The organism is Devosia sp. BK (genome assembly GCF_032907385.1).
In the GTDB taxonomy this organism is placed as follows: Bacteria; Pseudomonadota; Alphaproteobacteria; order Rhizobiales; family Devosiaceae; genus Devosia.
The window spans coordinates 1-111,777 of sequence record NZ_JAIMBX010000002.1 but is presented as its reverse complement, the minus strand read 5'-3'; the positions used below and the strand labels follow the sequence as shown (position 1 = coordinate 111,777).

Annotated in this window: 112 protein-coding genes and 1 rRNA gene (1 of these 113 only partly in view); 52 read left to right on the top strand and 61 right to left on the bottom strand. The window is 61.4% G+C overall.

All coding sequences use genetic code 11. The features are described 5' to 3' along the window. Positions 1 to 65, bottom strand: the start of a protein-coding gene (locus tag DevBK_RS12445) for a farnesyl diphosphate synthase (RefSeq protein WP_317185691.1). 838 nt of this gene lie to the left of the window's left edge; the window shows 65 of its 903 coding nt (coding positions 1-65); the start codon lies at positions 63 to 65; the stop codon falls past the left edge of the window. A 116-nt stretch (positions 66 to 181) separates the two neighbouring features. Between DevBK_RS12445 and DevBK_RS12440 the strand changes: the two genes are divergently transcribed. Further along, entirely contained in the window at positions 182 to 859 is a 678-nt protein-coding gene (locus DevBK_RS12440; RefSeq protein WP_317185690.1) for a biosynthetic peptidoglycan transglycosylase, read from the top strand. Here DevBK_RS12440 and DevBK_RS12435 read toward each other — a convergent pair. From DevBK_RS12435 to DevBK_RS12425, 3 genes are all read right to left on the bottom strand, one after another. Then, a complete protein-coding gene (locus DevBK_RS12435; RefSeq protein WP_062629470.1) occupies positions 856 to 1,827 on the bottom strand; it encodes a prephenate/arogenate dehydrogenase family protein in 972 nt (323 codons plus the stop codon). The genes DevBK_RS12440 and DevBK_RS12435 overlap by 4 nt on opposite strands. Then, a complete protein-coding gene (gene hisC / locus DevBK_RS12430) occupies positions 1,824 to 2,918 on the bottom strand; it encodes a histidinol-phosphate transaminase (protein ID WP_317185689.1) in 1,095 nt (364 codons plus the stop codon). The genes DevBK_RS12435 and hisC overlap by 4 nt, the downstream gene beginning before the upstream one ends. A 413-nt stretch (positions 2,919 to 3,331) precedes the next feature. After that, a complete protein-coding gene (locus DevBK_RS12425; protein WP_061908209.1) occupies positions 3,332 to 4,066 on the bottom strand; it encodes a class I SAM-dependent methyltransferase in 735 nt (244 codons plus the stop codon). Positions 4,067 to 4,181: 115 nt separating this feature from the next. Between DevBK_RS12425 and gloB the strand changes: the two genes are divergently transcribed. Beyond that, a complete protein-coding gene (gene gloB / locus DevBK_RS12420) occupies positions 4,182 to 4,949 on the top strand; it encodes a hydroxyacylglutathione hydrolase (protein ID WP_317185688.1) in 768 nt (255 codons plus the stop codon). Positions 4,950 to 5,090: 141 nt separating this feature from the next. Beyond that, the gene (locus DevBK_RS12415; RefSeq protein ID WP_317185687.1) at positions 5,091 to 5,342 is read left to right on the top strand and encodes a hypothetical protein; all 252 of its coding nucleotides are present in this window, start codon (positions 5,091 to 5,093) and stop codon (positions 5,340 to 5,342) included. A gap of 129 nt (positions 5,343 to 5,471) precedes the next feature. Here DevBK_RS12415 and DevBK_RS12410 read toward each other — a convergent pair whose 3' ends face one another. The 3 genes from DevBK_RS12410 to DevBK_RS12400 all read right to left on the bottom strand — a co-directional run bounded on the left by DevBK_RS12410 (position 5,472) and on the right by DevBK_RS12400 (position 8,382). Then, the gene (locus DevBK_RS12410; protein ID WP_244487059.1) at positions 5,472 to 5,924 is read right to left on the bottom strand and encodes a hypothetical protein; all 453 of its coding nucleotides are present in this window, start codon (positions 5,922 to 5,924) and stop codon (positions 5,472 to 5,474) included. 71 nt (positions 5,925 to 5,995) lie between these two features. Continuing rightward, a complete protein-coding gene (locus tag DevBK_RS12405) occupies positions 5,996 to 6,364 on the bottom strand; it encodes a response regulator (protein WP_317185686.1) in 369 nt (122 codons plus the stop codon). Beyond that, positions 6,364 to 8,382, bottom strand: coding sequence for a GAF domain-containing protein (locus DevBK_RS12400; RefSeq protein WP_317185685.1), 2,019 nt, complete (start codon positions 8,380 to 8,382; stop codon positions 6,364 to 6,366). The genes DevBK_RS12405 and DevBK_RS12400 overlap by 1 nt, the downstream gene beginning before the upstream one ends. A 215-nt stretch (positions 8,383 to 8,597) precedes the next feature. Between DevBK_RS12400 and DevBK_RS12395 the strand changes: the two genes are divergently transcribed. Beyond that, positions 8,598 to 9,071 (top strand): VOC family protein, encoded by a 474-nt coding sequence (locus DevBK_RS12395; RefSeq protein WP_317186104.1) that lies wholly within the window; start codon positions 8,598 to 8,600, stop codon positions 9,069 to 9,071. Positions 9,072 to 9,207: 136 nt separating this feature from the next. On the opposite strand, the gene DevBK_RS12390 is transcribed toward DevBK_RS12395, so the two are convergent. The 4 genes from DevBK_RS12390 to DevBK_RS12375 form a co-directional block, all read right to left on the bottom strand. Next, positions 9,208 to 9,636, bottom strand: coding sequence for a nitroreductase/quinone reductase family protein (locus DevBK_RS12390; RefSeq protein ID WP_062629478.1), 429 nt, complete (start codon positions 9,634 to 9,636; stop codon positions 9,208 to 9,210). Positions 9,637 to 9,751: 115 nt separating this feature from the next. Beyond that, on the bottom strand, positions 9,752 to 11,152 hold the full coding sequence (fumC, locus tag DevBK_RS12385; RefSeq protein ID WP_317185684.1) for a class II fumarate hydratase: 1,401 nt from the start codon (positions 11,150 to 11,152) through the stop codon (positions 9,752 to 9,754). Between the two features lie 129 nt (positions 11,153 to 11,281). Continuing rightward, a complete protein-coding gene (gene rpmF, locus DevBK_RS12380; RefSeq protein WP_061908829.1) occupies positions 11,282 to 11,461 on the bottom strand; it encodes a 50S ribosomal protein L32 in 180 nt (59 codons plus the stop codon). 221 nt (positions 11,462 to 11,682) lie between these two features. Further along, positions 11,683 to 12,654, bottom strand: coding sequence for a DUF2125 domain-containing protein (locus tag DevBK_RS12375; protein ID WP_317185683.1), 972 nt, complete (start codon positions 12,652 to 12,654; stop codon positions 11,683 to 11,685). 265 nt (positions 12,655 to 12,919) lie between these two features. Here DevBK_RS12375 and DevBK_RS12370 point away from each other — a divergent pair, with 265 nt between their 5' ends. After that, positions 12,920 to 13,477, top strand: a complete 558-nt coding sequence (locus DevBK_RS12370) for a gamma-glutamylcyclotransferase (RefSeq protein ID WP_061908200.1) — start codon at positions 12,920 to 12,922, stop codon at positions 13,475 to 13,477. Here the strand turns inward: DevBK_RS12370 and DevBK_RS12365 are convergent. From DevBK_RS12365 to DevBK_RS12350, 4 genes are all read right to left on the bottom strand, one after another. After that, the gene (locus DevBK_RS12365; RefSeq protein WP_317185682.1) at positions 13,465 to 13,812 is read right to left on the bottom strand and encodes a hypothetical protein; all 348 of its coding nucleotides are present in this window, start codon (positions 13,810 to 13,812) and stop codon (positions 13,465 to 13,467) included. The genes DevBK_RS12370 and DevBK_RS12365 overlap by 13 nt on opposite strands. Before the next feature lie 106 nt (positions 13,813 to 13,918). After that, positions 13,919 to 14,734, bottom strand: coding sequence for a lysophospholipid acyltransferase family protein (locus DevBK_RS12360; RefSeq protein WP_317185681.1), 816 nt, complete (start codon positions 14,732 to 14,734; stop codon positions 13,919 to 13,921). A 286-nt stretch (positions 14,735 to 15,020) separates the two neighbouring features. Continuing rightward, positions 15,021 to 15,950: a cell division protein FtsX gene (locus DevBK_RS12355; protein ID WP_061908197.1), complete on the bottom strand. Its 930-nt coding sequence runs from the start codon at positions 15,948 to 15,950 to the stop codon at positions 15,021 to 15,023. Further along, the gene (locus tag DevBK_RS12350; RefSeq protein ID WP_061908196.1) at positions 15,943 to 16,605 is read right to left on the bottom strand and encodes a cell division ATP-binding protein FtsE; all 663 of its coding nucleotides are present in this window, start codon (positions 16,603 to 16,605) and stop codon (positions 15,943 to 15,945) included. The genes DevBK_RS12355 and DevBK_RS12350 overlap by 8 nt, the downstream gene beginning before the upstream one ends. A 221-nt stretch (positions 16,606 to 16,826) precedes the next feature. Here DevBK_RS12350 and DevBK_RS12345 point away from each other — a divergent pair, with 221 nt between their 5' ends. Continuing rightward, on the top strand, positions 16,827 to 17,873 hold the full coding sequence (locus DevBK_RS12345; RefSeq protein ID WP_317185680.1) for a zinc-ribbon domain-containing protein: 1,047 nt from the start codon (positions 16,827 to 16,829) through the stop codon (positions 17,871 to 17,873). A 102-nt stretch (positions 17,874 to 17,975) separates the two neighbouring features. Further along, positions 17,976 to 18,386, top strand: a complete 411-nt coding sequence (locus DevBK_RS12340; RefSeq protein WP_061908194.1) for a response regulator — start codon at positions 17,976 to 17,978, stop codon at positions 18,384 to 18,386. Between the two features lie 188 nt (positions 18,387 to 18,574). Here the strand turns inward: DevBK_RS12340 and lysA are convergent, their stop codons facing one another. The 3 genes from lysA to argH form a co-directional block, all read right to left on the bottom strand. Then, positions 18,575 to 19,834 (bottom strand): diaminopimelate decarboxylase, encoded by a 1,260-nt coding sequence (gene lysA, locus DevBK_RS12335; protein WP_317185679.1) that lies wholly within the window; start codon positions 19,832 to 19,834, stop codon positions 18,575 to 18,577. A 177-nt stretch (positions 19,835 to 20,011) separates the two neighbouring features. Beyond that, complete coding sequence (locus DevBK_RS12330; protein WP_317185678.1) at positions 20,012 to 20,728, bottom strand: gamma-glutamylcyclotransferase; 717 nt, start codon at positions 20,726 to 20,728, stop codon at positions 20,012 to 20,014. Positions 20,729 to 20,984: 256 nt separating this feature from the next. Then, the gene (gene argH / locus DevBK_RS12325; RefSeq protein WP_317185677.1) at positions 20,985 to 22,433 is read right to left on the bottom strand and encodes an argininosuccinate lyase; all 1,449 of its coding nucleotides are present in this window, start codon (positions 22,431 to 22,433) and stop codon (positions 20,985 to 20,987) included. A gap of 23 nt (positions 22,434 to 22,456) precedes the next feature. Between argH and DevBK_RS12320 the strand changes: the two genes are divergently transcribed. Then, positions 22,457 to 23,116 carry a TlpA disulfide reductase family protein gene (locus DevBK_RS12320; RefSeq protein ID WP_317185676.1) on the top strand — a complete coding sequence of 220 codons (660 nt, stop codon included), beginning with the start codon at positions 22,457 to 22,459 and terminating at the stop codon, positions 23,114 to 23,116. A 113-nt stretch (positions 23,117 to 23,229) separates the two neighbouring features. On the opposite strand, the gene DevBK_RS12315 is transcribed toward DevBK_RS12320, so the two are convergent. The 5 genes from DevBK_RS12315 to DevBK_RS12295 all read right to left on the bottom strand — a co-directional run bounded on the left by DevBK_RS12315 (position 23,230) and on the right by DevBK_RS12295 (position 25,747). After that, entirely contained in the window at positions 23,230 to 23,436 is a 207-nt protein-coding gene (locus DevBK_RS12315; RefSeq protein ID WP_061908190.1) for a hypothetical protein, read from the bottom strand. A 5-nt stretch (positions 23,437 to 23,441) separates the two neighbouring features. Next, positions 23,442 to 23,624, bottom strand: a complete 183-nt coding sequence (locus DevBK_RS12310; protein ID WP_317185675.1) for a putative motility protein — start codon at positions 23,622 to 23,624, stop codon at positions 23,442 to 23,444. A 206-nt stretch (positions 23,625 to 23,830) separates the two neighbouring features. Next, positions 23,831 to 24,412, bottom strand: coding sequence for a rhomboid family intramembrane serine protease (locus tag DevBK_RS12305; protein ID WP_317185674.1), 582 nt, complete (start codon positions 24,410 to 24,412; stop codon positions 23,831 to 23,833). A 220-nt stretch (positions 24,413 to 24,632) separates the two neighbouring features. Continuing rightward, on the bottom strand, positions 24,633 to 24,833 hold the full coding sequence (locus DevBK_RS12300) for a twin transmembrane helix small protein (protein ID WP_061908188.1): 201 nt from the start codon (positions 24,831 to 24,833) through the stop codon (positions 24,633 to 24,635). Between the two features lie 23 nt (positions 24,834 to 24,856). Next, positions 24,857 to 25,747: a LysR family transcriptional regulator gene (locus tag DevBK_RS12295; RefSeq protein ID WP_061908187.1), complete on the bottom strand. Its 891-nt coding sequence runs from the start codon at positions 25,745 to 25,747 to the stop codon at positions 24,857 to 24,859. 92 nt (positions 25,748 to 25,839) lie between these two features. Between DevBK_RS12295 and DevBK_RS12290 the strand changes: the two genes are divergently transcribed. Next, complete coding sequence (locus tag DevBK_RS12290) at positions 25,840 to 26,787, top strand: NAD-dependent epimerase/dehydratase family protein (protein WP_317185673.1); 948 nt, start codon at positions 25,840 to 25,842, stop codon at positions 26,785 to 26,787. An 80-nt stretch (positions 26,788 to 26,867) separates the two neighbouring features. Here the strand turns inward: DevBK_RS12290 and gluQRS are convergent, their stop codons facing one another. Then, on the bottom strand, positions 26,868 to 27,713 hold the full coding sequence (gluQRS, locus tag DevBK_RS12285) for a tRNA glutamyl-Q(34) synthetase GluQRS (RefSeq protein ID WP_317185672.1): 846 nt from the start codon (positions 27,711 to 27,713) through the stop codon (positions 26,868 to 26,870). Between gluQRS and DevBK_RS12280 the strand changes: the two genes are divergently transcribed. From DevBK_RS12280 to DevBK_RS12260, 5 genes are all read left to right on the top strand, one after another. Then, the gene (locus DevBK_RS12280; protein WP_317185671.1) at positions 27,712 to 28,389 is read left to right on the top strand and encodes a DNA-3-methyladenine glycosylase 2 family protein; all 678 of its coding nucleotides are present in this window, start codon (positions 27,712 to 27,714) and stop codon (positions 28,387 to 28,389) included. The genes gluQRS and DevBK_RS12280 overlap by 2 nt on opposite strands. Next, positions 28,386 to 29,039, top strand: coding sequence for an alpha/beta hydrolase (locus DevBK_RS12275; RefSeq protein ID WP_317185670.1), 654 nt, complete (start codon positions 28,386 to 28,388; stop codon positions 29,037 to 29,039). Before DevBK_RS12280 ends, DevBK_RS12275 begins: the two co-directional genes overlap by 4 nt. 89 nt (positions 29,040 to 29,128) lie before the next feature. Further along, a complete protein-coding gene (locus tag DevBK_RS12270; RefSeq protein ID WP_062629495.1) occupies positions 29,129 to 29,686 on the top strand; it encodes an HNH endonuclease in 558 nt (185 codons plus the stop codon). A 78-nt stretch (positions 29,687 to 29,764) separates the two neighbouring features. Next, on the top strand, positions 29,765 to 30,025 hold the full coding sequence (locus DevBK_RS12265) for a type II toxin-antitoxin system ParD family antitoxin (RefSeq protein WP_062629558.1): 261 nt from the start codon (positions 29,765 to 29,767) through the stop codon (positions 30,023 to 30,025). Further along, on the top strand, positions 30,025 to 30,321 hold the full coding sequence (locus DevBK_RS12260) for a type II toxin-antitoxin system RelE/ParE family toxin (protein ID WP_082460955.1): 297 nt from the start codon (positions 30,025 to 30,027) through the stop codon (positions 30,319 to 30,321). Before DevBK_RS12265 ends, DevBK_RS12260 begins: the two co-directional genes overlap by 1 nt. Here DevBK_RS12260 and DevBK_RS12255 read toward each other — a convergent pair. After that, positions 30,318 to 30,821, bottom strand: a complete 504-nt coding sequence (locus tag DevBK_RS12255; protein ID WP_062629497.1) for a disulfide bond formation protein B — start codon at positions 30,819 to 30,821, stop codon at positions 30,318 to 30,320. The two genes, DevBK_RS12260 and DevBK_RS12255, sit on opposite strands and share 4 nt — an antisense overlap. Before the next feature lie 78 nt (positions 30,822 to 30,899). Beyond that, positions 30,900 to 31,727 carry a DUF72 domain-containing protein gene (locus DevBK_RS12250; RefSeq protein WP_317185669.1) on the bottom strand — a complete coding sequence of 276 codons (828 nt, stop codon included), beginning with the start codon at positions 31,725 to 31,727 and terminating at the stop codon, positions 30,900 to 30,902. 145 nt (positions 31,728 to 31,872) lie between these two features. Here DevBK_RS12250 and DevBK_RS12245 point away from each other — a divergent pair, with 145 nt between their 5' ends. Continuing rightward, positions 31,873 to 32,667: a thermonuclease family protein gene (locus DevBK_RS12245; RefSeq protein ID WP_244487058.1), complete on the top strand. Its 795-nt coding sequence runs from the start codon at positions 31,873 to 31,875 to the stop codon at positions 32,665 to 32,667. After that, the gene (locus DevBK_RS12240; RefSeq protein WP_317185668.1) at positions 32,664 to 34,142 is read left to right on the top strand and encodes a M48 family metalloprotease; all 1,479 of its coding nucleotides are present in this window, start codon (positions 32,664 to 32,666) and stop codon (positions 34,140 to 34,142) included. Before DevBK_RS12245 ends, DevBK_RS12240 begins: the two co-directional genes overlap by 4 nt. A gap of 151 nt (positions 34,143 to 34,293) precedes the next feature. Here DevBK_RS12240 and mutT read toward each other — a convergent pair whose 3' ends face one another. The 4 genes from mutT to DevBK_RS12220 form a co-directional block, all read right to left on the bottom strand. Continuing rightward, entirely contained in the window at positions 34,294 to 34,704 is a 411-nt protein-coding gene (mutT, locus tag DevBK_RS12235) for an 8-oxo-dGTP diphosphatase MutT (RefSeq protein ID WP_062629500.1), read from the bottom strand. Next, positions 34,701 to 35,459, bottom strand: coding sequence for a GNAT family N-acetyltransferase (locus DevBK_RS12230; protein WP_317185667.1), 759 nt, complete (start codon positions 35,457 to 35,459; stop codon positions 34,701 to 34,703). The genes mutT and DevBK_RS12230 overlap by 4 nt, the downstream gene beginning before the upstream one ends. A gap of 157 nt (positions 35,460 to 35,616) precedes the next feature. After that, the gene (gene argJ / locus DevBK_RS12225; protein ID WP_317185666.1) at positions 35,617 to 36,852 is read right to left on the bottom strand and encodes a bifunctional glutamate N-acetyltransferase/amino-acid acetyltransferase ArgJ; all 1,236 of its coding nucleotides are present in this window, start codon (positions 36,850 to 36,852) and stop codon (positions 35,617 to 35,619) included. Between the two features lie 242 nt (positions 36,853 to 37,094). Continuing rightward, positions 37,095 to 37,325 carry a hypothetical protein gene (locus DevBK_RS12220; RefSeq protein WP_317185665.1) on the bottom strand — a complete coding sequence of 77 codons (231 nt, stop codon included), beginning with the start codon at positions 37,323 to 37,325 and terminating at the stop codon, positions 37,095 to 37,097. Positions 37,326 to 37,422: 97 nt separating this feature from the next. Here DevBK_RS12220 and DevBK_RS12215 point away from each other — a divergent pair, with 97 nt between their 5' ends. Then, positions 37,423 to 38,040 carry a TetR/AcrR family transcriptional regulator gene (locus DevBK_RS12215; RefSeq protein WP_061908173.1) on the top strand — a complete coding sequence of 206 codons (618 nt, stop codon included), beginning with the start codon at positions 37,423 to 37,425 and terminating at the stop codon, positions 38,038 to 38,040. A 65-nt stretch (positions 38,041 to 38,105) separates the two neighbouring features. Here the strand turns inward: DevBK_RS12215 and DevBK_RS12210 are convergent, their stop codons facing one another. Beyond that, positions 38,106 to 39,050, bottom strand: a complete 945-nt coding sequence (locus tag DevBK_RS12210; protein WP_317185664.1) for a peptidylprolyl isomerase — start codon at positions 39,048 to 39,050, stop codon at positions 38,106 to 38,108. A 477-nt stretch (positions 39,051 to 39,527) separates the two neighbouring features. Here DevBK_RS12210 and secA point away from each other — a divergent pair, with 477 nt between their 5' ends. Beyond that, complete coding sequence (gene secA / locus DevBK_RS12205; protein WP_317185663.1) at positions 39,528 to 42,230, top strand: preprotein translocase subunit SecA; 2,703 nt, start codon at positions 39,528 to 39,530, stop codon at positions 42,228 to 42,230. Between the two features lie 200 nt (positions 42,231 to 42,430). Here the strand turns inward: secA and DevBK_RS12200 are convergent, their stop codons facing one another. The 4 genes from DevBK_RS12200 to DevBK_RS12185 all read right to left on the bottom strand — a co-directional run bounded on the left by DevBK_RS12200 (position 42,431) and on the right by DevBK_RS12185 (position 47,191). Further along, on the bottom strand, positions 42,431 to 43,423 hold the full coding sequence (locus tag DevBK_RS12200) for an esterase-like activity of phytase family protein (RefSeq protein ID WP_317185662.1): 993 nt from the start codon (positions 43,421 to 43,423) through the stop codon (positions 42,431 to 42,433). Beyond that, positions 43,420 to 45,309, bottom strand: coding sequence for a cobaltochelatase subunit CobT (gene cobT / locus DevBK_RS12195; protein WP_317185661.1), 1,890 nt, complete (start codon positions 45,307 to 45,309; stop codon positions 43,420 to 43,422). Before cobT ends, DevBK_RS12200 begins: the two co-directional genes overlap by 4 nt. A 134-nt stretch (positions 45,310 to 45,443) precedes the next feature. After that, positions 45,444 to 46,427 (bottom strand): cobaltochelatase subunit CobS, encoded by a 984-nt coding sequence (cobS, locus tag DevBK_RS12190; RefSeq protein ID WP_062629508.1) that lies wholly within the window; start codon positions 46,425 to 46,427, stop codon positions 45,444 to 45,446. A 137-nt stretch (positions 46,428 to 46,564) separates the two neighbouring features. Beyond that, positions 46,565 to 47,191, bottom strand: coding sequence for a J domain-containing protein (locus DevBK_RS12185; RefSeq protein WP_317185660.1), 627 nt, complete (start codon positions 47,189 to 47,191; stop codon positions 46,565 to 46,567). 77 nt (positions 47,192 to 47,268) lie between these two features. Here DevBK_RS12185 and DevBK_RS12180 point away from each other — a divergent pair, with 77 nt between their 5' ends. Then, on the top strand, positions 47,269 to 47,529 hold the full coding sequence (locus DevBK_RS12180) for a BolA family protein (RefSeq protein WP_317185659.1): 261 nt from the start codon (positions 47,269 to 47,271) through the stop codon (positions 47,527 to 47,529). Here the strand turns inward: DevBK_RS12180 and aroB are convergent. Together aroB and DevBK_RS12170 are read right to left on the bottom strand one after the other, a co-directional pair. Next, positions 47,526 to 48,641, bottom strand: a complete 1,116-nt coding sequence (gene aroB / locus DevBK_RS12175; protein WP_317185658.1) for a 3-dehydroquinate synthase — start codon at positions 48,639 to 48,641, stop codon at positions 47,526 to 47,528. The two genes, DevBK_RS12180 and aroB, sit on opposite strands and share 4 nt — an antisense overlap. A 12-nt stretch (positions 48,642 to 48,653) precedes the next feature. Beyond that, positions 48,654 to 49,229 carry a shikimate kinase gene (locus DevBK_RS12170; RefSeq protein WP_062629512.1) on the bottom strand — a complete coding sequence of 192 codons (576 nt, stop codon included), beginning with the start codon at positions 49,227 to 49,229 and terminating at the stop codon, positions 48,654 to 48,656. A 130-nt stretch (positions 49,230 to 49,359) separates the two neighbouring features. Here DevBK_RS12170 and DevBK_RS12165 point away from each other — a divergent pair, with 130 nt between their 5' ends. From DevBK_RS12165 to DevBK_RS12145, 5 genes are all read left to right on the top strand, one after another. After that, entirely contained in the window at positions 49,360 to 49,578 is a 219-nt protein-coding gene (locus DevBK_RS12165) for a hypothetical protein (protein ID WP_317185657.1), read from the top strand. Next, a complete protein-coding gene (locus DevBK_RS12160) occupies positions 49,575 to 50,480 on the top strand; it encodes a site-specific tyrosine recombinase XerD (protein WP_317185656.1) in 906 nt (301 codons plus the stop codon). Before DevBK_RS12165 ends, DevBK_RS12160 begins: the two co-directional genes overlap by 4 nt. Before the next feature lie 139 nt (positions 50,481 to 50,619). Further along, positions 50,620 to 51,573 carry an acetyl-CoA carboxylase carboxyltransferase subunit alpha gene (locus tag DevBK_RS12155; RefSeq protein WP_062629514.1) on the top strand — a complete coding sequence of 318 codons (954 nt, stop codon included), beginning with the start codon at positions 50,620 to 50,622 and terminating at the stop codon, positions 51,571 to 51,573. A 196-nt stretch (positions 51,574 to 51,769) separates the two neighbouring features. Continuing rightward, a complete protein-coding gene (locus DevBK_RS12150; protein ID WP_317185655.1) occupies positions 51,770 to 52,747 on the top strand; it encodes a murein L,D-transpeptidase family protein in 978 nt (325 codons plus the stop codon). 71 nt (positions 52,748 to 52,818) lie between these two features. Continuing rightward, the gene (locus DevBK_RS12145; protein ID WP_317185654.1) at positions 52,819 to 53,532 is read left to right on the top strand and encodes a hypothetical protein; all 714 of its coding nucleotides are present in this window, start codon (positions 52,819 to 52,821) and stop codon (positions 53,530 to 53,532) included. Here DevBK_RS12145 and DevBK_RS12140 read toward each other — a convergent pair. Both DevBK_RS12140 and rpmB read right to left on the bottom strand, forming a co-directional pair. Beyond that, positions 53,529 to 54,224 carry a queuosine precursor transporter gene (locus tag DevBK_RS12140; RefSeq protein ID WP_317185653.1) on the bottom strand — a complete coding sequence of 232 codons (696 nt, stop codon included), beginning with the start codon at positions 54,222 to 54,224 and terminating at the stop codon, positions 53,529 to 53,531. The two genes, DevBK_RS12145 and DevBK_RS12140, sit on opposite strands and share 4 nt — an antisense overlap. 122 nt (positions 54,225 to 54,346) lie before the next feature. Next, positions 54,347 to 54,631, bottom strand: coding sequence for a 50S ribosomal protein L28 (gene rpmB / locus DevBK_RS12135; RefSeq protein ID WP_061908160.1), 285 nt, complete (start codon positions 54,629 to 54,631; stop codon positions 54,347 to 54,349). Positions 54,632 to 54,866: 235 nt separating this feature from the next. Here rpmB and DevBK_RS12130 point away from each other — a divergent pair, with 235 nt between their 5' ends. The 5 genes from DevBK_RS12130 (at position 54,867) to DevBK_RS12110 (ending at position 61,372) form a co-directional block, all read left to right on the top strand. Further along, positions 54,867 to 55,640: a DUF3108 domain-containing protein gene (locus DevBK_RS12130; protein ID WP_062629517.1), complete on the top strand. Its 774-nt coding sequence runs from the start codon at positions 54,867 to 54,869 to the stop codon at positions 55,638 to 55,640. 885 nt (positions 55,641 to 56,525) lie between these two features. Further along, a complete protein-coding gene (locus DevBK_RS12125) occupies positions 56,526 to 59,528 on the top strand; it encodes a helicase-related protein (protein WP_317185652.1) in 3,003 nt (1,000 codons plus the stop codon). Between the two features lie 3 nt (positions 59,529 to 59,531). Further along, positions 59,532 to 59,936 carry an RNA-binding S4 domain-containing protein gene (locus DevBK_RS12120; protein WP_317185651.1) on the top strand — a complete coding sequence of 135 codons (405 nt, stop codon included), beginning with the start codon at positions 59,532 to 59,534 and terminating at the stop codon, positions 59,934 to 59,936. A 169-nt stretch (positions 59,937 to 60,105) separates the two neighbouring features. Next, the gene (gene fdxA, locus DevBK_RS12115) at positions 60,106 to 60,444 is read left to right on the top strand and encodes a ferredoxin FdxA (protein WP_061908156.1); all 339 of its coding nucleotides are present in this window, start codon (positions 60,106 to 60,108) and stop codon (positions 60,442 to 60,444) included. 361 nt (positions 60,445 to 60,805) lie between these two features. Continuing rightward, entirely contained in the window at positions 60,806 to 61,372 is a 567-nt protein-coding gene (locus DevBK_RS12110) for a CarD family transcriptional regulator (RefSeq protein WP_061908155.1), read from the top strand. A 226-nt stretch (positions 61,373 to 61,598) separates the two neighbouring features. Here the strand turns inward: DevBK_RS12110 and DevBK_RS12105 are convergent, their stop codons facing one another. The 4 genes from DevBK_RS12105 to DevBK_RS12090 form a co-directional block, all read right to left on the bottom strand. Continuing rightward, positions 61,599 to 63,563, bottom strand: a complete 1,965-nt coding sequence (locus DevBK_RS12105) for a methyl-accepting chemotaxis protein (protein WP_317185650.1) — start codon at positions 63,561 to 63,563, stop codon at positions 61,599 to 61,601. Positions 63,564 to 63,781: 218 nt separating this feature from the next. Continuing rightward, positions 63,782 to 64,174 (bottom strand): cupin domain-containing protein, encoded by a 393-nt coding sequence (locus DevBK_RS12100; protein ID WP_317185649.1) that lies wholly within the window; start codon positions 64,172 to 64,174, stop codon positions 63,782 to 63,784. A 17-nt stretch (positions 64,175 to 64,191) separates the two neighbouring features. Further along, positions 64,192 to 64,728, bottom strand: coding sequence for an AAA family ATPase (locus DevBK_RS12095; protein ID WP_062629523.1), 537 nt, complete (start codon positions 64,726 to 64,728; stop codon positions 64,192 to 64,194). 2 nt (positions 64,729 to 64,730) lie between these two features. Continuing rightward, positions 64,731 to 65,558: a class I SAM-dependent methyltransferase gene (locus tag DevBK_RS12090; RefSeq protein WP_317185648.1), complete on the bottom strand. Its 828-nt coding sequence runs from the start codon at positions 65,556 to 65,558 to the stop codon at positions 64,731 to 64,733. A 56-nt stretch (positions 65,559 to 65,614) separates the two neighbouring features. Here DevBK_RS12090 and DevBK_RS12085 point away from each other — a divergent pair, with 56 nt between their 5' ends. From DevBK_RS12085 to DevBK_RS12060, 6 genes are all read left to right on the top strand, one after another. Next, on the top strand, positions 65,615 to 66,412 hold the full coding sequence (locus tag DevBK_RS12085; protein ID WP_317185647.1) for a ComF family protein: 798 nt from the start codon (positions 65,615 to 65,617) through the stop codon (positions 66,410 to 66,412). Positions 66,413 to 66,442: 30 nt separating this feature from the next. Then, a complete protein-coding gene (gene grxC / locus DevBK_RS12080) occupies positions 66,443 to 66,697 on the top strand; it encodes a glutaredoxin 3 (RefSeq protein ID WP_061908150.1) in 255 nt (84 codons plus the stop codon). 21 nt (positions 66,698 to 66,718) lie between these two features. Further along, positions 66,719 to 67,546, top strand: a complete 828-nt coding sequence (locus DevBK_RS12075) for a carbon-nitrogen hydrolase family protein (RefSeq protein ID WP_317185646.1) — start codon at positions 66,719 to 66,721, stop codon at positions 67,544 to 67,546. A 62-nt stretch (positions 67,547 to 67,608) separates the two neighbouring features. Continuing rightward, a complete protein-coding gene (locus tag DevBK_RS12070) occupies positions 67,609 to 68,034 on the top strand; it encodes a DUF1178 family protein (RefSeq protein ID WP_061908148.1) in 426 nt (141 codons plus the stop codon). Further along, positions 68,031 to 68,390 (top strand): MmcQ/YjbR family DNA-binding protein, encoded by a 360-nt coding sequence (locus tag DevBK_RS12065; RefSeq protein WP_317185645.1) that lies wholly within the window; start codon positions 68,031 to 68,033, stop codon positions 68,388 to 68,390. The genes DevBK_RS12070 and DevBK_RS12065 overlap by 4 nt, the downstream gene beginning before the upstream one ends. A 68-nt stretch (positions 68,391 to 68,458) precedes the next feature. After that, positions 68,459 to 69,325 (top strand): aldo/keto reductase, encoded by an 867-nt coding sequence (locus tag DevBK_RS12060; RefSeq protein ID WP_317185644.1) that lies wholly within the window; start codon positions 68,459 to 68,461, stop codon positions 69,323 to 69,325. On the opposite strand, the gene DevBK_RS12055 is transcribed toward DevBK_RS12060, so the two are convergent. Together DevBK_RS12055 and ilvD are read right to left on the bottom strand one after the other, a co-directional pair. After that, entirely contained in the window at positions 69,322 to 70,293 is a 972-nt protein-coding gene (locus DevBK_RS12055; RefSeq protein ID WP_317185643.1) for a VOC family protein, read from the bottom strand. The genes DevBK_RS12060 and DevBK_RS12055 overlap by 4 nt on opposite strands. 348 nt (positions 70,294 to 70,641) lie before the next feature. Then, on the bottom strand, positions 70,642 to 72,495 hold the full coding sequence (gene ilvD / locus DevBK_RS12050; RefSeq protein ID WP_317185642.1) for a dihydroxy-acid dehydratase: 1,854 nt from the start codon (positions 72,493 to 72,495) through the stop codon (positions 70,642 to 70,644). Positions 72,496 to 72,703: 208 nt separating this feature from the next. Between ilvD and DevBK_RS12045 the strand changes: the two genes are divergently transcribed. After that, the gene (locus DevBK_RS12045) at positions 72,704 to 73,075 is read left to right on the top strand and encodes a hypothetical protein (protein WP_317185641.1); all 372 of its coding nucleotides are present in this window, start codon (positions 72,704 to 72,706) and stop codon (positions 73,073 to 73,075) included. 33 nt (positions 73,076 to 73,108) lie between these two features. Here the strand turns inward: DevBK_RS12045 and ubiG are convergent, their stop codons facing one another. After that, positions 73,109 to 73,846, bottom strand: a complete 738-nt coding sequence (gene ubiG / locus DevBK_RS12040; RefSeq protein ID WP_317185640.1) for a bifunctional 2-polyprenyl-6-hydroxyphenol methylase/3-demethylubiquinol 3-O-methyltransferase UbiG — start codon at positions 73,844 to 73,846, stop codon at positions 73,109 to 73,111. A gap of 182 nt (positions 73,847 to 74,028) precedes the next feature. Here ubiG and DevBK_RS12035 point away from each other — a divergent pair, with 182 nt between their 5' ends. From DevBK_RS12035 to DevBK_RS12015, 5 genes are all read left to right on the top strand, one after another. Beyond that, positions 74,029 to 75,294, top strand: coding sequence for an aspartate kinase (locus DevBK_RS12035; RefSeq protein WP_062629532.1), 1,266 nt, complete (start codon positions 74,029 to 74,031; stop codon positions 75,292 to 75,294). A 70-nt stretch (positions 75,295 to 75,364) separates the two neighbouring features. Next, positions 75,365 to 77,632, top strand: coding sequence for a phosphoenolpyruvate--protein phosphotransferase (gene ptsP / locus DevBK_RS12030; RefSeq protein WP_317185639.1), 2,268 nt, complete (start codon positions 75,365 to 75,367; stop codon positions 77,630 to 77,632). Positions 77,633 to 77,728: 96 nt separating this feature from the next. After that, the gene (prfA, locus tag DevBK_RS12025) at positions 77,729 to 78,805 is read left to right on the top strand and encodes a peptide chain release factor 1 (protein WP_317185638.1); all 1,077 of its coding nucleotides are present in this window, start codon (positions 77,729 to 77,731) and stop codon (positions 78,803 to 78,805) included. 8 nt (positions 78,806 to 78,813) lie between these two features. After that, a complete protein-coding gene (gene prmC, locus DevBK_RS12020; RefSeq protein WP_317185637.1) occupies positions 78,814 to 79,722 on the top strand; it encodes a peptide chain release factor N(5)-glutamine methyltransferase in 909 nt (302 codons plus the stop codon). Positions 79,723 to 80,058: 336 nt separating this feature from the next. Next, positions 80,059 to 80,691 (top strand): DUF4167 domain-containing protein, encoded by a 633-nt coding sequence (locus tag DevBK_RS12015; protein ID WP_082460943.1) that lies wholly within the window; start codon positions 80,059 to 80,061, stop codon positions 80,689 to 80,691. An 83-nt stretch (positions 80,692 to 80,774) separates the two neighbouring features. Here DevBK_RS12015 and DevBK_RS12010 read toward each other — a convergent pair whose 3' ends face one another. The 4 genes from DevBK_RS12010 to DevBK_RS11995 form a co-directional block, all read right to left on the bottom strand. Beyond that, complete coding sequence (locus DevBK_RS12010; RefSeq protein WP_317185636.1) at positions 80,775 to 82,865, bottom strand: ATP-binding protein; 2,091 nt, start codon at positions 82,863 to 82,865, stop codon at positions 80,775 to 80,777. A gap of 34 nt (positions 82,866 to 82,899) precedes the next feature. After that, positions 82,900 to 83,400 (bottom strand): molybdopterin-dependent oxidoreductase, encoded by a 501-nt coding sequence (locus DevBK_RS12005; RefSeq protein WP_317185635.1) that lies wholly within the window; start codon positions 83,398 to 83,400, stop codon positions 82,900 to 82,902. A gap of 12 nt (positions 83,401 to 83,412) precedes the next feature. After that, positions 83,413 to 84,456 carry an HD domain-containing phosphohydrolase gene (locus DevBK_RS12000; protein ID WP_317185634.1) on the bottom strand — a complete coding sequence of 348 codons (1,044 nt, stop codon included), beginning with the start codon at positions 84,454 to 84,456 and terminating at the stop codon, positions 83,413 to 83,415. A gap of 112 nt (positions 84,457 to 84,568) precedes the next feature. Beyond that, positions 84,569 to 84,904 carry a helix-turn-helix domain-containing protein gene (locus DevBK_RS11995; protein ID WP_317185633.1) on the bottom strand — a complete coding sequence of 112 codons (336 nt, stop codon included), beginning with the start codon at positions 84,902 to 84,904 and terminating at the stop codon, positions 84,569 to 84,571. Positions 84,905 to 84,963: 59 nt separating this feature from the next. On the opposite strand from DevBK_RS11995, the gene DevBK_RS11990 reads away from it, so the two are divergent. Continuing rightward, positions 84,964 to 85,434: a group II truncated hemoglobin gene (locus DevBK_RS11990; protein ID WP_317185632.1), complete on the top strand. Its 471-nt coding sequence runs from the start codon at positions 84,964 to 84,966 to the stop codon at positions 85,432 to 85,434. A 10-nt stretch (positions 85,435 to 85,444) separates the two neighbouring features. On the opposite strand, the gene DevBK_RS11985 is transcribed toward DevBK_RS11990, so the two are convergent. Next, entirely contained in the window at positions 85,445 to 85,888 is a 444-nt protein-coding gene (locus tag DevBK_RS11985) for a GNAT family N-acetyltransferase (protein WP_317185631.1), read from the bottom strand. A gap of 206 nt (positions 85,889 to 86,094) precedes the next feature. Between DevBK_RS11985 and DevBK_RS11980 the strand changes: the two genes are divergently transcribed. Both DevBK_RS11980 and DevBK_RS11975 read left to right on the top strand, forming a co-directional pair. Then, complete coding sequence (locus DevBK_RS11980; protein ID WP_317185630.1) at positions 86,095 to 87,822, top strand: PAS domain-containing methyl-accepting chemotaxis protein; 1,728 nt, start codon at positions 86,095 to 86,097, stop codon at positions 87,820 to 87,822. A 58-nt stretch (positions 87,823 to 87,880) separates the two neighbouring features. Next, a complete protein-coding gene (locus tag DevBK_RS11975) occupies positions 87,881 to 88,327 on the top strand; it encodes a hypothetical protein (protein WP_317185629.1) in 447 nt (148 codons plus the stop codon). A gap of 52 nt (positions 88,328 to 88,379) precedes the next feature. Here DevBK_RS11975 and DevBK_RS11970 read toward each other — a convergent pair whose 3' ends face one another. The 7 genes from DevBK_RS11970 to DevBK_RS11940 are packed head-to-tail and all read right to left on the bottom strand — an operon-like array spanning position 88,380 to position 95,741. Next, positions 88,380 to 88,967: an alkylhydroperoxidase domain protein gene (locus DevBK_RS11970; protein WP_061908128.1), complete on the bottom strand. Its 588-nt coding sequence runs from the start codon at positions 88,965 to 88,967 to the stop codon at positions 88,380 to 88,382. Positions 88,968 to 88,980: 13 nt separating this feature from the next. Next, positions 88,981 to 89,625 (bottom strand): CMD domain protein, encoded by a 645-nt coding sequence (locus DevBK_RS11965; protein WP_317185628.1) that lies wholly within the window; start codon positions 89,623 to 89,625, stop codon positions 88,981 to 88,983. A gap of 14 nt (positions 89,626 to 89,639) precedes the next feature. After that, on the bottom strand, positions 89,640 to 90,662 hold the full coding sequence (locus DevBK_RS11960; protein WP_317185627.1) for a putative FMN-dependent luciferase-like monooxygenase: 1,023 nt from the start codon (positions 90,660 to 90,662) through the stop codon (positions 89,640 to 89,642). Then, positions 90,659 to 92,305, bottom strand: coding sequence for an ABC transporter ATP-binding protein (locus tag DevBK_RS11955; RefSeq protein ID WP_317186103.1), 1,647 nt, complete (start codon positions 92,303 to 92,305; stop codon positions 90,659 to 90,661). The genes DevBK_RS11960 and DevBK_RS11955 overlap by 4 nt, the downstream gene beginning before the upstream one ends. A 2-nt stretch (positions 92,306 to 92,307) precedes the next feature. Then, on the bottom strand, positions 92,308 to 93,147 hold the full coding sequence (locus DevBK_RS11950; protein ID WP_317185626.1) for an ABC transporter permease: 840 nt from the start codon (positions 93,145 to 93,147) through the stop codon (positions 92,308 to 92,310). After that, entirely contained in the window at positions 93,144 to 94,088 is a 945-nt protein-coding gene (locus tag DevBK_RS11945) for an ABC transporter permease (RefSeq protein WP_317185625.1), read from the bottom strand. Before DevBK_RS11945 ends, DevBK_RS11950 begins: the two co-directional genes overlap by 4 nt. Before the next feature lie 54 nt (positions 94,089 to 94,142). Further along, positions 94,143 to 95,741: a TIGR04028 family ABC transporter substrate-binding protein gene (locus DevBK_RS11940; protein WP_410494080.1), complete on the bottom strand. Its 1,599-nt coding sequence runs from the start codon at positions 95,739 to 95,741 to the stop codon at positions 94,143 to 94,145. A gap of 422 nt (positions 95,742 to 96,163) precedes the next feature. On the opposite strand from DevBK_RS11940, the gene DevBK_RS11935 reads away from it, so the two are divergent. Together DevBK_RS11935 and DevBK_RS11930 are read left to right on the top strand one after the other, a co-directional pair. Then, entirely contained in the window at positions 96,164 to 99,448 is a 3,285-nt protein-coding gene (locus DevBK_RS11935) for a DEAD/DEAH box helicase (RefSeq protein ID WP_317185624.1), read from the top strand. A 166-nt stretch (positions 99,449 to 99,614) separates the two neighbouring features. Next, positions 99,615 to 101,381, top strand: coding sequence for an SLC13 family permease (locus tag DevBK_RS11930; protein WP_061908122.1), 1,767 nt, complete (start codon positions 99,615 to 99,617; stop codon positions 101,379 to 101,381). A 97-nt stretch (positions 101,382 to 101,478) separates the two neighbouring features. Here the strand turns inward: DevBK_RS11930 and DevBK_RS11925 are convergent, their stop codons facing one another. Continuing rightward, the gene (locus DevBK_RS11925) at positions 101,479 to 101,625 is read right to left on the bottom strand and encodes a lmo0937 family membrane protein (RefSeq protein ID WP_156351884.1); all 147 of its coding nucleotides are present in this window, start codon (positions 101,623 to 101,625) and stop codon (positions 101,479 to 101,481) included. A gap of 93 nt (positions 101,626 to 101,718) precedes the next feature. Here DevBK_RS11925 and DevBK_RS11920 point away from each other — a divergent pair, with 93 nt between their 5' ends. The 3 genes from DevBK_RS11920 to DevBK_RS11910 all read left to right on the top strand — a co-directional run bounded on the left by DevBK_RS11920 (position 101,719) and on the right by DevBK_RS11910 (position 105,064). Beyond that, positions 101,719 to 102,363, top strand: a complete 645-nt coding sequence (locus tag DevBK_RS11920; RefSeq protein WP_317186102.1) for a DUF1345 domain-containing protein — start codon at positions 101,719 to 101,721, stop codon at positions 102,361 to 102,363. A gap of 95 nt (positions 102,364 to 102,458) precedes the next feature. Further along, positions 102,459 to 103,688 carry a peptidase T gene (gene pepT, locus DevBK_RS11915; RefSeq protein ID WP_317185623.1) on the top strand — a complete coding sequence of 410 codons (1,230 nt, stop codon included), beginning with the start codon at positions 102,459 to 102,461 and terminating at the stop codon, positions 103,686 to 103,688. 41 nt (positions 103,689 to 103,729) lie between these two features. Further along, positions 103,730 to 105,064: a hypothetical protein gene (locus DevBK_RS11910; protein WP_317185622.1), complete on the top strand. Its 1,335-nt coding sequence runs from the start codon at positions 103,730 to 103,732 to the stop codon at positions 105,062 to 105,064. Between the two features lie 153 nt (positions 105,065 to 105,217). Here the strand turns inward: DevBK_RS11910 and DevBK_RS11905 are convergent, their stop codons facing one another. Beyond that, a complete protein-coding gene (locus tag DevBK_RS11905; protein ID WP_317185621.1) occupies positions 105,218 to 105,535 on the bottom strand; it encodes a GIY-YIG nuclease family protein in 318 nt (105 codons plus the stop codon). Between the two features lie 233 nt (positions 105,536 to 105,768). Between DevBK_RS11905 and clpB the strand changes: the two genes are divergently transcribed. Next, positions 105,769 to 108,384 carry an ATP-dependent chaperone ClpB gene (clpB, locus tag DevBK_RS11900; RefSeq protein ID WP_317185620.1) on the top strand — a complete coding sequence of 872 codons (2,616 nt, stop codon included), beginning with the start codon at positions 105,769 to 105,771 and terminating at the stop codon, positions 108,382 to 108,384. 127 nt (positions 108,385 to 108,511) lie between these two features. Then, positions 108,512 to 108,853: a VOC family protein gene (locus tag DevBK_RS11895; protein WP_317185619.1), complete on the top strand. Its 342-nt coding sequence runs from the start codon at positions 108,512 to 108,514 to the stop codon at positions 108,851 to 108,853. Positions 108,854 to 108,873: 20 nt separating this feature from the next. Here DevBK_RS11895 and DevBK_RS11890 read toward each other — a convergent pair whose 3' ends face one another. Continuing rightward, positions 108,874 to 110,847 carry a M23 family metallopeptidase gene (locus DevBK_RS11890; protein ID WP_317185618.1) on the bottom strand — a complete coding sequence of 658 codons (1,974 nt, stop codon included), beginning with the start codon at positions 110,845 to 110,847 and terminating at the stop codon, positions 108,874 to 108,876. Between the two features lie 859 nt (positions 110,848 to 111,706). Between DevBK_RS11890 and DevBK_RS11885 the strand changes: the two genes are divergently transcribed. Next, positions 111,707 to 111,777: ribosomal RNA gene (locus DevBK_RS11885) — 16S ribosomal RNA — on the top strand; the annotation flags it as partial.

The window sequence follows — 111,777 nt, the reverse complement described above, 5'->3', positions numbered from 1 at the left end:
TAATCAGAAAGGCCGGCTTCGACGGCTCGGGCGCAGGCGGCGCTGTCGGTGGAAAAGTCGTACATAGCTTGTTGCTAACCCGTTGCCCCAAAAGCGGCAAGGGGACTCCGGCCTTGGCCGCAGCGCCAACTGCCGCTATCACCGGATCATGGCACGAAAGGCAAAAGGTTTGAGGCGGGCATTGCGCCTTTTGGTCACCGCGATTGCGGTGCTGATCGCCATTCCTCTTGTCCTGACGCCGGTTTACCTGGTGGTCGATCCGATCTCCGTGCCGATGATCGAGCGCTATCTGACGGGACGCCCTGTGACGCGGGAGTGGCGGGATATCGATCAGGTCTCGGACCGCCTGAAGGCGTCGATCATCCTCTCAGAAGATGGACAATTCTGCCGCCATTGGGGCGTCGATTTCGGGGCGCTGCGCGCCGAGGTCGACAATTATCTCGAGGGCAAGCCGACGCGGGGCGCTTCGACGCTGACCATGCAAGTCGCCCGCAATCTCTTTCTCTGGAACGATCCGAGCCCGATCCGCAAAGTCCTCGAAGTGCCGCTGGCGCTTTATATCGACCTCGTCATGCCCAAGAAGCGGATCATGGAGATCTATCTCAATATCGCGGAATGGGGGCCAAATGGCGAGTTCGGCGTCGCCGCTGGGAGCGAGCGGGCCTTTGGGCGCGAGCCGCAAAACTTGGATTGGCAGACGGCGAGTTTGCTGGCCGTGACACTGCCCAATCCATTGGTGCGCAACCCCGCGCGGCCGAACAATGGGCTGCTGCGGGTGGCAGGGATCGTCGCGGAGCGGGCGCAGATGTATGGCGAGCGCGCGAATTGCGTCGGGAGCGGCGGGCGGCTGGCGCTTTAGGCGTCGTCACCGCCGCCATGTTCGCGGACGAACTTGGTTTCCGGCTCCGGTGGGGTATCGTGTGGGCGGCCGAAGTCGGGGGCGGCGGTTTCCTGGCCGGCATTGATGATGGAGCGGCGGATGGCGCGGGTGCGGGTGAACATGGCTTCGAGCGCGTCGCCATCGCCAGTGCGCACGGCGCGTTGCAGCACCGAGAGATCTTCGAGAAAGCGGCCCAGCATTTCGAGCACGGCATCGCGATTGGTGAGGAACACGTCGCGCCACATCACCGGGTCGGAGGCGGCGATGCGGGTGAAATCGCGGAAACCGGAGGCTGAAAACTTGATGACTTCGGATTGGGTCGCGGTTTCGAGATCGGCAACCGTGCCGACGATATTATAGGCGACGAGATGGGGAATGTGGCTGGTGATGGCGAGCACCATGTCGTGGTGCGCGGCATCCATGCTTTCGACCTTCGAGCCCATGGCGCGCCAGAAGGCGGCGAGCTTTTCGGTCTCTGCGGCGGGCACTTCCGGGCCCGGCGTGAGCACGCACCAGCGGCCGGCAAAGAGTTCCGGGAAACCGGCGGACGGGCCGGAATGTTCGGTGCCGGCGATTGGGTGACCGGGAATGAAGTGCACCATGGCCGGCAGGTGTGGCGCCACGACCTTGACCACATGCTCCTTGACCGAGCCGACGTCGGAAACGATGGCGCCGGGTTCGAGTGCGGGTCCGATGGCGCGGGCAAGCGCGTCATAGGCGCCGACAGGGGCGCAGAGAATGACGAGATCGGCGCCGCGCACGGCTTCGGCAGCGTCGAGCGTATAAATATCACCGAGCTTCAAGTCGCGCGCTTCGTCGAGCGTTTCCTGGCGGCGCGTTGCGATGGAAATGACATCGACTAAGCCTTGGCGCCGAGCAGCGAGGGCGATGGACGAGCCGATGAGGCCGATGCCGATCAGGGCGAGCTTGCGAAAATGGGCGCTCATTGGGCGGCTTCCATGGATTTGAGGATTCTGGCGACGCCCTGCATGGCTTCATCGGAGCCGATGGAAATGCGCAGGCCATTGTGGATGTCGTAGGACTTGCCGACTTCACGCACAACATAGCCACCCGCGAGGAGAGTATCGAAGGCACGGGCCGCGGTCGCGGCATCGGGAAAAAGCACGAGGATGAAATTGGCCTGGCTCGGCAGCACGCGCATGGCGTTGCCACTGAGTTCGGTCGTCAGCCAGTCGCGCCACTTGGCATTGTGGGCGCGCAGCTTTTCGTTAAAGTCGACATCGCGCGTCGCCGCAGCGCCCGCAAGCTGGGCCGGTAGGTTGACGTTGAACGGCCCCCGGATGCGGTTGAGCGCGTCGATAATGTGGTCGGGGCCAACCATCCAGCCGATGCGCGCGGCCGCGAGGCCCATCTTGGAGAAGGTGCGGACCATGACGACATTGTCCGCCTCGCCGACCAGTTTTAGCCCTACGGAAAAGTCAGCCGCGGTGACATATTCGGCATAGGCATTGTCGACGACGAGCAAAATATCGGGGCGCAGCGCGGCGTGAAGCCGGCGCACTTCGGCGTCCGAGAGATAGGTGCCGGTCGGGTTGTTGGGATTGGCGAGCCAGATGATCTTCGTGCGGTCGGTAACGGCGGCCAAGATGGCGTCGACATCGGCGGTATAGTCGGTCTCTTCGACCATGACGATCTTGGCGCCGGTGGCCATGGTGATGATCGGATAGACCGAAAAGCCATATCGGTTCATCACTGCCTCGTCGCCTTCGCCGAGATAGGTCTGGGCGATCAGGTGAAGGAGGTCATCCGAACCACTGCCGCACATGATGCGAGCCGGGTCGATGCCGTGCACTTCGCCCAAGGCTTCGCGCAGGATGCGTGAGGAGCCTTCGGGATAAATCGCGAGGTTTTCTGCAGCGCTCGCGAAGGCGGCGACGGCCTTGGGGCTGGCGCCAAGCGGAGATTCATTGGCCGAGAGTTTGACCGTCGTGCTGCCCGGCGCGCCGGATTTGCCCGGCAAATAAGGGGCGATATCCAAAATTCCGGGCTGCGGCGTGGGGCGATTGGGATTGGTCATGACGCACTTTATGACGGGCAGGAAAGGCCGCGCGGACCATATGCAAAAGGGGTCTGAAAGGCAAAGCCTGTCTTGCTTGGATGGTGATGGTTGGGTCGGGGGAAGGGCACACTTATCCCGTTTATCCCCGCCACCCCGGTTTCACGCTATTCTTTAGGTCCAACCTCGCACGGACGGTCTGCAGACGACAGTGGCGAGGGGGCCCGGCGATGGCTCGTCTCCATCGCACGTTCGGGGATTGGCCGCCTCGCGACGAGCGATCAAAGGGGCGCTGTGAATCCTGTCCGAAAAGCGGGCGCCCCGGAGCGGTTTCCGCTTCATAAAACTCTAAATTCCTTCGAGGCGAATGCCGCTCCGGGGTCCGTCCACCACGTCAACCGGAGGCTCAGGCCATCCGGCGCCCCGTCATGTCCTCAAGAGCCGGATCGGGCGGTTGCCGGCGCCATGCCGGGAAGGCGGACATAGCGCTCGGCGCGTTTGCGGCGGGGGATAGCCGGAAACGCTTCCTTGCGGGCGCGGACGCAGATGACGCCACTCATCGGCGGGCCGAAAAGCCGGCCCATGCGCTCGAAAAAGCGGGCGGAGCGGAGAAAAAGCGAGGACTGGACCGGGGGCAAAAAGAGGCCGTCGCGCCAGGCTTCGGGCACGAAGGAGTGATCGCGGAGCAGCTTTTCGAGTTGCCCGCCGGAATAGGGATTGCCCTGGCCGAACGGGGTAACATCGCGCTGGGCCCAGATGCCGCGGCGGCGTGGGACGATGATGATGAGATGCCCGTTAGGCGCAGTGATGCGCCAGAGTTCGCGCATCAATTCTTCAGCATCGGCAACATGTTCGAGGGCATGGACGGCGATGGTGAGATCGATCGCGGCATCGGTCAGCGGCATCTCGAGGGGATCGCTGAGGACGGTGCGCGACGGACCTTCACGCGGCCAGGCCGAGGCGCCCTGGCGGGCCGGCATAAGGGCGACGACGCGTTCGGCGGGTTCGAGCGCGAAGCGGAGATAGGGGGTGGCAAAGCCGAGGCCCAAGACGCGCTTGCCGGACAAATTGCCTGACAAGGCAATGATTTGCTCGCGGATGAGGGCGCGGGAAATGCGCCCGAGCGGCGATTTATAATAGGAGATCAGGCGGGTGACGTCGCTGGTCATGGGTCGAGTTTAGCCATTGGGGCGGGGACTTGTCCAATGCGGCGGTTGTGTTCGGCCCTTGGGCACCCTAGCTTTGGTATCCGAACCGAATTTTGAAATTGCAAGGAGCCGCTAAATGGCTTTGGTCGTCGATGTTTTTTCCGCCCGGACCGATAATTTCGGCTATTTGCTGCATGATCAGGCGACCGGCAAGACCGCGGCGCTCGATGCGCCGGAGGCTGGGGCGATCCGCGATGCGCTGGAGCGTACCGGCTGGACGTTGACAGATATTTTTATCACGCATCATCACATCGACCATGTGGAGGCGATCGCCGAATTGAAGGCGGCGTTTGGGTGCCGGGTGGTGGGGCCGCGGGCCGAGGCGGACAAGATCGATGGGCTCGACGAGCTGGTGGGCGATGGCGACACCGTCACGCTCGGCGAGACCTCCTTCAAGATCATGGCGACGCCGGGCCACACATTGGGGCATATCGTTTACTTCGAACCCTTTGGAAAACATCTGTTTTCCGCCGATGCGCTGTTCTCGCTCGGGGTCGGGCGGATGTTCGAGGGGACACCTGGACCGATGTGGGAAGGCGTCAAGCGGCTCCGCGAATTGCCGGATGATACGCTCGTCTATTGCGGCCACGAATATACCCAATCCAATGCGAAATTCGCGCTCAGCATCGATCCGCATAACCGGGCGCTGCAGCAGCGGGCGGATCTCGTGAACTCGCTGCGCAATGGTGGGAAGCCGACGATTCCGTTCGAATTGGGCGAGGATAAACGCGCCAACCCATTCCTCCGGGCGGATGCGCCGGAACTGGCGGCGCATTATGGTTTGGAAGGCAAGGATCCGGCCGAGGTGTTCGCCGCGATCCGCAAGGGCAAGGATAATTTCTGACCTCTGACGACGATTTGGGATCGTAATCGGTTAACATTCCGTTAACATCTGGCACGCCCGTTGCTCCTATAGGGGCATAGCAGTGTTGTCCCGTCTCAAAATGGGACAACCGGCTCGCAATGAGACAGGCGAGGGTTCCAGATGACCGAGACTGAGACATATCGATCCCAATTGCCCGCGCTGGTGACGCCGGCTCCGGCGCGTCCATCGCTTGCGAGCGGGGCGCCGACGGTTGAATTCATCAGCCAGTTGATTGCGGCGCGGGATTGGTTGCCGCCGCAGCGCGAACGGCGCCGGGCGAGTGTCGATCGCGCCGTCGGGGCCTATGCGCAGAGCGCGGCTATCGCGGTGCGCCGGATGCCGGAAGGTTATCGAAAGACGGTTGTGGCCTGAAGGTTTGACCAGAGTTCAAAAGAACAATCCCCGCTGATGAGGCGGGGATTTTTTGTTTTTGGGGGATGGCCGGTACATCTCAGGATGGGCCCGGGTCTTCGCCGGGGTGACATCCGGGAGAAGCCCAAGTCAGTTCATGGAGACGTCGCGGCTGGCGCTGGTGATGGAGACGGTGAAGCCGGCGACGACGTCGATCAGGCTCATGACCATCAGAAGGAAGAAGACCGAGCTGGCGGCGGCGCCGACGAGCAGGAATTCGACGAGGAAGATCACGAAGAGGAACATCGAGAGCATGTGCTCGATGATCGAATTGCGCGCCGTCTGGGTCGATTTCAGCACTTCGAAGAAAAGCATGATGACGCCGATGACGAGGAGAAGATCGCCCGCCGTCACGGCCCAGGGCATGCCTGAGGGCATGGGAATGGAAAAAAGCCCGGCCGCCCAATTGATCGGATTGCCGCCGAAGAAGAGGAACACGACGAGATTGTAGATCAAGAAGGGGATGATCAGCAGCGGCACGATGAAGCCATTGCGGCGGCGGCTGGTGACGGTGTGAGTGGGCAGGACGACGGTTTCCGTCATGGCGGATCTCCGATTGGTCGCACGAGCATGCCAGAGGTTTGGGGAAGGCGGAAGAAGACTATTCGCCTGCCTCAGGACTTTGCGACGAGTTTCCTCAGCGCCCGAGCGATGGCAGGCGGGTCATAGGGTTTGGGAAAGAACAGGCTGCCGTGGGGGAGTTCTTCGTTTCCGACGAGGCGGAAGCCGGAGGTGACGGCGAGCTTGATATCGGGCCAGCGCTGCCGGACGATATTCGCAAGCTCTATGCCGCCCATGCCGCCGGGCATATCGACATCGGTAAAGACGACGGTCAGATCGGGGCTGCGCTCGAGAAGTGCGATGGCCTGATGGGCATTGCCCGCTTCGAGGACGGCAAAACCCTCGTCTTCAAGGTGATCGACAATGCCCATGCGCAGAAGCGGTTCGTCTTCAACGACAAGAACTTTGATCAGCCTATCCATCAGGCCGAGACCTCGACAAGGTCGGCATCGGCCGGCGGTACATCCACTGTATCCCAAGCCGGACAGGTAAGAGTGCAGACAAGGCCGGTTGGGGGATAGTCGATGGCGACTTCACCGGCAAAATCCGATGGCAGCACGCGGGAAATCAGCCGCGAGCCGAAGCCCGAGCGCTGCGGCGGGGCGATGATGGGGCCGCCTTTTTCCTGCCAGGTCCAGCCAAACATGGGTTGACCGGTTTCGGAGCGGAAGAGACTCCAGCCGATCGAAATTTTGCCCTCGGCTTCGCGAAGGGCCCCATATTTGATGGCATTGGTCGCAAGCTCGTGGACCGCAAGCGACATGGACAGCGACTGCTTGGGGCTGAGATCGAGCGTCGGCCCCGAAATATGGAAACGGTGCGCCTCGCCGTGGGGTAGGAGGGCGGACCGGATGGTTTCATCGAGCGGCGCGCTATGCCAGGTCCGCTTCAACAAGAGCTCATGCGCATTGGCGAGTGCGGAAAGGCGCGCGGTGAAGGCAGCGCGGCGATCCTCGATATCGGCGCCCTTGAGCGTCTGCATGGCGATGGCTTGGACCATGGCCATGGAATTCTTGAGGCGGTGGCTGATTTCGCCCTCGCGCAACTTTTCGGCGGCGACGGCTCGCGCCTGTTTGAGGGCGGCCTGGGTGCGGTCCGCGACGGCGCGAACGAAATCGGCCTCGACCTTGCCGAAGGGGCGGGGCTTATCGAAATGCAGCAGCATCAGCCCGGTCATGACGCCGCTTTCCATGATCGGGATATTGACCAGCATGCGGATATCATGGGCGAGCAGCAGCGCCTCGGAGTCTCGGGTTCGTTCGTCCTCCGAGACATCGAAAATCAGCACATCTTCGCCGCGCTTCAAATTCTCGATAAAAGACCCGTAATCGCGGAAATGATGCATGCCGGCCATCGAGACGGCGCTGCCCGATGTCCAATCCTGACCGACCTCGACAGTTTCGGTCAAAGGATCGACCTGCCCATACCCTGCACGCGTGCTGCCGAGCGCCTTGCCGAGGACTTCGGCGGTGCTTGCAAGGATCAGATCGATATCGATGGTGGCGCGGGTCCTGTCGCCAATTTCAAGGAGAGCGGCCTGGCGCAGCGTCGTGAAATCCTGGCTCGCCCGCAATTCTTCTTCGGCTTTGACGCGAGCCGTGACGTCCATAAAGAGCATGACGAAGGTATCGGGGCCCGTCGACTGGCAAGATCCCTCATACCATCGATCAAAGCCGCTGAACTGGCGGAGGAAGCGGGCAGGCTGGCCCGTTTCGACGACAGAGGCGACTTCATCGAGCCATTCACGCTCGATGGCTGGAAAAAGCTCGCGGAGGGTTTTGCCGGCTATCTTGCGATAATCGATGCCGAGCATCCTGCCGCAGGCTGGGTTGACCTCGCGATGGCGCCAATCGTGAACGTGGCCCGCATCATCGCGGAGGACCTCGCCCATGATCATGCCTTCATGCAATTGGGCAAACATTGTCTCCCAATTGAGATCGGAAATATAGGCGCGGATCTTGTCGCTGACGACTTCGGCAATGGATTCAAGAAGGAGACGATCTCTCTCGCTCCAAGCGCGCGCATCGGTATCGATGGCGGCGAGAGCGCCGACGACCTCCCCTGTGGGCAGACGGAGGGGCGTGCCGAGATAGGCGATGACGCCGAGATCGCGAATGGCGAGATTGTCCTTGAGCACCGGATGAAGGCGCGCGTCGGCGACCGAAAGATTGGCTTCTTCGCGCACGACATATTGGCAAAAGGAATGGGTGAGCGGGGTTTCGCCCTTTTCGGCCCAGACTTTTGGCAGGCCGGCATGAGCGGCAAAAACCTGGCGATCTTCTTCGAGCAGGGAGACGATAGCGACGGGGACGCCGAGCGCGTTGCGCACGAGCTGAATATGCTTTTCGAAGTGATCGTCGTCGGCTGCGTTGAGCAAACCGGACTGACGAAGAGCGCGGACATGGGGCGCCACACCCGGCGCTCTGTGGCTTTCAGTCAAGATCGGCATCCGATACGCGGAAATAACACGGGTTAACAGTGTATCGGCAACTATCACTAAGGCCAACGAGTTCCCAGCGGCTTCATGGATTGTGGGAAAAGTGGTGATTGGACAGGCTTTGAAAAAGAGCCAGACTGGGTGTCGAAGACGCCAAGGCTCAGGCGTCGTATTGGTGATCCCGCTCGGCGGGCTGGTTTGAGGAGACAATCATGACGATCGCCAAAAATACGATTTGCATCTGGTTCGATAAGGATGGCGAAGCGGCAACGCGGTTTTATGCCGAGACTTTTCCCGATACCGTCGTCAAGTCCGTGCACAGGGCGCCGAGCGATAATCCATCGACCGACGCGGGAGCCGTGTTGACGGTCGAGTTCGACCTGATGGGCATTTCCTGCATCGCGCTCAATGGCGGACCCGCCTTCAAGCACAGCGAAGCGTTCTCCTTCCAGATCGCGACGGACAGCCAGGAAGAGACCGATCGTTACTGGGACGCCATCGTCGGCAATGGCGGCGAAGAGAGCATGTGTGGCTGGTGCAAGGACAAGTGGGGCATTTCCTGGCAGATCACGCCGCGCGCTCTGTCCGAAGCCATGCAGAAGGGCGGGCCGGGGGCCAAGCGGGCCTTTGAAGCGATGATGAAAATGAAGAAGATCGATGTCGCTGCAATCGAGGCGGCGGCGCGGGGCTAGGCTTCAGGCTCTTATGGCACCCCGGCTTTGGGTCGGGGTGCCTCGACATCTCAGGATGGGCCCCGGGTCGAGCCCGGGGTGACATCTGGTGGGGTGGGGACGAGGTGAGCCTCGGTGTTGCGAGGGATAACCTGCCTTAGTGGCGCGGGGTCAGTTCGATGACTGGAATGGCCTCGCGCGTAGTCTTCTTTTCGTAATCGGCAAATTGCGGGAAGAGGCTCGCCTGGCGCGCATAGATCGCGTCGCGCTCTTCGCCTTCGACGACGCGGGCATGAATGGGAAGGCGGCTGATGGTCGTGCCGTCACCTACGGAAATGTCGAAATCGGGGTGGGCGATGAGGTTGTGATACCAAGCCGGATTGTTGGGGGCGCCGGCATAGGAGGCAAACACATACCAGGGGCCGGTGTCGTTTTCGCGCAGATACATCAGCGGCTGCGTGCGTTCGAGCCCCGACTTTGCGCCGATCGAATGCAGCAGGAGCACCGGGGCGTTTTCGAAATAGCCGCCGGGCTTGCCGCCATTGGCGTTAAAGTCGGCGATGACCTGGTCGTTGAAATTGCTCATGTCGTACCTCGTGTCTGGGGTGAGGCTAGAGCTAGGTGTCGCGGACCCATTGAACAAGACCGGTAAAAACAAATGCCGCCCGGTTGGGGCGGCATTTTTTTGAGGCTGACGAAGCTTACTTCTTGATCGTCAGTGGACCGACCATCTGCTCGGGCTTCACTTCGGCGTCGAATTCTTCGCCTGTCAGGAGGCCAAGGTCGATGGCGGTTTCGCGCAGCGTCGAGCCGTTCTTGTGTGCGGTCTTGGCGATCTTGGCCGCGTTATCATAGCCGATCTTGCGGTTGAGCGCGGTCACCAGCATCAGCGACTGATCGACGAGCTGCTTGATGCGCTTGCGGTCGGGTTCGATGCCGACGGCGCAATTGTCGTTGAACGACTTGGCCGCATCGGCAAGGAGGCGGACCGACTGCAGGAAATTGTAGGCGATGACGGGCTTGAAGACGTTGAGCTCGAAATTGCCCTGGGAGGCGGCAAAGCCGATGGCGGCGTCATTGCCCATGACATGGGCGACGACCATGGTCATGGCTTCGGACTGCGTCGGATTGACCTTGCCCGGCATGATCGAGGAGCCGGGTTCGTTTTCCGGAATGGTCAATTCACCGAGGCCGGAGCGGGGGCCGGAGGCGAGCCAGCGCACGTCATTGGCGATCTTCATGAAAGCGACAGCCAGCTGCTTAAGGGCGCCCGAAGTGCCGACAAAGGCGTCGTGGCCGGCCATGACGGCATACTTGTTCGGCGCGGTGATGAACTCGTGGCCCGAGAGCGTCGAGATTTCAGCAGCGACGGCGACGGCGTAATCGGGGTGGGCATTGAGGCCCGTGCCGACGGCAGTGCCGCCGAGGGCGAGTTCGCGCAGCTGGGGCAGGGTGACTTCGATGGCTTTTACCGCGAGGTCGATCTGGGCGACCCAGCCGCTCATTTCCTGGCCGAGGGTCAGGGGCGTCGCGTCCTGGAGATGGGTGCGGCCGATCTTGACCACGTCCATGAATTCTTCGGACTTGGCATGGAGCGTGTCGCGCAGGATTTTGACGCGCGGGAAGAGGTAATTGACGACTGCTTCGATGGCGGCGATGTGCATGGCCGTCGGGTAGGTGTCGTTGGACGACTGGCTCATGTTGACATGGTCATTGGGGTGCACCGGCTTTTTCGAACCCATGGTGCCGCCGGCCATCTCGATGCCGCGGTTTGAGATGACCTCGTTGACGTTCATGTTCGACTGGGTGCCCGAGCCGGTCTGCCAGACGACGAGGGGGAAATGATCGTCGAGCTTGCCGTCGATGACTTCATCGGCTGCGGCAACGATCAGGTCGCGCAGCGCGGGGTCGAGGAGGCCAAGCTTGGTATTGGTGATCGCCGCGGCCTTCTTGAGGATCGCGAAGGCGGTGATGATTTCCTTGGGCATCTTTTCGCCGCCAATGTCGAAATTGGCGAGGCTGCGAGCCGTCTGAGCACCGTAATACTTGTCGGTCGGGACATTGATGGTGCCCATCGTGTCCGATTCAATACGCATGGTCATATCTGGCTCTCCGGCTGTGGCCGCTCTTGTCGGCGGTCCCTTGGACAAAACAAAAAGGCCGACCCTTTTGCAAGGATCGGCCGATACATCATTTCAGGTCGCGCGCATTCGCGTCGCCAGCCCTAAGGCTTAGCTCTTGACGGCGAGGATCTGACGACCGCGATACATGCCGGTCTTGAGGTCGACGTGATGCGGACGACGCAGCTCACCCGAATCCTTGTCTTCGACATAGGTGGGGTTTGCAATCGCGTCGGCCGAGCGGCGGAAGCCGCGCTTCATCGGCGAGGTCTTTCGTTTTGGCACTGCCATGGTCGGTACTCCGAATTCAAAATCGTTGCGCCGCCGAAAGCGGCCCAGAGACACGTCTCTGTTGGGATTGGGGGCTCTATAGAATAGTTGCCCGCCTTTGGCAACACGGGCTTTGGGGGATTCGGTGGGGCTGACCTTGGCCAGTGGTGATTGCCGCTATCCCCACCCAGCCTCCCCTTGGAAGGGGAGGGGCCGCGGTTGAGAGACCGACTTGCCTCAGATTAAAAAAGCGGCGGCAAAGTCGTGATGGGGAGGAGGCCGGAGGAGAGGGTGCCGGCGCGGAAGTTGAGTTGATTGGTGTGGCGGCCGTCGGCGCCGGGGACGCCGAGGACGAGGGTGCGCCAGGGTTCTTCGATCATGGGGCCGATGCGTTCGGCAACGCCCTGGGAATCGATGTTGATGGTGCCATCGACGAGACCGGTGGGGCCGAGGGCGAGGTTGCCGCTGGCGTTGAGATCGGCGGTATCGTCGGTCATCTTGACCGAGACGATCTTGAGTTCGCCGCCGGCCTGCTGCCAGGTGGGGAGAACGGGCGTGAGGCCAATGGTCGAATAGTCGTCGGGAATGCCGGTGAGTTCGGCTTCGACTTCGACGGCCGTGTTGGTCAGCGTCGCGGCGGGCAGTTCGAGGGCATCGGCGCGCATATAAAGAGCGAGCGCGGAAAGATTGCGCTCGGCATTGTGCGCCTCGGGCATATCGAGAAGGTGGAATTCGGCGTGCTTGGTCCGCGCGAGGAGCGTGTCGCCGAGCAAAAGATCGTTCCAGCCGATGTCGTCGCCGATCAGGGAAAGGCGGGCGATGCGGTTGTCGGTCAGCCGGAGGCTGCCTTCAAGCGCCGTCCAGGACACCGCGGAGCGTTGGCCGGTAAAGGCATCGGAGATTTCCGCCGGGCCCTTGGCCGAGCCGAGGAAATGATTGAGTTCGTAGACCATGGCGCTGGCGCGAAGGCCGGGAACCTTGATCATGACATCGCCCGTCGTGACGACGGCATCGGTGCAATCGACATCGAAGGCGAAGGGGAAGCCGCTGACGCCGAGATTGGCGCAGGTGAGGCGCGGGGAGGTCTCGCCATCGGCATAGGTGAGGAGCTCGATCTGCTGCCGCAACTGGCCGGCGAAATAATACCAGGCGCCGGCGACGGCGGCGATGACGAGCAGGATGACGGCGCCAAGGGCGATGATTCGATTCTTCATGGGTCGGTTTTATCTCCAAAGCGCGTCGCGATCTTTCAGATTCGCATCGCGCGCTTTAGCTCTTTGTTTTTCGCATGTCGTCATCCTGAACCCTAGGCCATTTCGGGCGGCATGCTACGGGATTGGCAAAATGCAAAAGCGGGTCGCCTTGAGACCGCCTTTGTTGGCATCAGATTATCTGCCCCATGGTTGTGGCCGGGGCGAGGCCGGGATTAAGCTTGTGCACCGCCGTGAAGGTAGGTGTGGGACTGAAGCGGAGATGGTGATGACGGAAACGACTGCAGCAAGCCACTGGGTGTTTGGCTATGGTTCGTTGATCTGGAACCCGGGCTTTCCGTTCGTTTCAACGCAGATCGGGCGCCTCAAGGGGGCGCATCGCTCGCTCTCGATCATTTCGCACCATCACCGGGGCACCAAGGAACAGCCGGGTCTGGTTTTCGGCCTCACGCGGGGCGGTTCCGTGCGCGGCATGGTGTTCGAAGTGGCTGATGAAAACTGGGCTGACGTTCGCGCCTATCTCGAAGAACGCGAGCAGGTGACGATGGTCTACCGCGACGTGATCCGACCGGTCGTGCTCGACGATGGGCGGCGGGTTTCAGCGCTGACCTTCATCGTCGACGAGACCCACGAGCAGTTTGCCGGCAATCTCGATCTCGACGCGCAACTGGCCATGGTGAAGGTCGGTGTCGGGATTTCGGGACGAAATGTCGACTATGTCATCAATACCGCGCGGCATCTTGAAAGCCTCGGCATTCATGACCGGGTGCTGATGGATCTGGCGCGGCGGCTCGAAGACAATGAGGCAACGAGTCAGGCGGCCTGATCGATCCTTGCGGGCACGGCGCCTTCGAGATCTGCAATGACGGACAGCCGGCCATCGTCCAGCATGGGGCGAGCGAGGCGGAACACACCATCGGCGCGGCTCATAGCTTTGCGGAAACGCAGGCGAATGGCAGGTTCGGCAATGAGATCGAGACCGCAGCCGACCCAGAGGACACTGTTGCCGCGCGCGATCAGATAGAGATCGGCGCCGTTGAGAACAAAGTCCCCCAGATTCTCATGTTCCAGAGCATAGGCATGGCCGGACAGGCCGAGCCACTGGCTGGTCTTCTTATGGCGAAGTGGCGGTTCGAAACCCGCCTCGATCCAAGAAAGCATCCTGTCCCTCCCTGCACGGAGTAGAACAAAATTAGAACAAATACCGCGAATCAGTCAAGCGGCGTTTTCAGTCCTACTACATCTAGTGGCGGGTGGCTCTAGGGGATCAAGATGCGGAGGTGCGCTGTCGGGCAGCAGCAATCCGCTCGGCAAGGTCGGAATCGATCGGGCGAACAAGGCCTTTATCGACGGCAGCGAGCGCCAATGCGTCCGAGAGCGGCTCAATGGCCTGGCGCAGCCGCTCGGCAAAAACGTCGGGAGCAAGGCCCGCTTCGATCGGCGACATGATCTCGGCCTGGGCAAGGCCCGGCCAGATGATGAGCGAATTGCGGCCCCAGAAGAGGCCTGAATTGAGCGCCACGGGGACCACCGGCACATTGAGTTCGCCATACATGCGCACGATGCCCTGGCGATAGGCGGGAGCCGAAAGGGGCGCCTTGCGGGTGCCTTCGGGGAAGATGACGATGCGGCAGCCGCGATTGATGGCATCACGGGCGCCGCGCATCATGGCCGGGATCGCCTCGGCACCTTTCTTGCGATCGACCGCGATACAATCGAGCGAACGTGCGGCCCAACCGAAGAAGGGAATGTTCATCAGCTCCTGCTTGACGATGTAAGCAGGGCGGCCGGTATAGGGGAAAATAGCAAAGACGTCCCAATCGGACTGGTGCTTGCTCGCAATGATGCAGCCGCCGGGTGGGATATTTTCGGCGCCGGTGACCTTGGTGCGGAGCCCGGTGATGACGCGCAGCAACTGGACGTTCGACCAGCACCAATAGCGCGCCAAGGCCCAGGTGAAGCGGGTGGGGCCTGCGATGAGGCCGACAATGCCGATGATGATGGCAATGATCGCCGTCTGGCCGATGAAGACGAAATAGAAGAGACCCGTGCGGATCGCCTGGATGGCTGTTCTCAGTGGCATGCGTGCTCCTGGCGTCGGCTTATCCTTAGCGGGATAGGGGCGAGATGACGAGGGGGGCTTGGCGCTTTGGAAGCATCCCCCTCACCGACCTACGCTTCGCCGAGCCTGCCCTTCCGGGCCTTGTTCGCTGAAATCGCTCCACTGGAGCGATTTCCGGGCGCTTCCAAGTCTCCCCGAGAGGGAGAGGAATAGGAAGGGCGCGTTGGGCTATTCTTCTCCCTCTCGGGGAGAAGGTCGCCCGAAGGGCCGGATGAGGGGGCTCTGCAGCGACCGTTGGGTGCGATGATTAGGAGGCTTCGCTGAGGTAGCGGCGGACGGTCATGCGGGAGGTGACGGCGGTCAGGACGGCGATGACCGGAATGACGAGGATGACGAAAATGGTGCCATCGATGCCGAGGACGAAATTGCCGAAGATGAAACCGACCTGGGTCGTCGCCTCTGTGGGGAGCACCGAACCGGCAGCGGTGCCGATGAGGATGAAGAACAGCGTGCCGAGGAGCGCGCCGAGAAGCCCGCCCTGTAGACCGATGGTGAGGAAGCGGCCCTGGAATTCTCCGGCGATGAACTTGTTGGAGGCGCCGATGAAGTGAAGGACGTCGACGATCTCGCGATTGGTGGCCATGGCGCCGCGCGTCGCAAAGATAATGGCGAGAACGGTCGCGACGCCGATGAGACCGAGAACCAGCAGACCGGAAATGACGACCGTGCCGGCCATGGTGTTGAGCTGCTGGCGCCATGCAGCGTGGGTATCAAGGCTCGCGCCCTTGATGGCCTGAAGATTGCGCTGGAGCTGATCGATATCGGCGTCGACCGGATCGCCCAATTGCACGACGATGAGACGTGGCACGGCAATGGCGGAGAGATCGAGACCCGCGCCGAGCCAAGGCTCGAGCAGGGCCTGGCTTTCTTCAAGGCTGAGGGCGCGCGCACCGGCGACGCCGGGCGTTGCCTGCGCGAGGGACACGGCGGTGCGCAGATTGCTTTCCATCACCTCGCCCTCGACCGGGCGGATCTGGATGGTCATTTCGCGGCCGACATCGGCGGACCAGGCGATCGCCGATTTTTGCACGAGGACGACGCCCCCGAGCGTGACGGCGGACAAAAAGCTCATGATGGTGATGAGCATGAGGAGCGTTCGGCCGGCGACGCTGTGTTTGGGGACGATGGGTGCGCCAGCGCTACGGCGCGTCAGGCGCGCCAGCAATTGCCTAATCATGGATGGTCAGCGTCCCTTTGTTGAGCACCATGCGCGGATAGGAAAAGCGATCGAGCAGCGGCAATTCGTGGGTGGCGAGAATGATCGTCATGCCCAAAGTGCGGTTGAGCTCGGCAAAGAGATGAACGAGGCGGCTTGAAAGATCGGGGTCGACATTGCCGGTGGGCTCGTCGGCCAGAAGAATTTTGGGCCGGGCGATAACGGCTCGAGCGATGGCAGCGCGCTGCTTTTCACCGCCCGACAGAACGGTCGGGAGCGCATGCATGCGCTCGCCGAGGCCGACCCATTCGAGAAGTTCGGTGACGTTTGGCCGATATTCGCTTTCCGGCTGGCCGAGGACGCGGAGCGGCAGAGCGACATTTTCAAAAGTCGTCAGGTGATCGAGGAGCCGGAATTCCTGGAAGACGATGCCGATATGGCGGCGCATCTGGAGGAGGCTATCGCGATCGAGGGTGCCTACATCCTCATTGAGCATGGTGACCTTGCCGCGGCTCGGTTTGAGCGCCAGGAGCAAAAGCCGGAGGAGGCTGGTCTTGCCCGAGCCCGAGGGGCCGGTCAAAAAATGAAACGAGCCGGGCTCGATGGAAAAGGTCAGATCACTCAGGATTTCGGGACCATTGCCATAGCGAAGGCCGACATCGGAAAATTCGATCAAGAACGGGTGCTCCCCAGCTCGTCCGGTGGTCTTGCCGCAACACGCGAATCAGAGACCGCGCCATCATAGCAGCGTCGTGCCGGGTCTGCGGCATCGCACCCGCTATGGACGGGGGAAAGCGGCAGTTTTGTGTTCTTGCCTCAGCTTCTTGCCGGTTTGAGGAGTATTAACCCGCGGCAGGCTAGGGTCAGGGCAAGCCCAATATGGTTGCGCCGGTTTAGATGATCATTACCTGCCCCAATTGCCAGACGAAATACCAGGTGACCTTCGAGGCCATCGGCTCGGCTGGTCGTAAGGTGCAGTGCGCCAGTTGCCGGCAATCCTGGCAGCAGCCGGCGCTGCCTCCGCCGGGGCCGGATCTGCGACTGGTGCCGAAATCCGAGCCTGAATCGGACCGGCTTTTCGACAATATGAGCGAAGAGGCGCTCGACGCTGCGATCGAGGCGGAAGAAAAAACCGCCGTCGAAGACGCGCCACGTCCGGCCGATCCGCTGGATCCGGTGGAACCGCGCCCGGCGAAAAAACGGGAATCAGCGGCCGAGGTGCGCGAGCGGCAGAAAAAACTGTCGCGCCGCCAGGTCGCCATGGCCGCCAGCATGCCGCTGGCGCGTATGCGACGGACGGCACGGATCGCCGGCGCTGTAACCCTTGTCGGCATTCTGGGGCTTGGCTATTTCGGGCGCGTCCAGATCGTCGAGCGCAATCCTGATCTTGCGGGGATTTATCAGGCCATCGGGCTGGGCGTGAACGTCGTTGGGCTCGAGTTGTCGGATCTGCAATCGACACGCAGCCTTAGCGAAGGCAAGGAAGTGCTGGTGGTTTCGGGACAGATCGTGGGGCTGATGCCCAACCCGGTTTCGGTGCCGCCAGTATTGGTGAGCCTCCTCGATAGCACGGGTCACACGGTTTATGAGTGGAGCGTCGCGCCACGCATCCGCGATCTGATGGCGGGCGAGCGCGCGACATTCGATACGCGCCTGCCGCTGCCGCCCGTCGAGGCGACGCGGGTGCGCTTGAGTTTTGCGGGCGGACGCACAGCCATCAATGGCGGCGAAACCACGCAGCCGGCCGGTGTGCCGCCGAGCCCCGCGGGCGACGGTCACAGTGCGCCGGAGGCGGCCGCTGCAGAAGGCCATGGCGAGCCGGCGGTTGCCGAAGCGCATGGCGCAGAAGCCGAGGCGGGGCCTGCCGGCCACGATGCGCCGGGACCACAGCATGGCGCGGCGGAAACGCCTGTTGAAGCCGAAGCCCCGGCGGTTCACCACTGACGGGATCGTTCCTATATTCAATGCATTCTAACGCCGGTTCTTCACCCCAGAACTGGTTCTAGCCTTGCAGCGGCCCAAGTGCCGTTTGCCCGGAGACGACATATGGCCCGCATTCTTGTCGCTGAAGATGATCCCTCCGTCCGCGCCTTTGTAGTCAGCGCGCTGACGATGAAGGGGCACGAGGTCGTCGCCGAAGAAGATGGTGGCCTCGCCGCAGAGACGATGGAAGCAGAGGAGGGCAAGTTCGACCTCCTGCTTTCGGACATCAAGATGCCGGTGATGGACGGGATTGCGCTGGCGCTGCAGGTCGGCTCGTCGTTTCCCGAGGTGACGATTGTCTTGATGACCGGATTTGCCGATCAGCGCGAGCGGGCGCATGGGCTAGAGGCGCTGGTTTACGATGTGATCGTGAAGCCGTTTACGCTGGCGGAGTTGCTGGCCAAAGTTGAGGATGCGCTTGAGGGGCGGCCTGTCGAGGTGGTTTCGCTGGCACGACAGGCTCGGGAAGAGTAGGGGGCGCTTCCTAAGTCCCAGCTCTTTCTATTCTTCTCCCCATCGGGGAGAAGGTGGCGCTATAGCGCCGGATGAGGGGGCTTCTTCCGGGGGGCGCGTTTGCTGCGACATCCCCCTCACCGACCCAGCTTTGCTGGGCCACCTCTCCCCGAGGGGGAGAGGGATAAGGGCGGTGCTCGCCTGCCAATTCAGATCCAATCCGGCACGCTATCGAGCGCCAACAATTCCTCGATGCTCTTGCGCGGGCGGATGACGTGCCAGCGGGGGCCGTCGACGAGGACTTCCGGGATCAGGGGGCGGGAATTGTAGGTCGAGGCCATGACGGCGCCGTAGGCGCCGGCGCTCATGATGGAGAGCAGATCGCCTTCCTTGACACCGGGGATGGTGCGGCCCTTGGCGAGGTAGTCGCCGGTTTCGCAGACGGGGCCGACGATGTCGCCGGTGATGGGCGGCAGGTTGGACTGGTTGACCAGTTCGACGTCGTGATGGGCCTCGTAAAGGGTGGGGCGGATCAGGTCGTTCATGGCGGCGTCGACGATGATGAAGTTGGACGCGCCTTCCTTCACATATTCGACTTTTGTCACCAAGATTCCGGCATTGCCGACGAGGAGGCGGCCGGGTTCGATGACCAAGGTGCAGTCAAGCTGGCCGACCTTTTCGCGCACGATGGCGGCATAGGCGGATGGGGGCGGCGGGGCGTCTTCGTTCTGATTATAGGGGATGCCGAGACCGCCACCGACATCGACATGATGGATGGTGTGGCCATCGGCGCGGAGCGTTTCGACGAGTTCCGCCATGAGGCCGAAGGCGTTCCCAAAAGGTTCGAGATCGGTGATCTGGCTGCCGATATGCATGTCGACGCCGACGGCAGTGATATTGGGCAGTTCGGCGATGCGCTGGTAGACTTCGCGGGCGCGCTTGAACGGAATGCCGAATTTGTTTTCGGACTTGCCGGTCGAGATTTTGGCGTGCGTACGCGCATCAACATCGGGATTGATGCGGACGGAAACGCGGGCGGTGAGGCCCATGTCGGACGCGATCATGGAGAGGCGTTCGAGTTCGGGTTCGCTCTCGACGTTAAAGCACTTGATGCCGGCGGAAAGGCCCTGGCGCATTTCGGCGACGGTTTTGGCGACGCCCGAAAAGACGATTTTTTCGGCAGGGATGCCGGCGGCGAGGGCGCGCTGCAGTTCGCCGCCCGAGACGACGTCGGCGCCGCAGCCTTCCCTTGCCATGAGGGTAAGGACGGCCTGATTGGAATTGGCCTTCATGGCATAGGCCATCAGCGTCGGGATGCCTTCAAAGGCTTCGCGGACGACGCGGACGTGGCGGCGGAGGGTTGCCGAGGAATAGACGTAAAAAGGCGTACCGACCTTTTCCGCCAGGTCGTTGAGGTTGACGTCCTCGGCATAGAGGGTGCCGTCGCGGTGGTTGAAATGGTGGACCATTTTGCCCTTTTTATCCCCCGCTCAGAACGTCACCCCGGCGCAGGCCGGGGCCCATCTTGAGATATGGGATTTTGCTGCATCTCGGGATGGGTCCCGGCCTACGCCGGGATGACAACCGAGTGTGTGGATGAACTTGGGGCTGTCGTAAGCCAAAGCCCCAAAAAACAAAAGTGAGACTTATCGATCCGTCTCATAAACGGCTTCGATGCGCTCGGCGACGAGGTGCTGGAGGCGCCAGAGGTGGGCGTCGTGGAGACCCATCTGTTCCAAGTGTTCGACGGTGGAGAACAGATATTCGGCCATGGAGCCGCGGGTGCCGACGGCTTTGGCGAGAACGTCGGCGATCTGGTCTTCCGAGAGGCCAGAAATATAGCGGCCGGAATTGCGATCAATGCAGAAGGTGAGGGCGCGGATATTGCGGTCGCCGGAGCGGACTGTCACCATCCGCGGGGGGAAAGCGGTGGGCTTCCAGCCCATTTCGCGCTCGAAGAGTTTTATGAGGTTTTCGTCGCGCCTGGCGGATGGGAGGCGGTAGAGTGCGCCCTTGCATGCGCCGCCGCGATCGAGGGCCAGCATGAGGCCGGGATTGGCATCGCTGCCGCGGAAGCGGTTGTTCCAGCCGAGGCAGAAGGCGCGGTGCCAGCCGTGGAGGAGGCCGGTGCGGACTTCGACATAGTCGCAGGCCGGCTTCCAGATCAGCGAGCCATAGGCGAAAATCCAGGTCTCGTCGTGGTCGTCGGGCCCGAAGAATTTTGCGATGGTTTCGCGGTGGTCGGCTTCCGTTGCTTCAGTCATGCCCTCGGGCGGCGGGGGCAAGGTTTCGAGGACCGTGTCGGGCTGGAGATAGGCGACATGGCGCGGGGTGAGGCGCATTTGTCGCTTTAGATCAGGCATTTTTTCTCCGTCTTCCCTCTCCCCTTGAGGGAGAGGGTGGATCGGCCGCAGGCCGAGACAGGTGAGGGGTTTATTGTCGCGGATGCCGCGCGTGCGGTTGGTCCAGCCATTCGAGCGTAGCTCTCATGGCTTTCTCGCCTAAATTCGCTCCACCGGAGCGAATTTGCCTACGGCACAACTCGAAACCCCTCATCCGGCGCTGCGCGCCACCTTCTCCCTCAAGGGGAGAAGGAAGAAAGTGAAGTAGTTCGTCGCTTTACTCAATACCGCCGTCGCCATGGCCGCCATGCTTCTTCTTGGTGACGGCGCGAGGCTCGTGGGTTTCGCCTGTGAGCGTCGACTTCCAGCGCGCCGCTTGAGCGAGGACGTTGATCGGCGCTGTGCCGCCATAGGATTTTCGCGCGGCCACTGAAGCTTCGACCGTCAGCACCTTGTGGATGCGGCTATCGATACGTTCATCGACGCTCTTGAAATCTTCGATGGTCAGGCCTTCGAGGCCGCAATTTTTCGACTCGGCGAGGGCGACGACCTGGCCGGTGATGTGGTGGGCATCGCGGAAGGGGATGTTCAGCTCGCGCACCAGCCAGTCGGCGACATCGGTGGCCGTTGAAAAGCCGGCCGAGGCCGAGGCGTGCATTTTTTCTCGGTTCGGCGCCATGTCGGAAACCATGCCGGTCATGGCGGCGAGGGACAGGGAAAGCGCGTCGAGGGCGTCGAAGGCGACTTCCTTGTCTTCCTGCATGTCCTTGGAATAGGCGAGCGGCAGGCCCTTCATGACGACCAGCAGAGAATTGAGCGAGCCCATGATGCGGCCGATCTTGGCGCGCACCAGTTCGGCCGCGTCCGGATTGCGCTTCTGCGGCATGATGGACGAGCCGGTGGTGAATTTGTCCGAAAGGCGGATGAAGCCGAACTGCGCCGAGGACCAGATGACCATTTCCTCGGCAAAACGGGAAAGGTGCATGGCGCAGATGGCTGCGGCGGCGAGGGTTTCGAGGATAAAATCGCGGTCGGCAACGGCGTCGAGCGAATTGGCGGTGGGGCGATCAAAGCCGAGGGCCGTGGCCGTCATGTCACGATCGATCGGGTAGGGGGTGCCGGCGAGGGCGGCGGACCCAAGCGGATTTTCGTTGAGGCGGCGACGCGCGTCGGTGAGGCGACCGGCGTCACGGCCGAGCATTTCGACATAGGCGAGGAGATGATGGCCGAAGGTGACGGGCTGGGCGTTTTGGAGATGCGTGAAACCGGGCAGGATGGTCTCGGCTTCTTCCTCGGCGCGTTTGACGAGGGTCAATTGCAGCGTGTGGATTTGCGCGACCAGGTGATCGATGGTGTCGCGGACATATAGCTTGAAATCGGTCGCAATCTGGTCGTTGCGAGAGCGGGCCGTATGGAGGCGGCCGGCGGCGTCGCCGATCTTTTCGCGGAGGCGCGATTCGACATTCATATGAATATCTTCGAGCGCCCGCGAGAATTTGAACGAGCCATTCTCGATTTCGGCGAGCACCTCGTCTAGACCCGCAAGGATCGCATCGCGATCGGCCTGCGTCAGTATGCCAGTGGCAGCGAGCATTGTGGCATGGGCTTTGGATCCGGCAATATCCTGGCGGAAAAGGCGCTGGTCGAAACCGATCGAAGCGTTGATTTCTTCCATGATGGCGTCGGGGCCGGAAGCGAAACGGCCGCCCCACATCTTGTTGCTCATCTTATGCCTTTCGGGAGGTACCCATGTCGGAAACCAGCCAGCCCAAACCAGCCCGCCGAACAGTGCCGGCGCTTCTGGTTGTGGGGGTCGCAGGTTTGGCGCTAGCTATAGCGGCGTGGATTTATCTCGGCAACACTGCCCAGGCCAAATCATGCCCCGCCAAGATCGCGCAGGCGCAGGTGGTCGATGCGGCAGCCACAGGTGAACTCGCCGCGCTAATGGGCACAGGGGAAGGCCGGGGCTATGCCGATATGGCGTTCAAGGACGAGAGCGGCAAGGCGATGACGCTGGCCGACTTTTCGGGCAAGTCGCTACTCGTCAATTTCTGGGCGAGCTGGTGCGTGCCCTGCCGGGAAGAAATGCCGGCGCTCGACGCGATTGCCGGCGAGTATAATTCGGACAAGTTCCAGGTCGTGCCGATCAATCTCGATATCGGAGAGGGCGGCCTCGGCAAGGCCGAAGAGTTTTTGGCCGAGGGAAAATTCCAGAACCTGCCGCTTTATGCCGACAATACGTTTGCCGCCTTCGATCGACTGAAGCGCGAGGCGGTGGCGGTGGGCCTGCCGGCGACGTTGCTGCTCGATCCCGAAGGGTGTGAGATCGCGGTGTTGCAGGGGCCGGCGGAGTGGAACAGCCGCGATGGCAAGGCGGTTATCGACGCGTTGATCGGGCTGAGGGGGTAACAGCCCACGGCTTCCGGATTTGATCCGGGATCCATCTCCAGATTTCAGGATGGGCCCCGGCTCAAGGCCGGGGTGACGACCGAGTTCTGGAACGTGCCTTAGTGCACTCGTGCCTAAACCAAAAGATCGACTTCCGCGCCATTGGTGGGCGTGAGCAGGGCTTTGCTCGGGGTTTCCGAGCGGGCTTCTTCGGCTTGGGCAGCGAGCATCTCGCCGCGGGATTTGGCGACCTGGGCGAGGAGCGAATTGGTGCTGGCGCCATCGCGGAGGGCGAGGCGGGTGACCATGGCATTTGGATTGGTAGCGATGGCGCTGGCCATCGGCGTTACGCCGATTTGTCGATCTGCGTGCCTTGACCGGGCGGGAGCACGGCCTGGGCCGGTTGCAGCAGCATGTCGAGAAGCTGGGTCTGCATATCGTGCTGCTTCTTTACGATCGCGATCTGGACCGACTGATGCGTCTGGGCGCTACGAGCCGCCGTGAGGCTGGAGGCGAGGTCGGTATCCATGGCTGATTGTCCTGACGCGATACTTACGAGACGCGGGTTAGGTTAAGGGTTTTGGGTAAAGAAAGTGTCTGCGGAACTCAGGCTTCGTGGCTCCTTACACCCCTCCCGGCCTCCTCGCCTGAATTCGCTCCGCTGGAGCGAATTCCCCAACGGGACGGGTCAGAGCCCATCAAGGGGGAGGTGTGGCGCTTGTGAGTGAGGGTCGTTTATCGCCCGCCGAAAAGCGGAACACTTTTGCGGCGCATCAGTGGGGCGAGGGCGATGCCGGCCAGGAAGCCGCCGATATGAGCCCACCAGGCGACGGGTTCGGTCGATCCTATAAGGACATAGAAAAGCTGGGTGGCGACCCAGAAGCCGAGCATCCAGAAGGCGGGGACGGGCAGCGGAATGGGAATGACGATGCGCGCGAGGACAAAGACGCGGGCATGGGGGAAGAGGAGGATATAAGCGCCCATGACACCGGCGACAGCGCCGGACGCGCCTATAAGAGGGCCATTGCCATCGAGGTTGAAGGCGAGATGGGCGAGCGCCGCAAGGACAGCGCAGGCAAAGTAAAAGGCGACGAAGCGAATGTGGCCCAGCGCATCCTCGATATTGTCACCAAAAACCCAGAGGAAGAGCATGTTGGTCAGGAGGTGCAGCCAATCGGCATGAAGGAAGGCATATGTAAGGAGTGTCGCCCAATCGGGGAGCCAGGGGAGCGGAGCGGGGTAGAGATCGCGGACGACGATCGGGATCATGCCGAAGCGAATGGCGGCCTCATCGATCGCCGAGGGCGGCATCAGCATCTGGATGAGGAAAATCAGGACGTTTAGGCCGATGAGGCCATAGGTGACGGTGGGGAAGCTGACATGGCGGTGCGGGTTGACGTCATGGAGGGGGAGGAACAGGGTTTTTCTCCTTTCGCCAAGACGTCAGTTGTTTGCATGGTGTGTCGGGGGCTCTCGACCACCCCCACCCAACCTCCCCCCCGAGGGAGAGGGGTGCTTCTGTAGGTGGGATGATGGCTTAGCCGCCGCGGCCGCCGAAGAAGAAGAGGGCGCCCATGAGCAGGATGATGGCGACGGCCTGGCCCATGACGCGGAGGCGCATCAGGCGCTGACTGGTGTTGGACGAGCCGCCCTTGGTCATGTTCCACAGGCCCATGCCGAGAACGATGACGACGAAAAGGAGGGCCAGCGCGATGCCGATATTGAGAAGAGTGTCCATAACGACCTGACTATGTGCGGCGATCAGCCCTGCATATAGGCGGAAAGGCGCTCCGCCAAGGCATCATAGATGGCACGAATGCGATGGGAGGTGAACAGTTCCCGATGTGTCGTCAGCCATATTGGGAGGGGCGGGATGGCCAGATCGATGGGCAGGATTTCAAGCCCCGGCGTTTGTCGCGCCAGATTGGCTTGGCCGAACCCGATGCCGAGCCCCGCACGGATCGCCTCCCAGAGATGGGGCTGGTCGTCGGAGCGGATGATGAAATTGTCGCGGGTCAGCGGAAAACCGAGCTTTTGGGCGTGGAGGATGATCGCGTCTGACCGGTCAAAGCCGAGGAGGTCGTGTTTCCAGAGCTCTTCGGCTTTCGTGGGCCGGCCGCGGCGCGCGAGGTAGCGCTGATGGGCGATAGGAACGACGGGAATATCGCCGAGGTGTTTGGTGACCAGTTCGAGCTGGGTGGGGCGGAACATGCGCACCGCGATATCGGCCTCGCGCATGAGGATATTGCCCGCAGCATCGGTCGGCACGATTTCGAGCGCGATGCGCGGATGCAGCATGCGAATGGCGTAGAGAATTTCGGGCAGCACATAGTTGGAAATCATGGTGCTTGCAGTGATGCGAACGGTGCCGCCGGTATCGTCCTGGGCGCCTTCGGCCATCATGGTGGCTTCGGCCAGTTCGCCTTTGGCGCGGGCAATGGGGCCGTAAAGTTTTAGGGCTGTTTCATTGGGCTTTAAACCGGAGAGGCTCCGCTCGAAGAGTTGAACGCCGAGTTGGTCCTCGAGCAGTTCAACATGGCGGCCGACTGTGGGCTGGCTGGATTTGAGCGCTCGCGCGGCACCGGACAGGGAGCCGTTTTCGATGACGGCCGCAAAGCTGCGCCACAGGGACCAGTCGGGCTCTCTATTCATGGGTGAATATCAAATCTCGGATTTTGCGCAATCGCTATAAATATCTGTAGCGCGCAGAGTGAGCTTCAGCAATCGCACAATGGAGCTGAAGAATGAGCAAGGGTAAGGTGACTGTCCTCGGCAGCAATGGCCATATCGGGAATGCGGCGATGATCGCGTTTCGCGATGCGGGGTGGGAGGTTACGGGACTGGGGCGGACAAATCGGCGTCCGGTCAGCGGCACGACGTTTGTCGCGGGTGATGCGGATGATGTCGGCGTGGTGCGGGCCGCGATCGCGGAAGCTGATGTCGTCGTCCATGCGCTCCACCTGCCCTATGACCAATGGGGCAATGGCCGCTCGGAAAAGCAGTTGCAAGTGGTGATCGATGCGCTGGGGACGAGCGGCAAGACGCTGCTGTTTCCGGGCACGATTTACAACTATCGCGCCGGGGACCGGGTCGTTTCGCCCGCGACGCGGCAGAGTGCCGAGGCGCCGCGCGGGGAGATCCGCATCAAACTCGAAACCATGCTGCGGGAGGCTGCAGCGGCGGGCAAGTTTCAGACGATCATTTTGCGCGGCGGGGATTTTTATGGGCCGGGCAATCGCGGCGAATGGTTCGGCGATGGCATGCTGATGGATCTGGGCAAGGGCCGGATCTATCACATGGGCGATCTCGATATGCGCCATAGCTGGGCCTATCTGCCCGATCTGGCGCGAGCCTTTGCGGTGCTGGCCGAAAAGCGCGAGAGTTTGCAGGCGTTCGAGAATTTCCACTTTGCCGGCCATTGGGTCGCGCATCGCCAGGTGATGGCGGCGATCGAAGCCGCCCTGCCGCAAAAGGTGAAGGTGGAAGCTTTCCCCTGGTGGGGATTGGCGATGATGGGGCTGGTCAATCCCGTGATGCGGGATCTGCACCGCATGCGCTATCTCTGGACCCATGAGATGGAGCTGGTCGATCCGCGCCTCGAATCGATATTGGGCGGGGGGTTCTTGACGCCGTTCGAGGTGGCCGTGGCGGCGACAGTGGAGGAGTTTGTGGAGGCGAAGAAGGCGGCTTGAGTTAGGAAGAAGGCCCCCTCAACCGCCGGCTTTGCCGTCGACCTCTACCCCAGAGGGAGAGGTGTCGCTTCGCGACTTTTTTAAAAGCCGACGGCCCGCTTCACATCGTCGGCGGTCCAACCCTCGCTGCGCAGATCGGCGAGGGTTTGGCTGTTTTTGGATTTGGAGAGCTTTTGGCCATCGTGGTCGAGGAGGAGGCGGTGGAAGTAATAGATGGGCGTCGCATAGCCCAGCAGCATCTGGAGGAGGACGTGAATATCGGTGGCCGCTTCCATGTCACGGCCGCGGGTGATGTGGGTGATGCCCTGGGCGGCGTCGTCGACCACCACGCTGAGGTGATAGCTGGTGCCGATGTCCTTGCGCTGAAGGACGACGTCGCCCCAGCGCTGGGGACGGGCGTAGCGGATCTGGGGGCGGTCGGTCAGCGTCGGGCCGATAACAGTATAGGTCAGCATGCCGGCTTCCTCGATCGCGAGATCGGTATGGAGGCGGAACTGGACGGGGTCGCCACGCTCGAAGCGCTCGATGCGCTCGGCATTGGAGAGATGTTTGCAGGTGCCGGGATAGATCGGCGCGCCATCGGGATCGGTGGCGTCGGCATGGGCGGCGATCTCGGCGCGGGTGCAGAAGCAGGGATAAATCAGATCACGCTGGCGCAATCGGTTCGCAGCCTCCGCGTAAACTTCGAAGCGCTTGGACTGGATCATGACCGGTTCGGGCCAGAAGAGGCCAAGCCAATGGAGGTCCTCGACAATCGCGTCGGTAAATTCGGGTTTACAGCGGTTGATGTCGATGTCTTCGATGCGCAAAAGCGCAGTGCCGCCCCAGGTTTTGGCGGCCGTCCAGGTGACGAGTGCGGACAGGGCGTGGCCGAGATGGAGGCGTCCGTTCGGGCTTGGGGCGAAGCGAAGAAGTGGTTTTGACATGGTTATTGCAGTTAGCACTTTCGCGCTGGGCGCGTCACCGCGGATCGACACGCCGGAGGGCGTTGCGGCCCATCTCGATAGCCTGATGGCTTTGGTGCCTCAGCTCATTCCCATGCGTGAGCGGGTCGGTGCGGTATTGCCGCGGGTCAATCCCAAGGGTTTTGCCGGCATGGCCAAGGTGATTTGCGGGCAGCAGCTTTCGGTGCAAAGCGCGGCGGCGATTTGGGGTCGGTTTTCCCTTTTGCCCGGAGCATTGGAGCCCGAGAGTTATTTGCTGCTCGACGAGGAGACTGTGCGGGGCGCCGGGTTTTCGCGCGGAAAATATGTTGCGGTGCGGACGATTGCCGAGGCGGTGGCGGCAGGGGAACTCAACTTTGCCGAGGTGGATGCGCTGCCGGCAGAGGAAGCGATCAAGGCGCTGGTTGCGCTCAAGGGTATCGGGCCATGGACGGCTGAGGTCTATCTGCTCTTTTGCGCTGCGCATCCCGACATTTTTCCCGCCGGAGACCTGGCGCTCCTCAAGGCCGTGCATCACGGTCTCGAGCTTGACGCGCGACCGACGATCAAGGAAATGATCGGGCTTGCCGAGAGCTGGTCGCCGCATCGCTCGGCGGCGGCCTTATTGTTCTGGCGCTATTTCGCGATGATGCGGGACCGGGAAGGAATTCTTCTATGACCAAGCTTTCGGGTCCGATGATGGCGCCGAAGAATGGGCAGGCGCCGGACAGCGCAGTGGTGCTGCTGCATGGCTATGGTAGCGATGGCAACGACCTCATCGGCCTCGCGCCGCACTGGCAGAGCCTGCTGCCGGGCGCGCTGTTCGTTGCGCCCAATGCGCCGACGCCAACGGGCATGAGCGGGTTTCAATGGTTTTCGATCGACTGGACGGGTGATCGCGTCGCGGGGCGGCAGCGGGGCATTCTGGAAGCGCGGCCGGTGATCGAAGAATTCCTGCGCGATCTCTGGGCCCAGACTGGCATTGCGCCCGAGCGCACAATTCTCGCTGGCTTCAGCCAGGGTGCCATGATGGCGCTTCATACCGGAACGGCGCTCAAGGCGCGGTTGATGGGTGTCATCGGTTTTTCTGGCGCCTATCTACCGCCCGAGGGCCTCGGCGGCGACACTATGGCCAAGCCGCCGATCTGCCTTGTCCATGGGGATATGGATCAGGTGGTCGATCCCAATCTCTCAAGCGACGCCAATGCCGTGCTGACCAAAGCCGGTTTTGATGTGAGCTATCACGTCAGCCGCGGCGTGGGGCACGGGATTTCGCCTGATGGACTCAGCTTTGCCAGCGATTTCATAGCGAAAATTGCCGCGAAATAAGTCCTTCATCCCCGCTTCACAGCCCTGACACAAAGGGCTTACTATAAAGGGGCTATGGACTTTACAGATTCCCGCTTCGGGAGACTCTCGTGACCATCCATGTGTCGCCTGAGGCCTGTCCCGCTCTCGTGTTGAACGCCGATTTTCGGCCGCTCAGCTATTACCCGCTCTCGCTATGGTCGTGGCAGGACGCGATCAAGGCGGTGTTCCTCGAGCGGGTCAATATCGTCTCGCTCTATGACACGGTCATCCACTCGCCCAGCTTCGAAATGCGGCTGCCGAGCGTCGTGTCGCTCAAGGATTATGTGAAGCCGGCGCGGCATCCGGCCTTTACCCGCTTCAACGTTTTTCTGCGTGATCGCTTCCAGTGCCAATATTGCGGCTCACGCGATGACCTGACCTTCGATCACGTCATTCCGCGCTCAAAGGGCGGGCTGACGACGTGGGAAAACGTGGTGGCGGCCTGTGCGCCATGCAATCTCAAGAAGGCAAACCGTTTACCGAGCGAGATCAAGATGTTCCCGCATCAGGCGCCGTTCGCGCCAACGGTGCATGATCTTCATAATAACGGTCGCGCGTTCCCGCCGAACCATTTGCACAAGAGCTGGCTCGATTATCTCTATTGGGACATCGAGCTCGAGCCCTGAGGGCATCGATGGTCATGCGGACTTGCTGCAAGCCCATCCAATAACTATTATTGGATGGAGTTTGCAGGAGATATCGACATGGCGATCAGTGCGGATCTGGGTGCGACGCTCGAAAAGGTCGTGAACGATCTTGTCGAAAACGGGCGGTATAATTCCAAGAGCGAAGTTCTGCGCGAAGGTGTGCGGCTGGTGCAAGAGCGCGAGGCGCGATTGCGGGAACTGGACGAGAAGATCGCTGTAGGGCTAGCGCAAGCTGACGCTGGATTGCTTATACCTGCAGAAGAAGTTTTTGCCGAGCTTCGGCAACTCGTTGCCGACCTGGCCAAGAAAGCTTCTTGATGGTTGTTCAGCTCACCCCGGCCGCCGTCGAGGACCTTGCTGATATCGCGCGATTTATTGTGGTCGACAGCCCCAGTCGTGCGGCCAGTTTCGTCCAGGAACTGGTCGAGGCTTGTGAAGGGCTAGCGGACCACCCCGAGCGATTTGCAATGTTAGATCGCTATGAACACAAGGCTTTGCGGCGACGACCGATTGGACAATATCTGATCGTCTACCGCATCCTGAATTCGGGCGTCGAGGTTATCCGCGTGCTTTCGGCCTGGCAGGATCTTGATGACGCTTTGGACGGCCTTTAGCCCTTCCTCCGCGCTTGAAACAGCATCGCGGCGATTAGGAGCACCACCATCGCCAGAGAGATCAGGGCGTTGTAGCCGGCGAGGGAAATGCCGAGGAAGCGGAACTGGACGACGTCGCAGCCGATGACGGGCGTCATGTTGTTGAGCTGATCAAAGCTCATGGGGCCGCCGACGCCAGTGCAGGCCGTGGGGCCGGGCCAGAAACGCCATTCGACGCCGGCGTGGTAGGCGCCCATATAGGTGCCCCAGGCAAAGATCGCGGTGGCGATGGCCATGGCGGTGTACCAGACGGGCAGCGGCAGGCGGTTCCAGAGAATGAAGATCAGCGCGAGAAGCGGCAGGCCCCAATAGTAGGCAAGGCGTTGTTCGAGGCAGAGCTCGCAGGGCTGCAGGCCCCCGATATATTGGCTGCCAAGGGCGCCCAGAATGGTCGCGAAGCCGAGGAAGAATGCTGCGCCGGTGGCGAGTTTGTCGAGGGGGCGGGAGGCCAGAGTTGCCATGAATATTCTCAAGTGACGCTTGGAGTGGGTGCGATAGCTCCGCTTTACGGCAAAAACCAGCGGAGCACGGGGACGTGATCACATCTTTAGGGTGATGCCGAGCTTGGCTGCGAGTGCCATGGCGTTTGCCGGCGCGTGCAGTTTGTCCTCGTGGACGAAGTAGGCATAGGTGTCCACGCCCGCATCGCGCCAGCCGGTGATGGTTGTGGCGAGATCGTTGATGTCCGCGTCCTCGTAACCACTGGCGTCCGGCCGGGCTGGGCCTTGCAGGCGGCAATAGGCGAAATCGGCGGTCAGGTCACGGTTGGGGTTGTCGATCGTATCGGCGATGACGCGGGCGACGTTGTGTTCGCGCAGCAGCGCATCGACCTCTGCCGTATAAAAGCTCGGATGGCGCATTTCCACGGCGTGCCGGAAATTAGTGAGGCCATTAGCCTCAAGATAGGGCGGGGCCTTAGTGCCGTCCGCTTTGCTGGCCAAAGCGAGATAACTGTCGATGTCGCGGGGCAGAGCAGCAAGGAAAGCTGAAAAGCTTGCGGGATCGCAGCTGAGATTGGGCGGCAACTGCCAGACAAAGGGCCCGAGGCGATCTCCAAGCGCAAGCGGGCCGGAGGCGAAGAAACCGGCGAGGGCTTCGGTCACGTTCTTGAGCCGCTTGATATGGGTGACAAGCTGCGGGCCTTTGACCGAGAACTGAAACCCTTCAGGCGTCTCGGCGGCCCATTTCGCAAAGCTTTCGGGATTCTGGTTGCCGCGAAAGGTCGCGTTGATCTCGATGCTGGTCAGATGCCGGCTGGCATAGTTGAGTTCTTTTTTCTGCACGAGCCCTTCGGGAAAGAAGGTGCCGCGCCAGGGCGCAAAGACCCAGCCTGCCGTACCTGTGTGGATCGTTCCCGTTTTGCTCATGTGCACTCCCCTTTGCCCCGAGCTTGGCTGAGAGCGATGTGATTGGCAATCTCGGCTTGTGATCGGGGATGGTCAGGATCTGGTAATGCTTTTTTGCCTTATTGGTCCTTATGGTGAACGAAGTCTTTCGGGGGACGGATTGCGCGTGAACAAGCTTTTGTCGACTGCCGCCTTCGCCTTGCTGGCCAATTCCGCATTGGCCTGCGAGAGCCTCGACATGATGCCCGGCGGGACGATCGTCGAAGTGACCGATGGCGACACGGTGGTTCTGAACGATGGGCGCAAGGTGCGGCTGATCGGGACGCAGGCGCCAAAACTACCGCTCGGCCGGGAAGGTTTTGAGACCTGGCCGCTGGCGCCCGAAGCGCAAAAGGTGCTGTCCGATCTTTCGCTCAACAAGCCCGCTCGGCTCGGTTTTGGTGGCGAACGCATCGACCGCTATGACCGCGCGCTGGCGCATCTCTTCGTCGAGACGGCATATGGGGAAATCTGGGCGCAGCTTTTCATGGTCGAACAGGGCTTGGCGCGGGTCTATTCGTTCCCCGACAATCGCGCCTGTCTCGATCAGCTTTTTGCCGCCGAGGCGCGGGCGCGCACGGAGCGGCTTGGCATTTGGAGCAATCCCTATTACAGCGTGCGGGCGGCGGACCGACCGGACGAGTTGCTGAATCGGGTTGGACATTATGAGCTGGTGGAAGGCAGGGTTTTCCTCGCCGACCGGTCTGGCTCTCGTGTCTACCTCAATTTTGGCCGCTTCTGGAAAGAAGACTTCACCGCTGTGATCGAGGCTCCAGCCCTACGCCTTTTCGAGGCGGATGGCATGGATCCGACGGTGCTTGAGGGGGCGCTGGTTCGCATTAGAGGATGGGTGGACGATCGGGATGGTCCACGCATCGAAATCACCCATCCCGAGCAGATCGAGGTTTTGGCGACGCGATGACGGCGCTTTCTCTATCCAAGTCACTGCGCCTCGGCGCCCTAGCTTTGTCCGTCCTGGCTGTCGCGTCGTGCTCGTCGCTGACCGGGAAGTCTGTTGCCGTCACCAAGACCGGCGACAATCCCGCACCCATGGTCGTGCCGGAAGGCACGGAGCCCGATGATGTCGTCATCGGACGCCGCGAGCATCCGCGGATCATCGCCGCCTATGGCGGGGTCTATTCGGACCGCGAAGCCGAGATTATGGTGGCGCGGATCGTCGGGCGCCTTTTGGCGGCGGCCAATCAGCCCAATGCGCAATTCCAGGTGACGATTCTCGACACGTCCGAGGTCAATGCCTTCGCTCTGCCGGGCGGCTATATCTATGTGACGCGCGGAATTCTCGCGCTGGCTTCAGATACGAGCGAGCTGGCAGCGGTTCTGGCGCATGAAATTGCCCACGTGACGCTGCGTCATGCGCGCGCGCGTACGGACAAGACACGGACGACGCAGATCGTCGATCGCGTCATCACCGGGATTTTTGGTGGCGACACATCGACGGATGCGACCGCCAACCGGACGCGAGAATCGCTGGCGGCCTTTGGTCAGCAGCAGGAACTTGAAGCCGATCGCGAAGGCATCAAGTTTGCCGGCAAGGCGGGTTTTGATCCGCAGGCCGCGGCGCGCTTCCTTGGCGTAATGAGCCGGTTTGCGACATTCTCGGCCGGCGAGAATGCGGGCGACAACGGGTTCCTCTCGTCGCACCCCTCGACGCCGCAGCGTATTCAAAAGGCCATGGAAACCGCCCAGCAGATGTTTGGGACGGCGCCTGTCGGCGAGACGGATCGCGCAGGCTATATGGCTGCGATCTCAGGGCTTGCCTTTGGCGACAGCCCATCGCAGGGCTCGATCGTCGGCAATCGGTTCATCCAGTCGGGTTCGAAGTTCACCTTTACCGTGCCGCAGGGCTATACGCTGCAGACGGCGCAGAGCGCGGTGGTTGGCGTTGCCGGCGATGGCGAAGCGGTGCGCTTCGACAGTGCCGATGTGCAACCCAACATGCCGCTGACGGATTATCTGAAATCCGGCTGGATCGCCGGGCTCAAGTCCGAGACGGTCACCTCGCACACCTATAACGGGATCGAGATGGCTTCGGGCCTGGCGCAGACCGAGCAATGGTTCTTCCGCGTTGCCGTGATGCGGCTCGATGGGGCGGTCTATCGGTTCATTTTTGCCGCCAAGGCCGATAGCCAGCGTTTTGCCGCGGGGGCCGATGCGACCATCAAGAGCTTCCGTCGTGCCGAAGCCGGCGATCTCAACCAGATCCGCAAGCTCTCTATGCGCGTGGTGACGGCCAAGGCCGGCGATACGGCAGACAAGCTCGCCGCGCAGATGTCCGGCGTTCCGGGTGGCCGCGACCTCTTCTACATCCTCAACAACCTTTATCCGGGCGATCCGGTCAAGGTTGGCGAGCGCTATAAGGTCGTGGGGCCGAACTAGGGTGTGTGGGTATTCAGGTGATGGTTGGCTGCAAACACCAGTTTTCTGCGCTTCCGGTGCTCACGTACCCAAACGTACGCTCCGCTCCGGGTCTTGAAAACCGCCGTTTTCTCCTAACCCTGACCTGAATCCCCACACACCCTAGGCCCTATTAGAGCAAATCACAGAGAGCCGCGATGAGCGGTTCGTCGGCGGGCGGCATGGGGTAATCGCGTAGCGCCTGCGGGCGGACCCATTTGAGCGCTTTGTGCTCATTGGTCTGCGGCGTGCCCTGCCAGCGGCGACAGACATAGAGCGGCATCAGGAGATGCATGTGCTCATAGGAATGGCTGGCGAAAGAGAGGGGCGCCAGACAGGCTTCCTTGGTCTCGACGGCCAATTCCTCGCGCAGTTCGCGGATGAGTGCTGCCTCGGGCGTTTCGCCTTGTTCGACCTTGCCACCGGGAAATTCCCACATGCCTGCCATATGCTTGCCTTCAGGGCGCTGGGCGATGAGGACGCGGCGGTCGGCGTCGACGAGAGCGCAGGCAACGACCAGCAGGATGGGCTTGGCTTCACTCACTTGACCGCTCCCGGGATGCGATAGGTGTAATCGTATTGATGGGTGAAGCCGAGCTTTTGGTAGAGCGCCTGGGCGCCGGGATTATCGGCCTGGACATTTAGAGCCGCGGTTTTCGCACCCTTGGATTTGGCCCAGTTAAGGCCCGTCTGCATCATGGCGGCGGCTAGGCCCTGGCGACGGCGGGTCGGGTCGGTGACGACATTGCCGGTGATGACGATGCCATTGGAAATGGCCATTAGGCCAGAGGCGACGGGCTCGCCATCCCGATAGACGACGATGCCGGTTGCCGGCACGGCCATGACGCCGAGAAGGGCCTTCATGCCGGCAAGGACTGGCTCGGGATAATTCTGGAGCTTTTGCTGGACCGCGATGAATGCAGGATCGAGCACGGAGAAGAGCTTTGCCTCGCTGTCGGGCTCGTGGTCGGCGATGGGCATCGCATAGAGATAGGAATGATCGATCGTATCCCAGCCGGCGTCGTCGAGCGCTTCGTTGAGCGCCGGGGCCGAAAGCGGGGTGATCCGGAAAACCGGCTTGACGCCGCGGACGACGAGCCAGGAACTGGCGCCGATGATGCGATCTTCGACATCGGCGTCGTCATTGGGGTCAAAGCACTGCACGGAATTGGCCCGCTTGGTGTAGCCGCCGGCGGCGCGGCGCACCCAATTGCCGTCCCACTTCACCTCGATGCCGGGCCAGGCTTCTAGGCCGGCGCGTTCGAAGGTTTCGACGGAGGGGAGGGGGGGCTGGGTCATGATTTTCTTCGTTTCTCGGCAAAACCACCCGCTGTCATCCCGGCCTTGAGCCGGGATCCATCTTGAGATCTCAGGATGGGCCCCGGCCTTCGCCGGGGTGACATCGCGTGGGTGGCGGCCGTGGGCTCTTACCCTCAGCTTTTATCGTCTCTGAAAATCAGCTCCGATAATCGCCGTTGATGGTGATGTAACCGTGGGTGAGGTCACAGGTATAGACGGTGGCCGAGCCGGTGCCGAGGCGGAGGGAGACGGTGACTTCAAGCTCTTCGCCTTTCATATAGGCGGAGGTGGCGGCTTCGTCATAGACGGCGGCGCGTTCGCCGTTTTCAGCGACGAGCAGGTCGCCGAAGCGAATGGCGAGGCGGTCGCGATCGGCGGGTTCGCCGGCCTTGCCCACGGCCATGACGACGCGGCCCCAGTTGGCGTCTTCGCCGGCAATAGCGGTTTTGACCAGCGGGCTATCGGCAATGGACTTGGCGATGCGGAAGGCGGAGGCGTCGTCGGTGGCACCTTCGACATTGACGGCGACCTGCTTGGTGGCGCCTTCGCCATCGCGGACGGTGAGAATGGCGAGTTCAAAGAGAACATCGAAAAGCGCTTCGCCAAAGATTTTGGCGCGCGGATCGTCAATGCTCGTGATCGGATCGAGCTTGGCCTTGCCGGTGGCAAAAGCGAGGAGCGTGTCCGAGGTCGAGGTGTCGCTGTCGACGGTGATCGAATTAAAGCTCTTCTGGACGTGCTTGGAGAGCAGCGCCTGCAGAACCGGGGCGGCGATCGGCATGTCGGTGACGACAAAGGAGAGCATGGTGGCCATATCGGGCGCGATCATGCCCGAGCCCTTGGCGATGCCATTGATCTTGACCTCGACCCCGTCGATGTCGAGCACGGCGCCCGAGAGTTTGGGGAACGTGTCGGTGGTCATGATGGCCTTGGCCGGCTCGATCCATGGGGTCTGGGTGAGGCGCGTCGCGGCTTCATCGAGCACGCCGGCAAACTTGGCGGCAGGGAGAGGCTCGCCGATGACGCCGGTCGAGGCCAGAAAAATCTCATTGGTCGAGCAGCCGAGCGCCTTGGCGGCATAGTCGGCCGTGAGCTGAACGCTTTCCTTGCCCTTAGCGCCGGTAAAGGCATTGGCATTGCCCGAATTGACGACGAGGCCACGGGCCTTGCCACCAGGCAGGTTGGCGCGGCACCAGTCGACGGCAGCCGAGGAACATTTCGAGCGGGTCAGAACACCGGCAGCCGTCGTGCCTTCGTCGAAGGTCATCAGCAGGACGTCGGTGCGGTTCTTGTACTTGATGCCGGCTTCGGCGGTGGCGAAGCGCACGCCATCGATTGCCGGCAGGTCCGGATAGGATTTCGGGGCAAGCGGGGAAACCGGATGGGCAGCCATGGCAAAACCTTGAGCGGTAAAATGACCGTCCCGGTTTGCCCGATTAGTATGACGGGTGCAAGGCTTGGTGGGTTTTAGGGGTGAGGGAGCGTTGGGGGCCTATTGATAGATCCCCCTCATCCGCCCTGCGGGCAGCTTCTCCCCGAGGGGGAGAAGAATAAAAGGTGGCCCACCTTTTCCCCTCCCTCTCGGGGAGAGGTGGCTCGGCGCAGCCGAGTCGGTGAGGGGGAAGCTTTGCGGCCTTACGCCGCTACTCTCTTCTTGCCGGCAATGAAGGCGCCGAAACGGGTGGTGATGAAGGGGACGATAAAGAAAACGATGGTCGTCGCCATGAACGGCACGAGGATCATGCTGCGCTGCCAAAATTCCCAGCCGGGGGTGACAGCAGCAACGATGGTCGCGTAAACAACGACCACGGGGTAGACCGCAAAGGTCATCAGGACGGCCATGCGGGCACGGGCGGGAAAGGACATAGGAACCTCTATCGAAACGGTACGTTCCGTTAAATAACGAAACGAGCCGTTTCGTTCAAGTCTTTTCTTTGAGATTATTTCGGCCCATATAGACGCCATGACCAGCACGGCTGAACCAGACGAAAACACCAGGCGATCGATCGGCGCGCGGCGTAATCCGGCGAGCCAGGAAGCGATCCTCGATGCGGCGCAGGAAATCCTCAACGAAGAGGGGATTGCCGGTTTTTCCATCGAGGCCGTGGCACGGCGTGCGCGTGCGGGCAAGCCGACGATCTATCGCTGGTGGCCCAATCGCACGCTGCTGATGCTCGATGTCTATCAGCGGTTCAAGAATGCGCGAGGCTTTCCCGATACGGGGTCGGTGCGCGGCGACCTGATATCGCTCCTTGAAAATCACCTGCTCGGCTTCTGGAAGGATAGCCTTTGCGGCACGGTCTACCGCGCCATCATTGCCGAGGCGCAGAACGATGCCGATGCGGCTGCCGCGCTCTTTGCCTATCAGACAGAGCGCAAGAAAACGACGGCGGTGATCATCGAGCGGGCCAAGGCGCGGGGCGAGTTGGCTCCGGAGGTCAATGGCGAATTGATCATCGACATGATCATCTCCTTTGCCTGGCACCAATTGCTGATCAACCGGCTCGAAGAGGCGATGGGCTCGATCGAGGGCGTCGTCGACGGCATGCTCATGGGCTGCGCGGGCTATAACCCAGCCTGACAATTGCCCAAACAAAAAGGCCACCCGGTCGAAACCGAGTGGCCAAAATTGCAAAAACTCAAAAACTACTGCTGAGCGGCTTCGCCTTCGGCGGGCGCGGCGGCAGCGGCGTCCTGGGCGTCCATGGCGGCCTTGAGTTCCGGGTCGGTGACATCGACGGTGACGCCGTTCATCAGCTCGGCGACCTTTTCATTGAAAACGCGCATCAGGACCTGCTGCTGGAGCTGCGGCGCAACCTGTTCGAAGGCTGGCGGCTGGCTTTCGCGCTTTTCTTCGAGCTTGATAATGTGGAAGCCGAACTGGGACTGCACCGGCGCCGAGATGTCGCCGGGATTGGCGAGGGCAAAGGCGGCGGTTTCAAATTCAGGGACCATCATGCCCTTGGAAAAGAAGCCGAGGTCGCCGCCATTGGCGCCTGAACCTGGATCGATCGACTTTTCCTTGGCGATGGTGGCGAAATCAGCGCCGCCCTTGAGCTCGGCTTCGATGGCGTCAGCTTCTTCCTTGGTCTCGACCAGGATATGGGCTGCGTGAATTTCTTCCTGCGGCTGGAACTGGGCGACATACTTATCGTATTCGGCGCGAACCTGTTCTTCGGTGACGCCGGCAGCGATGGCATCGGCGAAATAGGCGCGGCGGAGCGCCCGGTCCTTGAGATATTCAAGGCGCTGAGCAAAGAGCGGGGTCTGGTCCATGCCGGCAGTCTTTGCAGCACCGGCCATGACCTTCATGTCGATGAGGACGCGAAGGAGAAATGCCCGGCGTTCGGATGCCGGCATCTGCGCGATGTCCTGGGCCAGGTCTTCGGCGGCAAAGTTGAGATCGGCTTCGGTGATCTCGTCATCGCCGACCTTGGCGACGACAGTTTCCGGCGCGACTGGGGCAGGTGCCTCGGCGGTGGGAGCGGCCGGTGCGGCAGCATCCTGAGCGAAGGCGCCCAGCGTCGGCGCAGCGCCAATGAGAGCGGCAAGGCAAAGGGTGCGCATCAGGCGCGAGGAAAACTTCATCATGAACGTCCTGGATCTCCTGGGCCGGCCAGCGGGCCGGGCATGATCAATCGGGGCAGCGGGGCCCAAAGCGCGCCTTGCCTCACATAACAAGGGGGCCAAATTGTGCCGCTTTCCGGTCGGTTTGGGCTGGTGCCGAGGCGCCAGCGGGGCCGGGCGAGAAAGGTGTGGCCCATTTCGCCAACATTGACAAGACAGGACCCCACTCTTACATCTCAGCCGCTTTTTCAAAGCGTGGAGCAGGGGCCGTTTGTCGCTGCTTTCCACGGATCAATCCACACGGGGAGCCAAAAGGGCCTCCCAGAGTTGTGACGAGGCGAGATGGGCCGATGGCGCCCTTGGTTCATTCGCATGAATGAACCAGGTCTTTGTTTCAAACGTTTTCGACTTGAAGAAGTGAGGTTCACTTTTTCTGAAAGCGTTCCGGTGCAAGCTGCCCGCCCCTTTCGCCACGCCACAGAAATTGAAGGATGAACACCCATGGCTCTCGCTTCGCTCGCCCGGCGGATTTTCGGATCGCCGTCGGATCGGCAGGTCAAGCGCTATCAGGGCAAGGTGGCTGCGATCAACGCGCTCGAGCCCGAACTGGCCAAATTGAGCGACGATGAACTGCGCGCCCGGACCGAAGAGTTCAAGGCGCAATTGGCTCAGGGTGCTGACCTCGAAGACCTGATCGTTCCCGCCTTCGCCACCGTCCGCGAAGCCTCCAAGCGCGTGCTCGGCATGCGCCACTTCGACGTGCAGCTTATCGGTGGCATGGTGCTCAACGATCGCGCCATCGCTGAAATGCGCACCGGCGAAGGCAAGACCCTCGTCGCGACCCTTGCGGTTTATCTCAATGCCCTGACCGGCAAGGGCGTCCATGTCGTGACGGTCAACGATTATCTCGCCCGCCGCGACGCGAGCTGGATGGGCCAGATCTACAATTTCCTCGGCCTCTCCTACGGTATCATCGTCCATGGCCTGACCGACCAGCAGCGGCGCGAAAGCTATGCCGCCGACATCACCTACGGCACCAATAACGAATTCGGCTTCGACTACCTGCGCGACAATATGAAATATGCGCGCAACCAGATGGTGCAGCGCGGGCACGCGTTTGCCATCGTCGACGAAGTCGACTCCATTCTCGTCGACGAAGCGCGTACGCCGCTGATCATTTCGGGTCCATCCGAAGATCGCTCCGAGCTTTATATCAAGATCAATGCGCTGATGCCGATCATCGGCGAGGGCGATTTCGAACTCGATGAAAAGCACCGCTCTGCGACCTTTACCGATCAGGGCGTCGAAAAGCTCGAAGCGGCGCTGGCCGAAGCGGGACTGCTCAAGAGCGAGTCCATGTATGACGTCGAGAACGTCGCGCTCGTGCACCACGCCAATTCGGCGCTGCGCGCACACAAGCTCTTCCGCAAGGACAAGGACTACATCACCCGCGACACGCCAGAAGGCGGCGAGGTGGTGATCATCGACGAATTCTCCGGCCGCATGATGCCGGGTCGTCGTTATTCCGAAGGCCTCCACCAGGCGCTGGAAGCCAAGGAAGGCGTCAAGATCCAGTCGGAAAACCAGACGCTCGCCTCGATCACCTTCCAGAATTATTTCCGCCTCTATGAAAAGCTCGCCGGCATGACCGGTACGGCCTCGACGGAAGCGGAAGAATTCGCCGACATCTACAATCTCGGTGTCGTCACCATCCCGACCAATCTGTCGGTGCAGCGTATCGACGAAGACGATGCGATCTATCGCACGGCGGCGGAAAAGTTCGATGCCATTGCCGACCTGATCAAGGAATGCCAGGAGCGCGGTCAGCCGGTGCTCGTCGGCACGACCTCCATTGAGAAGTCGGAAATGCTCGCTGACATTCTTCGCAAGAAGAACGTTGGCAAGATGAACGTGCTCAATGCGCGTCACCACGAGCAGGAAGCCTTCATCGTCGCCGATGCGGGCCTTCCTGGTGCCATCACCATCGCGACGAATATGGCGGGCCGTGGTACCGATATTCAGCTCGGCGGCAATCTCGAAATGCGCATCGAGCGCGAGGCCGGCGAGCTTGAAGGCGAAGCACGCGAAGCCAAGATCGCCGAGATCAAGGCAACGATCGCCGAAGAGAAGGCCAAGTCGCTTGCGGCTGGTGGCCTGATGGTGATCGGCACCGAGCGGCATGAAAGCCGCCGTATCGACAATCAGCTCCGTGGCCGTTCAGGCCGTCAGGGCGATCCAGGCCATTCGAAGTTCTATCTGTCGCTTCAGGATGACTTGATGCGCATTTTCCCGGTGGATTCTATGGATTCCATGCTGGGCAAGCTTGGGCTCGAACAGGGCGAGAGCATTACCCACCCATGGGTGACCAAGGCCATCGAGCGTGCGCAGGGCAAGGTCGAAAGCCGCAACTTCGATATCCGCAAGAACATCCTCAAATATGATGACGTGATGAACGATCAGCGCAAGGTGATCTTCGAACAGCGTCTCGAATTCATGGATGCCGAGGACGTCAGCGAAACCGTCACCGAAATGCGCCATGACGTGGTCGACAATATCGTCGCCAAGTCCATTCCGCCGCGTGCCTATCCCGAGCAGTGGAATGCCGAGCAGCTGCAGGCTGACGCCAAGGCCTATCTCAACGTCGATGCGCCGATCAGCGAATGGGCCAAGGAAGAGGGCATCGAGGCGGTAACCGTCGAGACCCGCATTCGCGACGCTGCCGATGCCGTCATCGCGGCCAAGAACGAGGCCTATGGCGAGGTGATGCGCCAGGTGGAGAAGTCCGTCCTGTTGCAGTCGATCGATGGCCTGTGGCGCGAGCACCTCGTATTGCTCGACCACCTCTCCAAGGTCGTCGGCTGGCGCGGTATCGCCCAGCGCGATCCGCTGACCGAATACAAGCAGGAAGCCTATGAGCTCTTCCAGGGCCTGCTTTCGGGCCTCCGCGAGCAGGTCACGCAGCAGATGAGCCATATCCAGATCCAGATGCGTCAGCCTGAGCCGCCGCCGATGCTTGATCTAACAAAGCTCGAAGAGACCCATATCGACCCGACGACCGGGGAGAATGATGCGGTGGGCGACGATTCCGACGTCGGCGCGCTGGCGCCGCTCGATCCGAAACTGCTGGTCGGCCTCTCGCGCAATGCGCCTTGCCCCTGTGGTTCGGGCAAGAAGGTCAAGCACTGCCACGGCGCGTTTGTCTGATTTGTCGGGTTTTGAAGTTTGGGGCTCCGGAGATTTACGGGGCCCTTTTTGTTTTTTGAAGGGATCCCCCTCACCCGTCTCGCGCTCTGCGCGATCCACCCTCTCCCCGAGTGGGAGAGGAATAGCTCCGAGCCTCTACTAGCGCCTGTTATTCTTCTCCCTCTTGGGGAGAAGGTGGCGCGTAGCGCCGGATGAGGGGGTTATTCCGGCAGCGCGAATTCCAGCAGCAGTTGCCGCTGCCAATCGTTGAAATTGTTGTCTGAGCCGATGAGGATTCGGGTTTCGCCGGCGGGGGTCTGGTGGACGAGGATCGATTCCATATTGTCGATCTCGGCGCCTTCGGCGGAGAGCAACAGTTCGCCGCGCATGAGGTTGCCGGGGCGGACTTCGGCGGCGGGAACACGGCGCAGGTTCATGACGAAGCTGAAGAGCGCAACGCCGCGTTCGAGGACGAGAAGGTCGCCATTGGGCAGAAAGGCGCAGTCTGTCGGGTTGACCACCGGCGAATTGAAGTAGGTCACCGGCCCCTTGTCATTCTGGCCGAGGAAGTGACCGCGATGATTGCCGTTTTCGTCGAGCGCTTCCTCGGTGAGAAGAAGGGTCGAGCCGGCGATCGGGGAGGTCGCTGGAGCGATGCAGATCGATTCGAGCGAGCGATTGGTCCGCAGCTTGGTCATCCAATCGGGAATGGCGATTTCGCGGGCGGGACCGCCGGGACGGTTTTCGGTGATGGCGAAATCGGCGACGCGGGTGAGATTTTCAAAGCTGACGCGAACAGCGACGGGCTGACCATCGCGATAGACCGTGTCCATGCCTTCGGCATCACGCGCGAACTGACGGGGCAGGGCTTCGCCGGCAGAATTCTGGATCGGGTCCATGGTGACCCCGATTATGCTGAGGAGGCGATCGTCCTGATCATAGGCGAGCTTGCCGGAGACGAACTGGCCGCGATCGGTGACGAAAGCGACGTTCTGGTCGGGACCTGTCATAGTGACGCTGGAAAGGCCACCGAAGAGATCGTCCTGCGATTGCATGGTCAGGCCGCCACGGAAGATCAGCTTGTCAACGGGCTGATCGAGCGACGCGCCCTTGAAGCGCGTCACTTGAGCGGCGGTGACGATTACATCCAAAGCATAATTTGGCGAGGCGAGAAGCGCAAAGCAGCAGGTCGCTAGAAAGACCTGCCGCTTCATCCCCGCGGCCGCCTGCGGGCTTGCGCCGGGAGTTCTTCGTCAAAGAGCGCGGCAAGCTCGTCGGTGAGCGCGCCAGCCAGTTCTTCGGCATCGAGCAGGGTCACGGCGCGGCGATAATAGCGCGTGACGTCATGACCGATGCCAACGGCGACGAGTTGGATCGGCGAGCGCGTCTCGATGTCTTCGATCACCTGACGAAGATGCGCCTCGAGATAATTGCCGGCATTGACAGACTGCGTCGAGTCATCGACCGGGGCGCCATCGGAAATCACCATGAGGATGCGTCGCTGCTCGGGGCGGGCCATGAGGCGCTTGCGCGCCCATTCGAGCGCTTCGCCATCGATGTTTTCCTTGAGGAGACCCTCGCGCATCATGAGGCCCAGGTTGCGCCGCGCATGGCGCCACGGCTCGTCGGCGGCCTTATAGATGATGTGGCGGATGTCGTTGACGCGACCAGGATTGGCCGGGCGATTGGCTTCGAGCCAGGCTTCACGGCTCTTGCCGCCCTTCCAGGCGCGCGTCGTAAAGCCGAGGATTTCGACCTTGACGCCGCAGCGTTCGAGCGTGCGCGCGAGAATATCGCCGCAGATCGCCGCGATGGTGATCGGGCGGCCGCGCATGGAGCCGGAATTGTCGATCAGGAGCGTCACGACCGTGTCGCGGAAGTCGGTATCGTTCTCGACCTTGAAGCTGAGAGCCTGCAAGGGATCGGTGACGACGCGGGTCAGGCGCGCGGTGTCGAGGAGGCCTTCTTCGAGGTCGAACTGCCAGGAGCGATTCTGCTTGGCCATTAGACGGCGCTGCAGCTTGTTGGCAAGGCGCGCGACGGCACCAGCGAGGTTCTCGAGCTGCTTGTCGAGCAGGGCGCGCAACTGGTCGAGCTCGTCGGGCGGGCAGAGTTCGGCCGCCTTGACGATCTCGTCGTATTTTTGGGTAAAGACCTTGTAGTTGAACTGGTTGGAGAGGCGCTCGCCGCCGTCCTTGGCGGGCGGGGGCATGGGGGCGTCTTCGCCGGCTTCTGCCTCGGCATCGTCGTCGACATCGGCCATGTCGGCTTCCATGCCTTCGACATCGCCGGTTTCTTCGCTTTCGCCCGACTGCTGATCTTCTTCCGATTCGGCCTGTTCGTTCTCGCCTTCGCCCTGTTCGGGCGACTGGTCGGAGCCCTGAGCCTGTTCGGGCTGGCTGTCGTTGCTCTCGTCTTCGTCCGAGGCGTCGCCGTCCTCGAATTCGCTTTCGGCAATGAGGTTAAGGTCGCGCAGAACGGCCTTCACCGCGCGCGAAAAATCTTCCTGGCTTTCGTAGGTCGACAGCAACTTGTCGATCGAGGTGCCGGCCTTGGAATCGATCTCCTGGCGCCAGAGATCGACCAGCGCGTGGCCCGAGGGCGGCACGGGGACACCGGCGAGCTTTTCGCGCAGCATCAGGCCCAGCGCCTCTGCAAGCGGGGCTTCGTTCTTGTCGTCGACCTCGGCGAAATTGGCGCGGAAGAGTCGATCTTCCAGCATTTCGTGGATGTTTCCAGCCATGCCGGGCATGCGCAGAACACCGAGGCTTTCGACACGCGCCTGCTCAAGGGAATCGAAGGCAGCGCGCGCCTGCGGATCCATGGGGCTGCGCTTGCGATGCGCATCGGGATCGTGGCTCGCAAGCCGCATGGCCATGGCATCGCCCTGGCCGCGGGCAATGGCGATATCGCGCTTGGTGGGGAGGCGCGGCAGGTTGGCGAGCCGGGCCTTATCGGAGGTCAGCAGGGGCCGGTCGGCGGTGAAGGTGACTTCGAGATCGGCCTTGCCCCCGATCGCGCGCACCGTCGAACCCATGGCCGATTTGAAGACCAGGGTTTGATCGGGCTTATTGGGCTTGCTGCGCGGGGGATTTGCCATATTTGCCATCCGAGGCGCGGACGCGAGAGCGCACCTGTTTTCACCGCGTCATTCCCGCGAAAGCGGGAATCTCTTTTTGGCACGACCTCTCGGAAAGAGATTCCCGCTTTCGCGGGAAGGACGTCGTGAATGAACTAGGCCGTGATCGCGAGGTTGGCCGAGGATTCCGGCAGGTCTTCACCGAAGACGCGCTGGTAGAATTCGGCGACCACGGGGCGTTCGAGTTCGTCGCACTTGTTAAGGAAGGTGAGACGGAAGGCAAAGCCGACATCGCCGCCGAAAATCTGGGTGTTTTCGGCCCAGGTGATCACCGAGCGTGGGCTCATCACGGTCGAGAGGTCGCCATTGATGAAGGCCGAGCGCGTGAGATCGGCGAGGCGCACCATGTTGGAGGCGAGCTTCTTGCCCTTGTCGGTCTCGGTAAGCACCTTGTTCTTGGCAAGGATGATGCCGACTTCCTTGTCATGCGGCAGATAATTGAGCGTCGTGACGATGCTCCAGCGGTCCATCTGTCCCTGGTTGATCTGCTGCGTGCCGTGGTAGAGGCCGGATGTATCACCGAGACCAATGGTGTTGGTCGTGGCGAACAGGCGGAACGAGGGATGGGGCACGATGACGCGGTTCTGGTCGAGGAGGGTCAGGCGGCCCGACTGCTCGAGCACGCGCTGGATCACGAACATCACGTCGGGGCGGCCGGCATCGTATTCGTCGAAGACGAGGGCGATATTGTTCTGCACGGCCCAAGGCAGGATGCCGTCGCGGAATTCGGTGATCTGCTTGCCGTCCTTGAGGACGATGGCGTCCTTGCCGACGAGATCGATGCGGCTGACGTGGCTGTCGAGATTCACGCGGACGAGCGGCCAATTGAGGCGCGCCGCGACCTGCTCGATATGGGTCGACTTGCCGGTGCCGTGATAGCCCTGGACCATGACGCGGCGATTGAAGGCAAAGCCGGCAAGGATCGCAAGGGTCGTGTTGCGGTCGAAGAGGTAATCCGGATCGGCCGGCGGCACATGATCGGAGCGCTCCGCATAGCCTTTGACCACCATGTCGGTATCGATGCCGAAGAGATCCCGGGCCTTGTATTCGGTGTCGGGCTGGTTGGTGAAATCGGTCATGGCAGGACTCGTGGATCAGAGATTTTCAAAGGCGGGAGGCCCATCGGCCATGGGCTCTATAGCAGCAATGCTGACATGCTGGTAGCCAAACTGTCACGCGGGAATCCCGCCTGACATTGGCTTTTTTCAAGATCAGCTCAGCGGACGACGAAGCCCATTTTCTTGAGATGAGAATAGGCTGCGATGATCGTCCGGAGTTTTTCTTCGGAGGATCGGTCGCCGCCATTGACGTCGGGATGGTGGGTCTTCACGAGGTTCTTATAGGCGTGCTTGATGTCATCGGACTTCGCATGGCCCGGAAACCCAAGCTGTTCGAAAGCGCGGCGATCGTTCTCGTTGAGTGGTTTGACGCGCTCGGCGGCCGGGGTCTGGGACTGGCGATAGCGATATTTGGCAAACACGCCGAAGGGATCGCCATATTTGTCGCCCGGGCGGGTGCTGGCTGTGCGGCCGGCAGTGCGGGCGTTCTGCGGATTGCCGGTCGCAAAGCTCGAACGTGACTCGGCCTTGGGGGGCGTCGTCAGCGCTTCGTCCAATTCTTCCTGGCTCATGCCGGCGAAGAAATTGAAGGCCTTGTTGTAGTGGCGGACGTGTTCAAGGCAGAAATGGTGGTACTGCCCTTCGCTGCGTGGACCCTTGGGCGCACGATATTCGCCCGCCTCCTCGCAGCCTTCCCACTCGCAGGTGAATTCGGCCGGCTCGGGCTTTTCTTCCCGGCGCGGTCTGATGCGGATCCCATCGAAAAGCTTGGATTGCTGTTTCATAGCACCTAGTTAAATGCCTAGTTTTCAATAGTGGCGCTCATCGGAGCGCATTCAAAAGCCTAAAGCGGAGACCGCCAATGTCCATGAAGGACACCATTACGACCAAGCTGACCGAGCGGTTCTCACCAACCCACCTCGAGGTGATCGACGAATCGAACAAGCATCGGGGTCATGCCGGATGGCGTGAAGGCGGGGAAACCCACTTCCGCGTCAGAATCGCGACCAGCGATTTTGACGGTTTGAGCCGCGTGGCGCAACACCGTGCGGTGTTCGATGTGCTCAATGCCGAACTCAAGGAGCAGGTTCACGCTCTCAACATCGAGATTTTGCCAAGTTAAGGAGAACGCATCTCCTCCAAAAAAGCCGAAACCTTGGCAGGATCGACATTCTTTTCGATGAAAGCCTGACCAATGCCTCTTGTCAGGATGAAAGTCAGGGCGCCGCGCGAGACTTTCTTGTCCTGCGCAATGGCGGCCATCAGGGTCTCGGTCGAGCCGAGCGTTCCGGGGATGTCGCCCAATGTGGTGGGCAGGCCCGATTTTCGCAAGTGGGCCGAGACGCGGCCGGAATCCTGGCCCGGCGATAGGCCGAGGCGATTGGAAAAGGTATGGGCTAGTACCATGCCGATGGAAACGCCCTCGCCATGGAGCAGGCGATCAGAATAACCGGTGTCTTTTTCGAGCGCGTGACCAAAGGTGTGGCCGAGATTGAGGAGGGCACGGACGCCGGTTTCCTTCTCGTCCTCGATGACGACGCGGGCCTTGTGGGCACAGCAGCGGGCGATGGCTTCGCCGCGCGCCGGACCGCCGGAAAAAATATCGGCGTGGTTGGCTTCCAGCCACTCGAAGAATTCGGGATCGTCGATGAGGCCATATTTGACGACTTCGGCATAGCCGGCGGCGAACTGGCGCGGGGGTAGGGTGTCGAGGGTCGAGAGATCGGCCAGCACGAGCTTGGGCTGGTGAAAAGCGCCGACGAGATTCTTGCCGTGGGGTGAATTGATACCGGTCTTGCCGCCGACGGAGGAATCGACCTGGGCGAGGAGCGAGGTGGGCATCTGGATAAAATCCATGCCGCGGCGGGTGATCGAGGCGGCAAAGCCGGCGAGATCGCCGATGACGCCGCCGCCCAGCGCGATCACGAGATCATTGCGCTCAAGCTTGGCAGCGAGCAGGCCTTCAACGACTGTTTGCAGATGCTCCCAACTCTTGGTGCTTTCGCCGGCGGGCACGGTGATGGTCTGGTGGGTGAGGCCGGCTTTATCGAGGCTCGCGACGAGGCGGGGCAATTGCGCTTGGGCGACATTGGTATCGGTGACGATGCCATAGCGGCGGCCAGGGAATTTTTCGGCGAGAATCGTGCCAGCATGGTCGAGAAGGTCGGGGCCGATCAGAATGTCATAGGCGCGCTCGTCCAGGGCAACGTGAACCGTTTGGGTGATTGCGGCCATTTTTTCGGACCTTCAGCGCAGGTGATGGAGGAGAGCGGAAATCACGTCGGCGGCGACGCTGTCTTGCGGCACGTCGCGGCTGAGGACGGTCAGGTCTGCCTCGGCATAGATGGGATAGCGATCTTCGATCAGCTTTTGCAGCGTCGCCTTGGGGTCGGTGGTCTTCAAAAGCGGTCGATTGGAGCGGCGCGAGACCCGTTCGAACAGTATATCGAGATCGGCCTTGAGCCAGACTGAAACCGCCCCGGACTTGATCTGGGCCCGAGTTTCAAGATTGACGAAGGCGCCGCCACCCGTTGCGAGGACGATGCCGTCTTCCTTGAGGAGACGCGAGATGACGCGGGTTTCCCCGGCGCGGAATTCGGGCTCGCCGCGCTGCGCGAAAATTTCCGGAATGGTCATCTGCGCGGCTTTTTCGATTTCTTCGTCGCTATCGATGAAGCGGCGATTGAGACGGGTGGCGATGCGCCGCCCAACCGTGGTCTTGCCCGCGCCCATCATCCCGACGAGCACAAGCGGACGGCCGCCGAGACGCTCGGCCAATGCCTTGGCGCGCGCCGAGCGCGCGGTGGTGTCCGATTTGCTCACGCCAGGCGCCCTCCGACTTCATGTCGCTTGAAGCGATCTCACTCACCTATGTCAAGCGCGACGCGATTTCACCTACCGGATGGAAACCTTTCTGTGCCAAGGTTTGCTCTCAAACGCCGACTGGACTGCCATGCCGACACTGTTTCGCCTCCTGATCACGATCGTTTTTCTCGTGGGCCTCGTCTATGCGGGCATGTTCGCGCTTGTCTCATTCGTCGAACCAACGCCCAAGGCTGTCACTTTGCGTCTTTCGACGCAGGACCTGTTGGGTGAGAGTGCGCCGACGCGCCCTGCAGGTTTACCGACACCCAATGTGACGAGCAGGCCGAGCCCGGCGCCCGCGCAATGAGCGGCAACCACCTGATCGGCGCTTTTCTCGAAATGATGAGCGCCGAGCGTGGGGCTGCGGCCAATACGATTGCGGCCTATCGGCGCGATCTGGCGAGCTATGCCGGGTTTGTCGCGGGGAATAAAGAGACACTCGAAAACTCTTCTCGCGAGACGGTCAACGCCTATCTCGATTTTCTCAAGCAAGAGGGACTGTCGGCCTCGTCGAGCGCGCGGCACCTGTCGGCTGTGCGCCAGTTTCACAAATTCTTATGTGCCGATGGGATCAGGGGCGACGATCCGACGCGGATCGTTTCGAGCCCCAAGACAAGGCGGCCGCTGCCCAAGGTTTTGTCGGTCGCCGAAGTCGATAGGCTGCTCAGTCTGGCCGAGGCAGAGGCCAACACGGCGGAGGGAGAGGGGCAGAACGCTGCGCTGCGGCTCTATTGCCTCCTCGAAATGCTCTATGCCGCGGGGCTGCGGGTGTCCGAGCTGGTCGAGCTCAAGCGCTCGGCGGTGATGCGGGAAGCCGCGTTCATCACCGTTGTTGGCAAAGGCCGCAAGGAACGGGTCGTGCCGATGAACGACCGGGCGCGCGACGCGGTCCGCGCCTGGGTCAAGACGCTGCCAGCGGGGCCCTGGCTGTTCCCGGCCAAGGGAGAATCGGGGCATCTGGCGCGTCAGGTGTTTGCGCGCGATCTCAAGGGACTTGCGGGGCGGGCCGGTATTTCCTCGGCACGCGTCGCGCCGCACGTCTTGCGCCATGCCTTTGCCAGTCATCTTCTGGCCGGTGGGGCCGATTTGCGGGTGGTGCAGATGCTGCTTGGGCACTCGGACATCTCGACCACGCAGATTTACACCCATGTGCTCGACGACAAACTCAAGACCCTGGTCGAGACGCATCACCCGCTCGCTAGCGACTAAGATTGAGCTTTCCCCGGCAAATCCGTCGCAAAACTTGACTCGGTGTTGAACCATCGCCACTTTCCGGCCACTTTAGGGCGCAAGAGCCGGGGCCTGGAATAGTCCGGGTCGGCAATAACGACCCTTACGGGCGGGTGGGATGCAGTCTTATCTCGATTTTGAAAAGCCGGTTGCCGATCTTGAAGCCAAGATCGCCGAACTCAAGTCCTTGGCCGCGTCCGATCAGGCCGTGTCGATCGATGAGGAAGTGAACCGGCTCTCCGCCCGGGCTGAAGAAGCCCTGGTCGAGATCTATAAAAAACTCACACCCTGGCAAAAGACGCAGGTGGCCCGCCATCCGCAGCGGCCGCATTTCTCCGACTATGTCGGCGCGTTGATCACCGAATGGACGCCGCTGGCCGGCGACCGGACCTTTGGTGAAGACGCTGCGCTTCAGGCCGGCTTTGGCCGGTTCAATGGCGAATCCGTTGCCGTGATCGGCCAGGAAAAGGGCAATTCCACCGAAACGCGCCTCAAGCATAATTTCGGCATGGCTAACCCGGAAGGCTATCGCAAGGCCGTCCGCATCATGGATATGGCCGACCGATTCAACATTCCGGTGATTTCCTTTGTCGACACCGCCGGCGCCTATCCCGGCATCGGCGCCGAAGAGCGCGGCCAGGCCGAGGCGATTGCGCGCTCGACCGAAAAGGGTCTCGAACTCGGTGTGCCGAACATTGCCATCATCATCGGCGAAGGTGGTTCGGGTGGCGCTATCGCCATTGCGACGGCCAATCGCGTGCTGATGCTCGAAAATTCGATCTATTCGGTGATTTCGCCAGAAGCCGGCGCCTCGATCCTCTTCCGCGATGCCGCCCGCGCGCAGGACATGGCAACCGCGCAGAAGATCACGGCACAGGACCTTTTGGGCTTCAAGGTGATCGACGGCATCATTCCCGAGCCAACCGGCGGCGCGCATCGCCACCATGGTCAGGTGATGGACGCGACCCGCCGCGCACTCAGTTCTTTCCTCGGTGATTTCGCCGGCAAGTCACGGCTCGAAACGCGCGAGCAGCGGCGCGAAAAATTCCTCGCGATCGGCACCAATCTCTAGGTCTTTCGATCTGCGTTCAACGAACAGGCTCCCGCATGCGGGAGCCTTTTTCTTATGCCAACATCCCACACACTATTGCGTGAAAAACCGCCGCTTTTCGCCGAGATCGGGAGCGTGATAAGGCTTCGTTCACTCAGCCCGCTCATGCTGCGCTAACCATTGCTCCCGTGCGGAGCCGTTATCTGGGCCTTGTTAAGTGACTGCCACCTTCTTTCATCGCCTCGCCGCCGTCATCATTCTCGCCTGGCTGGGTGTGGGCCTTGCTGCCTGTTCCAACTTCGTCAAGGGCGGCGACAACCGCCACAATATCCCGCTGGCTCCGGCCATGGTGAAGGCGCTTCATGATATTGGATCGTCGCCCGGCGAAGGCATGGTCGTGCGCATCTTCAAGAAAGAGGCCGTGCTCGAGGTGTGGAAGCACACCAATTCGGGACAGTTCAAGCTCTTCAAGACCTATAACATCTGCGCCTTTTCGGGCGATCTCGGTCCCAAGTTCAGGGAAGGCGATTATCAGAGCCCGGAAGGGTTCTATACGATCACGCCCGGCCTCATGAACCCGAAGTCGGCCTATTTCCTCGCCTTCAACACGGGCTTTCCCAACAAGTTCGATCGCGCCAATGGCCGCAGCGGCTCCAACCTGATGGTGCATGGCGACTGCAAGTCAGTGGGGTGCTATGCGATGACGGATGGTGGCATGGCGGAAATCTATGCTCTGGCGCGCGAGAGCTTTAAGGGCGGCAATCCCTCCTTCCAGGTACAGATTTATCCGTTCCGCATGACGAGCGCGAACCTGGCCCAGTTTGCGTCCAATCAGCACCTCGCGTTCTGGCGCAATATCAAGGAGGGCTATGACCTCTTTGATCTCAACAAGACGCCGCCGGCTTGGGACGTGTGCGAGAACCGCTACATTTTCAATCCCGTTGCAGCGGGACCACTGGATGCCGCGGCCCTGTGCCCGCCCACCGTGCCGGACGCTCAGGTTGCGGCCCGCAAGGCGGCTGATGATAAAGCCCTGGCCGATGCCGGGAACGCCATCACCCGCCAGGCGGCGACCGAGGCGGCCATCAAGGATCGTGGCGCAGCGGTATCGGGCTTCTTTTCCGGGATCGGTTCGGTGTTTACCGGCGGCCAGCAGGCACCGGCGCCGATAGTGGCCGCAACGCCAGCGCAATAGTTGTGGTCCTTAGTTCGGCCCCAGTTGGATGAAAGGCCAATCGCGACGTCGATTGGCCGGGAGCATGCTGCGTGGATGACAAGCCGAGCCAGGATCGGGACGAGACGACCGTTGGTGGCGTAACTGCCGATATGCGGGTTGGTGCACGCGAAAAGCTTGGCCTCTCCGCGCCCCGCAAGGCGCCGCGGCGCAAATGGCGGCTAAGGCCGGGATCGCTTCTGGCCGGTGTTGCCGCCGTCGTCGGCGTTGCGGCTCTCGCGACGACCGCCTGGACCTATACCGAAATGCGCCGGGAAGTTTTGCGGATCTCGACCGAGATGGCGCAAGTGCGTTTGAGCCTTGATCTTTATGCCCAGCGCAGCAGCCCGCAAGCTAGCGCTGCCGTTGCCGCGCCGACCGGCAGCGACACCAGTCTTGCAGCAATCGAAAATCGCCTGGCGGTGCTCGAACAAAATTGGCGCGCTGGCAATGGCGCTGCGGCCGGCACACAGCCTGCTACCTTGCCTTCGATTTCGGGGCCGACGGTTTCGGCCGAGAGCGACGGAGACTGCCTGCCATCAGGCATGCGGCTGCTCGTCGCCTCGGGCGACAGCTATCCCGTCTGCGGGACGGATGCGACGATCACGGTGATGAACGTCAACAATGGCTATATCTCGCTGACCGATGGCACGACCGTGCCGTCTGGCGGCAATGTGCCGCTCAACGGGACCGCCTGCATGTTGGCCGTTACCTCGGGCGGCAACGAAGCCGAGACCGGCTTCGCCGAGATCCGCGTAACCTGTTAGCGCAGCGCCGCCGCACTGCCGAGCGGCGGAAGCGGCTTTAGCCGGCCCATGAGGGCGCGGTAGGGCGCGAGCAGCACGAGTGCTGCCAGGAACTTCACCATGAAGTCGCCTGCCGCGAGCGAAATCCAGAGCGGCACTTCGGGGCCAATCCCGAGGAAGGGCGCGGGGAAGGCCAGCGAGCCATCCTGCAGCCCGAACAGCGCATCGATGCCGGCAAGGAAAGGCGCGAATGCGACTGTAAAGAAGATCGTGGTGTCGATCAGCGAGCCAAAGAGCGACGCGACGAGCGGGGGCAGGAACCAGGCCCGCACGGCGCGGAGCCGTGAGAAGATGCTGATATCGAGCAGTTGGCCGGTAACGAACGCTGCGGCCGAGGCGAGCGCGATGCGCTGGGTGGTGGCTGAAGCGCCGCCTGCATTCCAAGGCAGCGGATGGAAGCTCAAATAGAATGAGAGCGCGAGGCCGACGAGGAAGCCCACCAGCACGACGAGACGGGCATTGCGCGGACCATCATAGCGATTGGTCAGGTCGGTGATCAGAAAAGCGAAGGGGAAGGTGAACGCACCCCAGGTCAAAAGATCGGCGAGATTTATGCCGCCAAGTTGGACCTGAAAGGGATAGAGCACGAGAACGTTGGACGCGGCAACGACCACGACCATGGCCGCGACAGCGCCAAGGAAACGAGACAGCATCAGAATGCACCTCTGAGAGCCACTCTCCGGCAGAAGACCGGCGTGGCATTGATGAAGCTTATATAAAAAGAAAAGCCGCGCGGCTTTTGGCACGCGCGGCTGAAATCTTGAGAAGAGTGCGATTAGCCGGCGAGAGCGGCGCGCACTTCCTTCTTGATGCCGAGAGCGAGCGGGGACAGGTCGGCGTCATCCTGCTTGACGAGGAAGGCGTCGAGACCACCGCGGTGCTCAACCGAGCGCAGGGCAGCGGCAGAGATGCGCAGCTTGACCGGGCGCTGCAGAGCGTCCGAGATCAGCGTCACATTGATCAGGTTGGGGAGGAAACGACGACGGTGACGGTTGAGAGCGTGCGAAACGGTGTTACCCACCATAACGCCCTTGCCGGTCAGTTCGCAGCGACGTGCCATGTTCAGAATTCCTGTTTGTGTAAAGGTCCTGCGTGGCGGGGAATCCCGCAACGGGCCTCGATTGTGATGAAATCTGCGGGCGTCTTAGAGAAAATGGCTTGGCGCGTCAAGGTCGGGCAGGGCTCAAAGACCCGCGAGTGCCTTGCCAGTACCACAAGAGCCCGGCACTTTGGCCTCTTATCGTGATTCGCGAAGGGCCCGATGCCCGCCTTTTGCACGAGCCGAGACCTTTATCTTGATCCGAACCAGTCTTGCTTCCCTAGCCCTTGTTCTTGGCCTTACTCAGGTCCAGGCCTCTCCAGTCGACGCCAGCGCCAGCTACGTCCTTACGCTTGGCGGCATCAATGTCGCCATGATGCGTGTGGACCTCGATGACACGGGCAGCGCCTATACGCTCGATGTCAAAGCCAATGTGGCCGGGCTTGGCGCAGTGGTGGCGAGCGGCACGGCCAATATCACCGCCAAGGGCAATTCCTCGGGCTCAACGCTGCGCTCGGAAAGCTTTGCGCTCGAAACCCGGGCTAATGGCGAAAAATTCAATGTCGATGTCGGCTTCTCGGGTCAGAACGTCACGTCCTTCAAGGTCGATCCGCCAGTTGGGGATTTCGATCGCGTTCCCGTCGAGCGGGGACATCTGACGGGTGTGGGCGATTTCGTTTCGGCCTTTGTCCTCAAAGGCGGGGCGCTCGACAAATCGGTTTGCGATCGGCGCATGCGCATCTTTACCGGCGTCGAACGCTTCAATCTCGACATGAGCTTCGTCGATACCGACGACGCGACGTCACCGCGCACGGGCTATCAGGGGCCGGTCGTGCTCTGCTCGATCGATTACGAGCCGATTTCGGGCCACTATGAGAGCAACGAGATCACCAATTATCTAGCCGACGAGAGCCGCATTCTCATCTGGTACATGCCGCTCGGCGAAACGGGATACTTTATTCCTTATCGCGTGCTGCTCGGCACCTCGATGGGTGACCTCTCGATGGTGCTGGTCAAAGCCGAGAGCTGAGGCCCGCCGTCCCGGGTTGGGACGGTCAAAAGGTTTTTTCTCAATTTTTGCTGATTTTTTGCCCGGCTTTGCGGGGCGAGATTGTTAAGGGCGCTTCGGCGCCCTTTTTGTTTGCGGTAACGAACTGATCGGGAAAGCGGGCGAGCTCAGAAATTAGGGGTTTGGTCATGGACGTGAAGGCCAAGAAGGCGGTTAGCGGCTTGCGGGAGGTCGAACGGTAGGACTTCGCCCATAGGCCTACCAGCCATGGCGTAGAACAAACCGGGTATCTCGACCTCGATCGTGATTCTGACCCTGTTCGTTCCCGATGTGGTCCAGATGTTAAGGAACCAAAGCCGAGCGGAGCGAAGTGCCCCGCTTTGGGACATGGCTGATTTTTAGCGTCGCAACCGGGATGCGATCGATATTCTTCAGAGAGCCTAGCTGTACGCGCGCCTTGGTCGCAAGATTTCTCACAGGCTCTGCGACCCAGAATGGGACGTCAAACGAAAAGGTATGAATTTTACGGTTCAAGGCCGCCAGTAGGCCGATACAAAGCTCTTAACTCCGCAAATAATCTGAACGTTCTGGCATTTCTAGTTCGCTACGAAACGGCGCGATTCCGCCGAAATTCACGCTTTTTCAATCAAGATGAAGCCCAGATGGCGTTATCGGGGCGCGGACGCAGACCATCCAACGACACTTGTGTGCTTCGAGCGATTCTCCCCACCACCCATCGCCGTGAACAAAGACGGATTTGCTGAACTGTGCCGATTCTGTCCCTGTTCGTTTCCGCTGCGTTCCAAAGCTTAACGCCTCGCCGCTTGATCACAAAAACCGTGCTTTTGTGGGACAATGCGTGCTGCCCCTCGCCATAGGCATTTGCGCACCCTACATTGTTGCTCAATGACTTTCGCATCCTCCCAGTCGGTCAAGGCCATTTTGGGCCCAACCAATACCGGCAAGACCCATTTTGCCATCGAGCGCATGCTGGCTCATCCCACGGGGATGATCGGCCTGCCGCTGCGTCTATTGGCGCGCGAAGTCTATGCGCGCGTCGTCGAACGCGTCGGCGAACAGGCCGTGGCGCTGGTGACGGGCGAAGAGCGAATCGTGCCGCCAAAACCGCGCTATTGGGTGGCGACCGTGGAAGCCATGCCGATGGATATTCACGTCGATTGCGTCGCAGTCGATGAAATCCAGACGGCGACCGATTTTGACCGCGGACATATTTTTACCGATCGTATCCTCAAGGCGCGCGGGTTTCATGAAACGCTGCTGCTCGGCTCAGGGACGATGGCGAGCGTGATCCGCAAGCTGTTGCCGCATGCCGAGATCATTGAGCGGCCGCGGTTTTCGCAGTTGATGTATGCGGGATCGAAAAAAATCTCACGCCAGCCAAGCCGCAGCGCCATCGTCGCGTTTTCCGCGCGGCAGGTTTATGCCATCGCCGAACTGATCCGCCGCGAGCGGGGCGGGGCAGCGGTGGTGATGGGTGCGCTCAGCCCCCGCACGCGCAACGCCCAGGTCGAGCTTTATCAAAATGGCGACGTGGATTTCCTCGTTGCGACCGACGCCATCGGCATGGGGCTCAATCTCGATATCCACCATGTCGCCTTTGCCGATGACATGAAATTCGATGGCCGCCAGAGCCGGCCGCTGACACCGGCCGAGATGGGCCAGATCGCGGGCCGCGCGGGGCGGCACAAGCGCAACGGCACCTTTGGGGTGACGGGCGGCACCGACACATTCGACGAAGAACTGGTGGTGCAGCTCGAAACGCACGATTTCGAGCCGATCAAGGTTTTGCAATGGCGCAATTCCGTGTTGGATTTTTCGTCCATCGATCGGCTGCGCTCCAGCCTAGAGCGAACGCCCGACGACAAAACTCTGACGCGCGTGCCGATCGCAACCGATCAGCTTGCCCTGGAATTCCTCTCGCGCAACGAGGCGGGTGGGCTGGCGCGTGGCCACGAAGCGGTCAAACTCCTTTGGGAATGTTGTCAGACCCCTGACTATCAGGGGATTTCGCCAGCAGCCCACGGCGAGATCGTCACGCGGATCTTTTCGGATTTGAGGCAAAATGGATCGGTCAACGCAGACTGGATTGCCGAGCAGGTGCGCTTTTGCGACAATGCAGAGGGCGACATCGAGACTCTTAGTCATCGGATCAAGCAAATCCGGACGTGGACCTTCGTCGCCAACCGCAAAAACTGGCTTGCAGACCCATCACATTGGCGCGAAAAGACCCGAGAGATTGAAGATCGCCTGAGTGATGCGCTCCATGAGCGTCTCACCCAGAGATTCGTCGACCGGCGCACCAGCGTGCTGCTCCGCCATCTGAAAGACAAACGTATGGTATCTCCCGAGATCAATGAGCGCGGCGAAGTGAGGCTTGAGGGCCATCTTCTCGGCACGCTTGAAGGCTTCCGCTTCACTTTGGCGCGGATGGATGGCGAACTTGACGCCAAGGGCACGCGCAGTGCCGCGGATCAGGTCGTCGCTCCAGAGATCCGCAATCGCGCCGACCGTCTGGCGGGCGCGCCCAACGAAGAATTCGTTCTGGCCACCGATGGACGCCTGCGCTGGCGCGGTGATCTCGTGGCTGAACTTGTCGAGGGCGATAGCCTTTATCGTCCGCGTATCCTGATCCTTGCCGACGAATCGCTGACCGGCACCGATCTCGAACGCGTTCAGGATCGCTTGGGCCTCTGGCTGCGGCACCACGTCAATACGACGCTGGAGCAGGTCATGGCGCTCGAAGCGCCAGCCGATCTTGAAGGGCCGGCGCGTGGCATTGCCTTCCAGCTTTTCGAGCATCTTGGTCTCCTGCCGCGCGGGCAGGTCTCTGACGATGTCAAAAATCTCGACCAGGACGTGCGCGGCAAGATGCGCAAGCTTGGCATCAAATTCGGCGCCTATCATATCTATGTACCGCTCTCGCTGAAGCCAGCGCCGCGCGAACTCGCACTGATCCTCTTTGCGCTGAAAAATGGCGGCGTGCGCCAGCCCGGCGTCACCGATATTCCCCATATCGTGCTCTCGGGCCGGACCTCTTTCCTTGTCGATCCCGAAGTGGATCCGCGGCTTTACGAGATTGCCGGCTTCAAGGTGGCCGGCAAGCGTGCCGTTCGTATCGATATTCTTGAGCGTCTCGCCGACATTATCCGGCCGCTGATTGCCATCGATCCCACCCGTTTTCAGGGCGAGCCGCCAGCCGGCGCTGCCGAAGGCAATGGTTTCCGCGTGACCGTCGAAATGACGAGCCTTCTCGGTTGCTCGGGCGAGGATTTTGCCTCGATCCTGACGTCGCTCGGCTATCGCGTTCGGCGCACGCCAAAGGCTGCCGCACCGGCACCGGTCGCCGAAATCGGTGCGGAGGCGCCAGCGCTTGAGGCCGTGCTGGACGATAATGCTGCCGCCGTCGATGCACCCGCAGAAGACGTTCCGGTTGCTGAAGTGGCCGCTGAGCCGGTCCTCGACGCGACGCCGACTGCGGAAGAGGGCGTGATCGACGAAGCCAAGGCTTCGGAAACTGCCGCGCCGGCTGAGCCCGAATTCGACGAGATCTGGTTCCCCGGTGGTCGTCGTCACAACGACAACAATCACAATGGTCGCAAGCCCGGCAATCGCCGGCCTGAAGCTGCCGAGGGTGGCGAAGCCAAGCCCGAAGGCCGCGGCCGTCCGGATCGCTCGCGCCCCAAGGGCCCGCGTCGTCCCGAGGGCGAAGTTGCCAATGCGCGTCCGCAGGGCCGCCCGGCCAATACCCGCCCGCGTAATGATGAGCGGCCGCGCCCCGAAAAGGTCGAACGTCCCGAACGTCGTCCGCAGCGCGAAGAACGCAAGGTGGCTTTCGATCCCGATAGCCCCTTCGCAGCCCTTGCCGCCCTGCGCGGCAAGTCGGAGTAAGCTTTGACAGGGCCGGGCGAACCTCTCCGCAAGGAGCGGCTCGACCGGTTCCTGTTTTTCTCGCGCGCCGTCAAATCGCGCACCCTGGCGCAAAAAATCATCGAGACCGGCGCCATTCGCGTCAATTCCGAGCGGACCGATCGCAGCGATCACAAGATCGGCGCGGGCGATGTGCTGACGATGTCGCTGCATGGACGGATTGTGGTCTGGCGCGTGCTCGATCCCGGGACGCGGCGCGGCCCGGCGACTGAGGCGCAGGGGCTCTACGAAGATATGTCGCCCGCTCAACCACCGCGGCAGGAGCGGAGCGCATTCGAGGCCGCGATCGCCGAGCGCCCATCCGGAGCCGGACGACCGACCAAGAAAGAGCGCCGCGAGACCGACGCACTGCGCAACGAGGACGAGTAATCCCTCCGCGCGCAAATGTCGTAAGGTGTGCGGTGCTTGCGGGTATGAGGTGGGCTTTTGCGGCCGGTTCGACGCTTGCAGGCCCGCCCAAAAAAGTTTAGCACCAAAGCCGTTGAGACTGTCGCCTAGCCCGCCCCGGCCGCGATGACCGCCAAGGACTGCCCTTTCTATGACCTATATCGTCACTGACAATTGCATCGCCTGCAAATACACCGATTGCGTGGAAGTCTGTCCGGTCGACTGTTTCTACGAGGGCGAGAACATGTTGGTCATTCATCCCGATGAATGTATCGATTGCGGCGTCTGCGAACCGGAATGTCCTGCCGAAGCCATCAAGCCCGATACCGAAAGCGGTCTCGACAATTGGCTTGAACTGAACCGGAAGTATTCGAGCGTCTGGCCCAACCTGACCGAGCGCCGCGATGAGCTGCCCGAGGCCAAGGAACGCGACGGCGAAGAAGGCAAGCTCGAAAAGTACTTTTCCGAGACGGCCGGCGAAGGCGATTGAGGCCTTCTGCGCTGGGCCGTTGAGGCTAACTATCGGACGCGTCTCGATTCGACATAGAATCGTCGCATAAAAATCAAAGTTCAGCGAACGCCAGTGCTGGCGATTCGTTCCTTTTGATTTTGCTGATTTTTTGTGCTATGGTCTCACCAAATGCAGTTAAGCCCTTCACCCAGAGCGTGCCTTAGGGCACGATTTTTTTGACACAACATCTCCTGTTGCATGGCGCTTCGGAACAAAGCGGAACCGAAGCCTGTGGGTGCTCGTACTGCTATAAGGCCCCTTTTGGGGGCAGTAGTGTGGATGGACAGTCTTTTCCGCGAGGAACTGGCCATTCTGGGGCGTCAACAAGGAGTTCCAGCTTATGGTAGCCAAGAAGTCTCAGCAGCGGCTCGGGTTCAAGACGGGTGAGTATGTCGTCTATCCGGCCCACGGTGTTGGCTTGATCGTCAACATCGAAGAGCAGGAGGTCGCTGGCCTCACGCTCGAACTGTTCGTCATCAGCTTCGAACAGGACAAGCTGACCCTTCGCGTTCCCGTTGCCAAAATCAAGTCCGTCGGCATGCGCAAGCTTGCCGAGGAAGACGAAGTCAACAACGCCCTGCACACCGTCACCGGCCGTGCTCGCGTCAAGCGCACCATGTGGTCGCGCCGCGCCCAGGAATACGAAGCAAAGATCAATTCGGGCGATCTGATCGCCATCTCGGAAGTCGTGCGCGATCTCTATCGCTCCGACGACCAGCCAGAGCAGAGCTATTCCGAACGCCAGCTCTTCGAGCAGGCCATGGATCGCATGAGCCGCGAAATCAGCTCGGTCAACAAGCTGACGCTGACCGAAGCCGTGCAGCTCATCGAAAAGCAGCTCGCCAAGAGCCCGAAGCGCACCAAGGCCGATGCGGCCGAGAGCGAAAGCGACGAAGAAGCCGCGTAAGCGCTTCTTTGAAACTGAAATTGAAAAGGCCGGCAGTGATGCCGGCCTTTTGTTTGTGATGGACAGAGACTTGGGTGGGGCTCGCGAGGTCACCCACTCCCATCCTCCCCCACCAAGGGGGAAGTGTAGCATCGCGGCCGAGGTTGGATGGTGCCTCATTCACCGGCCTTGCACCTCCCCCTTTGATGGGGAGGCTGGGAGGGGGTGTTTGGCCAGTGCGATCGCCTTAGAACTCGCTCCAGTCTTGGGCGATGGCGGCGTTGCCCTGCGAGAGGTAACGGCCAGCGGCGGCGGATTTCTGCGGAGCAGGCTTGGTGCGTGGCGCGGGCGCACGGGCAGCAGGCGCCTCGTGGCCGAGCTTGAAGATGTCGACCATGCGGTCGAGTTCGGTCGCCTGGCCTTCGGTCTGTTCGATCGCGGCGTTAGTTTCTTCGACGAGCGCCGCATTGTGCTGGGTCATTTCGTCCATCTGGCGTACGGCAACGGCGACTTCGTCGATGGCCGAAGCCTGTTCGCGGCTGTCGCGGGCAATGCCTTCCATCAGACCATTGCTGGTGCGGGCCATGTCGAGCATGAGATCGAGTTTTTTGGCGGCATCGACGACGAGTTGCGAACCGGCGGCGACTTCACGCGCGCTCTGCTCGACCAATTGCTTGACGTCGCGCGAGGCTTCCGCGGTGGACTGAGCCAGACGCCGGACTTCGACAGCCACGACGGCAAAACCCTTGCCGGCTTCACCAGCACGGGCCGCTTCCACGGAAGCGTTGAGCGCGAGGAGATTGGTCTGGAAGGCGATGTCGTCGATCATGCCGATGATGTTGGAAATGCTGGCCGAGGAGCCGGAAATGCGTTCCATCGCAGCCGTGGTCTCGGCCATCACGACGCCGCCTTCTTCTGCGGCCTGGGTGAGCGCGCCAGAAGCACGGCTCGCGTCATTGGCGTGCTCGGCATTTTGCTGCACGGTCGATGCCAGCTGTTCCATGGCCGCCGAGGTTTCCTCGATGGTCGCAGCCTGTCGGGTGGTGCGCTCGGCAAGGTCATTGGCGCCGGAGAGGATTTCGCCAGTTGCCGTCTTCAGCATGCGCGAGGTGTTACGCAGGCGGCTGACGATTTCGGCGAGGCGATCGGCCACGGCATTGGTATTGGTCTTGAGGTTGGCGAAGGCGCCTTCATATTGGCCTTCGACACGCGGGGCGAGGTCGGCCTGCGCTAGCGCGGAAAGGACTTCGCCGCTCTCGGTCAGACCACGATCGACCGTATCGATCAGGTCATTGACGCTCTGAGCAATGGCATTGAAGCCCGCATCACCGAATTCCCCCGAGACACGGCGGGAGAAATCGCCGCGGCCTGCAGCGCCGACGGCGCCATGAACTTCATTGGCAAGGCGATCCATGACCTTGGCACGATCGGCAAGGCCACGGGCGCGTTCGGCTTCTTCAGCGCTGAGCGCGGCAATCTGACGGGCGTTTTCGCGGAAGATTTCGACAGCGCGGCCCATATTGCCGATTTCATCGCGACGGGTGGCTTCTTCGATTTCGATATCGAGCTGGCCATCGGCCAAGAGACCCATTTTTTCCGTCAGGGCGCGAACTGGCGCGACGATGGCGCGGCGGCCGATCAAAATGGAGAGGACGAGGCCAAGGATGATACCGATCGCTGCGGTGCTGATCACGATGATCAAGGCGCGGTTGGAGCTGGACTCCGCTTCGGCGCGCATCGACGCCATCAGTTCACCAGAATAGGTGCTGTAGAGCTTGACCGTATCGGTCACGGTCTTTTGGGCGGTCAGGGCCTGTGCGAGAGCCGCGCGGATCTGAGTGTCATCGCCGGTCGCGGCAACGGTCAGCATCGTGCCGATCTTGTCGAAATAGGCCGCCATGACCGGCTTCACATCGGCCAGGAGGCGCAATTCTTCGGCGTCCGCGGCCGCTTCGATTACGGGGAAGCGGGCGAGCATTTCCTCGGTGCGGCGGGTGCGCTCGGCGGTGAAATCTTCGACGCGCTGCGGCTCCATGGCGAGCTGATAGGTCATGCGCGAGATGGCGATGATGTCCATGCGCAGGTCCATAGCCTCACGCGCGGCCTCTTCCTTGGCGCCGACATTGAGCATCGTATCCCGGAGGCTTGTGATCTCGCGCCAGCTCACCGTACCGAGGATCAGCGCGACGGCCGCCATGACAACGATGGTCAAAAGGAATTTCTGAAGAATAGGGAGGTGCTTTAGGGACATGGGCTTCCTGATCCGCATCCTGCGGTACGCTGACGACAAACTCCTGTCGGAGAGCCCTTCGGGCCTTTGTCCCATGTAAAGAAATAAGGCTAAAAATCGGTAAGTTTGCGCATAAACCTAAGTTTTAGGCGTCAGAGACGGCGCGTCTTCCGATAAACCATTAAAAAGACTATCGAAGTCTAGATCCGGCTCATGCTTTGAGGCAGGATAATAACGCTTTCCTGTTCTTTGGGATCGGTGCGGGCGATCAGCGCTCGAGCAGTTTGGCCCGTCGAATTAAATGGCTGATGCGGCACGCCGGCGGGAATATAGACATAGTCACCTTCCCGGACCTTATCGAGAAATTCGAGGTTCGGCCCGTGGTAGAACGAGGTCGAGCCTTCGAGCTGGAAGATGGCAGTCTCGTGATGCTCATGGAAATGCGGCTTGGCCTTGCCGCCGGGCGGTAGAACCAGAAGATGCATGCAGATGCGGGTGGCGCCGGCACTTTCTGCCGAGACGCCCGAGAAATAGTCCATGCCCTGCTTGCCGTGAAAGCCTGCGCCGCCGCGGATCACCTTGCATTCTTTCATCGTGTTCTCCCACCACCTCAAGGCAGACGATAATCCCCACTTTCAAGCGCGGCAATGACGGCTTCGATGGTGGCTTCTGGGTCAAGCCCGTCGGTTGGCAAGACGTGCCTTTCATAGACACCGAGATCGGCGAATTGGCCATGAATGTCGGTGACGACGGCGGGGTCGGTCAGGCTGTCGCCGCCGCGGGCAAGGCAGCGGGCGACAACGTCTTCCACGGACGTGCGGAGAACAATGTAATGCACTGGGCGACCGGTGGCCTCGAACGCCGGGAGCCACCAGGGGCGGACGACGCCATCGAGGAGGACGAGATAATCGTGCTCGGCATAGCGGGCAGACACATCCGCAGCGATCTGGTTGACCATGCGGTTTTGCGCATCGGACTCGGGGAGCCAAGGCGGGATGTGGCCGTTTTTGATATTGCCCCAGAAATCGTCGGAATGGACATGCACCTTGGCGATGCCGGGCCGGTGGGCAAGGGTTTCGGCCGTCGTCGTCTTGCCTGAGCCGGGCGAGCCGGAAATGATGGCGATGTGGCCCTTGAGATGGTCCATGCTTAGTCTTTCTTGAGAATATCGCCGAGGCTCATCTTGGCGCTGCCGGGGCGCAGCGGCTTTTGCTGGCTCTCGTGCGGCACCCAGCCGGCGAGCCAGATCACTTCGAGGGTGGCGCGGACGCGGCCATCGGGGTCGGATGAGCGCTCGTGATAGGCCTCGGCGGCCTTGGTGATGAGGGTGCGCGTGGCGAATTTTTTCGGACGGTCCATCAGCGGGTTTGAGGCACCGAGCGTCTTGAGTTCAGCCATGAGCGCAATGGCGCTCGAATAGCGGACGCGATGGGTTTCGACATCGGCGACCGGCAGAGCAAAGCCGGCGCGCTGGAGGAGGGCGCCGCCATCGCGAACCTGCACCATGGGCGCGACGCGCGCCGACGCGCCGCCTGAGGTGGCGACATCGGCGGCAAGAAAGGCTTCGCGCAATTCGCTAAAGCTTTCGCCGCCGATCATGGCGACGAGGAGAAGCCCATCGGGGCGCAGCTTGGCGCGGAGGCGGGCGAGATGGCCCGGCACATCGTTGACAGCCTGGAGATGGAGAAGAGAGACGACGAGGTCGAATTCGCCCGTGGGCAGGTCCGGAAAATCGTCATTGGCGAAGGCGTCGACGGGGTGAAGCGTGACTGTGCTCGATCCGGTCGCGACTTGCCTTGGCAGGAGATCGACATCGGGCGCGATCAGGATGGCGTCTGTGAAATCGCGCATATGGGCGCCAAGGCGATCGACGAGATCGTCGAAGACTAGATCGCGCACGAAATTTTCGCGCGAGGTGCGACGGCGAAGGTGGCTGCCGATTGTGGCGGCGTCGAAAATTCTGGGTGGCTGGGACATGAAAATGTCTTCCAAAAGAACTGGCCAGATGCGAGCCAGGGGGCAATAGTGGCGTTATGGAGACGGGGCGGCGGGAAGTCAAAGGGGCTGATCTGATCGCGAGCCTTTGGGCGCAGGCCCGGGCGCTCGGCACGATGGTGCTTGATCAGCTCTATCCGCCCGCCTGCGCCGTTTGCGCGGCGCCCATGGCGGGTGGGCAAGGAATTTGTGGCGCCTGTTTTGCGCAGCTCGGCTCTATCAGCGCCCCGCTCTGTCCCGTGCTCGGTATCCCTTTCGATGTGTCGCTGGGTGACGATGCGGTGAGCGCCGAGGCGCTCGCCGATCCGCCACCTTTCTCGCGGGCGCGCGCGGCGGTGCGCTATGGCGAAATCGCACAGGCGCTTGTGACGCGGCTCAAATACGGCGATCGGACTGAATTGGCGCCGTTCTGCGCGCGGCTGATGAGCGGGGCAGGGCACGAATTCTGGGCTGCACGGCCATTGCTGGTGCCGGTGCCGCTCCACGCGAGCCGATTGCGCTTCCGGCGCTACAATCAATCGCTGCTGCTTGCGCAGGCGTTGGGGCGGCAACTGGGGCTCGATGTCGATCCGCACCTTCTGAGGCGTCATCGCAAGACGCGATCGCAAATCGGGCTTTCGGGCGACGGGCGCGCGCGGAATGTACAGGGGGCGTTCGTCGCGCATGCCGATGCGCTAGTAAGACTGCGTGGGCGGCGGGTGGTATTGGTCGACGATGTCTATACGACGGGCGCGACAGTGAAGGCGGCGACGCGCGCGCTTTTGCGCGGGGGCGCGAGCGGGGTGGATATTCTGACCTTTGCGCGCGTTGTCAGGGGCGATGAAGACCCCATATAAGAGATCAACCCATCGACGGAGCCCCTTTCCATGGCCAAAATCGAAATCTACACAACCCCAACCTGCCCATATTGCCACGCGGCGAAATCGCTGCTGAACGAAAAAGGTGCCGACTATACCGAGATCACCGTGCTCGATCCTGATCTGCGCGCCGCGATGACCCAGCGGGCCAATGGCCGCCGCACCGTGCCGCAGATTTTCATCGGCGAGACCCATGTCGGCGGCTACGATGATATGGCGGCGCTCGACCGGGCCGGTGGGCTCGATCCGCTGCTCGCGCAGTAAACGTTTCCAGGGTTCAGCGTCATGAAAATCGCCGCCATCCAGATGCGTTCGGGCCTTGATCCGAACGCCAATCTTGCAGCGCTCGAACCCATGCTGCGCCAGGCCGCGGCCGAGGGCGTCGATTATGTGCTGACCCCTGAAGTTACCATGATCTTTCCGGAAAACCGGGAGCAGTTGCGTTCCGTGGCGGCGCCGTTCGAGAACCATCCGCAGCTTAAGCGCGTTGGCGAATTGGCGCAGGAACTGGGCATCCATATCCATATCGGTTCGTTGCCCGTGCCGTTGGAAGATGGGCGCTTTGCCAATCGCTCGGTGCTGTTTGCGCCCGATGGTAGCCAGCAGGCGGTCTATGACAAGATCCACCTGTTCGATGCCGATATTGCCGGGCTCAATGCCTATCGCGAAAGCGCGACCTATAAGGGAGGCGAGGAAGCCGTCGTAACGCCGCTAGGCGATTTCACGCTCGGCTTTTCCATCTGCTACGACATGCGCTTCCCGAAACTTTACAATGCGCTCGCCAATGGCGGGGCAACGCTAATTGCGGTGCCGGCAGCCTTTACCGTGCCGACGGGGCAGGCGCATTGGCATGTGCTGTTGCGGGCGCGAGCCATTGAGACCGGATCCTATGTGATCGCGGCGGCGCAAGGCGGGGTGCACCAGAATGGTCGTGCCACCTATGGGCATTCGCTGGTGATCGACCCTTGGGGGAAGATCGTCGCCGAGCTCGATCACGACGAGCCCGGTGTGCTGGTGGTCGAGATCGATCCGGCCGCGGTGGTCGAGGCGCGGCAGCGCATTCCGGCGCTGGCCAATGCAAAAGAGTTTGCGCGGCCGGGTTTGCAGAGCTGAGCGGGCTGCCTATATCCTCAAATAACCGGCGCGATCTCGCGCCATAAAAGACGACAACAGCCGTGATCCAATACGCCCTTCAGTGTTCGAGCGGACATCGTTTCGATGCCTGGTTCAAGAGTGCTTCTGCCTATGACGAGCAGAAGGCGCGCGGGATCGTGACCTGCGCCGTCTGTGGCGGCGCCGAAGTCGACAAGGCCCTGATGGCGCCGGCGGTGGCGCGCACGGATCATGAGCGGGTGCCGCTCTCGTCCTCTTCGCCGGAAGCCATAAAATTCCGCGAGCTGCTGCGGCAGTACCGCAAGAAGGTCGTCGATGAAGCCGATTATGTCGGCGATCGCTTTGCCGAAGAGGCGCGAAAAATCCATTTCGAAGAGGTTGAAGCCCGCGGCATTTATGGCCAGGCATCGCAGGATGAAATTGCCGCTCTCATCGAGGATGGCGTCGATTTCCTGCCGCTGCCCGATGTGCCCGAGGAGCACAATTGAGCCTCTTTACGCGCGCTGGGTTCGACGCGCAGCTTGGACAATTTCCGGGCGTGAGCTTTGTCGATCAGTGGGAGGCGCGGGTCGCCAAGGTAGGCGGCAAGGTGTTTTGCCTCCTATCCGACGCTGCCCCGCATCGGCTGGTGTTCAAGAGTGGCGAGGCCAGTTTCGATATTCTGACCGCGCTCGATGGCGTCGATCAGGCGCCCTATTTCGCCAAGCGGCAATGGGTTTCCGTCACCCAGGATGCGCCGCTCGGCGAGGATGATTTAAGTGCCTATATCGCCCGTTCCCACGCTTTGGTGGCGAGCGGGCTGACCAAGAAATTGCGTGCCGAGCTCGGTATTCCCACCGGCTGATCCGGTTTCCGGGGATCGAACCCGGCGCGACGATAGTTCCTTTCGCATCCACATATGGAGTGACTGATATGACCACACTCGACGCTTCCCTGTCGGGCAGCTTTGCCATCGGCGGTGACCTGAAGGTCAATCGCCTCGGCTTTGGCGCCATGCGCATTACCGGCAAAGGCATCTGGGGTCCGCCCGAAGATCGCGACGAGGCCATTCGCGTGCTGAAGCGCCTGCCGGAAGTCGGTGTCGATTTCATCGATACGGCCGAAAGCTATGGCCCCTATATCAGCGAAGAGCTGATCGGGGAGGCGCTGGCGCCCTATTCCAAGGGCACGATCGTTGCCACCAAGAGCGGCCTGACCCGCACCGGCCCCAATGAATGGCCGCAGCTCGGCCGTCCGGAATTTCTGCGTCAGGGCGCGCTGCTGAGCCTTCGTCGTCTCAAGGTCGAGCGCATCGATCTCTGGCAGTTGCACCGCATCGATCCCAAGACGCCGCGCGAAGAGCAGTTCGGCGTGATCGCCGACATGCAGAAAGAAGGCATTATCCGCCATGCGGGCCTTTCCGAAGTCAGCGTCGGCGATATCGAAGAAGCGCAGAAATACTTCAAGGTGACGACGGTGCAGAACCTCTACAACTTTGCCAATCGGCAGAGCGAAGAGGTGCTGAACTATTGCGAAAAGAACGGGATCGGCTTCATCCCCTGGTTCCCGCTGGCGGGCGGCGAACTCGTGGAAGGCCATGAAAAGGCCCGCGAAATCCTCAAGAAGCACAATGCATCGGGCAGCCAGATCGCGCTCGCCTGGCTCTTGAAGCGCTCGCCGGTCATGCTGCCCATTCCGGGCACAGGCAAGGTCAAGCACCTCGAAGACAATGTCGCCGCCGCTGCGCTAAAACTCAGCGACGAAGATTTTGCGACGCTGGATGCGATCGCCGGTCGCTAAGCTTTAGCGATCGTCACCAAGGTACCCCAGGGGTCGGTTGCCGTCAGGCTGCCGGCCTCTTCTTTTAGGTCGATACCGGCGGCGGCCAGACGCTCGCGCGTGGCGTTCAGCGTTGCCTCGTCAATTGCGGAGAGGGTGAAGCCGGCAAGACCGGTGGCCCCAGCATTCCGCTGACCGGCGCCAAGGCTTTCCCAAGTGTTGAGCGCGACGTGATGGTGGTAACGCCCGCTCGATAGGAACAGCGCATCCTCGCGGCCGCTGGTGGTGTCGAGGCCGAGGGCGACCCCGTAAAAGTCACCTGCGGCTGGGATATTGCCGGCACGCAGGTGGATGTGGCCGATGCGGGTTCCTGACGGGGCGGCGCTAAAAGTGTCGCTTTGTGTATCGGTCAGTGCCAAGAGGCCATCGAAATCGATCGCCTCGGAGCCCATGACGATGCGGGTGCCGTCCCAAGTCCAGAAGGCGGGGTCACGATCGGCATAGACTTCCACGCCATTGCCTTCGGGATCGTCGAGATAGACTGCTTCGCTGACGCGGTGATCGGCAAAGCCACGGAACTGATATTGCGCCATGGCGGTGTGGATGAGCCATGAGGCGAGATCGGCGCGCGAGGGCAGCAGGAAGGCGGTGTGATAGAGGCCGGCGGCCATGGGACCTTCTGGCTGACCCTCTGGGTGATGTTCGAGCGTGAGAAGGGTGATGCCATCGACGCCGAGGCGAGTGCTGGCGCCCGCTTGGTCGAGAACAGCTAAACCAATGATCTCGGTATAGAAGCCGATCATCGTCTCGAGATCGCGCACCTTCAGCGTGACGTCGCGTACATGGAGCGGGGTCGATGTAGCGAACATGCCTTGATAGTCCGGCAAAATGGAGAAGTTTCCGCCTTCGGCGCGTATGGCACCTGCGAGAGCGGCCGAGGCGGTGCTGGCGCCGGCAAGACGCAGGATGTGGCGGCGGGTAACATTCATGACGCGGTCTCCGAAAGGCTGGCGACGTCATAGCGCAACGGAGTGCTGGGACCGAGAAAATTGGCGCATCGGCAGGCGAATGCATTGTTCGCTCGCTCAGGACGGCCAAAGGTTTTTGCGATTTTTGGGAGGTTAGGTCGGCCCGATAGGGAGGGTGGAATCCCCGCTATCGAGCCTGACCAGATTAGCTGTCTTGGCAGACCGCTAAAGTGGCTGGGCGGGGCTATAGCAGCGCGTTCGGCGCTTGTCACGCGATTGTCGTATTGAGGTGTGGAGAGAGTGCCCCCACCTAGCCTCCCCCTGGGAGGGGGAGGGAGGGATCGCGTTTGTGTCGGCCGCAGTGGCCAATCAGTGCCAGAGCTTGTCGATGGCCTTGGTGTCGCGGACGGCGCCCTTGGAGGCCGAGGTGACGAGGGCGGCATAGGCTTTGAGGGCGGTGGTCACCTTGCGCTTGCGCGGGTGAGCCGGACGCCAGCCGAGCTTGTCCTGTTCGGCGCGGCGTGTGGCCATTTCGGCGTCGGAGACCAAGACGTTGACAGTCCGGTTGGGGATGTCGATCTCGATGATGTCGCCTTCGCGCACGAGGCCGATGGCGCCGCCTTCGGCCGCTTCCGGCGATGCGTGCCCGATGGAAAGCCCAGAGGTGCCGCCCGAGAAGCGTCCATCGGTCAGAAGCGCACAGGCTTTGCCGAGCCCCTTCGATTTGAGGTAGCTCGTGGGATAGAGCATTTCCTGCATGCCGGGGCCGCCCTTGGGGCCTTCATAGCGGATCACCAGAACGTCGCCGGGCTTGATCTCGTTGGAGAGGATCGCCTTGACCGTGGCATCCTGGCTTTCGAACACGCGGGCCGGGCCGGTGAATTTGAGAATGGAATCGTCAACACCGGCCGTTTTCACGATGCAGCCGTCCACAGCGATATTGCCCTTGAGCACGGCCAAGCCGCCGTCCTTGGAAAAGGGATTTTCCGGCGAACGAATGACGCCATTGGTGCGGTCGGTGTCGAGATCGGTCCAGCGATTGGACTGGGAGAAGGCTTCGGTGGTGCGCACGCCGCCGGGCGCGGCCATGTAGAAATTGCGCACGGCTTCGGAATTGGTGCGGGAAATATCCCACTTGTCGATGGCGTCGCCCATCGTCGCGGCATGCACCGTCGGCTCTTTGCGATTGATCAGGCCGCCGCGATCGAGCTGGCCGAGGATTGCAAAAATGCCGCCAGCGCGGTGGACGTCTTCCATATGCACGTCGTTCTTGGCCGGCGCGACTTTCGAGAGCACCGGGACGCGGCGCGAGAGAGCGTCGATATCGTCCATGGTGAAATCGACGCCGCCCTCATGGGCTGCAGCGAGGATGTGCAGCACGGTATTGGTCGAGCCGCCCATGGCGATATCGAGCGCCATAGCGTTTTCAAAAGCCTGCTTCGTCGCGATCGAGCGCGGCAGCACGGTTTCGTCGTCCTGCTCATAGTAGCGGCGAGCGAGGTCGACGATCAGATGGCCGGCTTCCTGGAAGAGGCGCTTGCGATCGGAGTGCGTCGCAAGGGTCGAACCGTTGCCGGGCAGCGAGAGGCCCAGAGCCTCGGTGAGGCAGTTCATCGAATTGGCCGTGAACATGCCCGAGCAGGAGCCGCAGGTGGGGCAGGCGGCTTCTTCGACGGCCTGGACTTCTTCGTCGGTGTAATGATCGTCGGCCGCCATCACCATGGCGTCGACGAGGTCGAGCGCCTGCAGCTTGCCCTTGACGATCGCCTTGCCGGCTTCCATCGGGCCGCCGGAAACGAAAACCACCGGGATGTTGAGACGCATGGCGGCGTTGAGCATGCCGGGGGTGATCTTGTCGCAATTGGAAATGCAGACCATGGCGTCGGCGGTGTGGGCGTTGACCATGTATTCGACCGAGTCGGCGATGATGTCGCGGCTCGGCAGCGAATAGAGCATGCCGTCATGGCCCATGGCGATGCCATCGTCGACTGCGATGGTGTTGAACTCTTTCGCAACACCGCCAGCGGCTTCGATTTCACGGGCGACGAGCTGGCCGAGATCCTTCAAGTGCACGTGGCCGGGCACGAATTGGGTGAAGGAATTCACCACCGCGATAATCGGCTTGCCGAAATCGCCTTCCTTCATGCCGGTGGCGCGCCACAGGCCACGTGCGCCGGCCATGTTGCGGCCATGAGTGGTGGTGCGTGAGCGATAGACGGGCATGGCGGTTCCTCGAAGTGTTGCGCCGGTGGGGCCGAGATTGGTTGCCCTGTTTAGACCCATTCCAGGGCAGCTTCAAGGAATTACCGTACCGTGCGGTACGGTTTGTGATCGACGCTGCCGGGATGGCGAGAGGCGAGCCCAAAGAAAAGTGAATGAACGTCGGCTTTAGGCCACGCGTTCGGCCCTCATCAAGAAGGAGGATTTTTCCATGGACGCCATTCCAAATACGATTGCCGAAGGCATGAAGGTTTTCGATAGCGCGATGCATTCGATCGGCAAGGTCGACACGTTCCGCATTACCGATGAAGCGCCGGATCAGCCGGAGATCGATGCGGCCGGTGTAAGCCCGGTGCTCGAAGAAGAACGCGATACGATGTCGGCGCTTTTGGCCGATGTGTTCAGCCCCGGGGACGACCTGCCCCGTGAATTGCAGGAAAAGGCGCTGCGCGAAGGGTTTGTCCGGCTCGACGCCGATGGCTTCCTCGCCTCTGACCGCTATATTTTCCCCGAGCACATCGATCGGGTCGAAGGGGATCGGTTGATCCTCAATGTCCGCAAGGATGATCTACTGAAGGCATAAACAAAGGAGCCCGCGTCAAGCGGGCTCTTTTTCTTAGGCGGGGCGGTGGGCGAGGACCATGTAATTGATCCCGGTATCCTCCGAGAGCCGCCATTCGTCGGCGATGGGGTGAAAGACGACACCCTTGTCTTCGATCACTTTCAGGCCATTGCGGGTGATGAGGCTGTGGATCTCGTCGGGCGTGAGAAACTTCCGCCAGTCGTGGGTGCCCTTGGGCAGCCAGCGCAGCACATATTCGGCGCCGACCACGGCAAGCGCATAGGCGCGGGCGGTGCGGTTGAGGGTGGCGGTGAACATCAGGCCGCCCGGCGCGACCAAGTCGGCGCAGCTTTTCATATAGAGCGGGACATTATCGACATGTTCGACGACTTCCATATTGAGGACGACGTCGAATTTGTCGCCGGCCGTTGCGAGGGTCTCGGAGGTCGTGACGCGATAATCGATGTCGAGATCGGATTTCTCGGCATGGATTTTGGCGATCGTTATGTTGCGCTGGGCCGCATCGACGCCGGTGACCGTGGCGCCGAGCCGGGTCAGCGGTTCGCAGAGAAGGCCACCGCCGCAGCCGATGTCGACGATCTTCAAGCCTTCAAGCGGGCGCATGATGGTCGTGTCGCGGCCAAAATGGCTGATGAGATTGTCGCGGATATAAGCAAGACGCACCGGGTTGAACTTGTGGAGCGGCTTGAACTTGCCCTTGGGGTCCCACCACTCTTCGGCCATGGCCGTAAACTTGGCGATTTCGGCGTCGTTGATCGTGGTCTCGGACATGGGGAACTCCTTTGTCCCCATATGGCCCAGCTTGAGGCTTCCGTTCAAGGCGCGGGGTGACGCAGGCAGCGTGATCCCAGTTGATCCCATCGCCGGTTTGTGGCATTCCCCCGCGCTAATGAAAGCGTACCGCCGGGTTCGGCGGAGAGTGCTTTGGATTGTCGCTTTAGCCGGGGAAGCCAGTGGCCCGTATCGTCGTCAAGTTCGGTGGCACTTCGATGGCCAATATCGAACGCATCCGCCATTCCGCTCTCCATGTGAAGCGCGAGATCGAAGCCGGCAATGAAGTTGCCGTCGTCGTCTCCGCCATGTCCGGCAAGACCAATGAACTGGTCGGCTGGGTCAATGACGCCAGCAAATTCCACGACGCGCGCGAATATGATGCTGTCGTGGCTTCGGGCGAGCAGGTGACGGCCGGCCTGATGGCCATCGTGCTCAGCGAAATGGGCATCCAGTCGCGGTCTTTCGCTGGCTGGCAGGTACCGATCCATACCGACGACGCGCATGGCGCGGCGCGGATCACCGGGATCGATCCGACCGAACTCGACAAGCGCATGAGCGATGGCTGGGTGCCTGTCATCACCGGCTTCCAGGGCATTTCGCCCCATGGCCGGGTGACGACGCTGGGCCGCGGTGGTTCGGACACCTCGGCCGTTGCGGTTGCCGCAGCAGTGGGCGCGGATCGCTGCGATATCTATACCGATGTGGACGGCGTCTATACGACCGACCCGCGCATCGTCCCCAAGGCCCAGCGCATGACCAAGATTTCCTTTGAGGAAATGCTTGAGATGGCCTCGCTCGGCGCCAAGGTCTTGATGATCCGCTCGGTCGAAATGGCCATGGCGCACAAGGTTCGCCTTCTGGTGCGCTCCAGTTTTGATGACCCCAATGCGCCCCAGATTGCGCCCGATGGGTCGCCCGGTGTTCCCGGCACGCTCGTTTGCGATGAGGATGAGATCATGGAAAAGCAGATCGTTTCGGGCGTGACGCTCGCCAAGGCCGAGGCCAAGATCACCCTGCGCGATGTCAAGGACAAGCCCGGCGTCGCCGCTGCCATCTTCGGCCAGCTCGCCGACGAAGGCATCATCGTCGACATGATCGTCCAGAACATTGCCGATGATGGCGCGACGACCGATATCACCTTCACCGTGCCCGACAGCGAATATGACAAGGCCGTCCGCGCGCTCGAAGAAAATGGCGGAAAGTTCGAATATGCGCGCCTTTCCGGCTCGAAGGGCGGGGCGAAAGTCTCGGTGGTGGGTGTCGGTATGCGCAGCCATGCCGGGGTCGCCTCGACCATGTTCAAGGCGCTGGCCGACAAGGGCATCAACATCCAGCTGATCACGACTTCGGAAATCAAGACCTCGGTATTGATCGACGAGGAATATGCAGAGCTTGCGGTCCGGGCGTTGCACACCTATTACGGATTGGACAAGAAGGACGCCTGATCTCGTTTCGAGGGGGAATGGGGCCGCGTCCGATCAAGGGGGGCGGCTCGGCGGGGCTGCCGAAGACGGGATGGTCACGACCATAGGCGGCCCAAGGGTGCTGCTGCGGCAATTGCGCGAAACCATGGCGGAGCCTCTGGCTTCGCAGGCGCGCCTCGACAAGATCGTGGGTCTGATCGCCGAAAACATGCGAGCAGACGTCTGCTCGTTTTACGTGCTGCGCGACGATGGCGCGCTCGAACTGTTCGCCACCAAGGGCCTTGAGGCCGAATCGGTTCACATGACGACGCTTCGCCTCGGCGAGGGTCTCGTAGGTCTTATCGCGTCCGAGGCCGAACCGCTCAGCCTTGACGATGCGCCGAGCCATCCCGGTTTTGCCTATCGGCCGGAAACGGGCGAGGACAAATATAATTCATTCCTCGGCGTGCCGGTGCTGAGAGCCGGGCAAACCCTGGGGGTTTTGGTCGTTCAAAATGCCGAGCGCCGGCATTATGGCGAGGACGAAACCGAGGCCATGCTGACTACCGCCACAATCCTTGCGGAAATGGTGGCGACTTCCGACTTCGACAACCTGATCAAGCCGGGCTCCGATATCGATCTCAGGCGTCCTCGCATGTTCAACGGCGTGAGCTTTACCGATGGAATTGCGCTCGGCACGGTGGTCTTGCACGACCCGCGCGTTGTCGTGGTCAATTTCATCGCCGAAGATACCGATGCCGAAAAGCTGCGGCTCGATATGGCGCTCGCCAGCATGCGCGTCTCGATCGATGCCATGCTCGACCATGGCGATATGCAGCCAAGCTCGGATCACCGCGAGATCCTTGAAACCTATCGCATGTTCGCCAATGACCGCGGCTGGGTGAACCGGCTGACGGAGGCGATCGAGAACGGTCTTTCAGCCGAAGCGGCTGTCGAGCGCGTGCAGAACGATACGCGCGCCCGCATGCTGCGCCAGACCGATCCCTATATCCGCGACCGGTTGCATGATCTCGACGATCTCGCCAATCGCTTGCTGCGCGTTCTGACAAATACAAACCAGCAGGGGCAGCGCGAGCTCCCCGACAATGCCATTCTCGTTGCCCGCAATATGGGGCCGGCGGAATTGCTCGAATATGACCGCAAGAAGCTGCGCGGGCTGGTGCTCGAAGAGGGCGGCTCGACTGCGCATGTCGCCATCGTTGCGCGTTCGCTCGGGCTCGTTGCCGTGGGGCAGGCGGATTCGATCGTTTCGATGTGCGAGACGGGCGACGATATCATCATCGATGGTCCGACCGGTCAGGTGCATCTGCGCCCCACGCCCGATGTCGAGCAGACCTATATCGACAAGGTGCGGATTTCGGCCAAGCGCCGGGCGCATTATGCCGCGCTCAAGGACAAGCCGAGCGTGACGAAAGACGGCGTCGATATTACGCTCTTGCACAATTCGGGGCTCGTCGCCGATCTACCCATGCTCGACGATACCGGTGCTTCGGGCGTCGGCCTCTTCCGCACCGAATTGCAGTTCATGATCGCGAGCAAGCTGCCGCGTTTGCAGGAGCAGGTGGATCTCTACGCCGAGGCGATGGAAATCGCCGGGGATCGGCCGATCGTCTTCCGCCTTCTCGATATCGGGGGGGACAAGGTCGTGCCTTATCTGCGCTCGATGGCCGAGGAAAACCCGGCCATGGGCTATCGCTCGATCCGCCTCGGGCTCGATCGGCCGGGTCTGTTGCGCACGCAGGTCCGGGCGCTGCTGCTCGCCGCGCGCGGACGGCCGCTGAAAGTCCTCGTCCCCATGGTCACCGAGACATTCGAATTCCGGCAGACCAAGCTCGTCATATTCAAGGAAATGGAACGCCTCCGCCGTGCGGGCGAACCTATCCCGTCGCGCCTCGAACTCGGGGCCATGGTGGAAGTGCCATCCTTGCTCTTCGAGCTCGACCAGATCATGCCTGAGGCCGATTTCGTCTCGATCGGCTCGAACGATCTCGTCCAGTTCTTGACGGCTGCCGATCGCGCCAATCCCCGCGTTTCCAAGAATTACGACCCGATCGGTCTGCCACGTTTGCGGGCGATCCGGCTCGTTGTCGATGCGGCGCGGCGGCACAATAAGCCGGTGACGATGTGCGGCGAATTGGCCGGGCGGCCGATGGAGGCCTTGGCGCTGATGGCGATCGGCATGACGCGGCTCTCGATGGGGCCGGCATCGATCGGGCCGATCAAGGAGATGGTGCTCAATCTCGATCTCAAGCCGATCCAGGACTCCGTGGCTGCGGCCTTATCCGTCGGCGCAGATGGTGTCGCGATCCGCGAACTGCTGACCGAATGGGTTGAAAAACAGAACCTCCCTATGGGCTGAGGCCAATTTCGGCTCTTTCATCAATCCTAGTTTCCCTTGCGATTGCTGGCGCTCGCGACTATCCAAGGCCGCTATTGTGCCCGGAAAGATTATTGCATGCCCGCTTTGCCCGAGGATAAGCTCGACGCGCTTGCCACCCGTTTCCAATATATCGAGGCGGCCCTTTCGGGCGGCGCGAGCCCGGATGAACTGGCCAAGCTCAGCAAAGAGCATTCCGACCTTTCCCCGATCGTCGGCGAAATCAATGCCTATAAAAAGGCGCTGATGGATCGCGCCGAGGCCGCATCCCTCGCCAAGGGTGCGGACAAGGAGATGGCCGAAATGGCCGAAGCGGAACTCGAAGAACTCGATGAAAAGATTGAGCAATTAACCCAATCGATCTTCATCATGCTGCTGCCCAAGGACGAGGCCGACGAAAAGTCGATCATCCTTGAAATCCGCGGTGGTACGGGGGGCGACGAGGCCGCTTTGTTCGCGGGCGATCTCTTCCGCATGTATGAGCGCTATGCCTCGCTACGCGGCTGGAAGGTCACGCTGATGGAAGAAAGCCCCGGGGAAATGGGGGGCTATAAGGAAGTCATCGCCAATGTTTCGGGCAAGGGCGTTTATGCGCGGATGAAGTACGAGTCTGGCGTCCATCGCGTGCAGCGCGTGCCGGCGACGGAAGGTTCGGGGCGCATTCATACCTCGGCCGCGACCGTGGCCGTGCTGCCCGAGGTCGAAGACATTGATATTGAAATCAGAAATGAAGACATCCGCATCGATACGATGCGCGCTTCGGGGGCCGGCGGACAGCACGTCAACACGACCGACTCGGCGGTGCGCATCACGCATTTGCCGACGGGGATAGTTGTGACCTCGGCAATGAAGAGCCAGCATCAGAACCGGGCGCAGGCCATGGTGGTGCTGCGCTCGCGGCTTTATGAAATGCAGCGCGAAGAACGCGACAGCGCGCGCTCGGCCGAGCGCAAGGGGCAGGTGGGATCAGGCGACCGCTCGGAGCGGATCCGGACCTATAATTTCCCGCAGGGCCGCGTGACGGACCACCGGATAAACCTGACTTTATATAAGCTCGACAAGGTGATAGCGGGCGAAGCGCTCGATGAACTGATCGAGGCGCTGATCACTGAAAACCAGGCGGCGCAGCTGGCCGCTATGGAGAATTCGAACTGAGCGAGACCGTGACCATCGGCGCGCTTTGGCGGCGGTGGCGGGACGAACTGACGGAAAAAGGCTTTGCGACGCCGACGCTCGACGCCAAGCTTTTGGTGGGGCATGTGCTCGGGCTCGATGCACTGCAATTGGCCATCAACGAGGGCGAAACTGTTAGCAACACGTTAACATTGAGCCTCGCCGACGTGCTCAAACGGCGTTTGTCGGGTGAATCGGTGGCGCGGATCATCGGCCATAGAGAATTCTATGGGCTCGACTTCGGGCTCAATGGCGCAACGCTGGAGCCGCGGCCAGATACGGAATTGCTTGTTGATCTGGCGCTCGAGGCACTGCCCGAGGGCGGGCGCCTGCTCGACATGGGGACCGGGACCGGGTGCATCCCGATCGCGGTTTTGGTCAATCGGCCCGATGCCGTCGGGGTCGCGACCGATGTCAGTATGGAGGCGCTGGCGCAGGCCGGGGATAATGCGCAGCGGCATGGGGTCGAGGGGCGGCTGACGCTACGGCAGGGGGATTGGTTTGGGGCGCTTATGTCTCCCGACCCAAGGCCCCCTCACCCGGCGCTGCGCGCCGACCTCTCCCCCAGAGGGAGAGGTGAAGAGCGGTTCGACCTGATCCTCTCCAATCCGCCCTATATCGAAAGTGCTGTTGTCGAGACGCTGGCGGCGGAGGTTAGGGAATTCGATCCGCGGCTGGCGCTCGATGGTGGGCCGGATGGGATTGCGCCTTATCGGGTGATTGCCGCGGAGGCAGGGAACTGGTTGCGGCCGGATGGGCGGGTGCTGGTAGAGATTGGCTACGACCAGGGCGAAACGGTCAGTGCGCTGTTTTTGGCGGCGGGATTTCAAGATGTCGCGGTCCATAAGGATCTGGCAGGGCTTGATCGTGTGGTTTCGGCGCACCACATAAAGAATTGAAAAGCGTTAGAGGCCAGCGGGAAAGAATTTATGCTGGTCAAAACCAGCGAATGCGGCTAGTTTATCCGGGCTGTCACTGGCGCATCATGGGCGCCGCGGCCATCACACCCGATCTCAATAGTTTGCGGCTTTCGCCGCGCTTGTCCGAAATGCTCGGCGCAAGTGGATGATCTGGGCGGAATTTTCCGGGAGGCGCCGCCCGAGAGCATACGGTCTTCATGAAGCCAGTATAACCCCATCCTCAGCGATGATCGCGGGATGTGGGGCCAGACCGGATCGATATCCGGTCCGCCCAGATGTGACGCTTAACGATCTAGAGTTAGACAAAGCGACCCGATGAGACCAAACCAGAATAAGAACCGGCAGCGTGGCCGGAACGGCGGACGCAAACACGTCAACCCATTGTCGCGGAATTACGAGAGCAATGGGCCGGACGTAAAAGTCCGCGGCAATGCAGCTCATGTCGCCGAAAAGTACCTGCAACTGGCGCGTGATGCCCAGTCTTCGGGCGACTCGGTGATGGCGGAGAACTATCTCCAGCACGCCGAACATTATTTCCGCATCGTCTCCTCCGCCCAGCAGGCCATGAATGGCCAGCGTGATGGCCAGAGCCAGGACGACAATGAGTTCGATGACGATGTCTCGGACATCAACTCGCGCTTTGCCTCGCCCCAGCCGGTTCAGGCTCAGGCCGGCAACGAGACGCAGGACGACATAGCGCAGCCCCAACCGGTTGCCGTTGCAGCCGAGGATGCTGGTCAGCCAGCCGGCGAACAGGCCGAAGCTGGTGCTGCCGCACCGCAGGCCGAAGGCGAAGCCGCGCCGCGCAAGCAGCGTGAGCGCCGTCCGCGCCGCCGTCGCCCCACTGCCCAGGATGGCAATGGCGATCCGGCCAATGCACCGCAGCCCGACGTCAGCGAATTGCCGGCGTTTTTGACGGCTGGCGGCACGGCGAACGCTGCCGAGTAAGCACTGCTTTCAGAATTGAAAAGGCCGGGCGCAGTGCCCGGCCTTTTTGTTTTCGGCTGTCCGTTGGACGACGTGACAAGAGGCTATGCGGCCACCTGGCAGTGGTGACGAATGTCTTCGAGGCGGACCGTGTGCAAAGTTTTGCTGCGCTCGGCTTGGGCGGCATCGGCGAGGGAGACGAAGCCAAGCGTCAGAGCCGCGCCCTTGAGCGTATGTAGAACCTGATCCAATCCATCGGCGTCGCCCTTTGACAGCGCCAGTTGCGCCTGGGCCAGCATATGCTCGCAGGACTGGATGAAGTCTTCGACGAGGCGGTCGAATTCGTCTTCCCCGAGGGCTTCTTTGAGGCTTTCCTGATGGTCCTTGTCCACCTCATTCTCGGAGAGAGGCGCGAGCTGGACAGCCTCGGGCGAGAGGTGCTTTTGCAGGATGTCGGTCAGCTTGACGGTGGTCAGGGGCTTGGCCGAATGATCGTCCATGCCGGCATCGAGGCAGGCCTCGCGATCGGATTCGAACGCATTGGCCGTCAGGCCCACGACGGGGAGCGCAAATCCCCGCGCGCGCAATTGCCGCGTTGCTTCAAGGCCGTCCATCTGGGGCATCTGCATGTCCATAAGGACGAGATCGAAGCGCGAGGCGGCCAGCATATCGAGCGCCTCCTGCCCATTGCAGGCCGCGACGGCATCGAGCCCAAGCTTGGCAAGGAGACCGACGGCAACGTCGCGATTGATGGGATTGTCATCGACGACGAGCACGGTGCCGCCAAGCTGCACAGGTGGAAGCGTCTCTAGCGCGACATGGTTTTCGTCGATCGTTTCGACTGGCCCGGCCGGCAGATCGAACCAGAAGGTGCTGCCGAGCCCGACGGCGCTTTCCACCCCGATCTTGCCATCCATGACATTGACGAGGCGCCGGCAGATGGCGAGGCCAAGCCCAGTGCCGCCAAAGGAGCGCGTATTGGAGCTATCGATCTGGCTGAATTCGCGGAAGAGTTTTTGGCGGTCCGCTTCGGAAATCCCGGGGCCGGTATCGCGCACCTCGAGCTTCAGCCGATCGCCGCGCACCGTGCCGGTGACGACGACGGATCCGGCGGGCGTGAACTTGATGGCATTGCCGATGAGGTTGACCAGCACCTGCCGGATGCGGTTGGCATCGACGAAGACGCTGACATCGGGATAGTCGAAGACGAGTTTGAGCCCTGCCGTTTCGGCGCGGACGCTCATCATCCGCTCGATCGGCACCATGGTTTCGCGCAGGCTGACGCGGATCGGTTCGAACCGCACGGCGCCGGCTTCAAGCTTGGAATAATCGAGGATGTCGTTGATGACATCGAGCAGCATGTCGCCGGAAAGCCGGATGGTTTCCACCTGATGCATCTGGTCGCGCTCGAGTCGCGAGCCGCGCAAAAGTTCGGTCATGCCGATGATGCCGTTAAGCGGGGTGCGGATTTCGTGGCTCATGGTAGCGAGGAATGCCGACTTTGCCGCGCTTGCGCTCTTGGCCTTCTTGGCGATGCGCTCGTTGCGGCGGCTGAGAAGTTCGACTTCCCGACCGCTGCGGGAGAGATGATAGAGCTGGACGCCAAGAAGGGCGACGATCAGCACCAAGGCAATGGTCAGCGCGGCAACGCTGAGGCCGATGCGCCAATAGATGAAGAGTGTCTCGTTGCGCTCTTCGACGCGAATTTCATTGAATGCGGAATTGGTCGCGACGAGGAGATCGCCCGTTGCCTGCCGCGCGGCCTGCGCCATGCCGAGAATTTCGGCGGCTTCAGCGGGGAAACTGGCGGGGTCGGCGGCAAGGCCATCCATGGTCGCGACCATGGAATTGATGGCGCGATTGGCCGCGGCCGCCTTTTGCCCGACAAGCGACGATGCCGGGAAAATCTCGGTATAGGACCCTTGGGTCAGGAGATGGGTGCGGCTGAACAGGAGATCGAAGCGCATGGAAACGTCGCCGACGTCATGGTCGATCTGTGCGGTCTGGATTGCTTCGATGAGGCGCGCGGCTTCACGGTCGGCCTGGTAGGCTGCCCAACTGATGTCTTCGCGCACACCGGAGCGGATAGTGTTCTGCCGCTCGCTGAGGCCGGCGAAAAGCCAGATGACCGAACTGAGCAGGACGACGCTGAGAAGGGTCAGAAAGACGATGCCCCGCCCGATCCTGCGGGACACAACTTGCCGGGCTCTGGCGGTCGCCGTCGGCATCTCAGTGAACCGTCAGGCTGGCAACCTGCCAGACCGAGCGCGAGAAGATCACCTCATTATAGAGGTCGGGATGCTCGTCAAACGGATAGATGACGAATAGCGGGCCTTTGTCACGGACAGAGAGCTCCTCGCCATCAACGCGGGTCGCGAGGATGACGGGGTAGTCCTTGATATCCTCCATCGGGATTTCGGCCGAATAATCATTGAGCGCCGTCACCGTGACGCTCTCGCCGCTGGCGCCAAGCGTCTCCAGCAAATCGCCGATGACGACGCCGCTGAATTCGTGTTCGCCATCATACCAGGGGGTCGTCGCCTTGATCGTGTGCTGGGGCAGGGCATCGAGCATGGCGAGATCGAAGGCAGCGGTTTCGCCATCGTTCATCGTGGTAATGGCGCCTTGAACTTTCAGGATCGGCTCGGCAGCCGGCTTGGCCAGCTCAACGGCCCAGCCTGGGGCTGTCGCGATCACGAGGAGGGCAAGGGAAGATGCTAGTCGGAGCATGGTACGCACCTTTCACGCTGCGTTGGATTGCATGGCATTGCCGCAGATCGGGGCAATGCGTGGCCAGGCGCGGACGAGCGCCGCGATACAGGCCGGATCGAAATGCGTGCCCGAACAGCGGACGAGTTCGTCGCGTGCGGCCTCGGCGGCCCAGGCCATCTTGTAGCTTCTGGCGCTGCAGAGGGCATCGAGCACATCGGCAACGGCCGTGATGCGGGCGGCGAGCGGAATATTTTCGGCGATAAGGCCATGGGGATAGCCGGTGCCGTCCCATTTTTCGTGATGGCACCGCGCGATCTCTTCGGCCATGCGCAGCATGTCGGAATCGCCATTGGCGAGGATATCGGCGCCGATCAGCGGATGGGCCCGCATTTGCGCCCATTCGCCTTCGGTCAGCTTGCCCGACTTGTTGAGGATGGCATCGGAAATGCCAATTTTGCCAACGTCGTGGAGCGGGGCCGCGAGCCAGAGCGTGCGGACGAATTTTTGATCGAGGCCCATTTCCTCGGCGATCGTGCCGGCAATGCGCGCGACGCGTTCGACATGGTCGCCGGTTTCATGATCGCGCACTTCGATGGCGCGGGCGAGGCGATAGATCATGTCCTCTTCGCGCCGCTGGAGATGGACCGTGGCTTGTGCGACCTCGGCTTCGAGATGCACGGCGCGGTCTTCGAGCTGGTTCTGGGCGCGGCGGAGGGCAAGGAGATTGGTGAGGCGCGAGCGCAGTTCGAGCGGATCGACGGGCTTGGCGAGAAAATCGGTGGCGCCGGCATCGATCGCTGCCAGCCGCGTCGGCCGATCGGCGTCGGCGGTGATCATGACCAGCGGCACATGATGATGGCTTGGCAATTTGCGGATATGGGAAATCAGATCGATGCCCGACATGCCGGGCATGACATTGTCGACGATCATCAGATCGCAGGGGTTCATCACCGCATCGGCGAGCGCCGAATGCGCTTCGGAAAAGGCCGAGACCGTCACATCGGGAAACCGACTGACGAGCTTTTTCAGCACCTCGAGATTGGTGCGATTGTCCTCGACGATAACGATCCGCATCTGCGATCCCCCAAGCGCGGCAATTTGTATTAAATTCCGTGGGCGAACGAAACTGCAGACCGTGGGTTAGCTTAGCGGGACGTTAAATGGCGCTGGAGCCGGGGGCCTTGGCCTACTGAGCGCGGTGTGAAAGGCCCCAATTGCCCAAGGCGTCGAGGACCGGAATAAGGGTTCGGCCATAGTCGCTATAGTCATAGGCGCTATGGACGACATTTTTCTCTTTTCTCTCCGAACGTTTCAGCAGTCCATCGGAGACGAGCGCCTCGAGGTGATCGGTCAGCACCTTTGGCGATATGCCGGGAAGGGCGCGCTTGAGTTCGCCGAAGCCAGCCTCGCCATGGCGCAGGTGCCAGAGGATGCGCGTCTTCCATTTGCCCGAGACGAGTTGAATGGTGACGAGGGCCGGGCAGTCGATCATCTTGGCGTCAAAGCCAGGGGTACTCACCATCGGGTAACTCCTTGTCGAAGGGACCGGGTCTCAGCAGAGTGGCGCCTGAGGAGAGCGCCATGACGACACCTAGCCTATATGACTGGATCGGGGGCATTGATGCACTGTCCCGTCTCACCCAGGTATTTTATCAGCGCGTTCACGCAGATGACCTACTGGGGCCGGTTTTTGCGCGAATGGATCCCGAGCATCCGCGTCACGTGGCCGAGTTTCTGGCCGAGGTCATGGGTGGGCCGCCATTTTATTCCGAAGCGCATGGCGGGCATCTTGAAATGGTGCGGCACCATCTCAACCGCCAGCTTTCCGAGCCGATGCGGCGGCGGTGGATCAATCTGTTGCTCGATAGCTATACCGATCTCGGGCTTCCGGCAGATCCAGAATTTGCTTCGGCCTTGATCAGCTATCTCGAATGGGGATCGCGTCTTGCGGTGATCAATTCTCAGCCCGGCGCCACGGTGTCCGAAATGGCACCAATGCCGCACTGGGGTTGGGGGGAGGCCAAGGGGCCGTATAGCCCCGGGGGCAGTTGAGGGCAGAGCTTCAGGAAGGCGCGCGTTGCTTTTCGAAGCGGGTATCGCCGCTTTCCATTTGATGTTTTCGCACCCAGCCGAGCCGGTCGTAAAAGCGCGCGGCGCTGGAGGTTGCGTCGGTCCCGAGCCAAATGGTGTCATGGCGCGCGAAGAGGAACGCTTCGGCGCGGTCCATGAGACGGCGGCCAATGCCATGGCCTTCCCATTCCGGGCGGACGAAGAGGGCGAAGACGCAGGCGTCGTCGGTATCGGCCATGGCAAAACCAATCACCTCGCCATCCTGTTCGGCGACCCAGATGCAAGGTTGCGCGCTGAGCGCGGCGGCGATCGTTTGGGGCGTGATGCCCATTTCGGCCATCCGCTCGAGCGAGATGTGATTTTCTTTCACGCTGGTGCGGACATCGAAAATCGCCGGGATATCGGCTTGAAACGCAGTGCGAAGGATGAGTGTCATCTGACCTTTCCGGGCGCGATCTAGTCTTGGTTTGGACTGTAATTAACCAATATTTGAAAATCTAAGCTCTAAATAGGGCAGTCAGTTCGGTGCGCGTTCTGCTTGGATCTTTCTTCCGTGATTGCGGGGAATACCGAGCGGCCTCAAGTCTTTGGATTGGCAAGGCAAGCGCTTGGCGCCCCTCTTTTCAATACAGGATGACGTGCATGCCGATCTTTGCTCCCAAGGATTCCGATTCAGATGCTGTGTTGGCAGCGATCGGCCGATCGCAGGCGATCATCGAGTTTGACCTGACGGGCAATATTCTCGATGCCAATGCCAATTTCTGCAAGGCGCTCGGCTATGATCGCTCGGAAATCGTGGGCAAGCACCATCGCATGTTCGTTCTGCCCGAAGATGCCGAGAAACCGACCTATCAGGCGTTTTGGTCCAACCTTGCCAAGGGCGAGTTCGACCAGGGCCAGTATAAGCGGATCACCAAGGCCAAGGACGAAATTTGGATCGAGGCCACCTACAATCCGGTCTTCCGGCGCGGCAAGCCTTATAAGGTCGTCAAGATCGCGACCGATATCACTCCGGCCAAAATGAAGAGCGCCGAGGACGACGGGAAACTGGCGGCCCTATCGCGCGCGCAGGCCGTGATCGAATTTACGCCCGACGGCACGATCCTCGGGGCGAACGAAAACTTTCTTTCCGTGCTTGGCTATAGCGCCGGCGAGATCGTCGGCCGTCACCACGCGATGTTCTGCGCGCCGGACTATGCGAACTCGACGGAATATCGGCAGTTTTGGAAGAAACTCGCGGCCGGGCAGTTCGTGACCGACCAGTTCCTGCGCTTCGGCAAGGGTGGCAAGCGCGTCTTCATTCAGGCGTCCTATAATCCCATCCTCGACGACAAAGGCCATGTGTTCAAGGTCGTCAAATTTGCGACCGACGTAACGGAGCGCATGTCGGCCGTCGAAGAATTAGGCGCAGCGCTCAATCGGCTGTCGCAATGCAATATCCGCGTGACCCTCGATTATCCGCTGGTGGGTGAATTCGAGCGCCTGCGGGCCGACTACAATATGGCGATCGGCGAAATCCAGAAGACGCTGGTGAGTGTCTTGGGTCAGACGGGCGACGTGCGGAAAAGCAGCCAGGAAATGTATGAGGCGGCCTTACAGCTCTCGGACCGTTCCCAGCAACAGCAAGCCGCATTGCGCCAGACCTCGGCCTCGCTCGAGCAGATCATGACGACGGTCCGCTCATCGGCCACCAATACCGAGGAAACCCGCAAGCTCGTCCAGACCGCACGCGAATCGACGAAGGCCTCGACGCTGGTCGTGACCGAGACGGTCAGCGCGATGGAAGATATCGAACTGGCGTCAGGCGAGATCAACAAGATCATCGGGGTGATCGACGACATCGCCTTCCAGACCAACCTTCTCGCGCTCAATGCCAGCGTCGAAGCGGCGCGTGCGGGCGATGCGGGCAAGGGCTTTGCCGTCGTTGCGCGCGAAGTGCGCGAACTGGCCCAGCGCTCGGCCAAGGCTGCAAAGGACATCAAGGTCCTGATCAGCAATTCGGGCGCCAAGGTCATGGACGGGGTGCGTCTCGTCGGCCGGACCGGTGAAACCATCCGGGAAATCGAAGAACTGGTGAAGGCGATCGACCATAATGTCGACGCGATTGCGAGCGCCGCACAGGATCAGTCCATAGGGCTGCGCGAGATCAATAGTTCGGTGGGCGAGCTTGGCCGGATGACCCAGGAAAACGCCATGATGAGCGACCGCACGACCGAGATCAGTGCGACGCTGCAGCACGGTGCCGATGCGCTCGCGCAACTGGTCGACCTGTTCAAGCTCAACCGGCGTCAGGTCCAGCGCGACGGAACCTCAATCCCGCAAGGCCAGCGCTCGACGGTTCATCTCGGGACTAACAGTCACGCTGCATAATCGTAAGTCAGGGTGATCTTGTTCGCTGCGGCAGAATGAACCGATTGGGAGTGTAGCCATGAGGGCATCGAGACTTCTGACGGTTCTTGCCTTGGCGGCGATGCTGATCTCTGCCGCGCACGCGCAGGATATCATCGAAGGCGATATCCCGGCGGGTCCGCCCTTTGATGGATCAAGCGGCCGCGCAAGCATGACCGATCTCTACCAGGTTGCGCGCATTGCCAAGGCCGCGGCGAGCGAACATCTCGACGCAGATGATGACGAATTGGCTGATGCCATTGGAACGGCGCTGACGACGAAGGGCTATCCGGGCACGCGGCTTGTTATGTCGGACGGCGACAGGGCTTGTGTCGTGGATGACCAAGTAGAGGTCCGCTTCGGCCGACAGGTGAAAAGCGGAACGGTCGAGGTCGTGGCGGCAAATCAGCATTGGTACTCGTTGGGAGAGGCGCCGGCGGACGGCTCCCTCCGCACCGAGGATTTTGCGCAGGACTGTTTGCCTTAGGCTTCGGCGAATGATCCGGCGCCGCAAGATAGGGCGACGCCGGACTCCAAGGCTATTTCTGCTGCGGAGGCAGTGGTTCGCCGATGGACAGCATCAGGCGATTGGCCCAATTGAAGAAGGCAGAGGCCGAGATCACGTCGGTGATCTCGAAATCATCGAGGCCGGCTGCGCGCAGCTTGTCGATTTCCGCGCTGCCAAAGGCGATCGGGGTATCGCTGAGGGCGACAGCCGCATCCTTGACGGCATTCCAGCGCTCGCCGAGATCGGCGCCCGTGCCTTCATCGAGCAATTTCTGCACATCGTCGCGGCGCTTAGAATGGCTGGAAGCAAAGCGCGAATGGACCGAAGCGCAGAAGATGCAGCCATTGTGCCGCGAGGTCGCGGTGGCCGAGAGTTCGCGTTCGGCCCGGGGCAGGCCGCCATTGGGATTGTAAAAAATATCCTTGTCGGCCTTGGTGCGGGCTTCGAGCACTTCGGGATCATGCGCGAGCAGCATGAAATAGGGAGACTTTGCGCGGGACGCATCGACGAGACCGGCCCAGTGGCGCTCGGTCAGTTCGGCTTCGGCGAGCGGCTCCAGCCAGGGGGTCCAGCCGAGTTCGTCCTGGGTAAAGATATTGGGGGTATTGGTGTGCGACATCGGTCGAAATTCCTCAGGCGGTGGCGGACGCTGCCTCAGGCAGGCGATCGTTGAGATTGTTGGCGGCCGGATGCGCTGCAAGCGCGCTGAGGCCCTCGACGATGCGTACCTGGAAGGAGAGAAAGGCCACAAGCTGGGAGATCGTGACGATCCCGGCCGTGCTCCAGCCTGCGGCAAGGAGCGCATCGAGCGCTGCCTTGCTTGCGTCGCGCGGGCGGAAGACCAGCAGATGGGCATGTTCGAGAGCCGCGCTCAGTTTCTCGCCGAGCACCGAACGGTTTTCCAAAGACACCGCGTAGATCAGACCAGCCTTGTTTTCCGAGGACAGCGGGCCTTCGGGATAAGTGCCATAGGGGCCGGTGGTTTTGCCCGCGGCGGTTTCCGCCGTGATTGCCGCCACGATATCGGACCTATCGGCGGCACTGTCGAGTGCCTTGGCATAATGGGTACCAAGGACAAGCGGGCCATGAAGACCGGTGACGAAACGGGCAATGGCGAAGCGCTCGAGTGAACTGACCTCGGTTGTATTCACGGGTTCGAACAGCGCTACGTAGGCTTTCTCGATATTGTCGCGGGCCACTTCGCGGTGGCGGCGCAATTGGTCGAGATGCGACCCCGGCGCGATGGACAGAACGCGATCGATGAGATCGGTGGTCATGGAAAAATCCTTGTTCAACTGGCGATTGCGATGGATGGCCGGGCGCGCCAGCCGAGCGCGGGCGCGACTGCGGTGGCGGTGAGTTCGAGCGAGCGCAGGATCAACTCGTGCGGTGGATCGACCGAGTGGACCTGGAAGGAAATGTCGGTGGCGCGCGCGAGCGTCGTGTCCTGCGAGAGGCTGTCGATCACGGTTTCGACTGTGCCGACATGGGTGTCGAAGGCGCGGATCAGATCGGGCAATGTATTGCCCGAAAGGATATGACCGCCCGCCGCGAACTTCTCTGCGATCCGGCGGAGGCCCTGGTCGGCCCATTCGAGCGCCGTCGATTGCTCATCCGCGACGAAGAGCGTGCGCGACGCGAGAATGCGCGGTTCGACGCCGCGGGGCAGGTTTTGGAGATAGGCATCGATGATCGGATGCTGCAGGTGGGCAAGGCTGGCGTCCGGATTGTCCGGCGCGCGCGGCTGGGTGCGTGAGAGCATGAGCCCATCGCCCGCCGCGCCGGCACGGGCGCCGCCATCGACCGAAAATGTGGCCTGCCAGATTCGTTCGAGGAGCGGCTTGCCCTCGGGGTGCAGGTGATTGCCGCCACCGAGATCGCCGCCGCCGAGGGCCTTGCGTAGGACATCGAGATTGGCGCCATTGATCGCACCACGCGCGGCGCTTTCGAGCCCGAAGGCGACGAAGGAGCTGGCGGTGCCGCCGCTACCGATGCCAAGTTCGAGCCGGCCATTGCTCAAGAGATCGAGCACGGCAGCGTCTTCGGCGACGCGAATGGGTTGTTCGAGCGGGAGGGTGATGATGCCGGTGCCGAGGCGAATGGTTTTGGTCCGGGCCGCAACGTGGCTGAGGAACACCAAGGGCGACGGGAGCCCGCCTTCTTCATAGTTGAAATGGTGCTGGGCGACCCAGGCGCTGTCAAATCCCAGCCGCTCGGCATGGATGATCTGTTCGGCGCCCAATCGATAACGTTCGCCGGGCGACACGCTGTCGAGCAGGCGGGAGAAAAAGCCCAGGCGCTTGGGGCTGGTCATTCGGCGGCTCCTGAATAGTGGAGGACGGGATGGCTGGCGCCGAGGCGCCGGCCCGGAATGGCGGCAAGGAGATCGCTTGTGTATGGAGACGCTGGCTCAGTGAAGACGCGCGAAACCGGGCCTGTTTCGACCGCCTGGCCGGCCTGCATCACCGTGACGGTGTGGGCGATCTGGCGCACCACTGAGAGATCGTGGGTGACGAAGAGGTAGGTCAGCCCGAGCTGGTCCTGGAGCTCGGCCAGAAGGTTGAGGATCTGCGCTTGAACCGTCACGTCGAGCGCCGACACGGCTTCATCGAGAACGAGGAAACGCGGTTTGAGGATCAGCGCGCGGGCAATGGCGACGCGTTGGCGCTGACCGCCCGAAAGGGCGCGTGGATTGCGCGTGATCACATCGGCCGGCAGGCCCACCTTTTCGATCATTGCGGCAGCGCGCTCGTCACGCGCCTTGCGGGTCAAGGTTTCGAAATTGCGCAGTGGTTCGCCGACGATATCGAGGATGCGCTGGCGCGGATCGAGCGAGGTGAAGGGGTTTTGATAGACGAGCTGTACATCGCGCCGGAACAGCCGGCGCGCTTCGCCCGAAAGCGACGTGACCTCCGTGCCCTCGATGAGAATGCTGCCAGCGGTAGGGCGCTGGAGGCCGACCATGCTGCGGGCGGTCGTTGTCTTGCCCGAACCGGATTCGCCGACGAGCGCATGGGTCGTGCCGCGAGCAATGGAGAAGGACACATCATCCACGGCAAGGACACGGGTTTTGCCGTGGCCGAATTCCTGGCGGAGGTTGCGGACCTCGATGGCGGCTTCGGGATTTTCTGGGGCGTCCCTAAACCCTTTTGGCGCGAGCGAGGGCGCATCGGCGAGTAGCTGCTTTGCATAGGCGCTTGTGGGCCGCGCGAGCAGGGCAGACGTCGGCCCCTGTTCCTCGACATGACCCTTGCGCAGGACGACCACGCGGTCGGCGCGATCCGAGGCGACACCGAGATCGTGCGTGACCAGCAAGACTGCCGTGCCGGATTCGGCGCGCAGTTCGTCGATGAGATCGAGGATGCGGTGCTGGACAGTGACGTCGAGGGCGCTTGTCGGCTCATCGGCAATGATCAGGGCCGGTTTGAGCGCGACGGCGATCGCGATCAGCACGCGCTGTTTCATGCCACCCGAGAGTTCGTGCGGATACTGGTTGGCGCGCAGTTCGGGATTGCTCAGCCCGACGCGGGCGAGCAGTTCGAGCACGCGCGCGTGGCGCGCCTTGCGATCGCGCCAGCCGTGAAGTTTCAGGATTTCCTCGACCTGCCGGCCGATGGTCAGGACGGGATTGAGCGAGCTGCCGGGGTCCTGCGGTATAAGGCTCACGACCTTGCCGCGAATGGCATCGAAGCGGCGGGACGCCCAATCGCTGAGTTCGGCGTCGTTGAGGCGGATGCTGCCGCTCTCGATCCGGCCATTATCGGGCAAGAGCCCGATGATCGATTGAGCCGTGGTGGTCTTGCCCGAACCGGATTCGCCGACCAGCGCCACGACTTCACCTTCGCCGATGGAAAACGACACTCCATTGACCACCTGCCGCCGGCCTTCGGGGAGATGATAGGAAATGGTCAGGTCGCGGATATCGAGCAGGGACTTTTTGGAGGGAAAGGCCAGCATGTTCATGATGATCTCCGCAGCGATTGGCTGATGCGATTGGCGGCAAGCACGACGAGAATGACGGCAAGGCCCGGAAAGGTCGTCAGCCAACAGGCGGCGGTGAGATATTTGCGGCCTTCCGAAATCAGAAGCCCCCATTCCGGGGTCGGCGGCGGCGCGCCATAGCCGAGAAATCCGAGGGTCGAAATCGCGAGGATGGCGCTGCCGAACTGGAGCGCGGCATAGGCGATGACCGTGCCGAGCGAGTTGGGCAGGACATGGCGCCACAGCACGGCGGCAAAGCGCCCTCCGCTGCCGAAGGCCGCTTCGACATAATCGGCCTGGCGCACGCGGATGACTTCGGAGCGCATCAGCCGGGCAAAGCCGGCAACGATGGTGACGCCTACGGCAACGGCGACATTGACCGTGCCGAAGCCCAAAATGATGATGATCGAGAGCTGCAGCAAAAGCCCGGGCACGGACAGGAGAACATCGACGATCCGCATGATGGCGATGTCGAGCTTGCCGCCCACTGAACCGGCGACGAGGCCCAGCGCGGTGCCGCCGAAAAAGCCGACCGCGACGGCGACGATGGCGCCGGCGAGCGAATTGGCGGCGCCATAGATGATACGCGCGAGGACATCGCGGCCGATTTCGTCGGTGCCGAACCAGTGGGCGGCGTCGGGCGCCTTGAGCTGATTGCCGGCGATGCCGACCGTGCCGCTATGGGGCGTGAAGAGACCGGGGGCCAAGGCCCAGGCGAGCACGACCGCGACGATGGCCCAGGAGAGAACCAGCGTCGGATCAAAGCGCGGAATGCGGCGCGATGGCGCGCGGGCGCCAAAGAGATCGAGCGTCGTCATGCGAGGGCTCCCACTGTTCTTTTGAGACGCGGATCGATGAGGGGCGCGGCGAGATCGACCAGAAGATTGATGAGAATGAAGCCACCGGCGGCGAGGATGACGATGGCCTGAAGGACGGCGGTATCCTGGTTGCTCACCGCCTGTTCGGTAATACGGCCGAGGCCGTTGATGCCGAAGACGGTTTCGGTGACGACGGCGCCGGCCAGCAATTCGCCGAAGAGGAGGCCGGCAATGGTCAAGACCGGCAAAAGTGCGTTGCGCAGCACATGGCGCCAGAGCACGCCTTTGCGCGTCGCGCCCTTGGCCCGGGCCACCGCAACGAAGGGCTGAGCTTCCACCTCGTCGAGGCTGCGGATGAGGATCTGCGCCAGCGGCGCCGCAATGGGCAAAGCCAGAGTCAGCACCGGCAGGATCAGCGCCTGGAATTCATTGGGATTGATGATAGGCACCAGCCGCAGCCGGAAGGAAAAAATCTGGATCAGCATGATGCCGAGCCAGAAGACCGGCACCGAGATCATCAGCGCCGGCAAGGAGGCGAGGGCGTTGCGCAGCCAGCGGAATGGCGCGAGGGTCGAGGCAAATGCAATGGCGAAGGCCAGCACAATGGCGATGAAGAGCGCGAGGCTCGCGAGCCGCAGGGTTGGCGGCAGATTGGTGGCAAGGAGCGTATTGACCGGCACGCCGGCCTGGATGGAATAGCCGAAACTGCCTTGGAGGAAATTCCAAAGCGTATTGCCATACTGCGCCCAAATCGGTGCATCGGCGCCATAGAGCACGCGGATTTCTGCGATCTGCTCGGGTGTCAGACCCATTTCCGGGTTCTGGTATTTGATCAGGATGGCGTCGCCCGGCAGCGCCTGCAGCAGCAGGAAGGACGCCGTGAACGCGAGGAGCAGCACCACCAGGGCCTGTCCGATGCGGGAAACGATCGCTTGAGTCATCGCCAACTCCTGAAATAGGGAGGCGCCCCGATGGCGGGGCGCCCTGGTTTGGGATCAGCGCGGGGAAAGCCACGTGTTGTAAAAGCTCGGGCGGGCGACGGCGTCGAAGGTGACGTCGTGGACATAGGGCGCACCGGCAAAGACCTGCGGCTCTTCAAAGATCGGGATCACATAGGCCTGGTCGAGGAGGTAGGCCTGAACATCGGCCGTGAGCTTGAGGCGCTTGTCGCTATCGGGCTCCGAGGCGATGGAAAGAAGGAGCTTGTTGAGCTCAGGATCTTCCCAGGTCGCATTGGGGTTGGTGCCGCCCTTTTGCAAAAGCGAGTCGCGATTGGTCGGATAGAAATTCGACTTGATCACATCGGGATCGGCACGACCGACCATGGCTGGACGAAGCGGGGTCTTCAGCGGGTCGAGATTATCCGTCGTTGCGCTGCCGCTATCGCCGGCCAGCACGTTGAGCTTGACACCGACCTGAGCCCATTGCTGGCTGAGAAGCTGGAGCGTCGCGCGGTTTTGCGGCTGGGGCAGGGACTCATAGATATTGAGTTCGAGCTTTTGCCCGTCCTTTTCGCGGATGCCATCGGCGCCGGGAACCCAACCGGCCTCATCGAGCAGCGCCTTGGCGCGGTCCTGATCGAAAGCCAGCTTGTCAGAGAGATCGACATAGCCCGAAGCGGTCGAAGCGATCACCGACGTGGCGCGCGGATAGTGGCTCGAAAAAAGCGTCGAGACGATCTCTTCGCTATTGGTCGCGGCGGTCAGCGCCTGACGCACTTTTAGATCGGCGACGAGCGGATTTTCGGGACGGAAGGAGACGTTGTTGTTGACCCCACGGGTGGGCGCGGAGAGGATTTCATAGCCTTGCTGCTCCACCTGCGCCTCGTCATAGGCCTGGATCTGGCGGATGACATCGGCCTGTCCGGCGAGCAGTGCCCCAATGCGGACGCTGTCTTCCGGCGTCACGACATATTGGATGGCATCGAGATAGGCTCGTCCCTGATGCGCAAGGCTCTCCGGCCCCCAGGCATAATCCTCGCGCGCTTTGAGGTTGAGGCTCTGGCCGAGCACTTCGCTTTCGACAACGAAGGGGCCGGAGCCGATAATCTTGGTCGCATCGCCCAGTTCGTTATAGGGCTGATCGAGGACACTCGGGGCCACAAGGCCCGAACCAATAACCGATGTCGCCTGGAGGAAGCCGGGAGCTGGCGCCTTGAAGACGAACTTGATGGTCAGCGGGTCGATGACTTCGCTGTGGTCATAGTTGTTGATCGCTTCGGCGACCGGATAACCCAGCTCCTTGTTGCCGAGACCGAAGGTGTCGAAGTTCTTGGCGACGGCTTCGGCATCGAGCGGGGTGCCATCGGAGAAGGTCACGCCATCGCGCAGCTTGAAGGTATATTCGGTCGCGTCGGCATTGATCTCCCAGCTTTGTGCAATCCAGGGCTCGTTCTTGAGCGTCTCGGGGTTCTGCCAGGTCAGCTTGTCGGTGATCTGATTGAGAATGCCGCTATTGGGATAAAAGCCGCCGGCCGGGGGATAGAGATTGGTGTGGGCCTGCTGCTCGAGATAAACGAGCGTGCCGCCCTGCACAGGGGTTTCCTGAGCCAGAACCGCACTGGCCGATACCGAGGACAAAAGCGCCCCGACCACCAGAAGGCGACTGAATTTTCCGCTGACGCGCGCGAACAATGACACGGTGTGACCCTTTTCTTCGTGGGCCGCCCTGCAGCCCTAACCGGAGCAAAGCCTATCCCGAGGGCGTCACAAATCAACAATGTCTATGAAACTGGTAGTCTAATATCCCGCGGCGGCGTAGCAGTTTTTGCCCGGAGGGTTGTCCGTTTGAAAATCCGCGCGTTTCGGCACGCATGAGCGCGCCTAAAAGAGGGCCGGACATGAAACCCGTGATATGCGCGAGCGCACCTCGACCGCTCCATCGGAACCATGGGGGACGGCGGGTATTGGAGGACACATGGAGTCCTCACGCATGTCTGTCTTATCGTATTCGCGCTTTATCGGCCTGTTGCTGCCGGTAGCGGTGGTTTCTTCCTGCGCAGATGAGGGACTGGCCCGTGGCTAGTCAGAACGACCCGGCGCTTGTCTCGCCTCTTCTGCCATCGGGCCTTCCCAACCAGCAAAACGGCGACAGCCGGGCGGCAACACAACCTACGGCTGCAGCGGTCGGGTTTCGGCTCGCGCAGTTGTGGACGCATAGCGGGGGCGACCTCTGTTATGTCGCTTCGAGCGAGCGGCGGAGCGAGGAAACAGCGCGGGCGCTGGCCGGCTTTGCCCCTGGGGCTGATGTGCTTCATCTGCAGCCCTGGGATTGCCTGCCCTATGATCGCGCCCGGCCATCGAGCGAAAGCATGGGGCGGCGGATGGCAAGCCTGCGGCGCATGACCGAACCGGCCAAAACCGGTCGGATCGTCGTCACCTCGCCTCAGGCGGTGGTGCAGAAACTGCCGCCGCGCAAAATTGTCGACGAGGCGCTGCTTACCCTGATGCGGGGAGAGCTGCTTGATCGCGAGGCTTTTGAGCGCTTCGTGTTGCGTACGGGCTATGTGATCGACGATCGCGTGGACGAGCCCGGCGAGATCGCCATTCGCGGCAATGTAGTGGAAGTGTTTCCGGCCGATGCCGATGCGCCGATCCGGATTACGGACGCTGAAGACGGCACGATCGAAACGATGACGCGCTATGATCCGCGCAGCCAGCGCTCGCTCGAGGAAATCGAGACGCTGCAGCTTGGTCCCGCGTCGGAATGGATTGCGGAGGACGCCGACACGGTCGATGTCGATGAGCATCGCCTCGGCGAGCGCTATGACAAGCTTGAGACGCTGTTCGATTATCTCCCCAAGGGGCGGATGGTCGTTTCGCCCATGGCTCACGAGAATATCGCGGCGATCCACGAACAGATCGCCGAAGCCTATTCCACAGCGTGCGATTTCGGGGAAGCGAGAAAAGCCCGACCGGTCGACGAGCTTTATCTCGATGCAAAGGCTTGGGATGCGGCTTGCGCCAAGACCGAAGAGTTGGATGTCGATCTCGACGAGCTCGAGACAGTGCCGGACTTTTCGGCGGTGCGCAGCCCGGGCGGGAGCCTTAGCGCTTTCATCAAGGAGCAGTTGGCGCTCAAGCGGCAGGTGATCGTCTGCGGAACGCCGGGCGAGCAACAGCCCCTCCGCAAAATCCTGCGGCGGCAGAGCGTCGACGTTTCGGATCTGGGTGCCGGGCTCGGTGCCTTGGATGGATCGGCTGGCGTCTATATGGCGCCATTCGATCTCGACGAGGGATTTGTCGATGCGCGTGCCGGTCTGGTCGTCATCGCGGCAGCCGATGTGCTGGGGAGCCGATTGAATGCAACCCAATCGGCGCAGCAATTGCTGGCGCCGGTCGAATTGCGGGTGGGCGATGTCGTCGTCCATGAAGACCATGGCGTCGGCATTCTCCGCGATCTGACCCAAGTCGAAGTCGATGGCGTTGCCCAGGATACGATCCGGCTTGAATATCATGGCGATGCGTCGCTGCTGGTGCCGGTCGAGGATTTCAGCAAGCTATGGCGCTATGGTGCCGAGCCCGATGCGGTGACGCTCGATCGGCTCAATACCGATGCCTGGTTCAAGAAGCGCGCCAGCGTCAGTGCCGAGATCGATGAAGCCGCCGCGCGTTTGGCCGAACTTGCCGAAGCGCGGCTCAAGGCCGAAGCGCCGGTGTTGCGGCCGCCAAAGGCCGCCTATCAACGCCTTGCCACGCGCTTCCCCTATGCCGAAACGCCCGATCAGGCAGCGGCGATTGCCGCGGTGCTGGAGGATCTCGGCTCAGGCCGGCGGATGAACCGTCTCGTCTGTGGCGATGTCGGCTTTGGCAAGACCGAGGTGGCGCTACGGGCTGCGGCTGCAGCGGCGCTGGCCGGCAAGCAGGTGGCCGTCGTTGCACCAACGACGGTGCTGGCGCGACAGCACCTTCATAGTTTCGAGCGCCGCTTTGCGGGCACCGAGATAACCATCGGTCACCTCTCGCGTCTCAATTCGGCGGCCGAGAACAAGGCCGTGAAGGCGCAGTTGGAGAGTGGTGAAATCCGCATCGTGGTTGCGACGCACGCCATTGTTGCGGACGATGTGAGCCTGCCCGAACTGGGTCTCGTCATCCTCGACGAGGAGCAGCGGTTTGGCGCCAAGATCAAGCGCCAGCTGCAGGAGATGACCGAAGCCGTTCATATGCTCTCGATGAGCGCGACGCCCATTCCCCGCACATTGCAGGCGGCGATGGTGGGATTGCAGGACGCGAGCATTATCGCGACACCACCAGCGCGGCGGCGGCCGATCAGGACGTTCCTGGTGCCATTCGATGCGGCATCGGCGCGGACGGCACTGCTGCGCGAGAAGCGCCGCAATGGGCAAAGTTTCGTCGTCGTGCCGCGCATCGAAGACATCGCTAAGGTCGCCGAGGAACTGGCGCGCATCGTGCCCGATCTCAGCGTCGTCGTGGCGCATGGCGAACTGCCGGCAAAGGAGATCGATACCGCGCTTCTCGGCTTTGCCAATGGCGAGGGCGATGTGCTGCTCGCGACCAATATCATCGAAAGTGGCCTTGATGTGCCGCGGGCCAATACGATGCTTATCTGGCGGGCGGATCGCTTTGGACTGGCGCAATTGCATCAATTGCGGGGCCGGGTGGGGCGCGGACGAGCGCAGGGCGTGGCCTATCTCTATACCGCGCCCGAAGAGGAGATTGCCGAAGCAACGCGGGCGCGACTCTCGACGCTAGAAGCCTTTGACCGGTTGGGTGCCGGGTTCGAGATCAGCGCGCGCGATCTCGAATTGCGCGGGGCGGGGGATCTTCTGGGTGAGGATCAGGCCGGACACCTGCACCTGATTGGGGCCAGCCTTTATCAGCAACTTCTGGAAGGGGCGCTGCGTCGGGCCAAGGGCGAGGAAACCGAGAAGCGGCGTTCGGCAAAGCTGAACCTTGGCGCATCGGGCAGTATCCCGATCGACTACGTGCCCGAGGCCGTGCTGCGCATCAATCTCTATGCCCGGTTGCAGCGATTTTCGCGGCCAGAAGAGGTGGATGATTTCGCGGATGAACTGGAAGACCGGTTTGGCGATCGCCCACCCGAGGTCGAGATGTTGCTAGACCACGCGCGCTTTGGCCTCAAGGCGGCGGCGCTTGGTGTGGCCCAGATCGATGCCGGTCCTCGCGCCATCGCGTTCACGCCGGCAGATAAGGCCGTTGGCAAAAGACTGGCTTCAAACAAGCGGCTGGAGCAGGCAGGCGAGCGGCTGGTCCATAAGCTTGACGAGGGCGCGGAGCCCCTGGCTGAGCTTTCGATCCTGCTCGATGAAATTCCGGCGTGATCGACTCAGCGGCTTGTTCACGGGAGCAGGGGTAAGAGCGCTGTTGCTGCGATCTATGTAAGCGATGCTTGCATCAGGCAATTGTTTACGACGCGCGAAAAATTGCTGCCTGGCTTCGACTTATCGCCAGGTTGGGCCGTTGCCCAAATCTGGGGGAGTACACTGAATGACCACGCCGCAAATTTTCGCGTTCGGCATCATTTTCTTCATGATGGTCGCCTTCGTCTGGGGCCGATGGCGCTATGATCTGGTCGCCGTCGGGGCGCTTCTGGCGGCAGTTGCAGCGGGGATCGTTGCGCCCGAGGATGCGTTCACCGGCCTTTCCGACGATATCGTCGTGATCGTCGGTAGCGCCCTTGTCGTCAGCGCCGCAGTGGCGCGCTCGGGCGTCATGGAAGTTGCCGTCCGGCGCTTTGCGCCCAATCTGCGGACGCCGCGCGCGCAACTGGTGGTTCTAGTGCTGACAGTCACTCTGCTGTCTGCGTTCATCAAGAATATCGGTGCGCTGGCGATCATGATGCCGATCGCCTTTCAGATGGCGCGAAAATCTGGTGTGTCGCCGTCTCTGTTTCTAATGCCGATGTCCTTTGGTGCGCTGCTCGGCGGTCTGATGACGCAGATCGGTACCTCCCCAAATGTCATCGTCTCCCGCGTGCGCGAGGAACTGACAGGTACTCCGTTTACGATGTTCGATTTCACGCCCGTCGGCGCGTCGCTGGCTTTAGTGGGTGTGGTGTTCCTGGCGCTTTGCTATCGACTTCTGCCCGAGCGCAGCCAGGTCAAAAGCTCGCTCGATCAGGCCATTTCCATCAAGAACTATACGACCGAAGTCCGCGTGCCGGCCGATTCGCCCAGCATCGGGGAAACCGTGGGCGCGGTGCAGCGCCTTGGCGGTGGCCAGGCGATGATCACCGGTATCATCGCGGCGAACGGCAAGCGCCGCCTGCCGCTGCCCGATTCTCTTGTCCATGAAGGCGAACTGCTGATCGTCGAGGGCGAGCCCGATGCACTCGACAGGATCGTCTCGCAGGGAAAGCTCGCCTTTTCCGAAAGGCGCGACCATGCCGTGTCTGCGAGGGAAGTCGGGGTGGTCGAGGCCGTTGTGGGCGATAGTTCGTCGCTGGTCGGCCGCACCGCCAAGGAATTGGCACTGTTCGACGCTGAAGGTCTCAACCTCCTCGCCGTTGCGCGTCGCGATAAACGCCTGACCGAGCGCCTGGGCGAGATCCGCTTTAATGTTGGCGACGTCCTCGTGCTGCAGGGCGATCTCGACACGCTGCCGGGACGGTTGCGCGATTGGGACTGTTTGCCCCTCGTCGAGCGTAACCTGACCATTGGCAGCATCCGCAATGGCCTCATTCCGGTCCTGATCCTCATTCTTGCCATGGGTAGCACGGCGCTTGGCCTTGTTTCAGTCCCGATCGCGTTTTTTGCCGCCGCTGTTTTCATGGTTGCGACCCGTACCGTGCCGCTGCGTGATGTCTATACCCATATCGACGCGCCAATCCTGATCATGCTGGCAGCGCTGATCCCGGTCAGCGACTCGCTGCGCACCACCGGGGCAACGGACCTGATTGCCAATTGGCTGTCCTCGACGGCGTCGGTGCTGCCGGCCTATGGGGCGCTTGCGCTCATTCTGGTCGTCGCGATGGCTGTGACGCCGTTCCTCAACAATGCCGCGACCGTGCTGGTGATGGCGCCGATCGCAGCGACCTTTGCGGCCGATCTCGGATATCAGCCTGAGGCCTTCTTGATGGCTGTGGCAATTGGCGCGGGCTCAGATTTCCTCACGCCCATCGGTCACCAGTGCAATACGCTGGTGATGGGGCCGGGCGGCTATCGGTTCGGCGATTATTGGCGATTGGGCTTGCCGCTGTCCCTGTTGGTGATCCTTGTCTCGGTGCCCATGCTCTTGCTAGTCTGGGCGCTCTAGACAGAGCCTAGGACAGCACAAAAAGCTGGGTGCGGATCGCGCCCAGCCTCTGCAGCATGTTGATATCCAAACTTAACTGATCAGGCTTTGTGCGGCGTTAGACGCTGCGTCGGCCGGTGAAGAGCTTGAAGAGGACGACGATCACGGCGATCACGAGGAGAAGGTGGATCAGCGCACCAGCGACCTTGAAGGCGAGCCCGACGGCCCATAGTCCGAGCAGAATGATCGCAATTATCCAAAGCATCTGGGTCTCCGTCCTGTTTCGCATCAGATCATAGCTAATGTAGAAGACATCGGGACGTTCCAATTGGCTGGAACAGAACCGGGGCCCTTGTCGATGCGCGTGATCGGTCTTCTTCGTGCCTATGTCGCGCCGCCTTCATTCATTGCCTTTGCGGTGGCGCTCGTCGTCGTCGTTTCGGGAGCGCTGCTGGCTGGGGTCCCGATTTCGGAATCGCTGCTGTTCGGCTTCGACGCGGCCTGTGTGGTGTTCCTGCTCTACCTCTTGCGGCTTCGCGGCCATGACGCGCTCGACATGCGCCGGAGCGCTGCGGCAAACGACACCAACCGCACGGGCCTATTGGCGATTACCATCGTCATTCTGCTTGTGGTGCTTGTTTCCATCGGGACCCTGGTGGGGGACAAGAGCAGCGCTGCAGGCGAAATTCCGCTTGTCCTCGTGACGCTGGCGCTCGCCTGGCTCTTCGCCAATGTCGTCTTCGGGCTCCATTATGCCCACCTCTATTATGGGCAGGCCGATGGCTCCGATCGCGGCGGGCTCGATTTCCCCAAGGTCGACACGCCCGACTATTGGGACTTTTTCTATTTCAGTTTCACGCTTGGCATGACCTTCCAGACCTCCGATGTCAGCATCGAGAGCGGCAGTTTCAGGCGCGTCGTGCTGATCCACACCATGGCGGCGTTCGCCTTCAACATCGGCATTCTCGCCTATGCCATCAATATTTTGGGCGGGCAGACGTGAGATTTTGGGTGGACAGATAGGCTCTGCCCGGGTGTGCCTCAGGCCTCCGCCGCGTTATGCTGAAGCAATGTCGTTTTTATCTGCCGGATAGACCCATGACCGATACCGTTCTCGATCGCTTCCTCCGCTATGTCGTTATCGATACGCAATCCGACGCGGATTCGCCGAGCCAGCCATCTACGGAAAAGCAGAAGGATCTGGGGCGGGTTCTGGTCGAGGAACTGCTCGCGATCGGGCTCAGCGACGCGCATATGGACCAGCATGGCTATGTCTATGCGACGGTGCCGGCCAATACCGACAAGGACGTTCCCGTCATCTGCTTCTGCTCGCATATGGACACGGCGCCCGATTTTTCGGGGACCGGGGTGCAGCCCAAAATCGTGAGCAATTATCAGGGCGGGGATATCACGCTCGGCAATTCGGGGCGGGTCATCAAGGTCGCCGAGCATCCTGAACTCAAGAACCAGATCGGCAATGATCTGGTGACGACCGATGGCACGACCCTTCTCGGGGCCGACGACAAGGCTGGCCTCGCTGAGATCGTGACAGCGGCCGAGATTCTGCTCGAGGACACATCGATCCGGCACGGCACGATAAAACTGCTGTTCACGCCGGACGAGGAAATCGGGCGCGGGGTGGATAAGGCTGATCTCGAAAAACTCGGCGCGCGCTTTGCCTATACGATGGACGGCAGCACGGCCGGGCATGTCGAGGACGAAAGCTTTTCGGCCGATGGGCTGACGCTCGAAATCACCGGCGTTGCCATTCATCCCGGCTATGCCAAGGACCGGATGGAAAACTCCATCAAGATCGCCGGCGCGATCCTCGCGCGGCTGCCACGCGATGTATCGCCCGAGGGGACCGAAGGCCGCGATGGTTTCGTGCATCCGACCGAAATCACCGGGTCGATGGAAAAGGCCGTGATCAAGATGATCATCCGCGATTTCACCGAGGAAGGTCTTCGGCAAAAGCGCGACATGGTCGATGATCTCGCCCGGTCGGTACTCGCCGATTTCCCCGGCTCGCGCTATGCGATCACGACCCATGAGCAATATCGCAACATGAAACAGGTGCTCGACCAGCACCCTGAAATCATCGAAAACGCCGCCGAGGCGATCCGCCGGGCCGGGATGACCCCGGTGCAAAAATCGATCCGCGGCGGCACGGATGGCTCGCGCCTGTCGTTCATGGGCCTGCCGACCGCCAATATCTTTGCCGGCGGCCACGCCTTCCACTCGCCGCTCGAATGGGTGAGCCAGCAGGATATGGAACGGGCGGTGCAGACCATCGTCGAATTGGCCAAGGTCTGGGAAGAGCGGGCCTGAGCCTGCCTCAAAATCGTCGGATGCTTTGCTAGGGTTGCGGCATGGAAAAAACCGCAACCTCATCCCTTCTCAAGGCGCCGCTGCATCAATTCGAGGCCAAGGATTGGCCCGAGTGGTATGAAGGTGTCGCGGCGCTCGTCGAGAGCGACGATGCCGAAACGCGGGCGGCAGCCATCGAGCGGCTCTCCATGGCCGTGTTCTGGTCGGAACATGCGCAAGTGTTCGATGAGAGTGAAGCGGCAACGGCCGCCAAGCTTGAGCGGGCGCGGTGGCTGCTTGGCCTTGTCGACAGGCAGGCAGAGCGGCACGACGATGTCGTCGCGTTTTTCCTCCATGAGCTGCGATACAAAGGCGATAGCGAGCCCTATCCGCAGGTCATTCTGCCGTGGTTGCGGAAGCTGCTGTCGCATAGCGCGGGGCCGCTGGCAGAGCGGGTCGAGGGCCTGATTGTGCTGATTGGCGGGATTGCGGATTGGGATGGCAAGTGCCTGCCCGAAATTCTCGACCATCCATCGGATCATGTGCGGGCTTGCGCTGCCCATGTGTTGGGGCGGATGGGGGCGGGTGAGTCGCAGGACGCGGACGGGCCCTATTTCGATTCTGATTTCATTGCGGCGCTGACGGCACGGGAACTCGAGCGGCCGGGGATTGCCGGGCCTTATTGGTCGTCGACAGGATTTTTGCAGTCCGATTTCGACAATCTCGGCTTTGAGCCGCTTGAGTGGATGCTCGGCATCATCGAGCGGCGGCAGGGGCCGGAGCCGCAGGACCTGCCATTCAACGGCATCGATTTTCACGTGCATGAACTGGCGGGTGATCATCCCGGTGCGGTGCGCCGGCTCTGGCGCGCGAGACGGAGCGATCTTGCCGCGATGGCGGCAACGGAAATCCGCGCCGTGGTGCCGGGCATGGAGGCGGTGCTGTTCGAACTGGGCGATGACGCCGAAGCAGAGATTGCCGTGGCGGCGCAACTGCATCTGGCCGCTTACTATGGCGTGCTGCACCCGAAAGCTGACTCGGCGCGCATTCGATATGTGCCGGAGTGGCGGAAGGGTGTGGACGCGTTTGTGATCCACTATGGCGAACTGGGGTCGTCGCGGGGATCGGCAATATTTTATCCGAAAGGGCGTGTGGTGCTCGATGACGCGGAGGCATGGGCGGCGGTGGATGCCGCGCTGCCCACGGCTGAGCGCGGCGCAATTGGGCGGCATTATCTGGCGGCATATGACGCGGCGCCGGGGCCATATCAGATGGGCGCAGATATGCTCTACAGTTTTGAGAACGGCGCGCGGGCCGAGTTGATTGGGCGGCGGGATGGGGACGGGTGGATCCGGGTCGATGTGTCGCCGGGGCGTGGGGGCCACCTATTGATCTAAAATATCGGGGCACACCCTCGTGGTTCGAGGCTACGCTTCGCTTCGCACCTCACCATGAGGGTTACTGGGAGGTTTGGGGTTGGCTGACTTCCCGGAGCCCTCATGGTGAGGTGCCCCGGGCTTGACCCGGGGCCTCGAACCACGGGGGCGGGTTCACCGATGCTTGCGGCTCGCGAGCGCTGGGAGGCCTTCGTAGTCGTAGCGAATGAGGGCTTCTTTCTTGCGGCGGCTCCAGCCTTTGATCTGACGCTCGCGGTCGATGGCGTCGACGATCCGCTCATAGGTTTCGATGAACACCAGTTCGACCGGACGGCGGGTCTGGGTATAGCCGGGGTTTGAACCGGCATTGTGTTCATCGACGCGGTCTTCGATGTCGCGCTTGGTGAGCCCGGTATAGTAGGAGCCATCGGAGCAGCGGAGGATGTATACGGTGACTTCCAATCTGGCTCCCCTATTGCGGTGGCACACCATCGTGGTTCGAGGCTGCGCTTCGCTTCGCGCCTCACCATGAGGGTTACTGATAGATCCTCACCATACCTCGGCGGTTTCGCAAGTCGCCCACCATTGCCGCCCCAAAAATCCTTCCCATATATCTCTTCGATGATGCAGCGCGCCGGGTTTTTCGGGCGTTTCATCACCGACGCTTCCGTCGTCATGCCGGTGCCTCTTGGGGGCTGGGTGGCGAGCAAGACTTGGAGAGTTGAATGAATATCGAAAAATACACCGAGCGCTCGCGCGGCTTTATCCAGAGCGCGCAGACCACGGCGCTGGGCAAGGGCCACCAGCAGTTTGCGCCGGTCCATCTGTTAAAAGTGCTGCTCGACGATGACCAGGGCTTGGCCTCGGGTCTGATCGAACGCGCCGGGGGCGACGCTAAGGCTGCGCGCGCTGGCGTCGAGGCGGCGCTCAACAAGATTCCAAAAGTTTCAGGCGATGCTGCGCAATTGTCGCTGAGCCGTGACTTGGCGCGCGTGTTCGACACCGCAGAAAGCGCCGCAAAGAAAGCCGGAGATAGCTTTGTCACGGCCGAACGATTGCTGCTGGCCATGGTTGTCGAAAAAGACACCGATGCCGGGCGCATTCTGGCCGCTGCCGGCGTGACGCCGCAGGGCATCAACACCGCGATCGAAGAAATCCGCAAGGGCCGCACGGCTGACTCGGCATCGGCTGAGAACGCCTATGATGCGCTCAAGAAATATGCCCGCGACCTGACCCAGGATGTGCGCGAAGGCAAGCTCGACCCGGTTATCGGCCGCGACGAAGAAATCCGCCGCACCATTCAGGTGCTGAGCCGCCGCACCAAGAACAATCCGGTGCTGATCGGTGAACCCGGCGTCGGCAAGACGGCGATCGCCGAAGGTCTGGCCATCCGCATCGTCAATGGCGATGTGCCGGAATCGCTCAAGAACAAAAGCTTGCTGTCGCTCGACATGGGCGCGCTGATTGCCGGCGCGAAGTATCGCGGCGAGTTTGAAGAGCGCTTGAAGTCTGTGCTGTCGGAAGTGCAGTCGGCCGAGGGGCAGATCATTCTCTTCATCGACGAAATGCATACGCTTGTCGGCGCAGGCAAGGCGGATGGGGCGATGGATGCGTCCAATCTCCTTAAACCTGCACTGGCGCGCGGTGAGCTCCACTGCGTCGGCGCGACGACGCTCGATGAATATCGCAAGCATGTCGAAAAAGATCCGGCACTGGCCCGGCGCTTCCAGCCGGTCTTCGTGTCCGAGCCGACCGTCGAAGATACGATCTCGATCCTACGCGGGCTCAAGGAAAAGTACGAACTGCACCACGGCATTCGCATTGCCGACTCGGCGCTCGTAAGTGCGGCGACGCTCAGCAACCGCTATATTACCGACCGCTTCCTGCCCGACAAAGCCATCGACCTGATGGACGAGGCGGCAGCGCGGCTGCGCATGGCGGTGGATTCGAAGCCCGAGGCGCTCGACGAGCTTGATCGGCGCATCATGCAGCTCAAAATCGAGCGCGAGGCGCTCAAGAAGGAAAGCGACGACGGCTCGCGCACGCGGCTCGACCGGCTCGAACAGGATCTGTCCGGGCTCGAAGAACAGGCGCAGGCACTGTCCTCAAAGTGGCTTGCGGAAAAAGAACGTCTGCAGGGATCGACCAAGCTCAAGGAAGAGCTCGATGCCGCGCGTTCCCAGCTCGAAATCGCGCAGCGGCAGGGGGACCTGGCGCGCGCGGGCGAGCTTGCCTATGGCGTCATTCCCGATCTCGAAAAGCGGCTGAAAACGGCGGACGACCCGAATGGCGATGGCAAGCCCGATCCGGTTATGGCCAAGGAAACTGTCGAGCCGACCGATATCGCCCAGGTGGTGTCGCGCTGGACGGGCATTCCGGTCGACCGGATGATGGAAGGCGAACGCGAAAAGCTCCTCCACATGGAGACCTCGCTTGGCGCGCGCGTCATCGGGCAGTCCGAAGCCGTGGCGGCGGTGGCAAAGGCCGTACGCCGGTCGCGTGCCGGCTTGCAGGATCCGAACCGGCCGATCGGCTCGTTCATGTTCCTCGGACCAACCGGGGTCGGCAAAACCGAGCTGACCAAGGCTTTGGCGCAGTTCCTCTTTGACGACGAGACCGCCATGGTGCGGCTCGATATGTCCGAGTTCATGGAAAAGCACTCCGTCGCTCGACTGATCGGCGCCCCTCCGGGCTATGTCGGCTATGACGAAGGCGGCGTGCTAACCGAAGCCGTGCGGCGTCGGCCCTATCAGGTGATCCTTTTCGACGAGATCGAAAAGGCGCATCCCGATGTGTTCAATGTTCTCCTCCAGGTGCTCGACGATGGGCGGCTGACGGACGGGCAGGGGCGTACGGTCGATTTCCGCAACGCGGTCATCATCCTCACCTCCAATATCGGCGCGGAATATCTCGTCGATCTCAAGGATGGGGAATCGGTGGAGCTCGTGCGGGGCAAGGTGCTCGACATGGTCAAGGCGTCGTTCCGGCCTGAGTTCTTGAACCGGATCGACGAAATCCTGCTATTCCATCGCCTTGGGCGCGAACACATGGGTTCCATTGTCGATATCCAGTTCGGCCGGCTCGAAAAGCTTCTGCACGATCGGGACATCACGCTTGAACTCACCGCCAAGGCGCGGGAGTGGCTGGCGAACGAAGGCTACGATCCCGCTTATGGCGCGCGTCCGCTTAAGCGCGTCATCCAGCGCGCCGTGCAGGACGAGTTGGCCGAGGCGATCCTTTCGGGCAAGGTCTCGGATGGATCGCGGGTCATCGTCGATGCCGGGGATGAGGGGATCGTTCTCCTTCCTGGCGGCGATGCGGAACAAGATGCAGCGGCGTAGTCACCACAGCTGACGGAGAGGGCCGATCGCACGATCGGCCCTTTTCTTTTCGTGGAATATGCGTCGAATTCTGCTTGAACCGGATAGGTGTTGTGGTTAGAACAAAATAAGAACATCGGGGGCAGCCATGACAGACAAAATCGACTATATCGAATTTCCTTCGACCGACCGGGCCGCAACGAGCGGCTTCTTTCGCGCGGCCTTCGGTTGGGGCGCGACAAGCTATGGGCCGGACTATGATGCGATCGATAATGCGGGGATCGATGGTGGTGTCGATCAGGCACCTGACAAGGTTGGCGCGACGATGGCCATCGTGCGGACCGAGGATATCGACGCTGCCGAGCGTCGAGTGATCGCCGCCGGCGGCGTCATCACCAAGGCGCAGTTCGATTTTCCGGGCGGACGCCGTTTCCACTTCCGCGAGCCCGGCGGCAATGAATTGGCGGTGTGGATCGCCCGGGCCGAATAGGGACCCTGGCGAAAACCCGCCTAGTCGGAATGAGCGGCGGAGGCGACCTTGGTCGGCGTGCCTTCACGGGAGAGGAGATCGTCGATCTGGGCCATGGCCTGCTTGAAGCTGTCGCGATATTGCGCCGCCAGCACATTGTCCTTGGGGAGTTTCACGCTCAGCGGATCGACGAGATTGCCATTGATGTGCATCTCGAAGTGGAGGTGCGGACCGGTCGATTGGCCGGTCGAGCCGACATAGCCGATCACCTGGCCCTGGCGGACCTTTGAGCCCACGCCAAGCCCGTCGACGAAACGCGAGAGGTGGCCATAGGCGGTTTCGTAGCCATTGACGTGCTTGATTTCGATCTTGTTGCCGTAGCCCGACTGCCAGCGGTAATATTCGATCGTGCCATCGCCCGCGGCATAAATCGGCGTGCCAGTGCGGGCCGCAAGATCGACGCCGGTGTGCAGTTTGCGCGTGTGGAAGATCGGATGGATGCGATAGCCGAAGCGCGAGCGAAGCGTGCCGCCGCCTTCGAGCGGACGGCGATTGAGGAAGCGCTTGCCGGTTTCGCCGTCGGGATCATAAAAATCGACCGTGCCGTCGGCGGTTGCGAACCGATAAAGCTGGCGCTTGGTGCCCGATAGGGTGAGCGACACATAGAGAAGCTCGGGCTTGGCGTCCGGCGTGTCCTGGGTTTCGAGGATCTCGATCGTGTCACCGGCCGCGATGCGCTTGTTCATGTCGACGTCGTAGGCGAACATGCCGATAATCCGCTCGATCGTATCGTCGCTCAGATCATGCTTGCGGCCGGTTTCCCAGATCGAGCGATAGACCGTGGGCAGATTGCCGACATTGATCTGCTCGATATCTTCTTGCGGGAAATCCACCCAGTCCGGCTGGAGGCCGACGACATATTGGCCATTGTCGCTGAGGGCGACGGTCGCGATATGTGGATCGCCCGGCGTGCCCTCCGGCCGATAGATCGACATGCGATAGGGCACGAGACTATTGGCGTCGCTGGTCAGGGGACCATAGAGAATCCGAAGGCGGATGCCGGCGGGGAGACCGCCTGCCGGAATAAGATTGGAAAGCGTCGCCTCGACCATCGACACCTGCGCGGCGGTGAAGCCGTTGCGGGTCAATGTATCGGCAAGCGGGCCAAGTTCGCGCACAGTCATGAAGCGTTCGGTGCGGCCGGGGCCATTGGCGGCAGCGACCGTAGTCTTGGGAACGACGGTGACATTTTCCGCAACGCCATTGGGCGTCGTGCCAGTGCCCTGGTTCGTCAGGTCTTCAAGGCTCGGCCCAAGCGCGGCATAGGCCAGGGTCGGCGGCGCGTCTTCCGTATAGAAGGTGGCGTCGGCACTGCCGCGGACGAAATCGGCGGCGACCTGATCGGAAATGTCGGTCTTTGGGACATAGCTCAGCGGCATGTCGGCGGTTTTCACCGCGACTTCGCCATCGACATCGGTGCCATAAACGTCGGCGTTGAGATCGAGCGCCACGGCCTGCAGCGGCTGGGTGGCATTCAATATAGCGACGGGATCATAAGAGGGCGCATCGGCCGAGAGATTTGTCGCCGTCGTTGCAAGCGTCGCGCGCAGACGGATGAAGGGCTGATTGCGCAACATTTCGCGGCCATCGACAACCTGGCGCACCGACGCTTCGATGGTTTCGAGATCCGAGCGGGTTTCGGCAACAGGACGGACGCGCGATGATTTGGCGGTGATATCGCTCGAAAGGGTCTGGCTCAGCCGCGGGGCTGCGAGCTGTAATGCCTTATAGGCGGTAGAGAAGGTATCCTGACCCTGGAAAGAGACATAGAGTGCCGCGCCCATAAGAAGGACGCTGGTCAAACCGGTCATCACCGTGCCGCTCAACCAGGCAAAGCTCAATTCCCGTCCTTGGGGAATTTCACCATCGGTCGATTGCATCGTCAGGGCCGGGCCTTCTTCAAACCCGCTGGCGCGCAACAGGGAAGCATGGCGATTTCTTTGCGCAGCGTTCAACGCGCCGTCCTTCGCTTATAAACTGGTCTTCCCCCAAGGGGCCGTGCGTCGGCCGCTCCTTTATATACGCGCAACCTAAGGAGACGGGAGGCCGATTACAATGGCCGTCATATCCTGCGAAAATGCGGCGAAAGCGGGGAGTGAGTTTTGAGGGTCGATCACGCTGCCGTTTAGGGACCAGAAACCACGAACAGACCGTAACGCCTGAAATCTCTGGTGGTTCAGTCGAGTTTTCCACACAGCCGATCCCAGCCAATTTGGAAAATGTCGTTTTTGTCACGATGAGGGGTTTACAGAAAAAAGGACCGCCCCTATAACCCGGTCATCGCTTGAGACCGCGGCGCCGCAAGACGCCAACGACGAAAGCCAAGTTGCTGAAAACGAACGAAAATTCGGACATTAAGCAACTCTCGGAAATTCGGTTCTGCTGAAATTTCGAAAAAAGCGATTGACAGTGAAAAAGAACTTCACTAGAAACCGCGACGCTGACGACGCGAATGACTTTAGTTGTTCCCACTGATTAGCGCAATCTGACAGGGCAGGCTGGCTGCCGGGCAACCGGAACGCGGGTTTGTTTTGTTGGTAGAAATGCGAGGCGGTTGCCTCACCGACGTTCGGCCCTTGGGGTGTGAAGGTCAGCTCTTTGACATTGTGAAGAAAAGAAGAAAGAGAAACGTGGACGGCGAGGTTCTTGCGAACTGAAGCTGGAAGCAATTCCGGTGGAAGTTGTTACAAGACTTTCGATGGGTGCACGTTTCCTAAGAGGTACATATACCTTGTCGCAGTTTTCGGATTGCAGACAAATAAGGTGTGTGTCCTCGTCAAACGCAAATGTGCATTCAGCGACCATGTCATGATTAAACTTGAGAGTTTGATCCTGGCTCAGAACGAACGCTGGCGGCAGGCTTAACACATGCAAGTCGAACGCCC

Bases quoted from the DNA above. Each gene is read 5' to 3' on its own strand.
- DevBK_RS12435 (WP_062629470.1), bottom strand. From the start codon at position 1,827: ATGAGCGCCCATTTTCGCAAGCTCGCCCTGATCGGCATCGGCCTCATC.
- hisC (WP_317185689.1), bottom strand. From the start codon at position 2,918: ATGACCAATCCCAATCGCCCCACGCCGCAGCCCGGAATTTTGGATATC.
- DevBK_RS12425 (WP_061908209.1), bottom strand. From the start codon at position 4,066: ATGACCAGCGACGTCACCCGCCTGATCTCCTATTATAAATCGCCGCTC.
- gloB (WP_317185688.1), top strand. From the start codon at position 4,182: ATGGCTTTGGTCGTCGATGTTTTTTCCGCCCGGACCGATAATTTCGGC.
- DevBK_RS12415 (WP_317185687.1), top strand. From the start codon at position 5,091: ATGACCGAGACTGAGACATATCGATCCCAATTGCCCGCGCTGGTGACG.
- DevBK_RS12410 (WP_244487059.1), bottom strand. From the start codon at position 5,924: ATGACGGAAACCGTCGTCCTGCCCACTCACACCGTCACCAGCCGCCGC.
- DevBK_RS12405 (WP_317185686.1), bottom strand. From the start codon at position 6,364: ATGGATAGGCTGATCAAAGTTCTTGTCGTTGAAGACGAACCGCTTCTG.
- DevBK_RS12390 (WP_062629478.1), bottom strand. From the start codon at position 9,636: ATGAGCAATTTCAACGACCAGGTCATCGCCGACTTTAACGCCAATGGC.
- fumC (WP_317185684.1), bottom strand. From the start codon at position 11,152: ATGACCATGCGTATTGAATCGGACACGATGGGCACCATCAATGTCCCG.
- rpmF (WP_061908829.1), bottom strand. From the start codon at position 11,461: ATGGCAGTGCCAAAACGAAAGACCTCGCCGATGAAGCGCGGCTTCCGC.
- DevBK_RS12375 (WP_317185683.1), bottom strand. From the start codon at position 12,654: ATGAAGAATCGAATCATCGCCCTTGGCGCCGTCATCCTGCTCGTCATC.
- DevBK_RS12370 (WP_061908200.1), top strand. From the start codon at position 12,920: ATGACGGAAACGACTGCAGCAAGCCACTGGGTGTTTGGCTATGGTTCG.
- DevBK_RS12365 (WP_317185682.1), bottom strand. From the start codon at position 13,812: ATGCTTTCTTGGATCGAGGCGGGTTTCGAACCGCCACTTCGCCATAAG.
- DevBK_RS12360 (WP_317185681.1), bottom strand. From the start codon at position 14,734: ATGCCACTGAGAACAGCCATCCAGGCGATCCGCACGGGTCTCTTCTAT.
- DevBK_RS12355 (WP_061908197.1), bottom strand. From the start codon at position 15,950: ATGATTAGGCAATTGCTGGCGCGCCTGACGCGCCGTAGCGCTGGCGCA.
- DevBK_RS12345 (WP_317185680.1), top strand. From the start codon at position 16,827: ATGATCATTACCTGCCCCAATTGCCAGACGAAATACCAGGTGACCTTC.
- DevBK_RS12340 (WP_061908194.1), top strand. From the start codon at position 17,976: ATGGCCCGCATTCTTGTCGCTGAAGATGATCCCTCCGTCCGCGCCTTT.
- lysA (WP_317185679.1), bottom strand. From the start codon at position 19,834: ATGGTCCACCATTTCAACCACCGCGACGGCACCCTCTATGCCGAGGAC.
- DevBK_RS12330 (WP_317185678.1), bottom strand. From the start codon at position 20,728: ATGCCTGATCTAAAGCGACAAATGCGCCTCACCCCGCGCCATGTCGCC.
- argH (WP_317185677.1), bottom strand. From the start codon at position 22,433: ATGAGCAACAAGATGTGGGGCGGCCGTTTCGCTTCCGGCCCCGACGCC.
- DevBK_RS12320 (WP_317185676.1), top strand. From the start codon at position 22,457: ATGTCGGAAACCAGCCAGCCCAAACCAGCCCGCCGAACAGTGCCGGCG.
- DevBK_RS12315 (WP_061908190.1), bottom strand. From the start codon at position 23,436: ATGGCCAGCGCCATCGCTACCAATCCAAATGCCATGGTCACCCGCCTC.
- DevBK_RS12310 (WP_317185675.1), bottom strand. From the start codon at position 23,624: ATGGATACCGACCTCGCCTCCAGCCTCACGGCGGCTCGTAGCGCCCAG.
- DevBK_RS12305 (WP_317185674.1), bottom strand. From the start codon at position 24,412: ATGCTGATGCCGCCCTCGGCGATCGATGAGGCCGCCATTCGCTTCGGC.
- DevBK_RS12300 (WP_061908188.1), bottom strand. From the start codon at position 24,833: ATGGACACTCTTCTCAATATCGGCATCGCGCTGGCCCTCCTTTTCGTC.
- DevBK_RS12295 (WP_061908187.1), bottom strand. From the start codon at position 25,747: ATGAATAGAGAGCCCGACTGGTCCCTGTGGCGCAGCTTTGCGGCCGTC.
- DevBK_RS12290 (WP_317185673.1), top strand. From the start codon at position 25,840: ATGAGCAAGGGTAAGGTGACTGTCCTCGGCAGCAATGGCCATATCGGG.
- DevBK_RS12280 (WP_317185671.1), top strand. From the start codon at position 27,712: ATGGTTATTGCAGTTAGCACTTTCGCGCTGGGCGCGTCACCGCGGATC.
- gluQRS (WP_317185672.1), bottom strand. From the start codon at position 27,713: ATGTCAAAACCACTTCTTCGCTTCGCCCCAAGCCCGAACGGACGCCTC.
- DevBK_RS12275 (WP_317185670.1), top strand. From the start codon at position 28,386: ATGACCAAGCTTTCGGGTCCGATGATGGCGCCGAAGAATGGGCAGGCG.
- DevBK_RS12265 (WP_062629558.1), top strand. From the start codon at position 29,765: ATGGCGATCAGTGCGGATCTGGGTGCGACGCTCGAAAAGGTCGTGAAC.
- DevBK_RS12260 (WP_082460955.1), top strand. From the start codon at position 30,025: ATGGTTGTTCAGCTCACCCCGGCCGCCGTCGAGGACCTTGCTGATATC.
- DevBK_RS12255 (WP_062629497.1), bottom strand. From the start codon at position 30,821: ATGGCAACTCTGGCCTCCCGCCCCCTCGACAAACTCGCCACCGGCGCA.
- DevBK_RS12250 (WP_317185669.1), bottom strand. From the start codon at position 31,727: ATGAGCAAAACGGGAACGATCCACACAGGTACGGCAGGCTGGGTCTTT.
- DevBK_RS12240 (WP_317185668.1), top strand. From the start codon at position 32,664: ATGACGGCGCTTTCTCTATCCAAGTCACTGCGCCTCGGCGCCCTAGCT.
- DevBK_RS12230 (WP_317185667.1), bottom strand. From the start codon at position 35,459: ATGACCCAGCCCCCCCTCCCCTCCGTCGAAACCTTCGAACGCGCCGGC.
- argJ (WP_317185666.1), bottom strand. From the start codon at position 36,852: ATGGCTGCCCATCCGGTTTCCCCGCTTGCCCCGAAATCCTATCCGGAC.
- DevBK_RS12220 (WP_317185665.1), bottom strand. From the start codon at position 37,325: ATGTCCTTTCCCGCCCGTGCCCGCATGGCCGTCCTGATGACCTTTGCG.
- DevBK_RS12215 (WP_061908173.1), top strand. From the start codon at position 37,423: ATGACCAGCACGGCTGAACCAGACGAAAACACCAGGCGATCGATCGGC.
- DevBK_RS12210 (WP_317185664.1), bottom strand. From the start codon at position 39,050: ATGATGAAGTTTTCCTCGCGCCTGATGCGCACCCTTTGCCTTGCCGCT.
- secA (WP_317185663.1), top strand. From the start codon at position 39,528: ATGGCTCTCGCTTCGCTCGCCCGGCGGATTTTCGGATCGCCGTCGGAT.
- DevBK_RS12200 (WP_317185662.1), bottom strand. From the start codon at position 43,423: ATGAAGCGGCAGGTCTTTCTAGCGACCTGCTGCTTTGCGCTTCTCGCC.
- cobT (WP_317185661.1), bottom strand. From the start codon at position 45,309: ATGGCAAATCCCCCGCGCAGCAAGCCCAATAAGCCCGATCAAACCCTG.
- cobS (WP_062629508.1), bottom strand. From the start codon at position 46,427: ATGACCGATTTCACCAACCAGCCCGACACCGAATACAAGGCCCGGGAT.
- DevBK_RS12185 (WP_317185660.1), bottom strand. From the start codon at position 47,191: ATGAAACAGCAATCCAAGCTTTTCGATGGGATCCGCATCAGACCGCGC.
- DevBK_RS12180 (WP_317185659.1), top strand. From the start codon at position 47,269: ATGTCCATGAAGGACACCATTACGACCAAGCTGACCGAGCGGTTCTCA.
- aroB (WP_317185658.1), bottom strand. From the start codon at position 48,641: ATGGCCGCAATCACCCAAACGGTTCACGTTGCCCTGGACGAGCGCGCC.
- DevBK_RS12165 (WP_317185657.1), top strand. From the start codon at position 49,360: ATGCCGACACTGTTTCGCCTCCTGATCACGATCGTTTTTCTCGTGGGC.
- DevBK_RS12160 (WP_317185656.1), top strand. From the start codon at position 49,575: ATGAGCGGCAACCACCTGATCGGCGCTTTTCTCGAAATGATGAGCGCC.
- DevBK_RS12155 (WP_062629514.1), top strand. From the start codon at position 50,620: ATGCAGTCTTATCTCGATTTTGAAAAGCCGGTTGCCGATCTTGAAGCC.
- DevBK_RS12140 (WP_317185653.1), bottom strand. From the start codon at position 54,224: ATGCTGTCTCGTTTCCTTGGCGCTGTCGCGGCCATGGTCGTGGTCGTT.
- rpmB (WP_061908160.1), bottom strand. From the start codon at position 54,631: ATGGCACGTCGCTGCGAACTGACCGGCAAGGGCGTTATGGTGGGTAAC.
- DevBK_RS12125 (WP_317185652.1), top strand. From the start codon at position 56,526: ATGACTTTCGCATCCTCCCAGTCGGTCAAGGCCATTTTGGGCCCAACC.
- fdxA (WP_061908156.1), top strand. From the start codon at position 60,106: ATGACCTATATCGTCACTGACAATTGCATCGCCTGCAAATACACCGAT.
- DevBK_RS12110 (WP_061908155.1), top strand. From the start codon at position 60,806: ATGGTAGCCAAGAAGTCTCAGCAGCGGCTCGGGTTCAAGACGGGTGAG.
- DevBK_RS12100 (WP_317185649.1), bottom strand. From the start codon at position 64,174: ATGAAAGAATGCAAGGTGATCCGCGGCGGCGCAGGCTTTCACGGCAAG.
- DevBK_RS12095 (WP_062629523.1), bottom strand. From the start codon at position 64,728: ATGGACCATCTCAAGGGCCACATCGCCATCATTTCCGGCTCGCCCGGC.
- DevBK_RS12090 (WP_317185648.1), bottom strand. From the start codon at position 65,558: ATGTCCCAGCCACCCAGAATTTTCGACGCCGCCACAATCGGCAGCCAC.
- DevBK_RS12085 (WP_317185647.1), top strand. From the start codon at position 65,615: ATGGAGACGGGGCGGCGGGAAGTCAAAGGGGCTGATCTGATCGCGAGC.
- grxC (WP_061908150.1), top strand. From the start codon at position 66,443: ATGGCCAAAATCGAAATCTACACAACCCCAACCTGCCCATATTGCCAC.
- DevBK_RS12075 (WP_317185646.1), top strand. From the start codon at position 66,719: ATGAAAATCGCCGCCATCCAGATGCGTTCGGGCCTTGATCCGAACGCC.
- DevBK_RS12060 (WP_317185644.1), top strand. From the start codon at position 68,459: ATGACCACACTCGACGCTTCCCTGTCGGGCAGCTTTGCCATCGGCGGT.
- DevBK_RS12055 (WP_317185643.1), bottom strand. From the start codon at position 70,293: ATGAATGTTACCCGCCGCCACATCCTGCGTCTTGCCGGCGCCAGCACC.
- ilvD (WP_317185642.1), bottom strand. From the start codon at position 72,495: ATGCCCGTCTATCGCTCACGCACCACCACTCATGGCCGCAACATGGCC.
- DevBK_RS12045 (WP_317185641.1), top strand. From the start codon at position 72,704: ATGGACGCCATTCCAAATACGATTGCCGAAGGCATGAAGGTTTTCGAT.
- ubiG (WP_317185640.1), bottom strand. From the start codon at position 73,846: ATGTCCGAGACCACGATCAACGACGCCGAAATCGCCAAGTTTACGGCC.
- ptsP (WP_317185639.1), top strand. From the start codon at position 75,365: ATGGTCACGACCATAGGCGGCCCAAGGGTGCTGCTGCGGCAATTGCGC.
- prfA (WP_317185638.1), top strand. From the start codon at position 77,729: ATGCCCGCTTTGCCCGAGGATAAGCTCGACGCGCTTGCCACCCGTTTC.
- DevBK_RS12015 (WP_082460943.1), top strand. From the start codon at position 80,059: ATGAGACCAAACCAGAATAAGAACCGGCAGCGTGGCCGGAACGGCGGA.
- DevBK_RS12005 (WP_317185635.1), bottom strand. From the start codon at position 83,400: ATGCTCCGACTAGCATCTTCCCTTGCCCTCCTCGTGATCGCGACAGCC.
- DevBK_RS12000 (WP_317185634.1), bottom strand. From the start codon at position 84,456: ATGCGGATCGTTATCGTCGAGGACAATCGCACCAATCTCGAGGTGCTG.
- DevBK_RS11995 (WP_317185633.1), bottom strand. From the start codon at position 84,904: ATGGTGAGTACCCCTGGCTTTGACGCCAAGATGATCGACTGCCCGGCC.
- DevBK_RS11990 (WP_317185632.1), top strand. From the start codon at position 84,964: ATGACGACACCTAGCCTATATGACTGGATCGGGGGCATTGATGCACTG.
- DevBK_RS11985 (WP_317185631.1), bottom strand. From the start codon at position 85,888: ATGACACTCATCCTTCGCACTGCGTTTCAAGCCGATATCCCGGCGATT.
- DevBK_RS11980 (WP_317185630.1), top strand. From the start codon at position 86,095: ATGCCGATCTTTGCTCCCAAGGATTCCGATTCAGATGCTGTGTTGGCA.
- DevBK_RS11975 (WP_317185629.1), top strand. From the start codon at position 87,881: ATGAGGGCATCGAGACTTCTGACGGTTCTTGCCTTGGCGGCGATGCTG.
- DevBK_RS11970 (WP_061908128.1), bottom strand. From the start codon at position 88,967: ATGTCGCACACCAATACCCCCAATATCTTTACCCAGGACGAACTCGGC.
- DevBK_RS11965 (WP_317185628.1), bottom strand. From the start codon at position 89,625: ATGACCACCGATCTCATCGATCGCGTTCTGTCCATCGCGCCGGGGTCG.
- DevBK_RS11960 (WP_317185627.1), bottom strand. From the start codon at position 90,662: ATGACCAGCCCCAAGCGCCTGGGCTTTTTCTCCCGCCTGCTCGACAGC.
- DevBK_RS11955 (WP_317186103.1), bottom strand. From the start codon at position 92,305: ATGCTGGCCTTTCCCTCCAAAAAGTCCCTGCTCGATATCCGCGACCTG.
- DevBK_RS11950 (WP_317185626.1), bottom strand. From the start codon at position 93,147: ATGACGACGCTCGATCTCTTTGGCGCCCGCGCGCCATCGCGCCGCATT.
- DevBK_RS11945 (WP_317185625.1), bottom strand. From the start codon at position 94,088: ATGACTCAAGCGATCGTTTCCCGCATCGGACAGGCCCTGGTGGTGCTG.
- DevBK_RS11930 (WP_061908122.1), top strand. From the start codon at position 99,615: ATGACCACGCCGCAAATTTTCGCGTTCGGCATCATTTTCTTCATGATG.
- DevBK_RS11925 (WP_156351884.1), bottom strand. From the start codon at position 101,625: ATGCTTTGGATAATTGCGATCATTCTGCTCGGACTATGGGCCGTCGGG.
- DevBK_RS11920 (WP_317186102.1), top strand. From the start codon at position 101,719: ATGCGCGTGATCGGTCTTCTTCGTGCCTATGTCGCGCCGCCTTCATTC.
- pepT (WP_317185623.1), top strand. From the start codon at position 102,459: ATGACCGATACCGTTCTCGATCGCTTCCTCCGCTATGTCGTTATCGAT.
- DevBK_RS11910 (WP_317185622.1), top strand. From the start codon at position 103,730: ATGGAAAAAACCGCAACCTCATCCCTTCTCAAGGCGCCGCTGCATCAA.
- DevBK_RS11905 (WP_317185621.1), bottom strand. From the start codon at position 105,535: ATGGTGTGCCACCGCAATAGGGGAGCCAGATTGGAAGTCACCGTATAC.
- clpB (WP_317185620.1), top strand. From the start codon at position 105,769: ATGAATATCGAAAAATACACCGAGCGCTCGCGCGGCTTTATCCAGAGC.
- DevBK_RS11895 (WP_317185619.1), top strand. From the start codon at position 108,512: ATGACAGACAAAATCGACTATATCGAATTTCCTTCGACCGACCGGGCC.